108 protein-coding genes, 1 tRNA gene and 2 pseudogenes (2 of these 111 only partly in view) are annotated in these 112,816 nt (G+C 67.7%); 42 read left to right on the top strand and 69 right to left on the bottom strand.

The features are described 5' to 3' along the window. From LC041_RS08885 to prmC, 15 genes are all read right to left on the bottom strand, one after another. Positions 1 to 855: the 5' portion of an aldo/keto reductase gene (locus LC041_RS08885; protein WP_226532748.1), read on the bottom strand. Its footprint begins 129 nt before the window's first position; only the first 855 of its 984 coding nucleotides appear in the window; it begins with the start codon at positions 853 to 855; its stop codon lies off the left edge, out of view. Positions 856 to 943: 88 nt separating this feature from the next. Further along, entirely contained in the window at positions 944 to 1,768 is an 825-nt protein-coding gene (locus tag LC041_RS08880; protein ID WP_226532747.1) for a large exoprotein, read from the bottom strand. 117 nt (positions 1,769 to 1,885) lie between these two features. Further along, on the bottom strand, positions 1,886 to 2,632 hold the full coding sequence (locus LC041_RS08875; protein WP_226532746.1) for a YaaA family protein: 747 nt from the start codon (positions 2,630 to 2,632) through the stop codon (positions 1,886 to 1,888). A 76-nt stretch (positions 2,633 to 2,708) separates the two neighbouring features. Beyond that, the gene (locus tag LC041_RS08870; RefSeq protein WP_017830988.1) at positions 2,709 to 2,969 is read right to left on the bottom strand and encodes a F0F1 ATP synthase subunit epsilon; all 261 of its coding nucleotides are present in this window, start codon (positions 2,967 to 2,969) and stop codon (positions 2,709 to 2,711) included. Between the two features lie 2 nt (positions 2,970 to 2,971). Continuing rightward, on the bottom strand, positions 2,972 to 4,426 hold the full coding sequence (gene atpD, locus LC041_RS08865; protein ID WP_226532745.1) for a F0F1 ATP synthase subunit beta: 1,455 nt from the start codon (positions 4,424 to 4,426) through the stop codon (positions 2,972 to 2,974). Between the two features lie 21 nt (positions 4,427 to 4,447). Continuing rightward, positions 4,448 to 5,347, bottom strand: coding sequence for a F0F1 ATP synthase subunit gamma (locus LC041_RS08860; RefSeq protein WP_226532744.1), 900 nt, complete (start codon positions 5,345 to 5,347; stop codon positions 4,448 to 4,450). A 19-nt stretch (positions 5,348 to 5,366) separates the two neighbouring features. Next, a complete protein-coding gene (gene atpA, locus LC041_RS08855; RefSeq protein ID WP_226532743.1) occupies positions 5,367 to 7,007 on the bottom strand; it encodes a F0F1 ATP synthase subunit alpha in 1,641 nt (546 codons plus the stop codon). A gap of 47 nt (positions 7,008 to 7,054) precedes the next feature. Next, on the bottom strand, positions 7,055 to 7,846 hold the full coding sequence (locus LC041_RS08850) for a F0F1 ATP synthase subunit delta (RefSeq protein WP_226532742.1): 792 nt from the start codon (positions 7,844 to 7,846) through the stop codon (positions 7,055 to 7,057). Next, positions 7,846 to 8,400, bottom strand: coding sequence for a F0F1 ATP synthase subunit B (locus tag LC041_RS08845; protein ID WP_226532741.1), 555 nt, complete (start codon positions 8,398 to 8,400; stop codon positions 7,846 to 7,848). Before LC041_RS08845 ends, LC041_RS08850 begins: the two co-directional genes overlap by 1 nt. A 27-nt stretch (positions 8,401 to 8,427) precedes the next feature. Next, positions 8,428 to 8,667 carry an ATP synthase F0 subunit C gene (atpE, locus tag LC041_RS08840; RefSeq protein WP_045265023.1) on the bottom strand — a complete coding sequence of 80 codons (240 nt, stop codon included), beginning with the start codon at positions 8,665 to 8,667 and terminating at the stop codon, positions 8,428 to 8,430. Positions 8,668 to 8,712: 45 nt separating this feature from the next. Then, on the bottom strand, positions 8,713 to 9,498 hold the full coding sequence (gene atpB, locus LC041_RS08835) for a F0F1 ATP synthase subunit A (protein ID WP_264189128.1): 786 nt from the start codon (positions 9,496 to 9,498) through the stop codon (positions 8,713 to 8,715). Positions 9,499 to 9,642: 144 nt separating this feature from the next. Then, complete coding sequence (locus LC041_RS08830) at positions 9,643 to 10,161, bottom strand: hypothetical protein (RefSeq protein WP_226532740.1); 519 nt, start codon at positions 10,159 to 10,161, stop codon at positions 9,643 to 9,645. Next, complete coding sequence (locus LC041_RS08825; protein ID WP_226532739.1) at positions 10,161 to 11,330, bottom strand: MraY family glycosyltransferase; 1,170 nt, start codon at positions 11,328 to 11,330, stop codon at positions 10,161 to 10,163. The genes LC041_RS08830 and LC041_RS08825 overlap by 1 nt, the downstream gene beginning before the upstream one ends. Then, entirely contained in the window at positions 11,327 to 12,055 is a 729-nt protein-coding gene (locus LC041_RS08820) for an L-threonylcarbamoyladenylate synthase (protein WP_226532738.1), read from the bottom strand. Before LC041_RS08820 ends, LC041_RS08825 begins: the two co-directional genes overlap by 4 nt. Positions 12,056 to 12,107: 52 nt before the next feature. After that, a complete protein-coding gene (prmC, locus tag LC041_RS08815; protein WP_226532737.1) occupies positions 12,108 to 12,968 on the bottom strand; it encodes a peptide chain release factor N(5)-glutamine methyltransferase in 861 nt (286 codons plus the stop codon). 99 nt (positions 12,969 to 13,067) lie between these two features. Between prmC and cysK the strand changes: the two genes are divergently transcribed. Both cysK and epsC read left to right on the top strand, forming a co-directional pair. After that, a complete protein-coding gene (gene cysK / locus LC041_RS08810; protein ID WP_226532736.1) occupies positions 13,068 to 14,006 on the top strand; it encodes a cysteine synthase A in 939 nt (312 codons plus the stop codon). An 8-nt stretch (positions 14,007 to 14,014) separates the two neighbouring features. Next, on the top strand, positions 14,015 to 14,584 hold the full coding sequence (epsC, locus tag LC041_RS08805; RefSeq protein ID WP_226532735.1) for a serine O-acetyltransferase EpsC: 570 nt from the start codon (positions 14,015 to 14,017) through the stop codon (positions 14,582 to 14,584). Between the two features lie 22 nt (positions 14,585 to 14,606). Here epsC and LC041_RS08800 read toward each other — a convergent pair whose 3' ends face one another. The 6 genes from LC041_RS08800 to lysA form a co-directional block, all read right to left on the bottom strand. Beyond that, positions 14,607 to 15,014, bottom strand: coding sequence for a phage holin family protein (locus LC041_RS08800; RefSeq protein ID WP_226532734.1), 408 nt, complete (start codon positions 15,012 to 15,014; stop codon positions 14,607 to 14,609). A gap of 35 nt (positions 15,015 to 15,049) precedes the next feature. Next, a complete protein-coding gene (gene prfA / locus LC041_RS08795; RefSeq protein ID WP_047520447.1) occupies positions 15,050 to 16,129 on the bottom strand; it encodes a peptide chain release factor 1 in 1,080 nt (359 codons plus the stop codon). 11 nt (positions 16,130 to 16,140) lie between these two features. Continuing rightward, positions 16,141 to 18,102: a transcription termination factor Rho gene (gene rho / locus LC041_RS08790; RefSeq protein ID WP_226532733.1), complete on the bottom strand. Its 1,962-nt coding sequence runs from the start codon at positions 18,100 to 18,102 to the stop codon at positions 16,141 to 16,143. 143 nt (positions 18,103 to 18,245) lie between these two features. After that, positions 18,246 to 19,208 (bottom strand): homoserine kinase, encoded by a 963-nt coding sequence (gene thrB / locus LC041_RS08785; protein WP_226532732.1) that lies wholly within the window; start codon positions 19,206 to 19,208, stop codon positions 18,246 to 18,248. Between the two features lie 2 nt (positions 19,209 to 19,210). Further along, the gene (locus LC041_RS08780; protein ID WP_226532731.1) at positions 19,211 to 20,515 is read right to left on the bottom strand and encodes a homoserine dehydrogenase; all 1,305 of its coding nucleotides are present in this window, start codon (positions 20,513 to 20,515) and stop codon (positions 19,211 to 19,213) included. 21 nt (positions 20,516 to 20,536) lie between these two features. Beyond that, positions 20,537 to 21,955: a diaminopimelate decarboxylase gene (gene lysA, locus LC041_RS08775; RefSeq protein ID WP_226532730.1), complete on the bottom strand. Its 1,419-nt coding sequence runs from the start codon at positions 21,953 to 21,955 to the stop codon at positions 20,537 to 20,539. Positions 21,956 to 22,104: 149 nt separating this feature from the next. On the opposite strand from lysA, the gene LC041_RS08770 reads away from it, so the two are divergent. Beyond that, positions 22,105 to 23,151: a YihY/virulence factor BrkB family protein gene (locus tag LC041_RS08770; RefSeq protein WP_226532729.1), complete on the top strand. Its 1,047-nt coding sequence runs from the start codon at positions 22,105 to 22,107 to the stop codon at positions 23,149 to 23,151. A gap of 25 nt (positions 23,152 to 23,176) precedes the next feature. Here the strand turns inward: LC041_RS08770 and LC041_RS08765 are convergent, their stop codons facing one another. After that, positions 23,177 to 24,022, bottom strand: coding sequence for an LmeA family phospholipid-binding protein (locus LC041_RS08765; protein WP_226532728.1), 846 nt, complete (start codon positions 24,020 to 24,022; stop codon positions 23,177 to 23,179). Positions 24,023 to 24,032: 10 nt separating this feature from the next. Further along, positions 24,033 to 25,697, bottom strand: a complete 1,665-nt coding sequence (gene argS, locus LC041_RS08760; RefSeq protein WP_226532727.1) for an arginine--tRNA ligase — start codon at positions 25,695 to 25,697, stop codon at positions 24,033 to 24,035. Between the two features lie 92 nt (positions 25,698 to 25,789). Between argS and LC041_RS08755 the strand changes: the two genes are divergently transcribed. Continuing rightward, positions 25,790 to 26,605, top strand: coding sequence for an SGNH/GDSL hydrolase family protein (locus LC041_RS08755; protein WP_226532726.1), 816 nt, complete (start codon positions 25,790 to 25,792; stop codon positions 26,603 to 26,605). 16 nt (positions 26,606 to 26,621) lie between these two features. Beyond that, positions 26,622 to 26,694: transfer RNA gene (locus tag LC041_RS08750), tRNA-Arg, on the top strand. A 46-nt stretch (positions 26,695 to 26,740) separates the two neighbouring features. Here the strand turns inward: LC041_RS08750 and LC041_RS08745 are convergent. After that, on the bottom strand, positions 26,741 to 28,345 hold the full coding sequence (locus tag LC041_RS08745) for a DHA2 family efflux MFS transporter permease subunit (protein ID WP_226532725.1): 1,605 nt from the start codon (positions 28,343 to 28,345) through the stop codon (positions 26,741 to 26,743). 109 nt (positions 28,346 to 28,454) lie between these two features. Between LC041_RS08745 and LC041_RS08740 the strand changes: the two genes are divergently transcribed. Continuing rightward, a complete protein-coding gene (locus tag LC041_RS08740) occupies positions 28,455 to 29,132 on the top strand; it encodes a response regulator transcription factor (RefSeq protein WP_226532724.1) in 678 nt (225 codons plus the stop codon). After that, a complete protein-coding gene (locus tag LC041_RS08735; RefSeq protein WP_226532723.1) occupies positions 29,129 to 30,103 on the top strand; it encodes a sensor histidine kinase in 975 nt (324 codons plus the stop codon). Before LC041_RS08740 ends, LC041_RS08735 begins: the two co-directional genes overlap by 4 nt. On the opposite strand, the gene LC041_RS08730 is transcribed toward LC041_RS08735, so the two are convergent. Genes LC041_RS08730 through LC041_RS08720 form a run of 3 tightly spaced genes read right to left on the bottom strand, consistent with a single transcriptional unit; the run spans position 30,081 to position 32,778 of the window. Further along, the gene (locus tag LC041_RS08730; RefSeq protein ID WP_226532722.1) at positions 30,081 to 30,893 is read right to left on the bottom strand and encodes an FAD:protein FMN transferase; all 813 of its coding nucleotides are present in this window, start codon (positions 30,891 to 30,893) and stop codon (positions 30,081 to 30,083) included. The genes LC041_RS08735 and LC041_RS08730 overlap by 23 nt on opposite strands. After that, positions 30,893 to 31,342 carry an FMN-binding protein gene (locus LC041_RS08725; RefSeq protein WP_226532721.1) on the bottom strand — a complete coding sequence of 150 codons (450 nt, stop codon included), beginning with the start codon at positions 31,340 to 31,342 and terminating at the stop codon, positions 30,893 to 30,895. Before LC041_RS08725 ends, LC041_RS08730 begins: the two co-directional genes overlap by 1 nt. A gap of 14 nt (positions 31,343 to 31,356) precedes the next feature. Next, positions 31,357 to 32,778, bottom strand: coding sequence for a ferredoxin reductase family protein (locus LC041_RS08720; RefSeq protein WP_226532720.1), 1,422 nt, complete (start codon positions 32,776 to 32,778; stop codon positions 31,357 to 31,359). 139 nt (positions 32,779 to 32,917) lie between these two features. Here LC041_RS08720 and LC041_RS08715 point away from each other — a divergent pair, with 139 nt between their 5' ends. Then, positions 32,918 to 34,909, top strand: coding sequence for a heavy metal translocating P-type ATPase (locus LC041_RS08715; protein WP_226532719.1), 1,992 nt, complete (start codon positions 32,918 to 32,920; stop codon positions 34,907 to 34,909). Further along, positions 34,906 to 35,859, top strand: a complete 954-nt coding sequence (locus tag LC041_RS08710) for an HAD family hydrolase (protein ID WP_226532718.1) — start codon at positions 34,906 to 34,908, stop codon at positions 35,857 to 35,859. The genes LC041_RS08715 and LC041_RS08710 overlap by 4 nt, the downstream gene beginning before the upstream one ends. Positions 35,860 to 35,876: 17 nt before the next feature. Here LC041_RS08710 and LC041_RS08705 read toward each other — a convergent pair whose 3' ends face one another. The 5 genes from LC041_RS08705 to LC041_RS08685 form a co-directional block, all read right to left on the bottom strand. Then, positions 35,877 to 38,210 (bottom strand): arylsulfatase, encoded by a 2,334-nt coding sequence (locus LC041_RS08705; protein WP_226532717.1) that lies wholly within the window; start codon positions 38,208 to 38,210, stop codon positions 35,877 to 35,879. A 121-nt stretch (positions 38,211 to 38,331) separates the two neighbouring features. Next, a complete protein-coding gene (locus LC041_RS08700; RefSeq protein WP_226532716.1) occupies positions 38,332 to 39,684 on the bottom strand; it encodes a hypothetical protein in 1,353 nt (450 codons plus the stop codon). Between the two features lie 57 nt (positions 39,685 to 39,741). Beyond that, positions 39,742 to 40,083, bottom strand: coding sequence for an SHOCT domain-containing protein (locus LC041_RS08695; protein WP_226532715.1), 342 nt, complete (start codon positions 40,081 to 40,083; stop codon positions 39,742 to 39,744). 4 nt (positions 40,084 to 40,087) lie between these two features. Continuing rightward, positions 40,088 to 40,519, bottom strand: coding sequence for a DUF6325 family protein (locus tag LC041_RS08690; RefSeq protein ID WP_226532714.1), 432 nt, complete (start codon positions 40,517 to 40,519; stop codon positions 40,088 to 40,090). 93 nt (positions 40,520 to 40,612) lie between these two features. Next, a complete protein-coding gene (locus LC041_RS08685; RefSeq protein ID WP_226532713.1) occupies positions 40,613 to 41,740 on the bottom strand; it encodes an AI-2E family transporter in 1,128 nt (375 codons plus the stop codon). A 161-nt stretch (positions 41,741 to 41,901) separates the two neighbouring features. On the opposite strand from LC041_RS08685, the gene LC041_RS08680 reads away from it, so the two are divergent. Next, positions 41,902 to 42,288: a hypothetical protein gene (locus tag LC041_RS08680; protein ID WP_226532712.1), complete on the top strand. Its 387-nt coding sequence runs from the start codon at positions 41,902 to 41,904 to the stop codon at positions 42,286 to 42,288. A 4-nt stretch (positions 42,289 to 42,292) separates the two neighbouring features. Beyond that, positions 42,293 to 42,736: a DUF6325 family protein gene (locus LC041_RS08675; RefSeq protein WP_226532711.1), complete on the top strand. Its 444-nt coding sequence runs from the start codon at positions 42,293 to 42,295 to the stop codon at positions 42,734 to 42,736. 29 nt (positions 42,737 to 42,765) lie between these two features. Here the strand turns inward: LC041_RS08675 and LC041_RS08670 are convergent, their stop codons facing one another. Beyond that, on the bottom strand, positions 42,766 to 45,312 hold the full coding sequence (locus LC041_RS08670; protein WP_226532710.1) for a LuxR C-terminal-related transcriptional regulator: 2,547 nt from the start codon (positions 45,310 to 45,312) through the stop codon (positions 42,766 to 42,768). Between the two features lie 47 nt (positions 45,313 to 45,359). Further along, positions 45,360 to 46,439, bottom strand: coding sequence for a DUF998 domain-containing protein (locus tag LC041_RS08665; RefSeq protein ID WP_226532709.1), 1,080 nt, complete (start codon positions 46,437 to 46,439; stop codon positions 45,360 to 45,362). Between the two features lie 142 nt (positions 46,440 to 46,581). Here LC041_RS08665 and LC041_RS08660 point away from each other — a divergent pair, with 142 nt between their 5' ends. The 4 genes from LC041_RS08660 to LC041_RS08645 all read left to right on the top strand — a co-directional run bounded on the left by LC041_RS08660 (position 46,582) and on the right by LC041_RS08645 (position 51,164). Continuing rightward, a complete protein-coding gene (locus tag LC041_RS08660; protein WP_226532708.1) occupies positions 46,582 to 47,463 on the top strand; it encodes a mechanosensitive ion channel family protein in 882 nt (293 codons plus the stop codon). Positions 47,464 to 47,536: 73 nt separating this feature from the next. Continuing rightward, a complete protein-coding gene (locus LC041_RS08655) occupies positions 47,537 to 48,679 on the top strand; it encodes an AI-2E family transporter (RefSeq protein WP_226532707.1) in 1,143 nt (380 codons plus the stop codon). 173 nt (positions 48,680 to 48,852) lie between these two features. Continuing rightward, complete coding sequence (locus tag LC041_RS08650) at positions 48,853 to 50,493, top strand: SulP family inorganic anion transporter (protein ID WP_226532706.1); 1,641 nt, start codon at positions 48,853 to 48,855, stop codon at positions 50,491 to 50,493. Beyond that, on the top strand, positions 50,490 to 51,164 hold the full coding sequence (locus tag LC041_RS08645) for a GAP family protein (RefSeq protein ID WP_226532705.1): 675 nt from the start codon (positions 50,490 to 50,492) through the stop codon (positions 51,162 to 51,164). The genes LC041_RS08650 and LC041_RS08645 overlap by 4 nt, the downstream gene beginning before the upstream one ends. Positions 51,165 to 51,211: 47 nt before the next feature. On the opposite strand, the gene LC041_RS08640 is transcribed toward LC041_RS08645, so the two are convergent. Then, entirely contained in the window at positions 51,212 to 52,840 is a 1,629-nt protein-coding gene (locus LC041_RS08640) for a SulP family inorganic anion transporter (RefSeq protein WP_226532704.1), read from the bottom strand. A gap of 159 nt (positions 52,841 to 52,999) precedes the next feature. Here LC041_RS08640 and LC041_RS08635 point away from each other — a divergent pair, with 159 nt between their 5' ends. Both LC041_RS08635 and LC041_RS08630 read left to right on the top strand, forming a co-directional pair. After that, positions 53,000 to 53,458: a MarR family winged helix-turn-helix transcriptional regulator gene (locus LC041_RS08635; protein ID WP_226532703.1), complete on the top strand. Its 459-nt coding sequence runs from the start codon at positions 53,000 to 53,002 to the stop codon at positions 53,456 to 53,458. Between the two features lie 26 nt (positions 53,459 to 53,484). Beyond that, entirely contained in the window at positions 53,485 to 54,462 is a 978-nt protein-coding gene (locus tag LC041_RS08630; RefSeq protein ID WP_226532702.1) for a zinc-binding dehydrogenase, read from the top strand. Positions 54,463 to 54,488: 26 nt separating this feature from the next. On the opposite strand, the gene LC041_RS08625 is transcribed toward LC041_RS08630, so the two are convergent. Genes LC041_RS08625 through LC041_RS08605 form a run of 5 tightly spaced genes read right to left on the bottom strand, consistent with a single transcriptional unit; the run spans position 54,489 to position 58,547 of the window. After that, entirely contained in the window at positions 54,489 to 55,565 is a 1,077-nt protein-coding gene (locus tag LC041_RS08625) for a DNA polymerase IV (RefSeq protein WP_226532701.1), read from the bottom strand. A gap of 54 nt (positions 55,566 to 55,619) precedes the next feature. After that, complete coding sequence (locus LC041_RS08620) at positions 55,620 to 56,012, bottom strand: DUF1304 domain-containing protein (protein ID WP_226532700.1); 393 nt, start codon at positions 56,010 to 56,012, stop codon at positions 55,620 to 55,622. A gap of 58 nt (positions 56,013 to 56,070) precedes the next feature. Beyond that, positions 56,071 to 56,931: a CPBP family intramembrane glutamic endopeptidase gene (locus tag LC041_RS08615; protein WP_226532699.1), complete on the bottom strand. Its 861-nt coding sequence runs from the start codon at positions 56,929 to 56,931 to the stop codon at positions 56,071 to 56,073. Then, positions 56,928 to 57,653, bottom strand: a complete 726-nt coding sequence (gene trmB / locus LC041_RS08610) for a tRNA (guanosine(46)-N7)-methyltransferase TrmB (RefSeq protein WP_226532698.1) — start codon at positions 57,651 to 57,653, stop codon at positions 56,928 to 56,930. Before trmB ends, LC041_RS08615 begins: the two co-directional genes overlap by 4 nt. A 54-nt stretch (positions 57,654 to 57,707) precedes the next feature. Continuing rightward, on the bottom strand, positions 57,708 to 58,547 hold the full coding sequence (locus LC041_RS08605) for a DUF3097 domain-containing protein (protein ID WP_226532697.1): 840 nt from the start codon (positions 58,545 to 58,547) through the stop codon (positions 57,708 to 57,710). A 122-nt stretch (positions 58,548 to 58,669) separates the two neighbouring features. On the opposite strand from LC041_RS08605, the gene LC041_RS08600 reads away from it, so the two are divergent. The 4 genes from LC041_RS08600 to LC041_RS08585 all read left to right on the top strand — a co-directional run bounded on the left by LC041_RS08600 (position 58,670) and on the right by LC041_RS08585 (position 62,824). Further along, positions 58,670 to 60,715: a TPM domain-containing protein gene (locus LC041_RS08600; RefSeq protein WP_226532696.1), complete on the top strand. Its 2,046-nt coding sequence runs from the start codon at positions 58,670 to 58,672 to the stop codon at positions 60,713 to 60,715. Between the two features lie 58 nt (positions 60,716 to 60,773). Further along, positions 60,774 to 61,517, top strand: a complete 744-nt coding sequence (locus tag LC041_RS08595; RefSeq protein WP_226532695.1) for a PspA/IM30 family protein — start codon at positions 60,774 to 60,776, stop codon at positions 61,515 to 61,517. A gap of 63 nt (positions 61,518 to 61,580) precedes the next feature. After that, complete coding sequence (locus tag LC041_RS08590) at positions 61,581 to 62,384, top strand: arginase family protein (protein WP_226532694.1); 804 nt, start codon at positions 61,581 to 61,583, stop codon at positions 62,382 to 62,384. Continuing rightward, complete coding sequence (locus LC041_RS08585; RefSeq protein ID WP_226532693.1) at positions 62,381 to 62,824, top strand: Fe-S oxidoreductase; 444 nt, start codon at positions 62,381 to 62,383, stop codon at positions 62,822 to 62,824. The genes LC041_RS08590 and LC041_RS08585 overlap by 4 nt, the downstream gene beginning before the upstream one ends. Before the next feature lie 10 nt (positions 62,825 to 62,834). On the opposite strand, the gene LC041_RS08580 is transcribed toward LC041_RS08585, so the two are convergent. From LC041_RS08580 to LC041_RS08570, 3 genes are all read right to left on the bottom strand, one after another. Further along, positions 62,835 to 63,305 carry an SIP domain-containing protein gene (locus tag LC041_RS08580; protein ID WP_226532692.1) on the bottom strand — a complete coding sequence of 157 codons (471 nt, stop codon included), beginning with the start codon at positions 63,303 to 63,305 and terminating at the stop codon, positions 62,835 to 62,837. Positions 63,306 to 63,374: 69 nt separating this feature from the next. Beyond that, a complete protein-coding gene (locus LC041_RS08575; protein WP_226532691.1) occupies positions 63,375 to 64,088 on the bottom strand; it encodes a tyrosine-protein phosphatase in 714 nt (237 codons plus the stop codon). Beyond that, the gene (locus LC041_RS08570) at positions 64,085 to 64,555 is read right to left on the bottom strand and encodes a carboxymuconolactone decarboxylase family protein (protein ID WP_226532690.1); all 471 of its coding nucleotides are present in this window, start codon (positions 64,553 to 64,555) and stop codon (positions 64,085 to 64,087) included. The genes LC041_RS08575 and LC041_RS08570 overlap by 4 nt, the downstream gene beginning before the upstream one ends. A gap of 171 nt (positions 64,556 to 64,726) precedes the next feature. Here LC041_RS08570 and LC041_RS08565 point away from each other — a divergent pair, with 171 nt between their 5' ends. From LC041_RS08565 to LC041_RS08540, 6 genes are all read left to right on the top strand, one after another. Next, positions 64,727 to 65,653 (top strand): alpha/beta fold hydrolase, encoded by a 927-nt coding sequence (locus LC041_RS08565; protein WP_226532797.1) that lies wholly within the window; start codon positions 64,727 to 64,729, stop codon positions 65,651 to 65,653. 92 nt (positions 65,654 to 65,745) lie between these two features. Next, entirely contained in the window at positions 65,746 to 67,266 is a 1,521-nt protein-coding gene (locus LC041_RS08560; RefSeq protein WP_226532689.1) for an ABC transporter substrate-binding protein, read from the top strand. Positions 67,267 to 67,283: 17 nt separating this feature from the next. Beyond that, positions 67,284 to 68,234 (top strand): ABC transporter permease, encoded by a 951-nt coding sequence (locus tag LC041_RS08555; RefSeq protein WP_226532688.1) that lies wholly within the window; start codon positions 67,284 to 67,286, stop codon positions 68,232 to 68,234. Next, on the top strand, positions 68,231 to 69,100 hold the full coding sequence (locus LC041_RS08550; RefSeq protein ID WP_226532687.1) for an ABC transporter permease: 870 nt from the start codon (positions 68,231 to 68,233) through the stop codon (positions 69,098 to 69,100). Before LC041_RS08555 ends, LC041_RS08550 begins: the two co-directional genes overlap by 4 nt. Then, complete coding sequence (locus LC041_RS08545; protein ID WP_226532686.1) at positions 69,097 to 69,888, top strand: ATP-binding cassette domain-containing protein; 792 nt, start codon at positions 69,097 to 69,099, stop codon at positions 69,886 to 69,888. Before LC041_RS08550 ends, LC041_RS08545 begins: the two co-directional genes overlap by 4 nt. After that, the gene (locus LC041_RS08540) at positions 69,885 to 70,682 is read left to right on the top strand and encodes an ABC transporter ATP-binding protein (protein ID WP_226532685.1); all 798 of its coding nucleotides are present in this window, start codon (positions 69,885 to 69,887) and stop codon (positions 70,680 to 70,682) included. Before LC041_RS08545 ends, LC041_RS08540 begins: the two co-directional genes overlap by 4 nt. Positions 70,683 to 70,712: 30 nt before the next feature. Here the strand turns inward: LC041_RS08540 and LC041_RS08535 are convergent, their stop codons facing one another. Genes LC041_RS08535 through LC041_RS08525 form a run of 3 tightly spaced genes read right to left on the bottom strand, consistent with a single transcriptional unit; the run spans position 70,713 to position 72,833 of the window. Beyond that, entirely contained in the window at positions 70,713 to 71,330 is a 618-nt protein-coding gene (locus tag LC041_RS08535; RefSeq protein WP_226532684.1) for a GNAT family N-acetyltransferase, read from the bottom strand. Between the two features lie 4 nt (positions 71,331 to 71,334). Next, positions 71,335 to 72,048, bottom strand: a complete 714-nt coding sequence (locus tag LC041_RS08530; protein WP_226532683.1) for a uracil-DNA glycosylase — start codon at positions 72,046 to 72,048, stop codon at positions 71,335 to 71,337. Positions 72,049 to 72,050: 2 nt separating this feature from the next. Next, a complete protein-coding gene (locus LC041_RS08525; RefSeq protein WP_226532682.1) occupies positions 72,051 to 72,833 on the bottom strand; it encodes an SDR family oxidoreductase in 783 nt (260 codons plus the stop codon). A gap of 196 nt (positions 72,834 to 73,029) precedes the next feature. On the opposite strand from LC041_RS08525, the gene LC041_RS08520 reads away from it, so the two are divergent. Then, positions 73,030 to 74,352: a bifunctional o-acetylhomoserine/o-acetylserine sulfhydrylase gene (locus tag LC041_RS08520; RefSeq protein ID WP_226532681.1), complete on the top strand. Its 1,323-nt coding sequence runs from the start codon at positions 73,030 to 73,032 to the stop codon at positions 74,350 to 74,352. 162 nt (positions 74,353 to 74,514) lie between these two features. Continuing rightward, positions 74,515 to 75,720: a homoserine O-acetyltransferase MetX gene (gene metX / locus LC041_RS08515; RefSeq protein ID WP_226532680.1), complete on the top strand. Its 1,206-nt coding sequence runs from the start codon at positions 74,515 to 74,517 to the stop codon at positions 75,718 to 75,720. 14 nt (positions 75,721 to 75,734) lie between these two features. Here metX and LC041_RS08510 read toward each other — a convergent pair whose 3' ends face one another. The 5 genes and pseudogenes from LC041_RS08510 to LC041_RS08490 all read right to left on the bottom strand — a co-directional run bounded on the left by LC041_RS08510 (position 75,735) and on the right by LC041_RS08490 (position 78,554). Beyond that, positions 75,735 to 76,346 (bottom strand): NUDIX hydrolase, encoded by a 612-nt coding sequence (locus LC041_RS08510; RefSeq protein WP_226532679.1) that lies wholly within the window; start codon positions 76,344 to 76,346, stop codon positions 75,735 to 75,737. Positions 76,347 to 76,355: 9 nt separating this feature from the next. Further along, positions 76,356 to 77,585, bottom strand: coding sequence for an MFS transporter (locus tag LC041_RS08505; protein ID WP_226532678.1), 1,230 nt, complete (start codon positions 77,583 to 77,585; stop codon positions 76,356 to 76,358). A gap of 9 nt (positions 77,586 to 77,594) precedes the next feature. Beyond that, positions 77,595 to 77,810 (bottom strand): annotated as a pseudogene (locus tag LC041_RS08500) (thiamine-binding protein); the annotation flags it as partial. A gap of 261 nt (positions 77,811 to 78,071) precedes the next feature. Beyond that, on the bottom strand, positions 78,072 to 78,299 hold the full coding sequence (locus LC041_RS08495; RefSeq protein ID WP_226532677.1) for a helix-turn-helix domain-containing protein: 228 nt from the start codon (positions 78,297 to 78,299) through the stop codon (positions 78,072 to 78,074). A 3-nt stretch (positions 78,300 to 78,302) separates the two neighbouring features. After that, positions 78,303 to 78,554: a hypothetical protein gene (locus tag LC041_RS08490; RefSeq protein ID WP_226532676.1), complete on the bottom strand. Its 252-nt coding sequence runs from the start codon at positions 78,552 to 78,554 to the stop codon at positions 78,303 to 78,305. A gap of 227 nt (positions 78,555 to 78,781) precedes the next feature. Here LC041_RS08490 and LC041_RS08485 point away from each other — a divergent pair, with 227 nt between their 5' ends. From LC041_RS08485 to LC041_RS08470, 4 genes are all read left to right on the top strand, one after another. Continuing rightward, positions 78,782 to 79,471 carry a hypothetical protein gene (locus LC041_RS08485; RefSeq protein WP_226532675.1) on the top strand — a complete coding sequence of 230 codons (690 nt, stop codon included), beginning with the start codon at positions 78,782 to 78,784 and terminating at the stop codon, positions 79,469 to 79,471. Between the two features lie 196 nt (positions 79,472 to 79,667). Beyond that, entirely contained in the window at positions 79,668 to 80,840 is a 1,173-nt protein-coding gene (locus tag LC041_RS08480) for a hypothetical protein (protein WP_226532674.1), read from the top strand. Beyond that, on the top strand, positions 80,837 to 81,283 hold the full coding sequence (locus tag LC041_RS08475) for a hypothetical protein (protein WP_226532673.1): 447 nt from the start codon (positions 80,837 to 80,839) through the stop codon (positions 81,281 to 81,283). Before LC041_RS08480 ends, LC041_RS08475 begins: the two co-directional genes overlap by 4 nt. 126 nt (positions 81,284 to 81,409) lie before the next feature. After that, the gene (locus tag LC041_RS08470) at positions 81,410 to 82,273 is read left to right on the top strand and encodes a hypothetical protein (protein WP_226532672.1); all 864 of its coding nucleotides are present in this window, start codon (positions 81,410 to 81,412) and stop codon (positions 82,271 to 82,273) included. A 164-nt stretch (positions 82,274 to 82,437) separates the two neighbouring features. Here LC041_RS08470 and LC041_RS08465 read toward each other — a convergent pair whose 3' ends face one another. The 6 genes and pseudogenes from LC041_RS08465 to LC041_RS08440 form a co-directional block, all read right to left on the bottom strand. After that, positions 82,438 to 86,103, bottom strand: a complete 3,666-nt coding sequence (locus LC041_RS08465; protein ID WP_226532671.1) for a YobI family P-loop NTPase — start codon at positions 86,101 to 86,103, stop codon at positions 82,438 to 82,440. A gap of 177 nt (positions 86,104 to 86,280) precedes the next feature. Next, positions 86,281 to 86,373, bottom strand: a pseudogene (locus tag LC041_RS08460) (DNA-processing protein DprA); the annotation flags it as partial. A gap of 555 nt (positions 86,374 to 86,928) precedes the next feature. After that, positions 86,929 to 87,240, bottom strand: a complete 312-nt coding sequence (locus LC041_RS08455; protein ID WP_226532796.1) for a thiamine-binding protein — start codon at positions 87,238 to 87,240, stop codon at positions 86,929 to 86,931. Positions 87,241 to 87,254: 14 nt separating this feature from the next. Further along, the gene (locus LC041_RS08450; RefSeq protein WP_374197662.1) at positions 87,255 to 87,452 is read right to left on the bottom strand and encodes a thiamine-binding protein; all 198 of its coding nucleotides are present in this window, start codon (positions 87,450 to 87,452) and stop codon (positions 87,255 to 87,257) included. Between the two features lie 4 nt (positions 87,453 to 87,456). After that, positions 87,457 to 88,692 carry a hypothetical protein gene (locus LC041_RS08445; RefSeq protein ID WP_226532670.1) on the bottom strand — a complete coding sequence of 412 codons (1,236 nt, stop codon included), beginning with the start codon at positions 88,690 to 88,692 and terminating at the stop codon, positions 87,457 to 87,459. Further along, entirely contained in the window at positions 88,689 to 89,516 is an 828-nt protein-coding gene (locus LC041_RS08440; protein WP_226532669.1) for an ADP-dependent NAD(P)H-hydrate dehydratase, read from the bottom strand. Before LC041_RS08440 ends, LC041_RS08445 begins: the two co-directional genes overlap by 4 nt. Positions 89,517 to 89,571: 55 nt before the next feature. On the opposite strand from LC041_RS08440, the gene LC041_RS08435 reads away from it, so the two are divergent. Continuing rightward, positions 89,572 to 90,639, top strand: a complete 1,068-nt coding sequence (locus LC041_RS08435) for an NADH:flavin oxidoreductase/NADH oxidase (protein WP_226532668.1) — start codon at positions 89,572 to 89,574, stop codon at positions 90,637 to 90,639. Positions 90,640 to 90,704: 65 nt separating this feature from the next. Here LC041_RS08435 and LC041_RS08430 read toward each other — a convergent pair whose 3' ends face one another. From LC041_RS08430 to LC041_RS08420, 3 genes are all read right to left on the bottom strand, one after another. Next, positions 90,705 to 91,766, bottom strand: coding sequence for a hemolysin family protein (locus LC041_RS08430; RefSeq protein ID WP_226532667.1), 1,062 nt, complete (start codon positions 91,764 to 91,766; stop codon positions 90,705 to 90,707). Beyond that, entirely contained in the window at positions 91,763 to 93,079 is a 1,317-nt protein-coding gene (locus tag LC041_RS08425) for a hemolysin family protein (protein ID WP_226532666.1), read from the bottom strand. The genes LC041_RS08430 and LC041_RS08425 overlap by 4 nt, the downstream gene beginning before the upstream one ends. A 110-nt stretch (positions 93,080 to 93,189) precedes the next feature. Further along, positions 93,190 to 94,644: a GuaB1 family IMP dehydrogenase-related protein gene (locus tag LC041_RS08420; RefSeq protein WP_226532665.1), complete on the bottom strand. Its 1,455-nt coding sequence runs from the start codon at positions 94,642 to 94,644 to the stop codon at positions 93,190 to 93,192. A 160-nt stretch (positions 94,645 to 94,804) separates the two neighbouring features. Between LC041_RS08420 and LC041_RS08415 the strand changes: the two genes are divergently transcribed. Further along, entirely contained in the window at positions 94,805 to 98,491 is a 3,687-nt protein-coding gene (locus LC041_RS08415) for a multifunctional oxoglutarate decarboxylase/oxoglutarate dehydrogenase thiamine pyrophosphate-binding subunit/dihydrolipoyllysine-residue succinyltransferase subunit (protein WP_226532664.1), read from the top strand. 102 nt (positions 98,492 to 98,593) lie between these two features. Here LC041_RS08415 and LC041_RS08410 read toward each other — a convergent pair whose 3' ends face one another. The 3 genes from LC041_RS08410 to LC041_RS08400 are packed head-to-tail and all read right to left on the bottom strand — an operon-like array spanning position 98,594 to position 100,833. Next, the gene (locus LC041_RS08410; protein ID WP_226532663.1) at positions 98,594 to 99,895 is read right to left on the bottom strand and encodes a GNAT family N-acetyltransferase; all 1,302 of its coding nucleotides are present in this window, start codon (positions 99,893 to 99,895) and stop codon (positions 98,594 to 98,596) included. A gap of 33 nt (positions 99,896 to 99,928) precedes the next feature. Further along, entirely contained in the window at positions 99,929 to 100,174 is a 246-nt protein-coding gene (locus tag LC041_RS08405) for a zf-HC2 domain-containing protein (protein ID WP_226532662.1), read from the bottom strand. Further along, positions 100,171 to 100,833 carry a sigma-70 family RNA polymerase sigma factor gene (locus LC041_RS08400; protein WP_374197661.1) on the bottom strand — a complete coding sequence of 221 codons (663 nt, stop codon included), beginning with the start codon at positions 100,831 to 100,833 and terminating at the stop codon, positions 100,171 to 100,173. The genes LC041_RS08405 and LC041_RS08400 overlap by 4 nt, the downstream gene beginning before the upstream one ends. 71 nt (positions 100,834 to 100,904) lie before the next feature. On the opposite strand from LC041_RS08400, the gene aroA reads away from it, so the two are divergent. From aroA to bcp, 3 genes are read left to right on the top strand one after another with little or no spacing between them, the layout of a single operon-like run. Continuing rightward, the gene (aroA, locus tag LC041_RS08395) at positions 100,905 to 102,221 is read left to right on the top strand and encodes a 3-phosphoshikimate 1-carboxyvinyltransferase (protein WP_226532661.1); all 1,317 of its coding nucleotides are present in this window, start codon (positions 100,905 to 100,907) and stop codon (positions 102,219 to 102,221) included. Between the two features lie 2 nt (positions 102,222 to 102,223). Beyond that, positions 102,224 to 103,294: a ribosome small subunit-dependent GTPase A gene (gene rsgA / locus LC041_RS08390; RefSeq protein ID WP_226532660.1), complete on the top strand. Its 1,071-nt coding sequence runs from the start codon at positions 102,224 to 102,226 to the stop codon at positions 103,292 to 103,294. A 9-nt stretch (positions 103,295 to 103,303) separates the two neighbouring features. Then, complete coding sequence (gene bcp, locus LC041_RS08385; RefSeq protein WP_226532659.1) at positions 103,304 to 103,777, top strand: thioredoxin-dependent thiol peroxidase; 474 nt, start codon at positions 103,304 to 103,306, stop codon at positions 103,775 to 103,777. A 25-nt stretch (positions 103,778 to 103,802) separates the two neighbouring features. Here bcp and LC041_RS08380 read toward each other — a convergent pair whose 3' ends face one another. Then, positions 103,803 to 104,189 (bottom strand): hypothetical protein, encoded by a 387-nt coding sequence (locus LC041_RS08380; RefSeq protein ID WP_226532658.1) that lies wholly within the window; start codon positions 104,187 to 104,189, stop codon positions 103,803 to 103,805. A 228-nt stretch (positions 104,190 to 104,417) separates the two neighbouring features. Here LC041_RS08380 and LC041_RS08375 point away from each other — a divergent pair, with 228 nt between their 5' ends. After that, positions 104,418 to 104,666, top strand: a complete 249-nt coding sequence (locus tag LC041_RS08375; RefSeq protein WP_017203224.1) for a WhiB family transcriptional regulator — start codon at positions 104,418 to 104,420, stop codon at positions 104,664 to 104,666. 64 nt (positions 104,667 to 104,730) lie between these two features. Here the strand turns inward: LC041_RS08375 and LC041_RS08370 are convergent, their stop codons facing one another. Both LC041_RS08370 and LC041_RS17355 read right to left on the bottom strand, forming a co-directional pair. Continuing rightward, entirely contained in the window at positions 104,731 to 106,215 is a 1,485-nt protein-coding gene (locus tag LC041_RS08370) for a sensor histidine kinase (RefSeq protein WP_226532657.1), read from the bottom strand. 24 nt (positions 106,216 to 106,239) lie between these two features. Continuing rightward, on the bottom strand, positions 106,240 to 106,626 hold the full coding sequence (locus LC041_RS17355) for an Rv3235 family protein (RefSeq protein ID WP_308012760.1): 387 nt from the start codon (positions 106,624 to 106,626) through the stop codon (positions 106,240 to 106,242). Between the two features lie 127 nt (positions 106,627 to 106,753). Here LC041_RS17355 and LC041_RS08360 point away from each other — a divergent pair, with 127 nt between their 5' ends. Further along, on the top strand, positions 106,754 to 107,365 hold the full coding sequence (locus LC041_RS08360; protein ID WP_226532656.1) for a hypothetical protein: 612 nt from the start codon (positions 106,754 to 106,756) through the stop codon (positions 107,363 to 107,365). On the opposite strand, the gene LC041_RS08355 is transcribed toward LC041_RS08360, so the two are convergent. After that, complete coding sequence (locus tag LC041_RS08355; RefSeq protein WP_226532655.1) at positions 107,353 to 107,631, bottom strand: helix-turn-helix domain-containing protein; 279 nt, start codon at positions 107,629 to 107,631, stop codon at positions 107,353 to 107,355. The genes LC041_RS08360 and LC041_RS08355 overlap by 13 nt on opposite strands. Before the next feature lie 97 nt (positions 107,632 to 107,728). Here LC041_RS08355 and LC041_RS08350 point away from each other — a divergent pair, with 97 nt between their 5' ends. Together LC041_RS08350 and LC041_RS08345 are read left to right on the top strand one after the other, a co-directional pair. Then, positions 107,729 to 108,349, top strand: a complete 621-nt coding sequence (locus LC041_RS08350; protein ID WP_226532654.1) for an SAF domain-containing protein — start codon at positions 107,729 to 107,731, stop codon at positions 108,347 to 108,349. Then, on the top strand, positions 108,346 to 109,623 hold the full coding sequence (locus LC041_RS08345; RefSeq protein ID WP_226532653.1) for an AAA family ATPase: 1,278 nt from the start codon (positions 108,346 to 108,348) through the stop codon (positions 109,621 to 109,623). Before LC041_RS08350 ends, LC041_RS08345 begins: the two co-directional genes overlap by 4 nt. Here LC041_RS08345 and LC041_RS08340 read toward each other — a convergent pair. Together LC041_RS08340 and secA are read right to left on the bottom strand one after the other, a co-directional pair. After that, the gene (locus LC041_RS08340) at positions 109,514 to 110,740 is read right to left on the bottom strand and encodes a pyridoxal phosphate-dependent aminotransferase (RefSeq protein ID WP_226532652.1); all 1,227 of its coding nucleotides are present in this window, start codon (positions 110,738 to 110,740) and stop codon (positions 109,514 to 109,516) included. The two genes, LC041_RS08345 and LC041_RS08340, sit on opposite strands and share 110 nt — an antisense overlap. Before the next feature lie 69 nt (positions 110,741 to 110,809). Further along, on the bottom strand, positions 110,810 to 112,816 hold the 3' portion of the coding sequence (gene secA / locus LC041_RS08335) for a preprotein translocase subunit SecA (protein WP_226532651.1). The gene runs 795 nt beyond the window's last position; the window shows 2,007 of its 2,802 coding nt (coding positions 796-2,802); its start codon lies beyond the right edge, outside the window; it ends in the stop codon at positions 110,810 to 110,812.

Below are 112,816 nucleotides of genomic sequence, written 5' to 3'. Positions count from 1 at the left end.
GGCGATGACGCTGGACACCGCCGGGTTCGCGAGAAGCCACCCGAAGGCTGCCTGCAACATGGTGATGCCGCGTTCTTCGCAGAAGCCCCGGAAGGTCTCGAGTGCCTCCCAGGGCGCGTCTTCCCAGACGTGCCTTCGCGCGGACATGATCCTGCTCGATGCGGGCCCGCCGTCGCGCGTGAACTTCCCGGTGAGGAGACCGTTGTGCAGAGGGAAATAGGGGAAGAAGCCCAGTTCGTACCGCGCGACGGCCGGAAGGACTTCGCGCTCGGCGGCGCGGGCCAGCAGAGAGTAGTGGTTCTGCGCGGAGACGAACCTTCCGGACGACCGCGCACGGGAGGTGAACTCCGCCTCGGCTATCTCCCAGCCACGAAAGTTCGAGTGTCCGAAGTAGCGGATCTTCCCCTCGCGTACGAGCTCGTCGAGCGCGTCCGTGGTCTCCGCGATCGGCGTTTCCCGATCAGGCAGATGCAATTGGTAGAGATCGATCCAGTCGGTGCGCAGGCGACGCAGGGACTCCTCGACGGCGCGACGGATGTACCGACGAGAGCCGCGTGCTGCGGGGAACTCGTACCCCATGTCGCGTTCGTGGCCGAACTTGGTCGCGAGCACGACACGATCGCGCCGCCCTTCGAGCGCTTCACCCATGAGGGTCTCGCTCGCGCCGGCCACCGCACCATACATGTCAGCCGTGTCGAAGAACGTGATTCCGTTCGCGAGCGCCGCGTCGATCACCTCTCGCGTACCGGCAAGAGTCTCGGTGGCCGTCCCCGCACGCCCGAAGTTGTTGCAGCCGAGACCGGTGGCAGAGACGAGAAGACCGGATGCGCCGACTCGGCGCTGCGTCAAGACCATGTCTCCACGTTAGCGTCCGCTGGAACCAGGAGACCAACGCACACAGCACAGAGCCCCCGACCGAAGTCGGAGGCTCTGTGTCAGATGGTCACGCCGGAGGCTGCGTGGGATCGTTGGGCGATGCGGGCGGAGCCGCCGGAGGTGCCGGCGGCGCAGCGGGCGGTGCCGGCGGGCCAGCGGGCGGTGCCGACGGCGCGGCGGGCGGTGCCGGCGGGCCAGCGGGCGGTGCCGACGGCGCGGCGGGCGGTGCAGCCGGGGGCGCCGGAGGCGTCGTCGGCGGAACCGGGGCTCCTGTCGCGGGCGCCGCAGGACCGGCAGGCGGTGCGTATCCGGGCTGGGCAGGCGGTGCGTATCCGGGCTGCGCGGGCGGGGTGTATCCCTGCGGCGCACCGTAGCCTGGCTGCGGGGCTGCCGCAGCCGGCTGGACCGGCACCCCGTTCCAGACCGTCCGGTCTCCGAGGAAACCGTTCGACGCCCACGACGCCGGCTGGATGTTCGGGTTCCAGCGAGACTTGTCGAAGGCGTTGATACCCAGCCACACGATGCTCAGGAAAACGTAGAGAACGACCCAGACGGCGTCCTTCTGGAGCTTGAGACCGACACGCCAGGCGGCGATTGCGGAGAAGACGGCAAGAGCCAGCGAGAAGGCATAGCCGATGCCGATCCAGCTCAGCAACGCGGCACCGCCGATTCCGTAGAGGACGAGCCACGGGCTCAGGTCACCGAGCTTGAAGAAGATCATCGCGTTGTAGACGGGCACCCACGCGCGCCACTTGCCCTCGACGCCTGCTTTGTCGAAGATCTTCATCAAGAAGAGAGAGCCCAGCACGTATCCGGCAAGACCGATGATGACGCTGAAGATGATGATGCCGAAAAGTACGGCGAAGTATCCCGTGTCGTAGTAGGAGTTCATGATCCCCTCCGGATCTGAATTTACGGACGCGATTCACGCCGCGACACCACACTAGCGGTGCGCGTGACTCCCGGGCAACGAGGTGCGCGCACGCGCGTCAGCGGCGAGGAGTGCCCACTATTCCGCGACGACGAGCTCGACGATTCCCGCCTGATCGCCATCTCGTAGCGTGAAACCCTGGGACCGCGCCCACGTACGAAAGCCGCGGAGAGACGTGCTTCGGGGCCGGTCCTCGGCGAGGGCGCGTACCAGCAGTCCCTTGGACTTCTTGTTGAAGTGGTTCAACGCCCTGCCGCGCGCTGTGACGACCCGCACATACACCGAGGGCACGCTGTCCGGAACAGGCCCCAGAGCGACGTACGCCTCACTGCGGAGGTCGAGCACGAATGACGGCGCCGCGTCCGCGAACGCTGCGGAGGTCATCTCGGCCCAATGACGACGCAGAGCGGGTAGGCCGGGGAGTGAGGTGCCCGCGGCGAGACGATACGTCGGTATCGGATCCAGAGCGCCGACCGGACCGAACGGAGCACTGTGGATCCAGACGTGGTCGCCCACCCACCGGCGGGAGGCCTTCGAGAGAGAGGAGGCCGCGAGTGCATCGAACAGGACACCCGTGTACCGATCGACCGCCGGCATCGTGGGAGCCGTTCGCAGCCGACGGTTGTGCGCGACGTCGCCCGCCTGCCGCTCACTCAGCTTCAGCACCCGCCGCGACTCTTCCTCGTCGGCAGCGAGATCGACGAGCGCATCCAGCACAGCCCGCCGTTGCGTGGTCAGACCGGGCAGCGCCAGCGAGTGAAGGTCGAGCGGGGTGCCGATACCCCCTTCTCGCTTGGTCTCGGACGGAGGGAGCAGGATCTTCATGGAACCTCGGTGGATGCAGACGCGTCCGCCTCGGGACCCACAGGGGTTCCGAGGCGGACGCGACGAAAACGAGAAACTAGGCGATGAGAGCCGCGTTGCCGGCCACGATCGTCAGGGTGTCCCCCTCCATCGAGAGGAACCCGTCCTGCGCGTTGGCCAGTACCTTGGTGCCGTCCGACTGCGTGATGCGGACCTGCCCCTCGGCGAGGATGGCCAGCACCGGCTCGTGGCCGGTCATGAAGCCGATCTCACCCTCGACGGTCTTGGCGACCACGAGGCTCGCCTCTCCCGTCCAGACCTCCGCATCCGCGGAGACGAGGCTGACGTGCAGCGCCATGGTCAGCCGTTCTCCTTCTGGATCTTCGCCCACTGCTCTTCGACGTCGGAGATACCACCGACGTTGAAGAACGCCTGCTCGGCCACGTGGTCGAAGTCACCGCGGGTGATCGCGTCGAACGACTCGATCGTGTCCTTCAGCGGAACCGTCGAACCCTCGACACCGGTGAACTTCTTCGCCATATACGTGTTCTGCGAGAGGAACTGCTGGATGCGGCGAGCACGCGACACGACGATCTTGTCTTCCTCGGAGAGCTCGTCGACGCCGAGGATCGCGATGATCTCCTGCAGCTCCTTGTTCTTCTGGAGGATCTGCTTGACCGTCGTGGCCACCCGGTAGTGGTCCTCGCCCAAGTAGCGGGGGTCCATGATCCGCGACGTCGAGGTCAGCGGGTCGATTGCCGGGTACAGACCCTTCGAGGCGATCTCACGCGAAAGCTCGGTCGTCGCATCGAGGTGCGCGAAGGTCGTCGCCGGTGCCGGGTCGGTGTAGTCGTCGGCCGGCACGTAGATTGCCTGCAGCGACGTGATCGAGTGGCCACGCGTCGACGTGATGCGCTCCTGCAGGAGACCCATCTCGTCGGCGAGGTTCGGCTGGTAACCCACGGCGGAGGGCATGCGACCCAGAAGCGTGGAGACCTCGGAACCAGCCTGCGTGAAGCGGAAGATGTTGTCGATGAAGAGGAGCACGTCCTGCTTCTGCACATCGCGGAAGTACTCCGCCATCGTCAGAGCCGAGAGGGCGACACGCAGACGCGTCCCCGGCGGCTCGTCCATCTGGCCGAAGACGAGCGCGGTCTTGTCGAAGACGCCCGCCTCCTCCATCTCGTGGATCAGGTCGTTGCCCTCACGAGTGCGCTCACCGACACCCGCGAACACCGACACACCACCGTGGTCCTGCGCGACACGCTGGATCATCTCCTGGATGAGCACGGTCTTACCGACACCGGCACCGCCGAACAGACCGATCTTTCCACCCTGCACATAGGGGGTCAGGAGGTCGATCGACTTGATGCCGGTCTCGAACATGGTGGTCTTCGACTCGAGCTGGTCGAAGTTCGGGGCCTTGCGGTGGATGGGCCAGCGCTCCGTGACCTCGATGGTCTCACCGGGCTCGCCGTTGAGGACCTCGCCGATCACGTTGAACACCTTGCCCTTGGTGATGTCGCCGACGGGCACGGAGATCGCCTCACCCGTGTCGCGCACCTCCTGACCGCGGACGATGCCGTCGGTCGGCTTCAGCGCGATGGCGCGAACCAGGTCGTCACCGAGGTGCTGGGCGACCTCGAGGGTGATCTCGGTCGACTCCTCGCCGATGACGATCGTGGTCTTCAGCGCGTTGTAGATGTCGGGGATCGAGTCATGAGGGAACTCGATGTCGACAACCGGACCGTTGACGCGTGCGACGCGCCCGACGACCGCGGTCGCCGGCTTGTCAGCCGTGGCGGTGGTGGTCATTTTCGTCTCTTTCCTGAGGGTCTATTTGCTCGACGAGAGGGCGTCGGCGCCGCCGACGATCTCCGCGATCTGCTGCGTGATCTCCGCCTGGCGCGCGTTGTTGCGCAGACGGGTGTAGTCGGTGATGAGCTTGTCGGCGTTGTCGCTGGCCGACTTCATCGCCTTCTGCGTAGCCGCCTGCTTCGCAGCAGAGGACTGCAGGAGCGCGTTGAAGACGCGGCTCTGGATGTACACCGGCAGGATGGCGTCGAGGACGGTCTCGGCATCCGGCTCGAACTCGTACAGCGGGTAAACGGTGTTGCCCGCCTCCGACTCATCGGCTTCCGTGATCTCCAGCGGAAGCAGACGCACGGACTCCGGCGACTGCGTCATCATGCTGACGAAACGGTTGTACACGAGGTGGATCTCGTCGACGCCGCCCTCGTCGCCGCCACGGGAGAAGGCCTCGAGAAGAGTCTGCGAGATCTCCTCCGCCGTGTGGAACGACGGGGTGTCGGTGTCGCCGGTCCACTCCGCGGCCGACGCGATGCGACGGAACTGGAAGTAACCGACTGCCTTGCGGCCGACGAGGTAGAACACCGGCTCCTTGCCCTGCTCGCGCAGGAGCTCCGCCACCTCGAGGCCCTCACGGAGGATCTGCGAGTTGAAGGCTCCCGCGAGACCGCGGTCCGACGAGAAGATCACGACCGCGGAGCGGCGGATGTTCTCTGGCTCACGGGTGAGCGGGTGGTCGACGTTCGAGTGCGTCGCGACGGCGGACACAGCCCTCGTCACGGCCCGCGCGAAGGGGCTGGACGCCTTGACGCGTGCCATCGCCTTCTGAATGCGCGAAGCCGCGATGAGTTCCATCGCCTTCGTGATCTTCTTGGTCGTCTGAGCAGAAGAGATCTTCTGCTTGTAGACCCTGAGTTGAGCGCCCATATGTCAGTACCTCACGCGATTACGCGCGACGACCCTTGACGATCTTCTCCTGGTTGACGTCATCGGCCTCGGCCGCAGCGTGCTCCTCGTGGCCAGGGGCGCCGATGGCGTGGCCCTTGCCACCCTGGAACTCCAGGATGAAGCTGTCGGTCTGCTTGTCGAGTTCCGCAACCGTGGCGTCGTCGAGGACGTTCGTCTCGCGCAGCGTGTCAAGCACCTTGGTGTTCCGACGCAGGTAGTCGAGGAGCTCGCGCTCGAAGCGCAGCACATCTTCGACCTCGATCGTGTCCAGCTTGCCGTTGGTGCCGGCCCAGATCGAGACGACCTGCTCCTCGACCGGGTACGGCGAGTACTGCGGCTGCTTGAGCAGCTCGGTCAGGCGCGCACCGCGGGACAGCTGACGACGCGAAGCCGCGTCGAGGTCGGAAGCGAACATCGCGAATGCTTCGAGCGAGCGGTACTGCGCGAGCTCGAGCTTCAACGTACCCGAGACCTTCTTGATCGACTTGACCTGCGCGTCGCCACCGACTCGCGAGACCGAGATACCCACGTCGACCGCCGGACGCTGGTTGGCGTTGAAGAGGTCGGACTGCAGGAAGATCTGGCCGTCGGTGATCGAGATCACGTTGGTCGGGATGTAGGCCGAGACGTCGTTGGCCTTCGTCTCGATGATCGGGAGACCCGTCATCGAGCCGGCACCCAGTTCGTCCGACAGCTTCGCGCAACGCTCGAGAAGACGCGAGTGCAGGTAGAAGACGTCACCCGGGTAGGCCTCGCGGCCCGGCGGACGACGCAGGAGCAGCGAGACGGCACGGTAGGCCTCGGCCTGCTTCGACAGGTCGTCGAAGATGATCAGGACGTGCTTGCCGCCGTACATCCAGTGCTGACCGATGGCCGAACCGGTGTAAGGGGCGAGGTACTTGAAGCCCGCGGGGTCGGAGGCCGGAGCCGCCACGATCGTGGTGTACTCCAGGGCGCCGGCCTCTTCGAGCGCGCCCTTCACCGAAGCGATGGTCGAGCCCTTCTGGCCGATCGCGACGTAGATGCAGCGAACCTGCTTGCTGACGTCGCCCGACTCCCAGTTGGCCTTCTGGTTGATGATCGTGTCGATCGCGATGGCCGTCTTGCCGGTCTGGCGGTCGCCGATGATCAGCTGACGCTGGCCACGACCGACCGGGATCATGGCGTCGATCGCCTTGATGCCCGTCTGCATCGGCTCGTGGACCGACTTGCGCTGCATGACGCCCGGGGCCTGGAGCTCGAGCTCGCGCACGCCCTCGGTCGCGATGGCGCCGAGGCCGTCGATCGGGTTGCCGAGCGGGTCGACGACGCGGCCGAGGTAGCCGTCGCCGACGGGCACGGAGAGGACCTCACCCGTGCGGGTGACCTCCTGGCCCGCTTCGATGCCGGTGAAGTCACCGAGCACGACGACACCGATCTCGTGCTCGTCGAGGTTCAGCGCGAGGCCCTTGGTGCCGTCGGCGAAGGTGACGAGCTCGTTCGCCATCACACCGGGCAGTCCTTCGACGTGCGCGATGCCATCGGCGGCGTCGATGACGGTGCCGACCTCGGTCGCCGCGGCGCCGGTGGGCTCGTATGCTGCGGCGAAGTCCTTCAGCGCGTCACGGATGACGTCGGGGCTGATCGATAGTTCTGCCATTGTCTTCCCTTTGTATCTGGGTGCGCGGTTCCCCGCGCGAAGTCGTGTTAGCCCGCGAGCTTCTGGCGAAGGTCGGCGAGTCGTGCGGAGATGCTGCCGTCGATGACGTCATCGGCGATCTGCACGCGCAGACCTCCGACGACAGCGGGGTCGATGACGACGTTGAGCGAGACCTCGCCGTCATAGCGGCGCGAGAGAGCGTCGCTCAGACGGGTACGCTGCGCATCGCTCAGCTCGGAAGCGGTGTGGACGGTAGCGACCACGAGACCGCGCTGGCTCGAGACGATACGGATCGCCCGACTCAGCAGTTGACGAACCCGACGCTCGCGCGGCTGGCGCACGAGCGACGAGATGATCAGCGCTGCGGACGCGCTGGTGGAGCCGCCGGCGAGAAGACGCTCGACCAGAGCACCCTTCGCCTCGTCTCCGCCCAGTCGGCTTCCGAGTGCGAGCTCGAGCTCCGGGTTGGCCGCGACGAGGCGGGAGAATCCGAAGATCTCGCCCTCGATGTCGGCCGCGGGATCCGCGATCGCGGCCGCGCGGATCGCGAGTTCCTCGATCCCGTCGACGAGCTCGTCAGCGGTGGACCAACGCTCGGCGACAGCCGAAGCCAGCACGCTTTGAGCGCCGGCGGAGAGGGAGCCGAAAACTGCGGAGACGACCTTCTGCCGTGCCGCGACCGACGCCGCGGGGTCAGCGAGCGCGCCGCTCAGCTGAGGCGACTCCCCCGCAGCCCGCGCGGCGACGAAGAGCTCGCTCGCGGTCTCGAGGGTGACGCCCTTCGCTGCGGCAAGCGCCTGAGTGGATGCCGCGAGTGCCTGAACGGTCGCGCTTCCCATTACTGGGCCGCCTTCTCGGATGCCTCGAGCTCGGCGAGGAAGCGGTCGACCACGGCCGTCGCACGAGCGTCATCGGAGAGCGTCTCGCCGACCACGCCGCCGGCGAGGTCGAGGGCGAGGGTTCCGACTTCGCTGCGCAACGAGACGAGAGCGGTCTGGCGCTCGGCCTCGATCTGCGTGTGCGCGGTGGCAGTGATGCGTGCGGCCTCAGCGGTCGCGGCGTCCTTCGCCTCGGCGACGATCTTCTTGCCGTCCTCACGGGCGGCCTCTCGGATCTCACCGGCTTCGGTGCGTGCCTCTGCGAGCTGGCGGGTGTACTCCTCGAGAGCAGCTTCCGCCTGCTTCTGTGCCTCGTCGGCCTTCGCGATGTTGCCTTCGATGGCGGCCGACCGCTCGTCGAGCATCTTCGTCAGCTTGGGAAGGGCGACCTTCCACACGACGACGAGGATGATGATGAACCAGAAGCCCGACCAGATGATGTCGTACCAGGCGGGGATGAGGGGGTTTTTGGCCTCCCCCTCTGCCGCGAGGTTCGTGACAAGAGCGTTCAGCATCCTGTCTCCTTCAGAAGTCGGTGGGGATTACGCGGGGAACGGGATGAACGCGACGGCGATGCCGACGAACGCGAGCGCCTCGGTGAAGGCGATACCGATCCACATGAGGACCTGGAGACGACCGGCCAGCTCGGGCTGACGAGCGACGCCCTCGATGGTCTTGCCGACGACGATGCCCACACCGATGGCCGGGCCGATCGCTGCGAGGCCGTAGCCGACCGCACCGATGTGACCGTTGATTTCAGCGAGAACCGTAGTTGCGTCCACGGGGTTTTTCCTTTCGTTGGGTGGGAAGGCAGTTGCCTAGCCCGCTCAGTGCTCTTCTGCGACCGCGAGCTGGATGTAGACCGCGGTGAGGACGGTGAAGACGTAGGCCTGAAGGACGGCGACCATGACCTCGAAGAGGGTGAAGGCGCCGCCGAAGGCGAGGGTTCCGACACCGAGGGCGGCCCAGCCGCCGCCCGCGGTGAAGAAGAAGAACTGGGTGGCCGCGAACGCGAGCACCAGGATCATGTGCCCCACGACGAGGTTCATGAGAAGACGGAGCGTCAGCGTGACGGGGCGCAGGATGAAGGTCGAGATCAGCTCGATGATCGCCACGATCGGAAGAGCGAAGCCGGGGACGCCCTGCGGGAAGAGGGAATTCTTGAAGAACCGGAGGCCGTGGCGCTTGATGCCCGCGTAGATGAAGGTGACGTAGCTGACGATGGCCAGCGTGAGTGGCACGGCCACGATCGCAGTACCCGGCATGTTCAGGAACGGGATGATTCCCGTGATGTTCATGAACAGCACCATGAAGAAGATCGTGGTGAGGATCGGGAGGAACCGATCGCCGTCCTTGCGGCCGAGCAGGTCGTGGGCGATGTTGCCACGGACGAGCCCGAGCCCCATCTCGACCAGACTCTGGAAGCGGCCGGGGACGACCGTCATACGGCGGGTGCCGAGCCAGAGGATGAGGACGACGGCGATGACCGAGAGGAACTGGATCAGGTGGATCCGGTTTACCGGAATGCCGGCGATCTCGAAGAGCGTCTCCGGGAAGAACTCATCGATCGAAGGTCCGTGGAACTCGCCGTCGGAGGCCAGTCGGGGGGTCAGGGTCGCAGCAAGATTAAACAGCGCGGGCTCCAGCTTCGGGGCACCGGTCTAAACCGGGGCGACGATGGTCGGTGTGCTACACAGCGCAAGCGCTCGCGGGCGAGCGGCGGGCACGGTTCAACACTATCAGAATCTGAGGGTCCCCTAAGACCGCGGAGCCTCCTCGCCGGGCCCTTCTCCCGCATCGTCGGCCCGGCCGGGGGCACGATCCTCGGGAACCTCGGTCGGAAGCGCGATATCGCTGACGTTGGGCAGCCTCATGCGAGTGAGGACGATGACGTCGACCGCGAGAGACATCAACACTCCGGCGACGATCGAGAGGAAGAAGACCATCGGATGCAGCCACGGCTGCCCGGCGAGCAAGATCATCGCCACCACGAACAGACCCAGCTTGAGCAGCCATCCCCCGAGGACGATGGCGAAGAAGAGCTGCACGTAGATGGGATCGCCGTACCAGCGGTTGGCGACGAGGATGCTGATACCGGTGATCGACAGGAACACCGCGGCGAGCAGCACGCCGAGCAGGCCGCTGATCAGCCCCTCGCCCTGGGCAACGACGTAGCCGATACCGCCCGCGACGATCGCCAGCACGGCGGTCGCCACCCCTGACGCGATGAGTGTGCGCCGGAGGATCGGCGTGCTGGAAACGGGGCTCGGGCTCATCAGGACTCCACGGGTGTCGTGTCGGGTTCGGCGGCCGCGGTGTTCTTCCGACGGCGGGTGGGGCTCAGGGTGACGACGAGGCAGGCGGCGATGCCCACGATGCCGAAGCCGACACCCGGCAGGTATTGTCCGAGCCAGTCCTCCCGCGCCCCGACGTACATCAGCAGGACGGCGATCGAGATGACGGCCGTCCACGCATAGAAGATGAGGACCGCGTCACGGTCACGGTGACCCAGGTCGAGCATCCGGTGATGCAGGTGCTTGCGGTCGGGCGAGAACGGCGAACGCCCCGCGCTCATGCGACGCAGCACCGCGAGACCGAAGTCGAGGAGCGGCAGCAGCACGACGAGCAGGGGCAGCAGGATCGGCAGGAAGGCGCCGACCAGCTGCGAACGTCCGAGACGTTCGGGATCCAATGCGGACGGATCCATCTGACCGGTGATCGCGATTGCCGAGGTCGCCATCAGCAGGCCGATCACCAGGGCGCCGGAATCGCCCATGAAGAGCTTCGCCGGGCTCCAGTTGAGCGGGAGGAAGCCGAGGCAGGCGCCGATGAGCACCGCAGCCAGGAAGGTCGACAGATTGAAGTAGCTCGAGGCGCCGGAGTCGCGCGTGAAGATGTACGAGTAGGCGAAGAAGACGCCGTTGGAGATGAGACACACGCCCGCGACGAGACCGTCGAGCCCGTCGATGAAGTTCACCGCGTTCATAACGATCACGATCGCGAACATCGTGATCGTGATGCTCAGCCAGCTCGAGACCACGATGAGGTCGCCGAAGGGCAGCGAGAGGATCTGCAGCCCTCCGCCGACGGTGATGACACCGGCTGCCAGGAACTGCGCTCCGAGCTTGATCATCCAGTCGATGTCCCAGAGGTCGTCCACGACTCCGATGACGGCGATCAGCAGCGACGCCCCGAGAATCGACCACATCGTCTGCGGCGGAATCCAGATGCTCTGGAAGAACGGGTTGATCGCGGAGAACCCGAACGCGGCCGCGATACCGAGGAAGATCGCCACCCCGCCGAGTCGCGGCGTGGGAGTGGTGTGCACATCACGCTCGCGGATACCGGGATACAGCTTGAAGCGAAGGCTCAGTCGCCAGACCGCCCAGGTCAGCGCGAAGGTGATCGCGGCGGTCAGGATGATCGTGGCGAGATACTGCTTCACGAATCCGCGTCCTGCTGCTCCCCCGCGTGCTCGTGCCCCTCCTGCGGCTCCTCGGGTTCGAGAAGGTCGCCCAGCACGTCGTGCAGCTGCTCACGCGTCACCGCTCCGTCGCGGAGGATGCGCACCGTTCCGGTATCGGCGTCCGTGCCACGACGCACCAAGGACGTGGCATCGACGATCGTGGAGGCGATGCCGTCCCTGCTCAGCCCGTCAGCCAGATAGACGGCGACGCTGTCGCCCAGCATCTTCTCCGCGTCGAGCGCGGAGATCGCCGCCTCCCGCCCGGTGAGGTTCGCGCTCGACACCGCGAGCGGTCCGGTCTCGGCGAGGAGCTCCAACGCCACGCGACCCTCCGGCATGCGGACGGCGACGGTCCCCCTGGTCTCCCCGAGGTCCCACACCAGCGAGGGCTGGGCGGGGAGAACGATCGTGAGTCCGCCGGGCCAGAACGCCTCGACCAGCCGTTCCACCGGCTCCGGTACCGATTCGGCGAGAGCGGCGAGGGTCTCTTTCGTACCGATGAGAACGGGCGGCGGCTGATCGCGACCCCGCCCCTTCGCATCGAGGAGCCGCTGAACGGCGGCCGGTGAGAAAGCGTCGGCAGCGACGCCGTAGACGGTGTCGGTGGGCATCACGATGAGGTCGCCACGGCCGATCGCCTGGCGCGCATGGCGCATGCCGGCGAGCAGCTGCGATTCGTCGCGGCAGTCGAAGATGGTTGACATGTCGTTTCGATTCTATGCCGCGCAGGTGCGTCGGATGCTCGGAGGCTGCTGATCAGGGCCTGAGTGCCGTGGTCGTCCGGTCGCGCAGGGTGAGATCGCGATGCGTCGCCGCGCCCCGCCACCCGTCCGCAGCCAGGATGTCGCGGATGGGCTCACCCTGCAACTCGCCGTGCTCGATGACCAGAAGCCCACCGGGATGCAGCAGACGCAGCGCACGCGCGCTGAGCGCCCGCACGACGTCGAGGCCGTCCTCGCCCCCGTAGAGGGCCAGGGCGGGGTCGAAGAGCCGGACCTCGGGGTCGCGCGGTATCGCCTCATCGGGAACGTACGGCGGATTCGAGATCACGACCGTCGCCGTGCCATCCAGCTCGGTGAAGGCCTCCCTCAGGTCGGAGAGCACGAGCGTCAGGTTCTCGACGCCTTCGACGTTGCGCCGCGCCCAGGCGTGAGCGTCTTCGGAAACCTCCGCGGCGAAGACACGTGCGTGCGGGACTTCACTGGCCATCGCCAGAGCGATGGCGCCGCTCCCCGTGCCGAGGTCGACGCCGATCGGTGCCGGCTCGGGAGAACTCAGCAACGCGTCGATCGCGTACTGCACGACGGTCTCCGTCTCCGGTCGAGGCACGAAGACGCCGGGCCCGACAGCCAGTTCGAGGTGACGGAAGGGCGCCGAGCCCGTGATGTGCTGAAGCGGTTCGCGTGCGGCCCTGCGCGTCACCACGGCGTCCAGAACCGCGGCCTTCTCCTCGTCGAGGCCGTCTCCCCGGACGATGCCGGCCTGCACCTCCCCGCGTCGACGACCGAGGACATGACCTGCGAGCAGTTCGGCGTCGACAAGGGGATCCGGGACGCCGGCATCGGCCAGGCGCTGGGCTGCGGCACGGACGTGCGCCGCCAGAGAGGTGTCGGACATGCCTTCCAGCGTAGAGCGCAAGCGCCTGTCACATAGGCGCCGTCGACGCCCCGCTCCCTTAGGCTGGTCCGGCAGCGATCCCGCACAGGAAGGCTCCTCATGCCCGGCATCCACTCCGACATCACGACCGCTTTCGGCAACACGCCCCTCGTTCGTCTGAACCGCGTGACCGAAGGCCTGGGAGCCACCGTGCTCGCCAAGCTCGAGTACTACAACCCTGCGTCCAGCGTGAAGGACCGCATCGGCATCGCGATGATCAACGCCGCCGAGGCCTCAGGCGAGCTGAAGCCGGGTGGCACGATCGTCGAGTCGACCAGCGGCAACACCGGCATCGCTCTCGCGATGGTCGGAGCGGCACGTGGCTACCGTGTCATCCTCACGATGCCGGCTTCCATGTCGAAGGAGCGCCGGGTCCTGCTCAAGGCGTTCGGCGCCCAGATCGTGCTCACGGACCCCACCAAGGGCATGAGCGGTGCCATCGAGGAGACCAAGCGCATCGTCGCCGAGACACCGGGCGCGATCTGGATCCGTCAGTTCGAGAACCCGGCGAACCCGCAGATCCACCGCGAGACCACGGCGCAGGAGATCCTCCGCGACACCGACGGCGAGATCGACGTCTTCATCGCCGGGGTCGGAACCGGCGGAACCGTCACCGGCACCGGACAGGCTCTCAAGGCTGCGAAACCCGGCGTACAGGTCATCGCCGTCGAACCCAAGGACTCCCCCGTCCTCAGCGAGGGGCACCCCGGTCCGCACAAGATCCAGGGCATCGGCCCGAACTTCGTCCCGGATGTGCTCGACCGCGATGTGATCGACGAGATCATCACCGCCGAGTTCGACGAGTCCCTCCGCGTCGCCCGTGACCTCGCTGCGAAGGAGGGTCTGCTCGTCGGCATGTCCTCCGGCGCCGCCGTGTCCGCGGCGCTGAAGGTGGCCGCCCGCGCCGAGAACGCGGGCAAGACGATCGTCGTCGTCGTCCCGGACACCGGTGAGCGCTACCTGTCCACCGCGCTGTTCGAGGATCTGCGCGAAGACTGAGACATCCGATGAGCATGATCGGACGAATGCGCGAGGACATCGCGGCAGCCCGTCTCCGTGATCCGGCCGCACGCAGCGCCGTCGAAGTGGCGCTGCTGTACCCGGGCCTCCATGCGATCTGGGCGCACCGTGTCTCGCACGCGCTCTGGCGCCGCAGATTCCGCCTGCTCGCGCGCGCCGGATCGCAACTGTCACGCTGGATGACCGGGATCGAGATCCACCCCGGCGCGAAGATCGGGCGTCGTTTCTTCATCGACCACGGCATGGGTGTGGTGATCGGCGAGACGAGCGAGGTCGGTGACGATGTGATGCTGTATCACGGCGTCACCCTCGGCGGACGCACGCGCACCCCGGGGAAACGCCACCCGACGCTCGAGGACGGCGTGGCCGTAGGCGCCGGTGCGAAGATCCTCGGCCCGGTGACGATCGGCGCCGGCTCCGTCGTCGGCGCGAACGCGGTCGTCACCCGCGATGCCCCCGCCGACAGCGTGCTGGTCGGAGTACCCGCCAAGCCACGACGGCGCGACGTCGGCGAAGACACCCGCGCGCTGCTCACTGCACCGGACTACGCGATCTGATCAGCGGGCGTCGCCGCACATCTCAGCGTCGGGTGCCCTTGACCGACTCGACCTTCTTGCGCAGGAAGATCAGCGGCAGCAGGACGCTGCCCAGCGCGGTGATCAGCCACACGATCACCGCGCCGAGAAGCCAGCCAGTGAGATCGGTGATGCGGAGGCCGCCGATCGGCAGCAGCACCACGATGATCAGGGAGATCAGGGTCGAGAAGATGCCGATGCCGCCCATGAGCACGGGGGTGTAGCGGTTCGCCATCTTGCCGACCCACGGCGCCAGAACGCTCTGCAGGATCGCGAAGATGAGAATGCAGATGACGAAGCCCCACCACTTGTCCCATTCGATCCGGAACCCTTCGAGGGCGAGATCGGCGACGATCAGGCCTATGCCGGCCGACACCACGTACATGAGACCGCGGAACAAGAGTGTGATCACGGCCCGAGCCTAGCGCTCGACGACGCTTCCGCGCGTCAGGACTCGGCGCCGAGTGCGGCGAGCCGCGCTTCCTCATCCGCGGTGATCGCGCTCTCGATCAACGGATCCAGCGCGCCGTCCATCACCTGATCGAGGTTGTACGCCTTGAAGCCCGTACGGTGATCCGCGATCCGATTCTCCGGGAAGTTGTACGTGCGGATGCGCTCGGAGCGGTCCATTCCGCGGATCTGCGAGCGTCGCGCGTCGGAGGCGGCGGCGTCGAGCTCCTCCTGCTGCCTCGCGAGCAGTCGGGCGCGGAGCACACGCATCCCGGCCTCGCGGTTCTGCAACTGCGACTTCTCGTTCTGCATCGACACGACGATGCCCGTGGGAACGTGGGTGATGCGTACCGCGGAATCCGTCGTGTTCACCGACTGTCCCCCCGGGCCGGATGAGCGGAAGACATCGATCTTCAGATCGTTCTGATCGATGTGGATCTCCTCGGGCTCGTCCACCTCGGGGAAGACCAGCACGCCCGTCGTGGAGGTGTGGATGCGTCCTTGCGACTCGGTGGCCGGTACGCGCTGCACACGATGCACACCACCTTCGTACTTCAGATGCGCCCAGACGCCCTGCGCGGGGTCGGAGGACGAACCCTTGATCGCGACCTGCACGTCCTTGTAGCCGCCCAGGTCGGACTCGTTGCGCTCCAGGAGCTCCGTCTTCCAGCCCTTGGAGGCGGCGTACTGGATATACATGCGCAGCAGATCCGCCGCGAACAGGGCGGACTCCGCACCGCCCTCACCGGCCTTGATCTCCATGATCACGTCGCGGGCGTCGTCCGGGTCACGCGGGATGAGCAGACGACGCAGGCGCTCCTGGGACTCCTGCAGTTCCTCTTCCATCGCCGGAATCTCTGCGGCGATGGACTCGTCCTCCCGAGCGAACTCGCGAGCCGTCTCCAGGTCGTCCGTCGCCGCGACCCACGCTTCGTAGGCGGCGACGATGCGCGACAGCTCCGCATAGCGACGGTTGACACGCTTCGCGCGTGCAGCATCGGCGTGCACCGCCGGGTCGGAGAGCTCCTCCTGCACCCGGCGGTGCTCGTCGATCAGAGTCTGGACGGACTCGAACACGGCTCGGCCGCTCAGCGGATGTTGTTGTCGTGCCCGTGCGCGCCCGAGGGGAGCGTGGGGATCGACTTCTGCATCTGCACGAGGAACTCGACGTTCGAGTTGGTCTCCTTGAGCTTGCCGAGGACGACCTCGAGCGCCTGCTGCTGGTCGAGGCCGGCGAGGGCGCGACGCAGCTTCCACGTGATCTTGACCTCATCGGCCGACAGCAGCATCTCCTCGCGACGGGTGCTGGACGCGTTCACGTCGACCGCCGGGAAGATGCGCTTGTCTGCGAGAGCGCGGGACAGACGCAGCTCACTGTTGCCGGTGCCCTTGAACTCCTCGAAGATGACCTCGTCCATCTTCGACCCGGTCTCGACCAGAGCGGTGGCGAGGATGGTGAGCGATCCACCGTTCTCGATGTTGCGCGCAGCTCCGAAGAAGCGCTTGGGCGGGTAGAGAGCCGAGGCGTCGACCCCGCCGCTGAGCACGCGACCGGAGGCCGGCGCCGCCAGGTTGTAGGCCCGGCCGAGGCGCGTGATCGAGTCGAGGAGCACGACGACGTCACGGCCGAGCTCGACCAGACGCTTCGCACGCTCGATCGCGAGCTCTGCCACCGTGGTGTGGTCTTCGGCAGGGCGGTCGAACGTCGAGGCGATGACCTCGCCCTTGACCGAGCGCTCCATGTCGGTGACCTCCTCGGGGCGCTCGTCGACGAGCACGACCATGAGGTGCACCTCGGGATTGTTCTGCGCGATCGCGTTCGCGATCTGCTGCAGCACGATCGTCTTCCCTGCCTTGGGCGGAGCCACGATCAGCCCGCGCTGCCCCTTGCCGACCGGGGCGACCAGGTCGATGATGCGCTGCGTCAGCTTCTCGGGCGCCGTCTCCAGGCGCAGCCGCTCCTGCGGGTAGAGCGGGGTAAGCTTGCCGAACTCCACCCGCGTGGCCGCATCGTCGATCGACAGACCGTTGATCGAGTCGACCTTGACGAGCGCGTTGTACTTCTGACGGCCCTGCTGCTCACCTTCGCGGGGCTGCTTGATCGATCCGACGACGGCGTCGCCCTTGCGGAGGTTGTACTTCTTCACCTGTCCGAGCGAGACGTAGACATCGCTCGGACCGGCGAGGTAGCCGGTCGTACGGACGAACGCGTAGTTGTCGAGGACGTCGAGGATGCCGGCGATCGGGATCAGGACGTCGTCCTCGCCGATCTCGGTGTCGAACTCGTCGGCGGGAGCGCCGTTGCGGCGCTTGTTGCGCTGGCGGTTGCGGTTGCTGCTGCCACCGGCCTGCTCGTCATCCCCGGCCTGCTGAGCCTGCTGCTCCTGCGACGAGTTGTTCTGGCCACGTCCACGGTTGCGGCTGCGGTTGCGGTTACGACCACGTCCGCCCTGCTCCTCGCCGCCGTCTGCGGAATCGGCGCCGGAATCGCTCTTCTGAGAAGCCTCGGCGGGAGCGGTGTCCGGTCCTGAGTCCGCCGCCGGAGCCGCTGCAGGCGCCTCATCGTCGGGCGTCGACTTCTGCGCACCGCGGCGACCGCGTCCCGTCGACTTCGGCGCGGATTCCGCGGCGGGTTCAGCCGGGGCGGCGTCTGCTGCGGGGACGTCCGACGGGGCGGCATCCGCAGCGGGGGCCTCGGCGTCCGCCTTCTTCGCTCGGCTCCGACGCGGTGCCTTGGCCTTCGGCGCCGTCTCCGGCGTCCCGGCGTCGGTCTCCGCAGCTGCCGCCTCGCTCTTCTTCGCGGCAGCCGTCTTCGTCGTCCTCGCCTTCGTGGTCTTGGTCGCCGCCGGCTTCTCGACCTGTTCGGCGTTCTCGGCATTCTCGGCCTTCTCCGCGGTCGACGCGGTGCTCGCGCGACGCGGTGCGCGCTTGCGTGCAGGCGCCTTCTCGGTGGTCGAGTCGGCGGTCGCCGCAGCGGCTTCCGCGGCCGGAGCCGACGAATCGTTCTGGGTCTCGGAGAGGTTCTCCACGAGTACTCCCTTATATGTCATGGGGAATGAGCGTTGAACGCGCACAACGGGTGCTGCGCACGATCGCACGGGCCGACGCTCAGCGCCAGCCAGCCTCGGCACTTGTGCCTCAAGGGTTTGCGTGCGGGTCTTGCAAGAGTTGCAATGGGGCCAGATTCACGTCGTTACGTGGAGCCCTCCGCTCGAGTCCCCACTGTACCACCACGAACGTCGACTGCGAGCAGGAGCGCCTCCCACGGGGTGTCCGTGACCTGGTCGGCCAACTCCACCGCGTCCTGACGGCTCCCCGGCCCATCCGCCAGGACGAGAACGCTCGGACCGGCACCGGAGACGACCGCCGCGAAGCCTGCCTTGCGCAGCGCCTGCACGAGCCGCTGGGTCTCCGGCATGGCCCCGGCCCGATAGTCCTGATGGAGCCGATCGGCAGTCGCATCCAGGAGCAGTTCCGGGCTCTGCATGAGGGCGGCGATCAACAGGGCCGAACGCGAGACGTTGAACACCGCATCGGCCGTGGACACCTGCGGCGGCTGCAGCGAACGCGCCTGCGATGTCGACATCGTGTAGGCCGGCACGAGGACGAGCGGCGAGACACCACGGTGCACGAGCAGCTTCTTGTGCTGCGGCCCGCGCTCTCCCATCCAGGCGATCGTCAAGCCGCCGAAGAGCGCGGGAGCGACGTTGTCCGGGTGCCCCTCGATCTCGGTGGCCAGGCGCAGCAGATCGGTGTCGTCGATCTCGACGTCGCCCGCCAGGAGACCCTTCGCCGCGAGCACTCCGGCGGCGACGGCAGCGCCCGAAGAGCCGAGGCCGCGGCCGTGCGGCACGCCGTTCTCGGCGACGATGCGCAACCCGGGCACCGGTCGGCCCGCATCCGCGAAGACGTAGGCGATCGTCCGGACGATGAGGTTCGACGCATCCCGCGGGATCTCCGCTGCACCGGAACCCGTGACCTCGATCTCGAGCTCGCCGGCGGGCAATGCTGTCACCTGGAGCGTGTCGTAGATGCTCAGGGCAAGGCCCAGTGTGTCGAATCCTGGACCGAGGTTCGCACTGGTCGCAGGAACCCGCACCTCGACGGTGCGCCGCTCGACGGGTGTCTCGTCGACCGGGGGCTGCGCTGACGCCACCGTCATTCGCCTTCCACGCGGAGCACCGACACGACACGCGCCACGACCGCGCTGTCGGCGAGGGCGTCGACAGTGGCGCTGAGCGCCTGCTCCGTTGCGCGGTGGGTGCCGATGATCAGTCGCGCGGTCGGCTCGTCCTCGCCTTCGACGGTCTGCACGACCGTCGCGACCGAGACTCCCCCGTCACTGAGGATGCTCGCGACCGTGGCGAGCACACCCGGCGCATCCGAGACCTCGAGCGTGATCTGGTAGCGCGTGGTGACGTGCCCGATGGGAACGACCGGAAGGTTCGCGCGCGTCGACTCGCCCACGCCGACGCCGCCTGCGATGTGGCGACGCGCCGCCGAGACCACATCGCCGAGCACGGCGGACGCGGTCTGCACGCCACCGGCACCCGCGCCGTAGAACATGAGCGATCCGGCGGCCTCGGCCTCGACGAACACGGCGTTGTTGGCGCCGTGCACCGATGCCAGGGGGTGGGAGTTCGGGACCAGCGCCGGGTACACGCGCACCGAGATCGACTCGGCGCCGTTCGCCTCGATCCGCTCGCACACGGCGAGCAGCTTGATCACGAAACCCGCTGCGCGCGCTTCCTCGATCATCGACGGTGTGATCGACGTGATGCCCTCGCGGTACACGGCGTCGAGCGGCACCGCGGTGTGGAAAGCGAGGCTGGCGAGGATCGCGGCCTTCTGCGCGGCATCGTAGCCTTCGACGTCGGCGGTCGGGTCGGCCTCGGCGTAGCCGAGGCGCTGCGCGTCGGCAAGCACGTCGGCGAAGTCGGCGCCCTCGCTGTCCATCCGATCGAGGATGTAGTTCGTGGTGCCGTTCACGATGCCCATGATGCGCACCACACGGTCGCCGGCCAGCGAGTCGCGCAGGGGTCGGATGATCGGGATGGCTCCTGCTGCCGCGGCCTCGTAGTACACGGAAGCGCCGACGCGGTCGGCCGCTTCGAAGAGTTCAGGGCCGTGGGTCGCCAGCAGCGCCTTGTTGGCCGTGACCACGTCGGCACCAGCGCCGATCGCCTGCAGAATCGTGCTGCGGGCCGGCTCGATGCCGCCGATGAGCTCGATCACGATGTCCGCGCCGAGGACCAGCGACTCTGCATCCGTGGTGAACAGCTCTGCGGGGAGATCGACGTCGCGCGGCGCGTTCACATCGCGCACGGCGATGCCGGCGAGCTCCAGCTCGGCACCGGCCCTGTCTGCCAGCTCGTCACCGTGTCGCAGCAGGAGCGCCGCGACCTGGGAGCCGACCGCTCCCGCACCCAGCAGTGCCACACGAAGTCGTCGGTAGTCAGTCATGGTTACTCCTTCGGAGGTGGATCATTGGTCTCGACCGGCGGCCTGTGCCCCGTCGATGCCCGCGTCTCGGGCCAGCACATCCTCGATGGTCTCGCCCCGGACGATGACCGTCGAACGCCCGTCCCGCACGGCGATGACCGGCGGACGCGGAACGTGGTTGTAGTTGCTGGCCAACGAGACGCAGTACGCGCCGGTCGCCGGTACGGCCAGGAGGTCCCCGGGCACGAGGTCCTCGGGCAGATACTCGTGGTCGACCACGATGTCGCCCGATTCACAGTGCTTGCCGACGACGCGGCTCAGGCGCGGCTCCCCCGTTCCTCCCCGCGATGCGAGGCGTGCGGAGAACTGCGCGCCGTACAGAGCGGGGCGCGCGTTGTCGCTCATCCCGCCGTCCACGCTGACGTAGCGGCGCACAGCGCCCGACTCCACCGTCACGTCCTTGGTGGTGCCGACCTCATAGATGGTGACACCGGCGGTACCGACGATCGCGCGGCCGGGTTCGAACGACAGAGCAGGCATCGGGATCCCGCGCGCGGCGCAGCCCTCAGCGACGGCGGCGATGATCTCGCCGGCGAGTTCCTCGATCGGCGTCGGATCATCGACGCGCGTGTAGGCGATGCCGAAGCCGCCGCCGAGGTTGAGCTGCGGCACCGGGCCGTCCTGGAGCAGAGTGGCGTGCAGGTCGAGCACGCGCGACGCCGACTCGCGGAAGCCCGCGACGCCGAAGATCTGCGAACCGATGTGACAGTGCAGACCTGCGAACACCAGGCCGGGAACCTCACGGATACGGGCGACGGCCGCCTCCGCGTCGAGCAAGGGGAAGCCGAACTTCTGATCCTCGTGGGCCGTGGCGAGGAAGTCGTGGGTCTCTGCGTGCACACCGCTGATCACGCGCACCAGCACACGCTGCGTGGCGCCGGTGCGGGCGGTGATGGCGGCGAGCCGTTCGATCTCGATCGTGCTGTCCACGATGACCGTGCCGACTCCGACCTCGACGGCACGCTCCAGTTCGGCGACCGACTTGTTGTTGCCGTGGAAGCCGAGGGATGCCGGGGCGACACCCGCGGCGAGCGCGACCGCGAGCTCCCCTCCGGTGCAGACGTCGATGCGGAGCCCCTCATCGACCACCCACCGCGCCACAGTCGTGCAGAGGAACGCCTTGCCCGCGTAGTAGACCTGGGCCGTGGTGCCGTTGTCGGCGGCCGCTCGATCGAACGCCTCACGGAACCGTCGCGCGCGCCCCCGCACCTCGTCCTCATCGAGGACCAGCAGCGGCGTGCCGTAGGTACGGGCGAGCGCGGAGGCGCTGACGCCCCCGATGGCGATCACACCGTCATCGTCGCGCATGGCGGACTCGGGCCAGACGCCGTGGGCGAGATCGTTCGCGTCCTCGGGGACGACGAGCCAGTCCGGGGCGAGCGAAGCGGCAGGGGGAAGCACTGATCACCAATCGTGGGAAGGATCTCGGGCGAGCGGGCGCACATCGAGGTTGTCCCGATTCTAGGGCACCGGCCCCGCCACCCTGGTCAGAGTGACGCTCGACGTCAAGCCCCCTGTGATGAGCGGTTCCCGCCTCCTAGGGTGGGGGCGTGGCGAACACCGAATCATCGACAGACTCCCCCGCCCGCCCCGGACTGGTCGCACGCATCACGGGCCCGCTCATCGCCTGGGCGCTGGCTCGACGCCCGGTGCGCGCGGCGCTGCTCTACAGCGAGCGGCGCGGGCCGATGCTCGCCGACAGCATCACCTACCGCGCGTTGTTCAGCGTGTTCGCGGGTGTGCTCCTCGGATTCTCGATCGCTGCGCTGTGGCTCGCGGGGAATCCGGCCGCGTGGCAGGCGATCGTCGACGCCGTAGAGACGGCCGTGCCGGGATTGATCGGAAAAGAGGGGGTGATCGATCCGGACGCGCTCCGTACGCCCGCCTCCTTCTCCATCGCAGGGATCATCTCCCTGATCGCCCTCGTGGGTGCCGCATTGGGCGCCATCGGCTCCTTGCGCACGGCGGTGCGCGTGCTCGCCGGCACGCTGCAGGACGACATCCTGTGGATCTGGGTCATCCTGCGCAACCTCGCCCTCGCACTCGGCATCGGCTTGGCATTCGTCGTCTCTGCGGGGCTCACGTTCGTCGGACAGCTCGGAGTGACCTGGATCGCCGACCTCCTCGGCCTCCCGTCCGATTCCCCCGTTGCGGCATGGGGCGTGCGTCTGCTGTCGCTCCTGGTCGTGTACGCCCTCGACGTGGCGCTGATCATCGGTGTCTTCCGCCTGCTTTCGGGAGTGCGCCCCGCCGCCCGCTCGCTGTGGTCGGGCGCTCTGCTCGGCGCCTTCGGACTCCTGGTCCTGCAGGAGCTGTCCGGACTGTTCGTCGGCGGTGCGACGAGCAACCCGCTCCTCGCTTCCTTCGCGACTCTGCTCGCGCTGCTGATCTGGCTGAACTTCTCCGCGCAGGTGATGCTGTTCGCGTGCGCCTACATCGTCACAGCCGAGGAGGAGGCGTCGGACCGCGTGCATGCGCGCTACGCGGCGACCACCTTCGCTCAGCGGCGTCTGCAGCGGGCCGAGGTCGAAGTGCGGATCGCGACCGCGGAGCTGCGTGCCGCGCAGGAGACCGCAGCGGAGGAGACGTCGCACTGACACGACACCGCGACGCTCGCGGTACTCAGCTCGGGCAGACGCCCTTGTCCTGCAACGACGCGTCCGTGACGATCGCGCCATCGACGTCGACGTCGATCACCGCTGCACCATCGACGATCTCGAGCCTGGTGAGGGTGAGGCCGGCGGGGAGCTGATCGGCGATGCACACCCGCTGCGGTTTCGTGACCTCCTGGCCGAGCGATCCGAGTGTGGAGCCGACCTGATCGAGGTCGATGTCGAGCCCGCCGATGCTCGCGGCCACCGGGGTGAGTTGGAGGTCGCCATCGACGACGCCCGGAGTGACGGTCAGCGAGAGCGGCACAGCCGCACCGAACACGTTGATCGATCCGCTCACGGTCGCGTTCGGAGCCTCGAGCTCGACGGACTCGATGGGCAGATCCGTTCCTCTGAGAAGGCCGGTGAACTGCTCCTGATCGACGCGGATCGTCCCGGATGCGCCGCCGAGCTCGCCGCCGCGCAGCGGGACACCGGTCGCGGTGACGTCAGCCGCCCCCGTGATGCCTTCGAGGGTGACCGAATCGGTCGACAGATGCAGAGACTCCAGCGTTCCGCCGATGAGCTGCGGGAGCACCAGGCCCTCCGTCTCGACATCGAGCTGCTGGTCTGCAGGAAGATCGAGCTGCTCGACGACGATCGACCGCACGATCCCGGGAAGCACCGCGCGCGCCACGAACTCCGCGGCGACGACGAGCGCTGCCAGAACGATCACCACGATCAGCAGCACCCACGGCCAGCGACGTCTCCGGGCCGCCCCCTCGGTTGCTTGTGAGGACGAAGAACCGGGGATCACGAGCGTCGGGTGCTCGGCACCGGCTTCGGGATACGGCAGGGTGTGGTTGTCGTCGCTCATGATGCGGCCTTCACATGCGCTCGGGGGCGCTCACCCCGAGAAGGTCGAGCCCGTTGCGGAACACCTGACCGGCGGCATCGTTCAACCACAGCCGGGTGCGATGGACCGCCTCGATCGGGTCGTCGCCCTGCGGAATCACGCGGCAGTTGTCGTACCAGCGGTGGTAGAGACCCGCGAGCTCCTCGAGGTACCTCGCGACACGATGGGGCTCTCGCACCTGGGCCGCGAACGCGACGATGCGAGGGAACTCCTGCAGCGCCCCGAGGAGGGCGGCCTCGGATTCGTGCGTGAGGGTCTCCGGAGCGAACTCGGAGCGGTCGACACCCGAGTCGGCGGCGTTGCGGGCGACGTTGTGCGTCCGGGCATGGGCGTACTGCACGTAGAACACCGGGTTGTCGTTGGTGCGCTTCTGAAGCAGTTCGGGATCGAGATCGAGCGGCGAGTCTGCGGGCGAGCGCTCCAGCGAGTAGCGCAGCGCATCCGTGCCGAGCCAGTCGAGCAGATCGTCCATCTCGATGATGTTGCCGGCACGCTTGCTGAGACGGGCGCCGTTGATCGAGACCATCTGCCCGATCAGCACTTCCACGTTCTTCTCCGGGTCCTCCCCCGCGGCGCCGGCGACCGCCTTGAGTCGGTGGACGTAACCGTGGTGGTCCGCGCCGAGCAGGTAGATCTTGTTCTGGAATCCGCGGTCACCCTTGTTCAGGTAATAGGCGGCGTCGGCGGCGAAGTAGGTGTACTCGCCGTTCGAGCGGCGGATGACACGATCCTTGTCATCGCCGAAGTCGGTGGTGCGCACCCAGACCGCACCGTCTTCGTCGAACACGTGGCCCTGCTCGCGCAGACGATCGACGGCCCGGTCGATCAGACTCTCCCCCGACGCATCCTTCGCGTGCAGTGCGCGCTCGGAGAACCACACGTCGAAAGGGACGTTGAAGCGGCCGAGGGAGGACCTGATCTCGGCGAGCTGGAACTCGTAGGCGAGCTCCAGCGCCACGGCCAGCTGCTCATCGTCAGGCAGCTCGAGCAGATCGGGGCGCGCATCGAGGACGCGACCGGCGAGCGTCGTGATGTACTCGCCCGGATAGCCGCCCTCGGGGGTGGGCTCGCCCTTCGCCGCGGCGAGCACGGAACTCGCGAAGCGGTCCATCTGCGCGCCGGCATCGTTGATGTAGTACTCCCGGACGGCTTTCGCACCGCTCGCGAGGAGCAGGCGGACGATCGAGTCGCCGAGCGCGGCCCACCGCGTGTGCGCGATATGCAACGGCCCGGTCGGGTTCGCCGAGACGAACTCGACGTTGACGCTGACGCCTTCCTGAGATGCGTTGGTGCCATAGGCGGAGCCCGCGTCGACGATGACCTGCGCCAGGGCACCGGCTGCGGCCGCGTCGAGGCGGATGTTGATGAACCCGGGACCGGCCACCTCGGCGCTCGCGATCCCCTCGATCTCACCAAGGCCCTCGGCGATCTGCTGGGCGAGCTCCCGCGGGTTCGTGCCGAACGGCTTGGCCAGGCGCATGGCGATGTTCGACGCCCAGTCCCCATGGTCGCGGTTGCGCGGACGCTCGAGAACGATGTCGGCGGAGGTGAGCTCCAGCGGCTCGCCGGGACGTCGTTCCTCGGCGATCGGTGCGAGGACGGCAAGGACGGCGGCGGCGAGCGATTCGGGGTTCATAGCCTTCTCAGTTTACGGGGCGCGGTGGTGCCATCCGGTGGCACGGAGCGAGGGGAATTCGCAATCGGCTCGGCGTGATCTACTCTCGTCCCATGAAGGCCTCCGTCCCCCGCCGCCGGCTGCGCCGCACAGGAGTAGCCCTCGCCCTCCTTCTCGCCGTGGCAGCAGGCATTCTCGGCATGTGGCGGCCATGGGTCCCGCTTCCCTCTGCGGCACCGGTGGGCGCCGCAGACAACGGCGCAGACACCGCGGCCGAAGCGATCGCGCCCTCTCCCCTCACCTTGCCCGAGCACCCGACCGTTCTGGTCTTCGGCGACTCCTGGACCTTCGGCTCAGCGGCGACCGTGCCGACCCTCGGCTACGCCTACGTCCTGGCGAGCCTGATCGACGGCGAGACGATCGTGAACGGCGTCCGCGGCAGCGGATACCTGAAGCCCGGCATCGACGGCCCGACCTTCGGCGAGCGCATCGCCGCACTCGACCCCGCCCTCTCCCCCGACCTCGTGATCTTGCAGGGATCCATCAACGACCGGAAACAGGGCGTCGCCGGCTACCGCGAGGCCGTGTCCGCCGCCTGGGACGCGATGGCTGCGAAGTACCCGGAGGCGGCGATCGTCGTGCTCGGCCCGGCACCGCATGAGCTCCCCGTGGGCGCGACGACCGCTCGCATCGACACGGATCTGGGTGAGCTCGCCGCGGCACGAGGCTGGTGGTACATCTCACCCATCGCCCAAGGCTGGATCACCGCACAGAACTATCTCGACGTGATCGATGTCGACCTGGGACGCCGGCATCCTTCGACGGCCGGACACCGATACCTTGCCGAAAAGGTCGCCGCCGCGCTCGACGAGATGCGCGCCGCGCCGGTCACCGAGGCGGGCGGGTCGGAGACCACCCCCGACGAGTGATATTGTCGATCGGTACGCCTCCGTAGCTCAGTGGATAGAGCGCCGGTTTCCGGTACCGTAGGTCGCAGGTTCGACTCCTGTCGGGGGCACAACATGCGGAAGACCTCGCCCCTTTCGGGCGGGGTCTTCCGCGTACTACGCGTCCTCGGTGCGCGGTTCCTCCGACCGAGCGCGCACCGTGGTCGAACCGAGGGACACGGTTGCCAGGAGACCGACGGCGAGGAAACCCGCGGCCGTCCACGCCGCATAGCGCGTCCCCGCCGAGAACGCGGCCTTCGCATCCTCCGCGGCACCGACGGTCGCAGGATTCGACTCGAGCCCGCCGATCGCCGCGCCCGCACTGTCCACCACGGCGGACACGATCTGGTCACGCTGCGCGACGGGAACGCCCCGCTCGTCGAGGGATGAGGCGAGGATGCCAGCCGTGCTGCTGAAGAGCACGGTTCCCAGCACCGCGACACCGAGCGCGGCACCGATCTGCCTCGACGTGGACTGCGTCCCCGATGCAGCCCCACTGTCCGTGACCGGGACGTCGGCGAGAACGACCCCGGTGAGCTGGGCGGTGGCGAGCCCCACGCCGAGCCCGTAGACGAACAGGAACGGCACGAGCGGCCCCCACGTGGCGTCCGGCCCGATCACGAAACCCACCCCGGCAACGCCGACGATCTCGGCGATGAGTCCGCCGCGCACGACCCACACGGGCGCGATCCTCCCGCTTGACGCCCCGGCCACGCCGCTGGCCAGGAACGATCCGCCCGCGAGCGCGAGCAGGAGCAGCCCGGTCTGGACGGCTTCGAACCCGAGCACGAACTGCAGCCACAGCGGCAGCGCGAGGATGATGCCGAACTCTCCGAGGGACACGACCGCGGCCGCGATGTTCCCGTTGCGGAAGGAGGGGATGGAGAACAGGCGCAACGCCAGAAGTGTCGAGCGTCCCGCTCGTTCGCGATGCCGACCCCACAGGATGAATCCGACGACCGCGAGCACGGCGACGGCGAAGAACAGCGGTATCGGCGACAGCTCCCAGGGCCAGACCCATCCGGCCACCTGCGGACGGGTGTCGACGACCCACCATCCGTAGGAGCGTCCCTCGATGAGCCCGAAGACCAGGGATCCCATCGCCACGATCGACAACAGCGCTCCGACGACGTCGACGCGCGCGATGCGATCGCTACGGGACTCCGCCACCGTCAGCAGCACGCCGATCACGATGATGACGCCGAGAGGGATGTTGATACCGAACGCCCATCGCCACGAGTACTCGGTCGTGAGCCACCCTCCCAGGAGAGGACCGACGGCCGCCATCCCGCCGATCGTGGAACCCCACACGGCGAACGCGATACCTCGCTCCTTCCCGCGGAAGGTCGCATTGATGATCGAGAGCGTGGTGGGCAGGATCATCGCCCCGCCGACGCCCTGCGCCAGACGGGAGAGGATCAAGCTCCCTCCGTCGGGCGACAGGGCGGCGAACACCGAAGCGGCTGCGAAGACAACGACGCCGATGATCATCACCCGACGCCGACCGAAACGATCGGCGAGGCTTCCGAACACCAGCAGCAGCGACGCGAACACCAGGGTGTACGACTCCTGCACCCACTGCACCTCCGTCGAGGTGATCCCGAGGTCCTCGACGATCGCCGGAATCGCCACGTTGACGATCGTCGAGTCGACGATGATCAGCGAGACCGCGATGCTGATGAAGACGAGTCCGAGCCAGCGCCAGCGCACGTGCCTTTCCATGATCGCTAGCCTAGTTAGCTAAATGAGTCTGCGCGAGCTTGAGCTCACCCGTTCCCGGCCGGGCGTACTCTGAGGACGTAGATCACGACGAATCCCGAGGACGGCCGCCATGAACGTCAGCGATGCGCCGCGCGGAAGCCTCCTCTATGTCGAAGACGATGCGGAGATCGCCGCCTTGACAGTCGAGGTACTCGGCGACGTCTACGACGTGGACCACGCCTCCGACGGCGAGAGCGCACTGCGGCTCGCCCTGAGCAGGCGCTATGACGTCATGGTCGTCGATCGGCGACTGCCCGGCATGGACGGCGTCGCTTTCGTGCGCGCGGTGCGGACGGCGCACATCACGACACCCATCCTGATGCTCACGGCCCTCGGCACGGTCGACGACCGTGTGACCGGGCTCGATGGCGGGGCGAACGACTACCTCGTGAAGCCGTTCGACTACGAAGAGCTGCTCGCGCGCCTTCGCGCCCTGCGCAGAGCCTTTCGCACAGAGAGCGCACGAAGGCTGCTGGGCGAGTGGGTCTTCGTGCCCGACTCCCAGGCGATCTATGACCCGTCCGGATTCCGCGTGGCGTTGACCACGACCGAGAGCGCGCTCCTCGAGCTGTTATCGGGCAGCCCGGAGCACGTGTTCAGCCGGGAGGAGATTCTCCGAGCAGTGTTCCACGAGGGCGACACGAACAGCTCGGTGGACACGTACGTGCACTACGTACGGCGCAAGACGACGCCGGAAGTGATCGAGACGATCCGTGCGCGCGGCTACCGTGCGGGGACCCCCTCATGAGCGACGACGAGGCACGCGTCCGCCGGACCGCCCTGTCGATCGGGCTGTGGGTGGGAGTCGCGTCCGGCGTGATCGTCGCGATCGGTATCGGGATCCTCATTCTGGTGGTCCTCTCGACCTCGCGCCGAGAAGGCGAGGAGCACGGCGGTGGATGGCTCGGCGGCCCGCCGGGGACCCGCGACGACTTCATCGTCGATATCGACGTCATCGTGCCGACCGTGATCGTGCTGGGAATCATCGGCGTCGTGCTGCTGGGCGGCGTCGCCGCCATCGCCGCCCGCCGATCGGTGCGACCCCTCGCCGAGGCGCTGCGCCGACAGCGCAACTTCGTCGCCGATGCCAGCCATGAGCTGCGCACACCGCTGACGGCCTTGACCAGTCGCGTCCAGGTTCTGCAGCGGCGCGTCGATCGCGGCGAGGACATCGCGCCGGGGATCGTCGAGCTTCGACGCGATGCCGACGCGATGAGCGACGTGCTCAACGACCTGCTCATCGCGGCCGAGAGCGAATCCCGCGCCGAGGGAAAGGCGGACGTCGCCCAGGCGGCATCCACGGCTGTCGCCGCGATGTCGACGCTCGCACACGAGTCGGACGTCACCCTCACGGTGACCGTCGACGACGATGCGGAGGTCATGCTCCCGTCGGTGACGCTGGTTCGCATCCTCGTCGCCCTCCTCGACAACGCGGTGCAGCATTCCCCCCACGGCGGTACCGTCACCATCGGCATCGACCGAGATGCCCGGAATGCCCGGGTGCGCGTGGCCGATCAGGGAACCGGGATCGACAGCATCCCGCCCGATCAGGTCTTCGAACGGTTCTCCCGTCCCGCCGAGAGCGGGCGCCCACGCGGCTTCGGCCTGGGGCTCTCACTCGTGAGAGACGTGGCACGACGGGCCGGCGGCTCGATCGTGGTCGAGAGCTCGACCACGATCGGGACGACCTTCCTCCTCACACTCCCGGTGCACCGCTGATCTCATTCACGTCGATCACCGTCGAACCGAGCCAGCGCGTCACCGCCCCGTCGTCACCCACGACGATGCCGGTACGGGACGCGGAGGCGGCGATCCACGAGCGATCCGCGGCTCCCGCGACGACGGCGGCGGTCGCCCAGACGTCCGCGTGCGCGAGCCCATCCGCGACGATCGTGGCGGATGCGACTCCGACGGCCGGTTCACCCGTGCGGGGATCGAGGATGTGGCGCCCGCGCTCGGCGGTGCCCGACGTGGCGACCGCACCGTCCGCGATGTCGAGGGTGGCGATGGTCCGAGCACGGTGACGCGGATCCGCGATTCCCACGTGCCAGCGTCGATCCGCCCCAGGGGCAGTGAACAGCTGCAGGTCTCCCCCGGCGTTCATCCCGACCGCGAGCGCCGAGTCGAGAAGAGGCGCGAGATGGCGACGACTCGCCTCCTCCACTGCCCAGCCCTTCACCCAGCCCGTGGGATCGAACCACCCGTGGCGGTGGGCCGAGAACAAGCCCGCAGTCTCCTGCTCCGCGCGGTCGCAGGCGCTCACGGACGCCAGCACTCGCGGATCGGCGTCGAGGAGAGCCAATTCTCCGCGGCGGATGCGGTTGATGTCGGACTCCGGCCGATAGGTCGAGAACACACCGTCGAGCTCGTGCAGTTCGTCGAAACATGCCCGGACCGCCTGTTCGGCGCGCGCGTCGTGCTGCGTCGAGGGGGAGACGAGATGAACGCTCATCGGGATACCCATGACCTCCTCGACCCACACGCGCTTCGTCTCCTGTGCCGCACGCATCAGCTCTGCGCCTGGTCGAGAGCGCTCTGCAGCGACGACCGGTACCCGTCGCTCGTATAGGTCGCGCCCGAGACCATCTGGATCTCGGCGCTCTGAGCCTGCAGCGTCTCCGACACGAGTCGCGGGATCGCGGTGCCGTTGATCTGGCGGTCCCGTCCGTTGCCGTCGGGGTAGTCGATCGCCTGCACATCGCTGATCCGTCCACCTGCGACCGTGATCTGCACCTGGACCGGCCCGTACCTGGTCTGCGACGAGGTACCGGTGTACGTGCCGTCGGTGAACCCGCCTCCCGCGGATGACCCGGAAGGAGACGCGTCGGAGGCGCTGGCGGTGGTACCCGAGGCTGGGACGGTGGCCGTCGGCATGACTGCTTCGACCGACGTGCGGTAGCTGAAAAGCAGCACGAGACCGCTGATCGTCGCGAGAACGGCATACAGGATCTTCTTCATGGTGAGCTCCCCGGTCAGATCGTGAAGGATTCGGAGTGGATTCGGTGTGCAGGGAATCCTGCACCCTCGAGGTCCCGCTTGAGGTCCTTCATCCACGCCTCCGTACCGCAGACGAACACGTCGTAGCTCGCGGGGTCGGGGATGAGATGGCGCAGGAGGTCGGGTCCGCTCCAGGCGCCATGGCTCGCCGCTATCCACCTCGACGCGCCGGAGGATCGAGGGCCGACGAACGGTAGATAGCGCACTCCTCGACGGGCGACGAGGTCGGCGATCGCCTCTCGGCGGAGGGTGTCCTCGGCGACCGAGTCGCGAGTGAGGAGCGTCGCCTCTCCCGGCGCATAGTCCTCCGCCTCCAGCAGCGAGAGAAGCGGGGCGACTCCCGCCCCGGCACCGATCAGGAGCAGCTTCGTCCCGGTGCGGCGCTCCCCCGTCATCTCGCCATAAGGTCCTTCCACGATGACCCGCGTGCCCGCCGTGAGCGTCTCCAGCCGACGTGTGCCATCGCCCACCACCCGGGCTGTCAGGGTGAGCTCTCTCCCCGGCGCAGCCGAAAGGGAGAACGGATGCCCGCGCATCCACCCCGGCCCGTCGAGGAAACGCCAGACGAAGAACTGCCCGGCGCGGGCGCCCAGCGTCTCGATGTCTTTCCCCGCGATGCGGATGGTCACCCCACGCGCTCCGTCCGGTTCGACGCTCGCCACGCGCAGGCTGCGACGCGTGGAACGCAGCACGGGCATGCCGACCCGGAAAACGAGGACCGACGCCGCGGCGATCATCCAGAGCGACCACCAGTAGAGGGTGGCGAACGGCGAAGAGAGGAAGTCCGCCCCCGTCCACAACTGGTGGGGAAGCGCCAGCCCGACTCCGAGGTAGGCGTAGAGGTGCAGAAGATGCCACGACTCATAGCGCAGACGCCGACGCGCCCGCCGGATCGACGTGGCCACGACGAGCAGGATCAGGAGTGTGCCCGCTGTCGCCAGCAGCATGCCCGGGTAGTCCCAGACGAAACTCCACAGTTGGCCGAGCGGGTCGGTGCCGGCGGTGATCGCGTACCCCACGGCGAGAAGCGCGATGTGCGCACACATCAACCAGAACGACCAGAACCCGACGAAGCGATGCATGCGCGTGATGCCGTCACGACCGAATCCGCGTTCGAAGAGCGGCACACGCGCCATGAGCAGGACTTGATACAGCAGCAGATTCGCAGCGACCAGACCGGTCAGTCGCCCCAGCGTGGTGACGGTCTCCCCATTGACCCCGAGGACGGCGGCGATGCCTCCCCCCGATACCCAGAGCGCCACAACGAAGAGGCTCGTCGCCCAGATGACGGTGATCGCCCCCGCCCGCCATGCCTGGGCACGGCGCCGGCCCGAGCGCGCCGAGGCGCGGGGCTTCGAGGGGACGGATGCTCGGGGTCGTGCCGTCAGTGTGGTCATGCAGCAATCGTGGAGATGCGGCTCTGAGACAGCTCTAAGGAAGGCTGACCCCTCGCGGACTCACAGGGATTCCATGGGATTCCCCGAGCAATGCCGCGCCTCAGTTGGCACCGAGCGCCTGTTCGCGGGAAGCTGAGGCATGAGGTTTCTCCGCCTGCTGTGGCGCTATCCGGCCATCACGATCACCGTCCTCGTGTTCGTCGGGGTGCTGTTCCTCCATGCGAGCGACACGGCGGACCTCGGTCGATGGATCGCGACCGCCTATGTGGCGGTGTTCATCGCGTGGACCCTGGTCGGGATGGTGCGCGATGTGCTCCGCGGCCATGTCGGCCTCGATATTCTCGCCGTGGTGGCGATGGTCGCCACACTCGCGGTCGGTGAGTACATCGCCTCCCTCATCATCGTGCTGATGCTCTCGGGCGGAGAGGCTCTCGAGGACTTCGCCGGGCGCCGGGCGAAACGTGATCTGTCGGCGCTGCTCGACCGCTCCCCGCGCATCGCACACGTGCTCCTGCATCCGGAGACGACGGAATCGGACGAGGTCAGGGACGTCCCCGTCGATCAGGTCGCCGTCGGCGACGTCCTCCTGGTGCGACCGTCCGAGATCGTCCCTGTCGACGGATCGCTGTTGGGCGGAACGGGCACGTTCGACGAGTCCTCGCTGACGGGCGAGAGCATGCCCGTGACCCGAGACGCCGGTGGAGAGGTGCTCTCCGGAGCGATCAATGGAACCCGAGCAGTGCGGATACAGGCGGTTCGCAGGAGCGCCGACAGTCAGTACCAGCAGATCGTCGCGCTCGTGCACGAAGCGGAGGCCTCCCACGCCCCGGTCGTGCGCTTGGCCGACCGCTTCGCGATCCCGTTCACGGCGGTTTCGCTCGTGCTCGCGGGCAGCGCCTGGGCGATCTCCGGCGACTCGACGAGGTTCGCCGAAGTGCTCGTGCTCGCCACGCCGTGCCCGCTCCTGATCGCGGCTCCCGTCGCCTTCCTCGGGGGCCTGTCGCGCGCCGCGAAGGCCGGGGTGATCATGAAGGGCGGCGCCGTCCTCGAACAGATCGCGCGCGTGCGTTCGGCCGCATTCGACAAGACCGGCACGCTCACTCAGGGCCGGCCGGAGCTCGTCGATGTCCGCCCCACGAGCAGCTTCGACGCGGACGAGATACTGCAGCTCGCCGCCTCGGCGGAGCAGTACTCGACGCACGTCCTCGCCGAGGGCATCCGGCGCGCCGCCGAACAGCGTGGTCTCCCCCTCCATGCCGCCGAGGAAGCACGCGAGGAGGCGACGAACGGCGTCGTCGCCCGCATCGCCGGACGAGTCGTGGTGGTCGGCAAACCGGCGTATGTGGCTGCCCACGCGCCCGACACGGTGCGCGCGACGCTCGACGTCAGTCAGGCCGCTGCGTACGTGTGCGTCGACGGACGCTTCGCCGGTGTGCTCGTGCTCGCCGACCACCCCCGACCGGAAGCGGCGGCGGTCATCTCGTGGCTGCGCGAGAGCGGCGTCGACCGGATCTCGATGCTCACCGGCGACGTGCGGTCGACAGCGGAGTCCGTCGCCCACCAGGTGGGGATAACGGAGGTCCGTGCGGAGCTGCTCCCTCCCGAGAAGGTGCGTCTCGCCGCCGAGCTCCAGCCACGGCCGGTGATGATGGTCGGCGACGGGGTCAACGATGCCCCCGTGCTCGCCGCTGCCGATATCGGCGTCGCCATGGGGGCGAAAGGCGCGACGGCCGCCGGGGACGCCGCCGATGTCGTGATCCTCGTCGATTCCCTGGCGAAGGTCGTGGATGCGTTCTCCATCGGCCGGCACACCCTGCGGGTGGCGCTGACGGCGATCTGGATCGGGATCGGACTGAGCGTCGGGCTCATGATCGTCGCGATGACGGGTGCCATCCCGGCGGTGGTCGGAGCCCTCGTCCAGGAGCTCGTCGACCTCGCGACCATCCTGTACGCGCTCCGGGCACTGAGCGGTCCGACCGCGGCTCTCCCGCTCGCGACGGCGGGGACGGGCCCCGGGGCTGCTCAGAGCGCTCACCCGACAGGGGTGACGAGCCACGCTGCCACGCATGACGGGGATGCCAGCATGGAGCCGTCGACTGCTGACCGATCGAGAGGCGAGGAACCGAGATGACCGAGAACGCCGCCCTGCCGTCATGGCGGGACACCCGCACGCGGCGAGCGATCGAGGACTTCGTCGCTTCCGTCACCGACGGCCCGCACGCGGTGCCGGTCGCTGAACGGGTCGCCGTGTTCGACAACGACGGCACCCTGTGGTCCGAGAAGCCCATGATCACGCAACTGCACTTCGTGGTGGAGCAGTGGCGTGTCGCTGCCGAGCGCGATCCCGAGCTGGCCCAGAAGCAGCCGTACCTCGCCGCCGTGAGCGGCGACTTCGCTTGGCTGGGCACGGCCATCGACAAGCACTACGGCGGAGACGACTCCGATCTGAAGGTCATCATCCAGGCTCTCGTCGGGCTCACCGACGGCATGAGCGTCGAGGACTACGCCCGCTCGGTCGCCGAGTTCTACGAAGTGGCTCAGCATCCGACCCTGAACCGCCCCTACGCCGAGACCGTCTACCAGCCGATGGTCGAGCTGCTCCGGTACCTCGAGCTGCACGGCTTCACGTGCTACATCGTGTCGGGGGGCGAGCGCGACTTCATGCGCCCGATGACGCAGGCGAACTACGGCATCCCCCCGGAACGCGTCGTCGGATCGGCCTTCGGGCTCGCCTGGGACGACGCGGAGGCGACCGTTCGCTACTCGCCGTCGCTGGCGTTCTTCGACGACGGCCCGGAGAAGCCCGTCCGGATCTGGACCCGCATCGGTCGCCGGCCGCTTTTCGTCGGGGGCAACTCCAACGGTGACGCGGCGATGATGGACTTCGCGCGCCGGGGACCTCGCTCCGGCTTCGCGCTCCTGGTCCACCATGACGACCCGGCGCGTGGCGACATCCCCTACGACGCGGGTGCCGAAAAGGTGCTCGCGGATGCCGCGGACAAGGGGTACACGGTGGTCAGCGTGAAGGACGATTGGGAGACCGTGTTTCCCCCGCCTGCCACGGGGGAAACACGGTCCTGACGACGTCCGACGTCCGTCTATTCGCGCGAGAGCATGGCCGCTGCCTCGAGTTCGAGGTCGAGATACTGCTCCGAGCTGACATCGATTCCGACGCCCAGCAGCCTGCCACCGGTGAACGGGAACGGGTTGCCGTACTCCCGGCTCACCGGATCGGCACTGTCCCATCCGACGCAGAGCCCATCACCGCACAGAGTGAACTTGCCGACCTGCGCCCGCATCGGTCCCGAGGCGACGGCCCGGTCGTCGACGTACAACGTGGCGGTGCCGACGGATTCCCCATGCTCTCCCGCCCCTTCGCGGACGAACTCGACGCCGAGGGTATGCGGCCCGACGGTGAGCGGCTCGGAGGCGAACGACTGTTCCGGGGGGATGCCGAGGAAGTTGTAGACGTAGTGGAGACGGTTGTCCTTGATGAACAGCGAGTGGCCGCCGAACCTCGATCCGTGCGCGAACAGCACGCCCTCCGCTCCGTCTTCCAGGATGACGTCCGCGATGATCTTGTACGAGCGTCCGCGCAGGTTCACCGCGACGCTCTCGGGCACCGCGGCGGTGTCCGGGTAGTACACATACCTCTCCCTCGGAGGCTCGGCCTGTGGACGCTCGACCGTGAGGAGCTCTCGCGCCGAGCGGTCGTCGAGGGGAAGCACGAAGTTCTTCTCGGCCTCCTCGAACCACGCGGCGATGAGTTCTCTGAGCTTCTCAGGGTGGCTCTCGGCGAGATCGTTCGACTCCGAGCGATCCAGAGCGACGTTGTAGAGCTCCCAGACGTCGTCCTCGAAGTGGCCCTTCCCGCTCAGCGGCGCATGCACGGCGGCTGCCTTCCAACCGTCCGCCCAGATTCCGCGCGTGCCGAGCATCGAGTAGTACTGCACCTTCTTCTGCGTCTGACCATCGGGCTCCGCGTCGAAGCTGTACTTCATCGAGACACCGTCGAGCGGATGTTGGGTCACGCCGCGGAACGTGGTCGGCATCTCGATGCCGATGACGTCGAGGACCGTCGCGACGACGTCGACCGAGTGGTGGTACTGGTGTCGCAGCTCGCCCTTGGCCTCGATGCCCTTCGGCCAGTGGATGACCATCGGGTCGCACGTGCCGCCGGCGAACTGGGAGTACCTCTTGAACATCTGGAAGGGTGTGGAGAAGGCCGTCGCCCAGCCGGTCGGATAGTGGTTGTAGGTGTCGGCGGATCCGAGCCGGTCGATCATCGTCAGGTTCTCGGCCAAGTCGTCCGGGTAGCCGTTGAAGAACTTGTTCTCGTTGACGGAGCCGTCCGGGGATCCCTCCCCCGACGCACCGTTGTCGGCGCAGTAGAAGACGAGGGTGTTGTCGAGCTGCCCGGTCTCCTCGAGGTAGTCGACGATGCGTCCGACCTGCGCATCGGTGTACTCGGAGAAACCGGCGAAGACCTCGGCGAAACGGGCGAAGAGACGCTTCTCGTCATCGTTCAGCTCCTCCCACGGGCGCACGTGATCCGCAGGATTGGCGACATCGTCGGGGAGAGGATTGATCGGCGTCAGCGCCGTGTCCTCCGGCATGATGCCCTTCGCGATCATGCGGGCGAGCACCCATTCCCGATACGCGTCGTACCCGTCGTCGAACTTCCCGCGATACTTCTCGATGTACTCCTCAGGGGCGTGATGAGGAGCATGATTCGCGCCGGGGCAGAACCACATGTACCAGGGCTTCGAGGGGTTGGACGCCTGCTGGTTGCGGATCATCTTCAGCGCCTGGTCGGCGAGATCCTTGGAGAGGTGATACCCTTCCTCCGGCGTAGCGGGCGCCTCGATGAAGTGATTGTCCTCGACGAGGTCCGGGTACCAGTTGTTCGTCTCGCCGCCCAAGAAGCCGTAGAAGCGGTCGAAGCCGAGCTGCACGGGCCACATGGACCGATCGCCGCCTGGAGCGTTGTCCTCTTCCGGGACGTTGTGGTCCTTGCCCACCCAGAACGTCGAGTACCCGTTCTGCTGGAGCACCTGCCCGATCGTGGCGCACTCCGCCGGAAGGCGACCGGCGAAACCCGGGAACCCGTTCGTTGCCTCCATGATGACCCCGGCGCGATTGACGTGGTGATTCCGCCCGGTGAGCATGGTCGAGCGTGTCGGTGAGCACAGGGCGGTCGTGTGCCATTGCGTGTAGGTGAGCCCACCGGCAGCGAGCCGATCCATCGTGGGCATGCTGATCCGTCCACCGTATGGGGACCACGAAGCGAGGCCGGTGTCGTCGTAGAGGACGATCAGGACGTTGGGAGCCCCGTCCGGCGCGGCCTTCAGCTCGTATGGCGACCAGTCAGGGACTGAGTTGCGCACATCGAGCTCGATCTCCCCTGCGAAGTCCGAATTGAACGCCGGCATCTGCACTCCTTCGATCGGGGGCCAGGCGGCTGCCAGCCACGTGTCGAGTATCGCTGGCCACGGTCGGCGTGGAGCCTGCCGCTCACCTGCACGGGGTGAGCCCGTGTGATCGTTCAGCGACTCACGGACCGAGCGGCACCGTGGGGACCGGGATATCCGTGTCGTCATCCGCCAGTTCGGCTGCGGGCACCGGTGCCGGACGGCGCAACAGCTCGACGATGACGAGGAAGACCACGAGTCCCACCGACACCCCGATCACCGAACCGAACGAGACCGGTCGCGTCATGATGAGGATGAGCAGGGCGAGCGCCATACCGGCGATGACGATCGGGCCGTGGAAGCGGTCGACCGCAAGGCCGAAGCGCCCCGTGGAGACCCCCCGACGTTCCCAGGTGCTCCTCATCGCGGCGAACCCGCTCGCGAGAGCACCCCGGAGGGCGACCGCGCTGCGGCTCGACCCCGCGATCCACGCCCACACCGCCACCAGCACTCCGACAAGGGCCAGCGCAGCGATCGTCGAACTCAGCAGCGACGTCACCTGATCGAACAGGGATTGCGCCGCAGCGGCCGTCATGATGGACGGACTGACCGCACCGATGAAGAAGACCCGTCCGATGCCCATCCCCGCGGCCAGGAGGAGGAAGGCGACGGCGAGCGCTGCACTGGTCCAGAACAGCGCGCGTGGGCGGTTACGGGCGATCAGGATGCCGCCGACCACCAGGCCGAGCACGACCCAGGGCAGCCAGAAGCCCGCGGCCACCGCGATCTGGTAGACCGTCCGCACCAGCACCAGGGCATCGGCCTGCGCGATGGGGATCGACCGATCGATCTGCGGGATCAACTCCGCGAATCCGACCCCGCGTTCCGTGAGCACCGCCTTGACCCGCTCGACCACGAGACCGACATCGATGGACAACACGCCGTCGTCTGCGAGCTGCAGCGCAGTGTCCGGGCTGTTCTGCATGATCGCCACTGCGCGCTCATGACTGAAACGCAGCGACTGCGCCCAGATGTCGGCGAACTGGTCCGAGGCGACCACATCATGGATCACGTTGTCGACGAGGGAGGTCAGCCCGCTGGCTGCCGGGGCCTCCAGGAGGCTGAGGGCGGAGGACGCACGAGGGGGAAGATCCAACTCCCGCAAACCGTCGAACACCTCGCCGACGACAGCGTCGAGGTCGACCTGCTCGTGGATCGCGGTGCTGACCTGATCGGCGACGAAATCCTGAACATCGGGGTCTTCGGCGAGCGGTGCGAATGTCGCCACGAACCGATCGGCGTCCACGAGCTGGAGGCGCGCCCAGGTGCCCATCGCCGCGATCGGTGCCATCAGCACGGCGACAGCGAGCACGATCCCCGCGACGATGCTCCTCGCCACCGGCTGCCTGCGCGACTTCTCGGGCGAACTCCTGAGCGTCTCGTTCTCCTGTTCGAGGAGAAGAACGCGGGCGCGCAGATCCTCCAGTTCGCTCATTCGGCTTCCTCCTCCGTGTCCCGCCCGTGTGCACCGGATCCAGTGCTCACCGGTTCGTCAGCTCAGCAGCTTCTGCTTCGCCGCGACGAACTCCTCCTGCGACAGCACACCCGATTCCTTCAGCGCCGCCAACTGCTGCAGCTTAGCGACCATGTCATCGGGTGCCGCTGCCGCGGGCGCGGGGGCGGCCGCGTATTGCGCTGCGGCGTTCTGCGCGGCCGCGTCGATCTGCGCCTGCTGCTGTGCGGCTTCGTACTGCTGCTGCTCGTACTGCCCCTGAGCCCGCTGCTGCTGGTTTCGGGACATGGCACCGCCGACGGCCGAAGCCGTTCCCGCCACCACGGCTGTCCTGGCGGCCAGTCCGATCAATCCGGGGCGACCGAATCTTCTCATGGGCATGTCATCAACCTTCCTGCTCGAGGATGTCCATCATGGCGTTCACGACGGGAGCGGGGACGCGCTCGCTCCGGAGCACCTGCCCGCCTGCCGCAGCGAGGCTCTGCGCCAGAGCGCGCGCGAACGCGAGCTCCAAGACGACGACGGCTGCGGACTGCCCCGGATCGAGCGCGGCAGCGAGAGCCTCCACGTCCTCCTCACCGGCGAGCCCGGCGGCGATCGGCTGGAAATCGTCCAGCCCGAGGTCGCCGTCATCCGCATCGAGTTCGACGATCTCCACCTCACCGCTGGCCGACTTCGACAGCACGACGAAGTCGAGCAACCGGACGACGCCGCTGTCGACGAGGTCGGTCAACGCCCGGAACGTCGCCGGGTCGGGACGCTCGCCCTCGAAACCCACGAGGTAGAACTCGGCGGGGCCGAATCGGAAGTCATTCATGGATTGTCCTTTCTCACGGTGACGAACCGTGCGCTCATGCTCGCATCGCTGCCGGCGCGAAGGTCCGCATTCTCACCCCAACCGGGTGAGCGGTCAGCCGTCCGGCGGTTCGGTCCGACTGTTCTGGCGCGGAATCCACACCTTGCGGACGATGATGAGGATCGACGCGGTCAGCGGAATCGCCACGAGGGCGCCGAGCAGGCCCAGAAGCGTGGCGCCGATCATCGCGCCGATGATCACGAGCACCCCGGGCACCGCGGCAGCCTTGCCCATGACCCGCGGGGTGACCACGTAGGCCTCCACCTGGATGTACACGAGGTACGCGATCGCAAAGATCAGCGCGGCCATCGGGCTGACGAACAGCGTCGCGACACCCCCGATGAGCAGGAACACCAGTGACCCGATCATCGGTACCAGCGTGACGAAGAACGCGACGATCGCCATCACCGCGGGGATGGACGAGCCGACCGCGAACTGGATCACGAGCACGACCAGCGCATTGATCGCCGAGAGGGTCACTCCACCGGCCACCACACCACCCACCGACCGCGTGACCTCATCCAGCAGGTCGGCGAAGCGGGCTCGTCGATACTGCGGAACCAGAGCGGCGACCGCGCCCTTGATGCTCTGCAGCGAGGATACGAAGTACAGAGTGAGGACGACCACCATGATGAAGCTCGACACCGCTCCGATCACACCGAACCCGGCTTTCAGCACCCCTCCGGAGATCGCCAGGAAGGAGGAGAGCGTGGTGAGCGAATGGAGGCCCTCGGCGACCACGGACGAGAGATCGACACCGAGGTTCGCCTCCAGGGAGAGGTACCACTCGCTCTGCTGCACTGCCGCGATGGTTTCCGGCGCCGCCTCGATCGCGGCGGAGATCTGGCGGATCGTCATCGGTACGAGGACGAGGAGGATCACCGCGACGACGGCGAGGAAGACGGCGGCGACGACCGCGACGCCCGCCGCGCGCCCCATCCCCCGGCGCTCGAGGGCACGCACGGCCGGGTCGAGTCCGAGCGCGAGGAACATTCCCAAGAAGATCGAGACGAGAACGGTCGAGATGCCGGCGATCGTCGCGGCCAGAGCGATCGCGAGCAGGACGCCCACCGCGACCGAGAAACCTGACAGCAGCGGCTTCGCCGGGAGCACGAGCTGCAGGCGCGACAGACGTCGACCGCTCTTCCCCTCCGTCTGCGCCGAAGGCTCCGTCTCGTCCACGGAGTGCACGTTACGCGCACGGCTCGAACCGAGCGGCCACCGCCTCACCCGTTCCTGATGACGGCCGCGGGGTCGCCCGCTAGGGGTGAGCGGGACTCCTTCCCTCGCGGTCACGCTGTCACTATCGCGGTACGCAGTAAATCCAATGAAAGGGGTCCGACGTGTCGATTTGGACAAGCTTCTGGGACATCATCTGGTGGTTCTTCTGGGTCTTCGTGTTCATCTCCTACCTGATGGTGCTGTTCAACATCGTGGCGGACCTGTTCCGGGACCACGCCCTGAACGGATGGTGGAAGGCCGTCTGGATCATCTTCCTCATCTTCGTGCCGTTCCTCACAGCGCTCGTCTACTTGATCGCGCGCGGCCAGGGCATGGGCGAACGCAGCGCTTCCGCCTACAAGGAGCAGCAGCAGGCCGCGGACTCCTACATCCGCAGCGTCGCCGGGGCCAGTCCCAGTGACGAGATCGACAAGGCATCGAAACTCCTCGCCGCCGGCAGCATCACCCCCGACGAGTTCGCTGCCATCAAGGCACGCGCGCTGAGCTGAGATCGTGGCTGAGGCGGTCGGTGTGACCCTGCAGGCACTCGGTGACGTCGAGTTCGTCGTCGTGCGCCTGGAGGACGGCCGCCTCAGCCCGAACATCCTGGAGGCTGTGCTCCGGCAGGTGGACAGTGGGGCCATACGCCTCCTGGACTTCCTGATCATCCATCGTCGAGACGACGTCGAGTGGCGACTGATCGAGATCGATGCCGACGAGTTCGCGCTCGCCGGACTCGGGCTCGACACCCCCGGCCTCGTCAGCGAGGACGATGCGCGGCACTTCGCCTCGCATCTTCCGGTCGGCACCATCGCGGCGCTGATGCTCGTCGAGCCGACCTGGAGCGAACGCTTCTCCCGCGACGTCGATCGACGAGGGGACAGTATCCTCGCGATGCAACCGATTCCGGCCGCGATCGCGAACACGATTCTCACCACGGCCCTGCAGCACCACTGAATGTCCCGGCGTCGCCGGAAGCGCGGCGCTCAGACCGTGGTGCGCACCGCCTCGCGCCGCGAGGACACTCCGAGCTTGCGATATATCGCGCGCTGATGCGTCTTGACGGTGTTGATCGACACCGCCAACTCGCGAGCGATCTCATGCAGTGTCCGCGCGGTCTGCAGCTGTTGGAAGACGTCCCGCTCTCGCTCCGAGAGCGTCTCCACCAACGAACCCGCGGCGTCGTTCGCGAGGCAGCGTCCGATGAAGTCGTCGAACTGCGTGCCGAAGTGGACGTGCTCACCCAGCAGCTTGCGCACCGCCGTCTCGCGGGGGCCGAAGGGAACCCGGATGTTCTCGCCGGAAGCGACCGCGACCGCGGCCTCGCACAGATCGTGCGCCTCGTCGTGATGACCGCCGTGCCGCCGCAGCACCGCGGCCGTGATCAGCGTCGCCGACTTCACGTAGGAGATCTCGCTGAACTGCCGGAGCGAGCGCAGCATCTCCAGCGCCGCGGAGTACTCACCCGCCCGGCGCAGCACCCCCGCGAGTGCGACGTTGACGACGGGGAGGTCCGGGCACTGGATGTATTTCCTGGCGATCCGCATCGCCCGATCCTGACGCCCGACCGCCTCCTCGAGCAGAGCGACCGACGACTCCCGGAACGCCGGCCAGGAGATCCCCTGGATCACCTCGAGGGGAATGTCCTGGATACCGATCGCCGCGCGACGGCACGCAGCGACGTCACCCGTCTCCGCCGCCGCATAGGCGGTCATCATGCGCGCCACGCTCGTGAAGGATCGGTCGGAGCCTCCATTGGCGATCACCGTACCGAACGCCCGGATCGCCTCGGCGAACTCGCCCGACCAGTACGCGACATAGCCCGAGGCGGTCGCTGCGCTCCCTCCGGCGTAGGTGCTCCAGGGGAGGGAGGCATCTTCGACCTGGTACGCGGCGGCGAGGGACACCCGGGCATCGGTGAGACGCCCGGCCCAGGTCTGCCCGAAGGCGAGATGCCCCAGAGAACGCTTCGCCAGTTCGCGGTCACCCGATGTCTGTGCCTCCCTCGCGGCGACCGAGAAGTACTCGAGAGGGATCATCGGGTTGCCTCGATGACGGATCTCGGTCCAGCCGAGGAGGTAGTTGAGCGCCGCGCGATCCCCGAGCTCGGTCGAGTCCTCCTCGAGGAGCATCCGGCGCACTCTGGCGCTGGCATCGGCGACTTCGGCGCGTTCATCCGCGATGAACAGCCGAGCGATCAGCAGGACCGCGGGTTCGGCGCCCTCGCACGTCCTGATCACCGTCCCCTCGGCGCGACGAAAGAGCTCGCGGGCCACACGGTGGTCGCCGAGGACGTCGCTCGCGCACGCGCGGACGAGGAGCACCTGCGCGTCATCCGGGGACCGGTGCAGCATCTCGATCGCCGTGCGCTCGACCTCGGCGGCACTGGTGCCCACGACGAGGCCCAGCCAGTGGCGTAGCAACGTGTCCCTCGCGGTGACGGAATCCCCGGCCCGGAGCGAATGCATGATCGATGCGATGGGGTCCGTCGTCTCGAGCGCGGTCGCGGCTCGGCGATGGCAGGCGGCGGATCGCGCGGCATCGAGACGCACGATCTCCGCGCACTGGCGTGCGAAGGATGCGTGCCAGCGGTACACGACCCCGTGTGCCCCGTCGAATCGGTCGAGGAAGAGTCCGAGCCGCACACACGTCTCGAGCAGCTCGGCCGCTTCGGGACGCTTCGTGACCGCGATGGCCAGCTCCGGAGTCAGCTCACCGCACACACTGGCGTCGAGCACGAAGTCGGCCACGCCCGGTGGCAACGCGCCGAGAACATGCTCGCGCACGTAGGCGCCGAGGAAGCCGGAAGCGCTCTGAGCCGCGGGATCCGGTCGAGCCCCACCGATCATCATCAGGCGGACGGCTATCGGCCATCCCCTGGTCTCCTCGAAGATCGTCTCGGCAGCGAGACCGTTCGCCGCCGACGCGTGCAAACGCTCCACCTCCGGCGCCGTGAAGCTGAGGGTCTCCGCGCCCACGAAGGCGCCCGGGTGCGTGATCCGATGCCGGGAGAGCGTGACCTCGAGCAGCGTCGTCCCGACGAGGACGATCCGCAGGTTGTCCGGAGCCTGCTCAGCGAGCATGCCGAGGAGGCCCCGACGCCAGTCCTCCCCCGCACGTTGGGCATCGTCGATGATCAGATGCACGCGGTCGTCGACTTCCTCCAGGGCGGCGCAGATCTCCTGGTACGCATGGCTCGGGTCATCCAGATCCCGCGCGAGGGCCAGCGAGCACCCTGCTCTCTCGGCTCCGACCAGCAGAGCGTGCACGACTCCCTGCGTCAGCCGCGAGGGGTCGCAGTCGAACGAGCTGAGGCCCAGCCAGGCGACCTGCTCGAGCCCGGAAGCCCAGTCGGCGACGGCAGTGGTCTTGCCGAATCCGCTGGGGGCACTGACCACCACGAGCGGGTTCGTCGCCGCGGCCGCCCCGAGCGCTTCGCTCACGCGATCGCGGCGGATGGCGCCTGGTTGCGGTGCCGGCGGTCGGAAGCGCACCGTCGGTCCCGGCGTCGTCGATCGTACGGGGGGCGACATGGCACCAACGTAATGGCGCGGCAGTCATTCCTTCAAGGGCATTTCCTTCACGTGTTCACCCCGGCCTCCGTGGTCTGACCCACGTCGCGCTTGAGCGCATCGGCGGTGCGGATGAAGAGGATGATCCAGGTGAAGACGACCGTCCCCGCCACCAGCTCGACCGCGGTCAACGTGTAGTAGCCGACGGCGAAGAAGGACGAGAGCAGCAGGATCAGCAGGAGGAACACGTAGCCCAGGAGCACGAAAGTGCGGGACACACCGGGAATCCATCGGCGCACGGCCACCACGAGCACGGCGTACGCGACGACCATGCCCGAGGCCACGCCCGTGTGCAGCGCGAAGTGCTGATCGACCGGGAACACTCCGACGAGACCGAGGAAGACGCCCACGATGACCAGACACGTCCGCACCGAGGCGACCCCGCGTGGATGGGTGGTCGGGATGCCCCTCGTCGCGTAGCGGGCCAGTGTCGTCACGAGGACGCCCGCGACGATCAAAGTCAGATTGAAGGCGCGCGCCGAGAGGTCGTCGGTCATGCCGAGAGCGCTCAGGTTCTCCTTCCACCACTGCGGGTCACTCGCCGTGAGCATGCTCGCGAGCACTCCGAGCACGAGGAAGACCGCGAGCACCGTCGCCAGCAGCTGCAGATCGAGGTGGGTCGCGGAGTAGTAGGTCATGTATGCGGTGAGCGCCGCGGCGGCTCCCGCCAGCATCAGCACGGGTATCGGATACACCACGGCTCCGAGGAGTCCCTGCTCCATGATCGTCGCCGCCAGCGTCCACCCGAGCAGCGCGATCATGGCGTGGGCGAACGCGAACGCCGCGATGTCGATGATGTCGAGCACGCCGAGACGCTTCCCCCGGGCGGGATCGGCGGCGATGATCCGCCCCAGCACGAAGACGACGATCGCTGTGACCGCAGACATCAGTGCGACGAACTGGCCGAGCGAGTCGGGGCCGGAGATCGGGGCCGCGCGCAGCCCGAAGACGGGAAGGGCCACGAGCGCCGCGAGGATGAAGGCGAAGATCGAGATCTGGAGCCCGATGGCCTCCCGCGCGCGCTCCCTCGTCGCTCCGTGCGAGCGGGCGGCCGTCAGCAGGTCCGGCATGGGCGGAGTCGTGGACATGTGCCAAGTGTCCTGCTCCGTCCCGCGCCCCCGCACTCTCGATTCATCCGTCACGGGTGAGCGCGCGCAACGGAGCCGACACGCCGGACTCACCCGCGCGGGGTGACCGCGACGCACGCGCGATGACCGCGTCGATGCATCCTTGTCGTATGAGGCGGACGACCCGGACGAGCCCGAACGTGCCACGATCGTGACGCTGGACGACCTGTTCCCCGACGGCCTCTCCGCCCTCCAGATCGCGCTGGCGGTGCTGTCCGTACTCGTCGGATGGCTCCTGTCCCGGTTCGCGCGCAAGGGCGTCCTCACGCTCACGAGCCGGACGCCGGGCATCTCGGACTCCGTGGCGCAACTGGCCGCGCGGTTCGCGCAGTATGCCCTGCTCCTGGTCGGCATCGGGGTCGGCTTGGCTTTCCTCGGCGCGAACGTGCAGCCGCTGTTGGCGATGACGGCCATCGCGGTCGTCGTCCTCGTCCTGGTGCTGCGTGGTGTCGCGGACAACTTCGCGGCCGGCGTCCTGATCCAGTCACGCCAGTCGGTCAAGATCGGCGAGGAGATCACGATCGACGGCCCCGACGGGGAGATCCGGGGTACGGTGCAGGAGCTGAACGGGCGCGCGGTGATCCTCACCACGGTGGACGGCCGCACCGTGCACGTGCCGAACGCCGCACTGCTCACCGGCGTGCTCGTGAACAACTCTCGGCACGGGTCGCGGCGAAGCGCACTGGACGTCAGGATCGCTCGATCCGACGGTCTCGACCTGGACGAGGTGATCGGGATCCTCACCGACGCGGCGACCACCGTCGACGGAGTGCACACGCGCGAGCGTCCGCGTGTGCGCATCACCTCCGTGTCACCGACGCGGTGGATGCTGAAACTCCAGGTCTGGCATCACCCGCTGCATGGCTCCGCGGTCGTCTCCGACACCGTGCGCGTGGTCGCCGAGGCGTTGGAAGCTGCCGGGCTTCGTACGGTGGTCGCGCCGGAGCAGAGCACACCGCCCCTCGTCCCTCCGGAGCCGTACTGAGCGCCGGCGCCCGTCCGCGGCACCATCCGCGAGGCGAGCGCGATCCCTCGCGAGCGGCGGCTACGCTGGCCGCGTGACCACCTCATCGACCCCCGGAGGCTCCTCCGATCGGATGCTCTCGCCCAGTCTTCGAGTGCTCCTGGTGCTCGCGGCGAGTGTGGTCACGCTGGCCGGTGTGTACTTCGTGCGTGATCTCTTCGGACCGCTCGCGCTCGCGATCGTGATCGTGATCATCTGCGAACCGCTCCGTCGTCCCCTCGACCGTCGCGGATGGCCGCGGTGGGCGAGCACGACCGCCGTCATCGCCGTCGCCTACCTGATCCTCCTGGTGATGGGCGCCCTGCTGTGGCTCGCCGGCACGCAGTTCGCACGGCTCGCCGGCGAACTCGTCTCGGAGGGAGGTCTGGCGAACACCGCTGACGAGTTCATCGCCTGGCTGCAAGCCCTTGGCCTGGATGGGCAGGCCTCGGATGCAGCAGCCTCCGTGTTGGATCCCACCACGTTGCTGGGCATCGTGCGCAGTGTCGGCGGCACGGTGCTCAGCGTCGCGACCGCGCTGTTCTTCGTCTGCGCCTACATCATCTTCATGGCGGCCGACGCGGCGCGCTACCGGTCGGCCCCCGCACTCTTCGGCGCCTCGAAGGGTGCGGTGATCGCGCGCATCACCCGCCTCGGCTCCGGGATCCGCCGCTACTACATCGTCAACGCCACCTTCGGTGCCATCGTCGCGATCATCGACGGCCTGGCCTTGTGGTGGATGGGCGTTCCTGCCCCCGTCGTCTGGGCGATCCTGGCATTCGTGACGAACTTCATCCCGAACATCGGGTTCGTGCTCGGACTGGTACCGCCGGCGATCCTCGCGTATGCGGTCGGCGGCTGGCCGCTCCTCCTCGGCGTCGTCGCGGTGTACTGCATCGTGAACGTCGTCCTTCAGGTCCTCGTGCAGCCGAAGTTCGTCAGCGACGCGGTCGACCTCAGCCTCACGCTGAGCTTCTTCTCGGTGATCTTCTGGACCTTCATCATCGGGCCCCTCGGCGCGATCCTCTCCATCCCGCTCACCCTGTCGGCACGCGCGCTCGTCCTCGAGGGCGACCCGGAGACCACCTGGCTGCGGTGGCTCTCGGGGGACCGCACGGCCGTACCCGCGGTTCCCGACCCCGAACCGGATCCCCCGCCCCGTGGCCGTCGGCGGCGACGGGCTCGGCGGAGCGCCTGAGCCACCGCGACAGCGTTGCCCCCATCCCCCTGGCATCACCCGGGGGAGGTTAGGCGCGGGTTGTGGCCGTCGTCGCCACCTAGTGGGATGGTGGACGCGAACGCGCCCGAGCGGGTGCGACTGAGGGAGGCGACGTGCAACGGCCACTCGCGGGGCTCACCGGGCGGAACGTCATGACCGAGCTGACCGCGGGTGTCACGCTGCTCGCGATCGCCATCCCCCTGAACATCGGATACGCGCAGATCGCCGGTCTCCCGCCGACTGCGGGACTCTACGCCCTCGTGGTGCCGACGATCGTGTATGCCCTGGTCGTCTCCTCACGGCAGCTCGTCGCGTCTCCGGATGCCGCGGCCGCCGCGCTCGTCGCCTCGTCGATCGGTGGTCTCGCCGCCGCCGGCAGCGCCGATTACGCCACGCTGGCACTCGCGCAGGCGATCATCTGCGGCGGGATGTTCCTGCTGCTGGCCGTGTTCAAGCTCGGCTTCCTGGCGAACTTCCTCTCGAAACCGATCCTGGTCGGTTTCGTCGGCGGCCTCGCGCTCGACATCATGGTGAGCCAGGTGGCGAAGATGCTCGGCGTCAAGATCGACTCCGGCAAGGAGTTCACCGGCAAGATCGCCGATCTCGTCGGAGGCTTCACGACCCTCAACGGCTGGGCCGTCCTGATCTCGGTCTGCTCGGTGAGCGTCCTGCTGCTGGGCCGCCGCTTCCTCCGAGCGGTCCCCTGGGCGCTGATCGTGCTTGTCGTGACGACGCTCGTGGTGGTGCTGGCCGGACTCGACGAGCGAGGCGTGGATGTGCTCGGCGAAGTCCCAGCGGGCCCGCCGGTACTCACGTGGCCGATGATCGACTGGTCGCTGTGGCTCGCGCTGGTGCCGTCCGCGATCGCGCTCACGCTGGTGACGACGGCGGAGGGTCTGCTCGTCTCGCGCTCCTATTCCGAGAAACACGGCTATCCGTTCCGCGCGAACAGGGACCTCTTCGCGTTCGGCATCTCCAACATCGCCGCAGGGGCTCAGGGCAGCTTCGCCGTCGGCTCTTCGACGTCCCGCACCGCGGCGATGGATCAGGCCGGGTCCCGCACGCAGTTCCCCGCGCTGATCCTCGCCGCCGGAACCCTGCTGCTCCTCCTGTTCGGCACGGCACTGCTGGCCGACATCCCCTCTCCCGCCATCGGAGCGATCGTCGGCGTGGCCATCATCCCGCTTCTCGGCATCCGCGACTTCATCGACCTGTGGCGCAAGGACCGGTTCGAGTTCCTGATCGCGGCGACCTGCTTCCTCACGACGCTCTTCGTCGGTTCGATCGCCGGCATCCTCGTCGCCTTCGTGCTGGCGCTCGTCAACCTCGCGAAGCGGGCCTCGCATCCCGCGATCGACGTCCTGGAGTCCAGCGGCGACCCGGGCGAGTCCCTCCTCGAAGATGCCCCCGCGGGCAACGTCACCGCCCCGGGCGTGATCGTGATCCGTCTCGCTGCGCCCCTGTTCTTCGCGAACGGCGCGGTGTTCTCCACAGCGGTGAAGGAGGCGATCCGGTCGGCCGGAACGGAGACGGTCCGCCACCTCGTCGTGGACATGGAAGCCGTCACCGACGTGGACGTCACGGGAGCGGAGTCGTTCCTCGCGCTCAGGGAATGGCTCGCGTCGCAATCCATCTCGCTCGCGTACAGCAGGGTCCGTCCGAAGACCCTGCACCGTCTCACCAGCCTCGGGTTGCTCGACACGGAAGAGGTCTTCGCGACCAACCGTGCAGCGATCACCCGACTGGCCCCCTCGTCGGCGGAGCCCGCACCTCCGGAGAAAGCAGGTCAATGATGGGCAGCGTCATCGGGGAGATCCTCCCACTCGCTCTCGGTGTGGCGATCAGTCCGATCCCGGTCATCGCGGCGATCCTCATGCTGCTCTCGCCGAAAGCGCGGATCACGAGCGTGGGCTTCCTGCTCGGCTGGATGATCGGGATCGTCGTTGCCGTGACGGTGTTCTCCCTCCTCTTCTCGATTCTCCCGGAGCACGATCCCGATGCGTCCCGCCCGATCCGCGGCACGGTGCAGCTCGTCCTCGGGCTCCTCCTCTTCCTTCTCGCCTTCGTCCAGTGGCGCAAGCGCCCGAAACCGGGCGAAGAGGCCGCCCTCCCGAAATGGATGAAGGCCATCGACACGTTCACCTTCCCGGTCGCGTTCGGACTGGGGTTCATGCTCGCGGCCGTCAATCCCAAGAACCTCACGATGGCTGCCGGTGCGGGCACGGACATCGGCGTCGCGGCTCTCCCTGCGGGCTCGACGACCCTGGTGGTGATCGTGTACGTGCTCGTGGCGTCTTCGACCGTGCTCGTCCCGGTGGTCGGGTACCTGATCGCGGCGGAACGTCTTCGTGCGCCGCTGAATGCACTGAGCACGTGGCTCACCTCCGAGAACACGGTCATCATGGCCGTGTTGTTCGTCGTGCTCGGGACATCGATGATCGGAAAGGGCATCGGCAGCTTCTGACCGGGAGGTGACGCCAACGCGAGGTCGCCCCCTGCGCCCCACTGCCGTCATCTCGTTCCGGGTCCGGTCTCCGCTGACTCCATGCCCTGCCGCACAGAGGCATGCACGCGCCCTGTGCCGGAGAGCTCCATGAACCACGGAGAGTGTTCGGCAACCGCCGTCGCCGGCGCCGGAAGGGCGGCAAGGTGCAGGACCACGCCGCGCTGCGCGAGCTCCCGGTCGAGGTCTTCGAGGGCGTCGAGCACCGTGACCGTCATGACCTCCTGCTGTCTCATCCCGAGTACGAGCGCCCAGACGGGGACGGTCTCGCCATCGACGATCTCGAGGAGCTTGCGCTCGTTCGCCAGCGCGTTGGCCGTGTAGAGACCGCGTTCGAGGTGGACGCCGAGCACGCCGGCGCTCGCACCCACCACGCGCACTTTGGGCACGTTCAGCTCGCGCAGCACGAGGATCAGCGTGACGACGACTCCGACCGCGACCGCCGGGAGCAGGCCCGCCGTGAGGCCGAGGAGCGCGACGGACAGCGCGACCCAGAAGTCCACCCGGCTGATCCGGGCCCACCGCACCAGCTCCGGGATGTTGATGAGTCCGGCGACCGCGACGAAGACCATCGCCGCCAAGGTTGCCTCGGGCAGCAGGCTGAGGACGGGACCGAAGAACAACGACACGAGGATGGCGAGCACCACCGTGACGACCGTGGCCAGCTGCGACCTGGCGCCTGCGCTCTGATTCACCGCGCTCTGTGAGAATCCGCCTGCCGCAGGCATCGTGCCGAAGAACGCGGCGACCGCGTTCGCGGCACCGGCGGCCAAGAGCTCCTGGTCACTGTCGATCTGCGGGTCGGTCACTGCGCGAAGGGTCCGAGCGACAGCTGCCGACTCGAGGAACGCCATGACCGCGATCGCGAGAGCACCGGGGAACAGCGCCGGTATGCGGGTGAAGTCGGGAGCACCGGGAACGGGGAGGCCGCCGGGGACCGAGGCGATCAGGCGCACTCCGAACTCATCGATGCCCGCGAGCCAGACGAGAAGTATGCCGCCGACCACGACGACGAGCGTTCCCGGGACCTTCGGGGCGACCCTTCTCAGGATGACCAGCATGGCGATCGAGCCGATCGACAGGGCTACTGTCGGCCAGCTCACGCTGTCGAGCGCCTGCGCGACGGCGGCAAGCGAGCGGAAGAACCCGTGGCCGGTGAAGTCGTCGCTCTGGCCCAGCAGCTTCGGCAACTGCCCCACCGCGACGGTCGCCCCGACGCCGATCTTGAGCCCGAGAACCGTCGCGCCGCTGATGTTCTCCACGAGTGAGCCGAGTCGGCACAGCCGCGCGACCAGGAGAATCACCCCGACCAGCAACGTGAGCATCATGAGGGAGCCGATCGCATCATCAGACGACGCTGCCACGCCCGCTGATACGAGGGTCGTCGCGGTGAGAGTCGCGATCGTCGATGTCGTGGAGACGCTCATCGCGCGGCTGCCGCCGAGGATCGCATAGACGAACATCGGCAGGATGCAGGTGTACAAGCCCACCTGCACGGGGAGGTCGGCGATCGTCGCGTACGCCATCGCCTGCGGGATCACCACCGCGCCCGCCGAGAGACCCGCGACGACGTCGCGCGTGATCGCGCGGCGCTGGTAGCCCTCGAGCGTGCTGAAGAACCACGGCGGTCTTCTCACTGGGCTCACCTGCCTCCGGCTGTCGGTTCGATCGAGGGTACTGGGCCCGGTTCCCCGGCTGTGGACCCCCTCACCCCGCGCGGGTGGCCCATCGTGGTGAGGCATGGATGCCCTTCCGGTTAAATTGTGCACAACCTAATTGTGTGCCATCATTCATGCATGGCCATGACCGACGAGATGGTGTGCTTCTCCCTGTATTCCGCCGCACGCGCCACCACTCAGGCGTATCGGACGCTGCTCGCCCCGTGGGGGCTCACCTACCCGCAGTACTTGGTACTGGCGGCACTGTGGATCGACGGCGAGCAGACCGTCGGGTCGCTCGGGGAGGTGATGCGCCTCGACTCGGGCACCCTCTCCCCTCTCGTGCGACGCCTCGAACAGGCCGGTCTCGTGGAACGATCCCGCAGCCGGAGCGATGAACGCGTCGTGACGGTGAGGCTCACCGAGAGGGGGAACGGCCTCCGCGACGAGGTCGCCCCCGTTCACGCCGCCGTCGCCGACGCCGCCGGCCTCCGGGACGGTGACCACCGTCGCGAACTCATCACCGAGTTGCGGGACATCACCGACCGGCTCCAGCGGGTGACCGCCGGCCTCGCCGACACGCACGACCCACGTTGAATTCACTCCCTCACGAACGGAACCCCATGCGCGCACTCATCCACCACACGTTCGGCGAACCCGAGCAGGTCCTCGGGATCGAAGACCGGCCCCTCCCGGAACCGGGCGCGGGCCAGGTCCGCCTCCGGACGGTGCTCTCCCCCATCCACAACCACGATCTCTGGACGGTCCGCGGCACCTACGGCTTCACACCCGAGCTCCCCGCTGCGTCCGGCACCGAGGCGCTCGGCGTCGTGGATGCGCTCGGGGCCGGCGTCGCCGGTCTCGTCGTCGGGCAGCGGGTCGCCACGGGAGGCACGTTCGGCGCGTGGGCGGAGTACTTCCTCGCGGACGCCGCCGGCCTCATCCCGGTCCCCGACTCGCTCTCGGACGAGAGCGCCGCACAGTTGGTCTCGATGCCGTTCAGCACGATCGCTCTGCTGCGCTTCCTCGATGTGGAGCCGGGCCAGTGGATCGTGCAGAACGCGGCGAACGGCGCTGTCGGTCGGATGCTCGCCCAGCTCGGGGCCGCCCGAGGTGTCCGCGTTCTCGGCCTCGTCCGTCGGGGAGCAGGGGTCGAGGAGCTGCGGGAGCAGGGCATCGAAGACGTGGTCGCCACCGATCAGGACGACTGGCGGGAGCAGGTCGCGCACCTCACCGGTGGAGCGCCCATCGTCGCCGGCGTGGACTCGGTCGGGGGCGCCTCCGCGGGCGATGTCCTGTCCCTCCTCACTGAGAGAGGCACCCTCGTCGCCTTCGGGGCGATGAACTCCCCGATCATGGAGATCGCCTCCTCCGACGTGATCTTCAAGCAGGCGACGGTGAAGGGCTTCTGGGGAAGCAAGGTCATTCCGCAGCTCGACCCGACCGTCCGCGGCGAACTGTTCGGTGAACTGATCCAGCGCGTCGGCGACGGCAGCCTGACGCTTCCCGTTTCGGGAATCTTCGACGCGGGAGACATCCGCGCGGCGGTGCAGGCGAGCAACACCCCCGGGCGCGTCGGCAAGGTGCTGTTGCGCTTCTGATCACGCCCGCGTGTTCGGCGGCGGAGTCAGATCCTCCCCCGGACCGGCGTGCGTTCGGCGCCGTCCGCGCCGTCAGGCATCGTCATCTCCGCCCGCACACCGAGAAGACGGACCTCGCGCTCGGCATCGAGAGATGCCGCAAGCTCGAGAGCCGCCGCGACGAATACTGCCGGGTCCTCGGTCGGCTCCGGCAGCTTTCGTCCGAGCGTCTTCGTCTCGAAGGGCGCGTACCGCACCTTCAGATGCACCCGGACGACCGGCCTCCCTTCGGCGGCGCAGTCGTCGAAGGCGTGGACGGCGAGTTCGTGGACCGCTCGCTCGATCTGGTCCGGCGTCGTGAGGTTCTGCTGGTAGGTCGTCTCCCGGCTGTGGCTTCGAGCGACCCATGGCGTGTCATCGACGACGGCGGGCCCGCGCCCTGATCCGAGTCCGTGGTACCAGACCCCCATCCGCGGCCCGAACTCCTCGACGAGAACCGCCTCGTCGGCATCCGCGAGTTCCCGGACGGTCGAGATGCCGTGCGCAGCCAGACGCTTCTGCACCTTCGACCCGACTCCCCAGAGGTCTCTGGTCGGTTTGTCGCCCATGACCTCGAACCAGTTCGCTTCGGTGAGTCGGAAGATCCCTCGAGGTTTGCCGAACTCCGTCGCGATCTTGGCGCGCACCTTGTTGTCGCCGATGCCGACCGAGCAGTGCAGTTCCGTCGCCTCACGCACCGCCTCCTGGGCAGCCCGCGCCACGCCCTCGGGGTCGTCCGTGGTGACACCGAGGAAGCACTCGTCCCATCCGACGATCTCCAGCACGACCTCCGGCAGCGCACGAAGCGCGGCCATCACCTCCGCGGACGCGATCTCGTACGCGTGGTGGTCGACCGGGAGGAACACGGCGTCCTCGGGTGCCTTGCGCGCCGCGATCTTCAGCGGCATCCCCGACCCGATGCCGAAGGCCCGCGCTTCGTACGACGCCGTCGAGACAACGGCTCGCTCAGTGGGATCACCGCGGCCCCCCACGATCACCGGGCGTCCCGCGAGCTCGGGCCGTCGCAGCACCTCGACCGCGGCGATGAACTGATCCATGTCCACGTGCAGCACCCAGTCGGCCATGAATCGAGTGTGCCGGGTGGGAGAGCGCCTGTCACCCCGTCCCCGGGGCACGAGTCAGGAGATCGAGACGCCGACCGCCGTCACGATCACGGCGAGCAGCGGCAGCGCCCCCTGCATCGTCGCGGCACGAGCCTTCGTGCGGTCCGCGAGCACCAGCACGAGCGCGGCGGCGAGCATCATGGCCGTGCCCGCGAACACCAGCGTCAGACCGACCGTCTCCGCTCCCACGATCACGAGACCGATGCCGAGCAACGTGGTCAGCGCCAGGAAGAGGTTGTAGAAGCCCTGGTTGAAGGCGAGTTGCTTCATCGTGACGGCGTCCGCCTCGCTGGCGACGCCGAAGATCTTCCTCGTCTCCGGCTCGGTCCACCTCAGCGACTCGAGCGCGAAGATGAACACGTGGAACGCAGCAGCGGCTGCGGCGAGGACGAGACCGACGATCAGCATGGGCTGATTCTCTCGTTCGCAGGCTCGCGCGGCAAGCCGAGGCCGCGCGGGAGCGCGCTCAGACCAGGAAGATCGGGAGCAGCCCCGGGTTGTGTGCGTGGACGAGCACCGCGAACACGACGGCATCGAACAGCAGGTGCACGGTGACCACGTACGCGAGCGAATGCGTGCGCAGGAAGATGTACCCCTGCAGGAGCGCGAACGGGATCGTGAGCAGCGGCCCCCATTCCCGGTACCCCAGTTCCCACAGGAACGAGACGAACACGACGGCCTGCAGCAGATTCGCGATCACGTTCGGGAAATGGCGGCGCAGCAGAGCGAACACCGTGCAGATGAAGAACAGCTCGTCCCAGATGCCGACGGCACCCACCCCGACGAAGAGCCGGGCGATGAGATCGGGAGTGTCGACCACGGGCCAGTTCTGGTAGACACCACTGGTGATGAAGTAGAACGGGAGGATCAGCCATCCGAGGACGAGAACGGCCACCAGCCACCCCCACTGCAGCACTCCCCATCGGCGATGCGTTCGCCACGGGAAGCTGATCGCACGATCGCGGTACACGAAACGCGAGATGAGGTAGGGCACGGCCACCGCGCCGCCGAGAGCCAGCGTGAAGCGCAGCATCGCGAGGTTGTCCAGCTCGGCGGCCAGCGGGATGACGCTCACGATCAGCAGACCGACGGCGATCAGAGAGAGGTCGCGCACGAGCGAGGGAGGGCGTTGTTCTCCTGCGCTCACGACCGGTCCGTCGTATTGACGACGGCGCTCGATCGTCCAGGCGGCTCCGAGTCCCAGGGCGAGCAGCACCCAACCGAGCCACGGGATCTCCGCCACGAAGAACGCCGGAGCGGCGGCGCAGACGAGCCCGGCGGGCACGACGCCGGGCCACCTCGTCGTCGCGCGCCGCACCTCGGTCACGGGCGGATCCGGCGCCGGTAGACGAGATCGCGGATGTCACGCCCCTTGGCGATCCCCTTGCGTTCGAACGCCGTCATGACACGACCGTCGAAACGCTCTGCCCACTCTCCGTCGAACGCACGCTCGAACAGCGGTTCGGCATCGAGCACCTCGCGCATCTGCAGCGCGTAGTCCTCCCAGTCAGTCGCCAGCCGCAGCAGGCCGCCGTCGCGCAGCGCTCTCGCCGCGGTGTCGCCGAAGCCCGGCCGTACGAGCCGCCGCTTGGTGTGCCTCTTCTTGTGCCAGGGGTCGGGGAAGAAGATCCACACCTCGCGCGCCGCCCCCTCGGGCAGATACGACGACAGCACCTCCGGCGCGTTCGCCTCGACCACGCGGAGATTGCGCGCGCCCTCACGGTCGGCATCGAGCATGGTCCGGGCGAGCCCGGCGCGGAACACCTCGACGGCGAGGAAGTCGTCACTCGGACGGGACGAGGCAGCGGCGACGATCGCGTGCCCCTGGCCCGATCCGATCTCGACGTACAGGTCGCCGTCGCGACCGTACTCCGCCACGGGATCGAGACGTGCCTCCGGGTGCACCGAGGTCCAGGCGACGTCGCGTGGGACGTCGAGCAGGTAGTGCGGACCGAGTTCGGTGAAGGCGCGTTCCTGCGCCTCGGACATCCGTCCGCTGCGGCGCACGAAGGACACCGGCTCGTCTCGGAAGGTTCGGGGTTCGGGCATGATCCCAGGGTAGTCGCCGCCTCCGCCGCCACCGGCTCGCGGGCCGCAGCGCGTTCAGTTCGCCGGGACGGTCACGAAGTCGATGAGCTCCTCCACGCGCCCGAGAAGCGCGGGCTCCAGATCCCGATACGTGGTGACTTTGGAGAGGATGTGCTGCCACGCGCGTCCGGTATCGCCCGGTGTCTCGTGCGGCCAGCCCAGCGCACGGCAGATCCCCGTCTTCCAGTCGGTGCCGCGCGGGATCTCCGGCCACTTCGCGATACCGAGGGCGCGTGGCGTCACGCACTGCCAGACGTCGACGAAGGGATGCCCGACGATACGGAGGTGCCGGCCGTGCGGACCGCGCGCGATCGCCTCGGCGACTCTGGTCTCCTTCGATCCCGGCACGAGGTGGTCCACCAGCACGCCGTAACGTCGGGTCGCCGTGGGCGGCTCGGCGGCGAGCAGATCATCGAGGAGGTCGATCCCCTGGAGGAACTCGACGACGACGCCCTCGACGCGCAGATCCGCGCCCCAGACCTTCTCCACCAGTTCGGCGTCGTGCTTGCCCTCCACGAGGATGCGGCTGGGCAGGGCGACACGCGCCCGCTGGTCGGCGACGGCGAAGGAGCCGGACGCCGTCCGTCGGCGTCCCTGCGCGTGGACGGACGGACTCACGAGACGCACGGGGGCACCGTCGATCAGGAAACCCCCGCCGAGCGGGAAGAGCCGGCGACGTCCTCGTCGGTCCTCCAACTCCACGTTTCCCGCCTGCACGCGCGTCACCGCGCCACAGAACCCGTCATCGGCGACCTCCACGACCAGATCAGTCTCCGCCGCGACCTGCGGCACCTGCTTCGCGCCGCGGTCGCGCCAGCCGGTCGCCAGCACATCCGAACCGTACATGTCGTCCATGCCTTCCAGCGTATGTGCCTCCGCTGACGGCGAACGGCGAACCGGCCGCCGGTGCTGTCGCGTGTCGTTGTCAGTGCATAGACTCGACGCATGGGGCTCGGCTGCCGGTCGGAGGGAACACGATGACGAAACGGTGGCTCGTGCGGATCGGACTCCTGGTGGCGATCGTCGCAGGAGCGCTCGCCCCGTCCGCTGCATTCGCCACCGATCCGGTCACCCTCGACGCAGGGTTCGTCACGGACCACGCCGACGTGCTCAGCGCTGAGGAAGAGGCGACGGTCGAAGCCAGGCTCCAGGAACTCACCGAGAACTCGAACGCCGACCTGTTCGTCGTGCTCGTCGACGAATTCACCGATCCCGCCGACGATGCGCAGTGGGCCGACACGGTGGCCGAGACCAACAACCTCGGCACCGAGCAGTATCTGCTCGCGATCGCCGTCGACGGCCGGAGTTTCTACATCTCCGCGGCTGCCGACGGGCCGCTGAGCTTCAGCCAGCTCGACAGCATCGAAGACAAGATGGTCCCGTTCGCCGCAGACGGCGACTGGGTGGGGGCGATCACCCTCGCCGCCGACGAGATACAGGGAGACGGGGGTGCCGGCGCGCTCCGTGTCGGACTGATCGTCGTCGCCGTCGTCGTGGTGGCCCTGCTCGTCTGGCTCGTCGTCGCGCTGGCACGGCGTGCGCGACGCAGGGCCGGGATCCGCGAACGCGGCGCGATGCCGGAGACCCCCGACCCCGCCGACGCGTTCTCGACGCTCACCGATCAGCAGGTCGAGACGCAGGCCGCACTCGCCCTCGTGCAGGCGGACGACGCCATCACCTCCAGCCGAGAAGAACTCGGCTTCGCGGTCGCACAGTTCGGGGAGGGCGCCACCGAGGAGTTCACCCGGGCCATCGACGCTGCCAAGGCCAAGATCGCGGAGGCATTCGACCTCAGGCAGAAGCTCGACGACGAGATCGAGGACTCGATCCACGACCGCCGCGCCTGGCATATCCGCATCATCCGGATCGCCGAGGAGATCGACGATGTGCTCGACGACAACACCGAGTCGTTCGACGCGCTCCGCAAACTCGAGCAGAACGCCGCGAAGGAACTCGAACGGGTCCGCGGAGAACGCGCGGCACTGATCCCCGCAATCGCCGCCGCGGCGCCGGCTCTCGCCGCGCTCGCGGCAACGTACGATGCCGCAGCGCTCAGCACGATCGCCGACAATCCGGCGCAGGCGCAGGAGCGAGCGGAACTGGCGGACCGATCGATCGAGGCCGCCGCGCAGGCGATCGCCGCGGGCAGGTCCGGTGAAGCAGCCTTCGCGATCCGCACGGCCGAGCAGTCCGTGGCGCAGGCGGCCCAGCTCGCCCAGGCGGTGACGGCCCTCGGCACCGAGTTGTCGGCGCTCGAGACGAAGGCGCAGGCTCTGGTGTCCGAGCTGCAGGGAGACCTCATCGCGGCCCGGCAGCTGCCGGACACGGACGGATCGATCGCCGCCGCGGCCTCGGCGACCGCCCAGCAGGTGCAGCGCGCGCAGGTCGACCTCGCCGGGGATGCCCGCAATCCGCAGCGCGCACTGGAGGCGCTCACCGCCGCGAACACCCAGATCGACGGCGCCATCGCCCGAGGGAGGGAAAGCGTCGAACGCTCGCGCCGCGTGCAGCAGATGCTCGAGCAGACCCTCGCACAGGCGAACTCCCAGATCCGCGCGACTCGAGACTTCATCGAGACCCGTCGCGGCACCGTGGGCTCGACCGCCCGCACACGTCTCGCGAACGCGGAAGCGAGCCTGACTCATGCCCTGAGCCTGCGGGCCACCGATCCGGCTGCCGCACTGGCGGAGGCGAATCGAGCCCTCTCCCTCGCGGGGCAGGCGACGGCGGCCGCACAGTCCGATGTCCAGGCCTACGCCCCTCCCTCTGATCAAAGCGGCTTCGGTGGCCTCTTCGGGAGCTCCGGCTCCTCGACAGGCGGCTCGGGCATCGGCGGCGACATCCTCGGCGGGATCATCGGCGGCCTGATCGCCGGTGGGGGCGGCAGATCCTCGAGCCGCGGCAGCCGCAGCGGCTGGCGCTCTTCCGGGGGCGGCGGCTTCCGCAGCTCCGGCTTCGGCGGCGGCGGGGCTTCCCGCGGCGGCGGGGGCCGCAGCGGCCGATCCGGAGGTAGACGCTTCTGATCCGCCACACAGATTCTTACGCCAAGCTCACGAAGACGCCCTCTGAAAGGAACCACGCATGACCAAGCAGTCCATCTTCGGACGTATCTCGACCCTCGTCCGCGCGAACATCAACTCTCTGCTGGACTCCGCGGAAGACCCGCAGAAGATGATCGACCAGCTCGTCCGCGACTACACGAACAGCATCGCCGATGCGGAGTCCGCGATCGCGGAGACCATCGGCAACCTGCGCCTGCTGGAACGCGACCACGAAGAAGACGTCCAGGCGGCCACCGAATGGGGCAACAAGGCTCTGGCCGCCAGCCGCAAGGCAGACGAGATGCGCGCCAGCGGTGACGCCGCCGACGCCGACAAGTTCGACAACCTCGCAAAGATCGCGCTCCAGCGCCAGATCAGTGCGGAGCGCGAGGCAACCGGCGCCGAGCCGCAGATCGCCGCGCAGACCGAGATCGTCGACAAGCTCAAGAGCGGCCTGAACGGCATGAAGGACAAGCTCGTCGAGCTCAAGAACAAGCGCAGCGAACTTCTCGCGCGTGCGAAGGTCGCCGAGGCGCAGACCAAGGTGCAGGACGCGGTCGGCTCCATCAACGTGCTCGACCCCACCAGCGAGCTCGGCAGATTCGAGGACAAGGTCCGCCGTCAGGAGGCCATCGCACAGGGCAAGATCGAGCTGGCTGCGTCCAGCCTCGACGCGCAGTTCGAGAGCCTCGAGGATCTCGGGGAACTCACCGAGGTCGAGGCTCGTCTCGCCGAGCTCAAGGCCGGCGGCAGCGCCCCCCGTCAGGCCCTCGAAGGCTCCTGACACGACCAGCGGGTGCCCCGGACCTCGCGTTCGGGGCACCCGCCTTCTCCCTCGGAGGCACCCATGGTGCGTTTCCTGGTCATCCCGCAGTGGCAGGGCTCGCCTGCACCACGAGCGATGCTCCTCGTCGACGGCGCGTCCGCGATCGCCGGGGATCTGCCCCGTGCTGCCACGACGGTGTTGGAAGTTCCGGTCGAGGCCGGTGAAGCGCTCGGCACGGGCGTACGACGGCTGAGTGCGCTGCTCCGGACGCGGGAACTCATGCACGGTCATGTCGGCGACGACGTCGTGGTGATCGGTGGCGACTGCAGTGTCACCGTCGCCGCCCTCGATGCGCTTCCCGGCGGCACCGAGGGCCTCGCGGTCGTGTGGTGCGATGCGCACGCGGATATGCACACCCCCGAGACGTCCCCGTCGGGTGCCTTCTCCGGCATGGCATTGCGCGCGCTTCTCGGCGACGGCGAGGAGCAGTTGGCGCTCTCTCCGGCGATCCCTGCCGACCGCGTCGTGACCGTCGGGATGCGCACGCTCGACGACGCGGAGATCGCACCCCTCGCCCCGCTGACGAACCTCACGGTCGCCGATGTCGAACGCCCGGATTCACTGCTCGACGCCGTGCGTGCGACCGGAGCCTCACGAGTATGGGTCCATATCGACGTGGACGTGCTCGATCCCTCGGAATTCGCCGGCGTCTCCTCCTCCGTCCCGTTCGGCCTCTCCCCCGCTGCGCTGAGTGCCGCCCTCCGCACCCTTCGCGGCGAGATCCCGCTCGCCGGAGCCACCATCGCCGGCTTCGCTCCACGATCCCCGGCCGACGCCGTCGACGATCTCGGCGCGGTGCTGCGGCTGATCGGAGCGGTGGCATGACGTCGGATCGGGGATGGCAGGCGGCAGCCGAAGACGTGCTCGTTCGCGGGCGGCGCGTGGACAGACGCATCCCCTCGTTCCTGCTGCGCTCTCCGATCAGCCGACTCGGCTACGCCTGGGGCACGGCCGTCGGCTGGCTGTGGGGCGCGCTGTGGAGCACAGGGCCCGTGGAGCGACGCTCCGGGCTCTGGGTCTTCCGGGGTATGCCGTCATGGACCTTTCGGCGCGGTGGGGTCTGCGTCGGAGGCTGTTTCCTGACCGGCGACGCTCGTCCGACCGAAGCCGTTCTGCGCCACGAGGGCGTGCACAAGGCCCAGTGGCTCCGCTACGGCTTCCTGATGCCCGTGCTGTACCTCTTCGCCGGGCGCGATCCGCTGCGCAACCGCTTCGAGATCGAAGCGGGCCTGGAAGACGGGAACTACGTGCGGCGCACTCCCTGAGAGAGCTGGTTCAGCGCTGCGCGGGCAGCAGGCCGAAGCGCTCTGGCGTGCGGATCTGTGCCGGAGAGATCGCCAGCGATTCGGTGAGGTGCTCGACGATGTCGGCGGTCCCGAGGTAGCCGCCCAGAAGCGTGACGTGCGTCTCGATCTCGCTGTCGTACATCATCTCGTCGGCCCACGCGCACGTCGCCCGCGCCAGGGCCTGCCCCGGTGCGCACGAGCGACCACTACCGGGCGCGCCGGTGCGCTGCTCGCGAGCGAGCCACGTCACCGTCATGCGGCCCGGGGCCTCGATCACGCCGACATCCGCGACCTCGGGGACCTCGATGAAGATCCGCCCGGAGGCGCACAGCGGCAGCGTGGTCAGGAACACCTCGAGCTCGGCGAGCGACTGCTCGTCGGCCGTGATCAGGTAGTGCGCGCGCTGACGAGCGGCGCGACGTTCCGCACGCGTGCTGCGAGTCTCGAGCGAGGTGTTCATGATGACTTCATCGTACACCAAGTGAAGGCTTGCCTAACCTCGCTTCGGGTGCGAGAAGTCCCGCGTACGCTACCGGTCGGACTCGACGAGCGCCTGCGTCAGCGCGGCGATCTCCCCCTCGGTCATGCCGTTGGCGCGCAGGTATCCGCCGGCGGAGCCCCAGCGCTCATCCACCTGCGAGAGCAGGCGCCGCATCACCGGCGCGGGCGACTGCGTCGCGAGCGCGACGGCGTGCACGGCTTCCGGATGCTGCGATCGCAGATACTCGGCGATGCGCCGCGTACGCTGAGCGGGAAGCTGCGATTCGGTGAGCGCGTAGTCGGCGATCACGGCGTCTCTCTCCGCACCGACAGCGGAAAGGGCCAGAGCGACCGTCACGCCGGTGCGATCCTTGCCGACGGTGCAGTGCACGAGGGTGCGCTCCCCCGCGGCGATGATGCGGATGGCCTCCACGAGTCGGTCGCCGCTCTCCTCGAGGAGATGCAGGTACAACCCGTCGAGACTGATGTCGGTCTCGAAGAAAGACCTCACCGAGCCCAGGAACAGAGGAAGGTGGGTGGTCTCCGGTCCGTCGATCTCCGTCGGCTCCGCCGCGACCTCCTCCCCATCTCGAAGGTCGACGATGTGCTGCACGCTCTGACGGAGGAAAGCCGCACCGACCGCGGTCGCGCCGGAGAGCTGTCCTGACCGCAGGAGGGCGCCGGCACGGATCCGACCGCTCGCCGCCGGCATGCCGCCGACGTCGCGGATGTTCGTCACCCCATCGACGTCGAGGACCGTCATGCCTGCGACCCGCGCGCGGGCACCGGGTAGCGGCCGGCGATCACGATGCGGTTGAACGCGTTAATGGAGACGCACGCCCAGCTCAGAGCGGCGTACTCCTTCTCCGTGAAGACGCTACCGACACGGTCGTACACGTCGTTCGAGACCCCACCGTCCGAGATGAAGGTGAAGGCCTCGGCGAGTTCGAGCGCCGCGCGCTCCCGCTCGCTGAACACGCCGCTCTCGCGCCAAGTGGGAATCTGGGTGAGCACGTCGGTGTCGATCCCGGCCGCGACGGCCCGATCGACGTGGATCCGCACGCAGTACGCGCAGCCGTTGAGCTGGGAGCAGTGGATCATGACGATCTCCTTGAGACGATCGTCGATGCCGTTCGCCGCGCAGATCTGCCCGACCGTCTTCGAGAACGCGTCGAGCGCCTGGTACGCGGCAGGCTCGGTCTTGGACAGGTGCACACGCGTCTCGCTCATGACTCCATGATATTCGTCGCGCGCCCACCGAGCCTTTCCGCAGCCCGGAAGCGCGAAATGCAGATAGCGAAGCATTTGCGGCGGGAGAGCATCAGAAGTGCAAGCTTATTAGCCATGCTGCTTGTCTTTATGCTCCCGCATTTCTCCGACTCGGGGCGGAGGGCGCAGAATGTGGACGTGGCGATCGACATCAGCGAGTTCAGCTATCTTCCCGCACAGGCCGATGCGCTCGGCGTCCCGCTCCCCCCGGTGGAGCGTCTCGCCCTTTCCCTCGAGGACGGGCGTGTGGTGAGCGCTGTGCGCTTCGGGACCGATGCGCCTCGAGTCACGCTCCTGCACGGCGCCGGTCTGAACGCGCACACGTGGGACACGACCGTCCTGGCTCTTCAGCAGCCCGTGCTCGCGATCGACCTCGCCGGCCACGGCGACTCCTCGTGGCGTGAGGACGCCGACTACTCCCCGCGCACACTCGCCGGGGACATCGCCGCGGCCCTCGACGCGTGGGCTGTCCCTTCTCAGGTCGTCGTCGGCCAGTCCCTCGGCGGGCTCACGGGGGCAGCACTCGCCGCCGGACGCCCGGATCTCGTTTCCGAGCTCGTGGTCGTCGACATCACTCCGGGCATCGATGTCACCGCCGGCCCGGCAGCGCTGCGCGAGTTCTATGCCGGTCCGACCGATTTCGCCACCCGAGATGAGCTGGTCGACAAGGCGATGTCGCTCGGGTTCGGGGGCAGTCGCGCCGAAACCGAACGCGGCGTCTTCCTCAACACCCGCGTGCGCGAAGACGGCCGCGTCGAGTGGAAGCACCACTTCGCGCATCTCGCCGCCCAGGCGCTCGCCGCCCACGATCCGGGCTCGGAGGCAGCGCCGTCCGTGTTGCACGAGACAGGATGGAACGATCTCTCCGCCGTCCGGGCGCCGATCACCCTGGTCCGCGCGCAGCGTGGATTCGTCAGCGAAGCAGACGCCCTCGAACTGCAGCGTCGCGTGCCCACCGCCAGACTGGTCACGCTGGACGCGACCCACAACGTCCAGGAGACCGCACCCGCCGCCCTCGCCGCACTCATCGCGTCCGCCGCCGTATCCCACGGAATATGACGCTTCGTTCCATACCCGACCCGCACCACCCTACGCATCTCTAGGCTCGATCCAACGGCACACAGCAACTGCCGCACCGAGAGGAAACGCCCATGCTCCGACGTACCCGACGTCTCTCGCTGATCTCCGCGCTCGCGGTGACCGCCGTCCTGCTCAGCGCCTGCGCCGGCTCACCCGAGCCGGCAGTCACCACGGACACCGGCACCCCCGACCCCGACGCGACCCTGCACGTCGGCCTGGTCCTCGAACCGACCAACCTCGACATCCGCCACACCAGCGGCGCCGCCCTCGAGCAGATCCTCATCGACAACATCTACGAGGGACTGGTCAGTCGGACGCAGGACAACGAGATCGAAGGGCGCCTCGCCTCGGACTACACGGTGTCCGACGACGGCCTGACGTACACCTTCACACTGAACGAGGGCATCCAGTTCCACGACGGCACCGCCCTCACCGCGGCTGACGTGGTCTCCTCGTACGAGACCGTGCGCACCGACGCCACCGTGCAGGGCAATGCGGAGTTCGCCAACGTCTCATCGATCACCGCGCCGGATCCGACCACGGTCGAGATCGTGCTCTCCGAGCCGAACCAGAACTTCCTGTTCGCGCTGACCGGCCCCGCTGGGCTGGTGTTCAAGACCGACGACACGACCGATCTGAAGTCGGCAGAGAACGGCACGGGCCCCTTCACGCTGACGAGGTGGAACAAGGGCAGCACCATCACCTTCGCGCGCAACGACGACTACTGGGGCGAGGCTGCAGGCGTCGCACAGGTGGAGTTCCAGTACATCCCGGACTTCACCGCCGGGGTGAATGCCGCACTCGCCGGGGACGTCGACGTGCTCACCGCCGTCGATCCGAACCTCGCCTCGCAGCTCGAGGACTCGGGCGAGTTCGCTCTCACGAAGGGACGGACGACCGACAAGGCGACGCTGGCGTTCAACAACGAGAAGGCTCCTCTCGACGATGTCCGCGTGCGCGAAGCGCTCCGACTCGCGATCGACCACGACGCGCTCATCGAAGCCGTCGGTGCGGGCACAACCATGTACGGCCCCATCCCGGAGCTCGACCCGGGCTACGAGGATCTGTCCGACGTGATCTCCTACAACCCGGAGAAGGCGAAGACACTGCTCGCCGAGGCCGGCCAGGAGGACCTGGAGCTCACCCTCACCATCCCGGCGTTCTACGGGACCACGGTGCCGAAGGTGTTGATCTCCGACTTCAAGAAGGTCGGCGTCTCCCTCGAGGTGAACTCGGTGGAGTTCCCGACCTGGCTCGAAGACGTGTACACGAACCACGACTACGACCTCAGCTTCGTACTGCACGTCGAGCCGCGCGACTTCGGGAACTTCGCCAACCCGGACTACTACTTCGGCTACGACAACTCCGAGGTGCAGAACCTGTATGCCGAAGCCCTGGCCGAGGTCGACCCCGACAAGTCCGCCGAACTGCTCGCACAGGCCGCACGCATCGTGTCGGAGGATCATGCCGCGGACTGGCTGTACAACGGCGAGACGATCACGGCCGTGAGCCCGTTCGTCGCAGGCTTCCCCGAGGACTCGATCAACTCGCGCATCAACCTCGCCGGTGTCACCGTCTCCACCGACGAGTAGCGAGCGGTCACCCGTCCGTGATCCGCTACACACTCACACGAGGAGCCCTGCTCATCGCAGGGCTCCTCGTGTCGAGCGTGCTCATCTTCCTGACCCTCCGCGTCTTCCCCGGGGATGTCGCGCAGCTGATCGCCGGCACCCAGGCCTCGCCCGCCGAGGTCGACGCGCTGCGTGAGTCGCTCGGCCTGGACCGTCCGTTGTTCGCCCAATACACCGACTGGATCGGCGGCATCTTCCGCGGCGACCTGGGCACCTCCCTCCTGTCCGGCGCCTCGGTCGGAGAGGAGCTCCTGCTCAAGGCACAGGTCACGGTGCCCCTCGGCATCATGTCGCTCCTGATCGCCGTGCTGATCGCGGTGCCGTTCGGCATCCTCGCCGCACTCCTGCGCGGTCGCAGCGGAGGCACGGCTCTCAGCGTCGGCGCTCAGGCGCTGGCCGCCGTTCCCGTCGTCTGGGCCGGCATGATGCTCATCGTCATCTTCTCGGTCTGGCTGGGCTGGCTGCCCCCGCAGGGCTTCCCCCGTACGGGATGGTCGACGCCATGGCGCGCGATCGAGTCGCTGCTGCTCCCCGCATTGACGATCGGCATCGTGGAGGGGGCGATGCTGATGCGCTTCGTCCGCAGCGCCACGCTCCAGGCCGCGGGACAGGATTTCGTGCGCACGGCCGCCGCGAAGGGCCTCACTCGCACACGAGCGCTCATCCAGCACGGCATACCGGCGGTCGGGCTCTCGATCATCACCGTCCTCGGGCTCCAGGTCGCCGGGATCATCGTCGGATCGGTCGTGATCGAGCAGCTCTTCACCCTCCCCGGCATCGGACGGATGCTCGTCGCCGACGTCGGGACGCGCGACCTCATCAAGGTGCAGAGCGAACTGCTCGTGCTCACCGGCTTCGTTCTGGTCGTGGGCTTCCTCGTCGATCTCGCGCATCGTGCGATCGATCCACGCCAACGGGAGGCCGCATGACTCCGCGCTGGCTCGCCCGGCTCTGGCAGACCCCGACCGGGCGGTTCGGACTCGTCGTCGTGGCCGTGATCGCGGGCACGGCACTCGTCGCGCTGTGGTGGACCCCGTTCGACCCCCAGGACTCGAACATCGGCGAGCGGTGGCTGTCCCCTGGCTGGCCGCACCTGCTCGGCACGGATGACACCGGCCGCGACATCCTGAGCCTGCTGATGGCGGGGGCACGCACGACCGTGTTCGTGAGCCTCGGCGCCGGTGTCGTGGCGACGGTCGTGGGGGTCTCCCTCGCCGCGCTCGGTGCCCTCACCGCTCGCTGGGTGCGGGAGACCGTCGCGGTGCTCGTCGACATCCTGATCGCCTTCCCCGTCCTCCTGATCGCCATGATGATCTCCTCGGTCTGGGGCGGCTCGCTCTGGGTCGTGATCTGGGCCGTGGGGATCGGGTTCGGTGTGAACATCGCCCGCGTGACACGGCCGGAGCTGCGGCGCGTACAGCAGAGCGACTTCGTGCTGGCAGGTCGTGCCGCGGGGCTGACTCCGTCGCAGAGTCTGGTCCGCCACCTGCTGCCGAACGTCGCCCCCGTGTTCATCGTGCAGCTCTCCTGGTCGATGGCCGTCGCCGTCCTCGCCGAGGCGGGCCTGTCCTACCTCGGGTTCGGCGCCTCGGTGGTCGAACCGAGCTGGGGACTGCTGCTCGCCGATCTCCAGCGCTACATCGGGGTGCATCCGCTCTCGGTGATCTGGCCGGGTCTCGCGATCACGATCACCGTGCTCGCGCTGAACCTCCTCGGCGATGGCTTGCGCGAGGCGACCGACCCGACCCTGCGGCATCGATCCGCCGAGACCCATACTCCGGGGGTGGTCGCATGACCCTCTCCGTGAATGACCTCGCGATCGAGATCGACGGGCGCCGCGTCGTCGACGGCATCTCGTTCGAGGTTCCGGACGGCGCGCGCCTCGGCCTGATCGGCGAGTCCGGGTCGGGCAAGTCGCTCACCGCTCTCGCCGTGCTCGGCCTCCTCCCCGACGGCGCGACCGCGTCCGGCAGCATCCGCTGGAACGGCGCGGAACTGATCGGAATGCCCGACCGCGAGCTGGCCCGTTTGCGCGGCGACGACATCGGCATCGTGTTCCAAGAGCCGCGCACGGCGCTGAATCCCATCCGCACCGTGGGGAGGCAGATCGCGGAATCGATCCGCATCCACGAGGGAGTGGGTCGCCGCGAAGCGAGACAACGCGCGATCGCCGAGGCCGCACGCGTGCGTCTGCCGGATCCGGAGTCGATCGTGGACCGGTATCCGCATCAGCTCTCGGGCGGTCAGCGGCAGCGCGTCGCTCTCGCCATGGCACTCGCCTGCCGTCCGCGACTTCTCATCGCCGACGAGCCGACGACCGCACTCGACGTCACGATCCAGGCCGAGATCCTGTCCCTCCTGCTCACGCTCGTCGCCGAGGAGGGCATGTCGCTCGTCTTCATCACCCACGATCTCGCCGTGCTCGCTCAGGTCGCGACCTCAGGCGTCGTCCTCGAGCATGGGCGCGTCGCGGAGACGGGGACGGTGTCGGCCCTGCTCTCGGCACCCTCCTCGCCGATCACGCAGGGGCTTCTGCGGGATGCGACGGCGACGCTGTGGCGCCCGAACGGCGGTGACTCATGAACCTGATCGAAGCCCGGGGACTCGGAAGGGACTTCCGTCTTCCGAAACGGTCCCTGTTCGAGCGCCCCCGGACTCAGACGGCGTTGTTCCCGACCGACCTCGAGGTCGTCGAGGGTTCCTCCGTGGGGATCATCGGCGAATCGGGATCGGGGAAGTCGACCCTGGTCCGGTTGCTGCTGGGCCTCGACCGAGCGACGTCCGGCACCGTCACCATCGATGGACGGCCGGTGGAAGCGGCGGCATCGGCGAGGTCACTGCATTGGCTGCGCCGCGAGACCGGAATGGTGTTCCAGGACCCGTTCGCCTCCCTCGATCCGCGCATGACGGCCGGGCAGATCATCCGGGAACCGCTCTGGGCGCTCGACGTCGAGGGCGATCACCGGGCGAGGGTCCGCGAAGTCCTGACCCAGGTGGGGCTGGAGCCGGAGATGGGCGATCGCTACCCGCACGAGTTCTCCGGTGGCCAACGCCAGCGGATCGCGCTTGCACGGGCGATCGTGCACCGCCCTCGCATCCTCGTCGGGGATGAGCCCCTCTCCGCGCTCGACGTGACGGTGCGCGCGCAGATCCTGGACCTGCTGATCGAACTCCGCCGGACGACAGACCTCACGCTCCTTCTGGTGTCGCACGACATCGGTGTGGTCCAGAACCTGTGCGACAGCGTCGCGGTGATGAAGGACGGCCGCATCGTCGAACAGGGGTCTACCGATGAGGTCCTCCTCCACCCCACGCAGGACTACACGAAGTCCCTGCTGGCCGCGATCCCGGTGCTCCCCCGCCCGGACGGCGACTGAGCGCGCACCGTCGCCGCGGCTCTCCCTGGTTCAGCGACGCGCGCGGAACAGGCTGCCGCGCCGCCGTCCTGTCGGGCTGAGCACGCGCCGCATGTACACGGTGCCCAGGTCTCGCCCGAACTTGTAGCCGACGCGCCCCATGCGCCCGGCCTCGACGAAGCCGAGTTTCTCATGGAGCCGTATCGAGGCCTCTGCGCCGCGATCACTGATGACGGCAACCATCTCCCGGAGACCGATCTGCTCGCACGCGTCGATCAGCGCCTGCAGCAGTGCGGCTCCGAGCCCCTTTCCACCGGCACCCGGGCCCAGGTAGATCGAGTCCTCGACGGTGTACTTGTAGGCGTTCTTGCCCGCCCAGGGTTGGGCGAGCGCATACCCCATCACGACGCCGCCCGGGGAGACGGCGACGAGGAAGGGCAGCTCCAGTCGTGTGAGCAGCGCGTACTTGTCGCGCCAGTACGGGATGCTGCTGCGTCGCTCATCGAGCGTGACAGCGGAATTGCTCACGAAGTGGTTGTAGATCTCACGCACGTGGGGCAGGTCGGCCGGGCGGGCGGCACGGATCGTGTAGGAGAAGATCTCGGGCACGGTCAGCGGGCGAAGGTGGCGCGGGAGGACACGGCGACGGTCCCCCGGTTCGAACTGCATGTGCTCAGCTTAGAGACGGAGCGGCTTCGCCTTCCACCCTCCAGTCCACCGCTGCGGCGCCCTGTTCCGCCAGCAGGGCATTCGCACGCGAGAACGGGCGGGAGCCGAAGAACCCCCGGCTGGCCGACAGCGGAGAGGGGTGGGCAGAGGCGATCACCGGGGTGGGCCCGAGCATCGGCTGCAGATTCGCCGCGTCCTTGCCCCACAGCACGGCGACGAGAGGCTGATCGCGAGCGACCAGGGCCCTGATCGCGAGTTCGGTGACCTTCTCCCACCCCCAGCCTCGGTGCGACGCGGCCGCCCCCGGACGCACGGTCAGGACACGGTTGAGCAGGAGCACGCCCTGGTCGCTCCACGCGGTGAGATCTCCGTGCGGGGCGGGCGGGATCCCGAGATCGCTCTCGCGCTCCTTGTAGATGTTCGTGAGGCTGCGTGGCAGCGGCCGCACCTCGCGGTCCACCGCGAACGAGAGACCGATGGGGTGACCGGGCGTGGGGTACGGGTCCTGCCCCGTGATCAGCACACGCACGTCCGCGAGGGGCCGCCGGAAGGCCCGGAGGACGTTCTCACCGGAAGGCAGATAGCCGTGCCCGGCCTGCTGCTCCGCACGGAGTCGGTCGCCGAGGCCGGTTATCGTCTCCTGGGCCGGGGCGAGCGCTTCCGCCCAGTCCGCAGCGATGAGGCCGTCCGCAGCGAGTTCGGCCAGCGTCCGCGCCATCGTCAGTCGAGCGACCGCACGCGCAGCGGTCCGCGCGCGAGCAGGTGCTGTGCGGACTGGGCCACCGGGCGCATCGTGACGAGGTCGAGGTTCACGTGCCCTGGTGCCCCCAGCGCATACGCGATGACATCGGCGACGTCCTCCGCGAGGAGCGGTGCATCGACGCCGGCGTAGACGGCCTCCGCCGCGACGGCGTCACCGCCGAGCCGATTCAGTGTGAACTCCTCGGTGTGCACCATGCCGGGCGCGACCTCGACGACCCGGATGGGCTCACCGTTCAGTTCCTGTCGGAGCACCTTGACCAGCATGCCCTCGGCAGCCTTCGCGGCGTTGTACCCGGCGCCCCCCGCGTACGCCGACTGGGCGGCCGTGGAGGTGACGAAGACCGTATCCGCGTGGCCGTCCGCCTCGGCAGCTCGGCGCAGCAGCGGGAGCAGTCCCGCCACGAGGCGCTGTGTCGCCAGCACGTTCGCGTCGAACATCCACTGCCAGTCCTCGACGGAGGCGTCTTCGATGCGATCGGTGCCGCGAGCACCGCCGGCCACCTGCACGAGCGCGTGGACCGGCCCCGATTCTGCGAGCGTGGCGACGAGAGCGTCGACGGCGGCCGGTTCGGTCAGGTCGCAGGCGATCACCGAGGCTCCGGTCTCCGCGGCGAGCGCGGACAGACGGTCTTTGCGCCTGGCGACCCCGACCACATCCCATCCCATCGAGCGGAGTGCGCGCACCGTCGCCGCACCGATCCCCGAACTCGCACCTGTCACCACTGCACGTCTGTTGACCATGCCTCCACCGTACGATGTTCCACACGGATTGCGGAGTCCCCGACGGGCGGTCGCGGATCCCTCGGTCGTGCGACTGCGACCGAGGCTCTTCTGTTACGTCACATTTCTCCCTCACTGTTGACACCGAGCGATATTCCGTACTCTCGCAACAACGGCATCCGCCATCCGACCTTCCGACCACTCCTGGGGGAATCACATGTCCGCACCTGAGTCCTGGCGCTTCGAGACCAAGCAGATCCACTCCGGCGCCGCCCCCGACCCGGTCACGAAGGCGCGTGCCACGCCGATCTACCAGACCACCTCGTATGTGTTCGACAGCGCGGACCACGCGGCCAACCTGTTCGCACTGGCGGAGTTCGGCAACATCTACACCCGCATCCAGAACCCGACGCAGGACGTGCTGGAGCAGCGGCTCGCCGCCCTCGAAGGCGGCACCGGCGCGCTGGTGCTCGCCAGCGGACAGGCGGCCTCGACCTTCGCCATCTTGAACATCGCCCAGGCGGGAGACCATTTCGTCGCTTCGAGCTCGATCTACGGCGGCACCTACAACCTCTTCAAGTACACCCTCGCCAAGCTCGGCATCGAGGTCACGTTCGTCGAGAACCAGGACGACCCCGAGGAATGGCGTCGCGCTGTCCGCCCGAACACGAAGCTCTTCTTCGCGGAGACGATCGGCAACCCGCAGATCAACATCCTCGACATCCGCACCGTCGCCGACGTCGCGCACGAGAGCGGTGTGCCGCTGATCGTCGACAACACGATCGCCACCCCGTACCTGATCCGTCCGTTCGAGTTCGGCGCGGACATCGTCGTGCACTCGGTCACGAAGTTCCTCGGCGGCCACGGCACGACCATCGGCGGAGTGATCATCGACGGCGGCACGTTCGAGTGGTCCAAGAACGTCGACAAGTTCCCGGGTCTCACGGTTCCGGACCCCTCCTACCACGGCGCGAGCTACACCGCCGCCGTCGGCGACCCCCTCGCGTACATCATCAAGGCCCGCGTGCAGCTGCTGCGCGACCTGGGTTCCGCGATCGCCCCGCAGAGCGCGTGGAACCTCATCCAGGGCGTCGAGACGCTGTCGCTGCGCATCGAGCGTCACGTGCAGAACGCTCAGGAGATCGCCGAGTGGCTCGACGGCCGTGACGATGTCGCGACCGTCAACTACTCCGGACTTCCGTCCTCGCCCTGGTACGCCAAGGCCAACGAGTACGCGCCCAAGGGTGTCGGTGCCGTGCTGTCGTTCGAACTGAAGGGTGGCGTGGAGGCCGGGCGCGAGTTCGTGAACAGCCTGTCGCTGTTCAGCCACCTCGCGAACATCGGCGACGTCCGCTCGCTCGTCATCCACCCGGCATCGACCACCCACGCGCAGCTCACGCCCGAGCAGCAGCTCACGGCCGGTGTCACACCGGGTCTCGTGCGCCTCTCGGTCGGCATCGAGAACATCGAGGACCTCAAGGCCGATCTGGACCAGGCTCTCGCCGCGGCACGAGCCGTGTCGGAGGCCGCCCGCGCCTGACTCCGCTGGTCCGGTCGACACCCCGTCTGGCCGTCGACGCCCCACCTGAATCACGTCTCTCAGGTGGGGCGTCGACGCTGTGCGGGGGCGTCGACCGGATCTTGGCTATCGCGCGAGCGTAACCTGCCGCCGATGCGTCCCCGGCCACGCGACAATGGAGGGATGGACTGGCAGACGACCTCCGAGGACACGGTGCCGTCTGCACCCGTGACGGAGGCCGACGTGCGTCTTCTCCGCGCCCGCCCTCCGGCGACCGGAGCATGGCGCGACGGCGACCCTGTCGGCGGCAGGCGCTTCGCCGCCTTCGGACCGTTCGCCACGGAGAGCGGTGCGGAGCTGCCCGGCATCCGCATCGCCTACGAGACCTGGGGCGAACTCAACGCCGCCCGCGACAACGCGATCCTCGTCCTCCATGCGCTCACGGGCGACAGCCACCTGCGTGGGACGGCGGGCGCCGGCCATCCGACCGCGGGCTGGTGGGAGGACATCACCGGCCCCGGCGCACCGCTGGACACCGAACGCTGGTTCGTGATCGCGCCGAACATGCTGGGCGGCTGCCAGGGATCCACCGGCCCGGCGAGTGTCGCCCCGGACGGATACGAGTGGGCATCGCGATTCCCCTACCTGACGATCCGCGATCAGGTGGCGGCGCAGGTGCGGCTCGCGGATGCATTGGGAATCGACACGTGGGCTGCGGTCATCGGCGGCTCGATGGGAGGAATGCATGCCCTGGAGTGGGCCGCCACCCACCCCGCGCGCGTGCAGCGACTCGCCGTCCTCTCCTCCCCGCCGGTGACGACAGCCGACCAGATCGCGCTGAACACCGTGCAGCTGGAGACCATCCGGATGGATCCGCGTTTCCAGGGCGGCGAGTACTACGACCTCTCCGACGGCGACGGCCCCCATCGCGGTCTCGCTCTGGCACGACGCATGGCTCTGCTGAACTACCGCAGCCCGATCGAGCTCAATCAGCGCTTCCAGCGGTCATGGCAGTCCGACGTCTCCCCGCTCGGTCACGGCGGGCGCTTCGCGGTCGAGTCGTACCTCGATTTCCACGGCAACAAGTTCACCCGCCGCTTCGACGCCAACAGCTACATCACCCTCGTCGAGGCCATGAACTCGCACGACGTCGGGCGCGGGCGCGGGGGCGTCGAAGAGGCGCTGCAAGCCGTCACGGCGACGACGCTGGTGCTCGGGATCGACAGCGACCGTCTCTTCCCCGTCGACGGACAGCAGCGCATCGCCCGCGGCATTCCGCACGTCATCGACGATGAGGCCGTGGTGCTCACCAGCGACTTCGGACACGACGGGTTCCTGATCGAGACCGAAGCGGTCGGCTCGAACCTCCGCCGACTCCTCGACAGCTGAGACTGCCGCGCCCCTCAGCCTGCGACGAACCTCCACGGCAGCACACCGGCTTCGAGACGGCCTTGCTCCCAGGCGAAGACACGGCCGTCCTCGGTGTCGAGGACACGCGTCTGGAACAGCTCCGCCGCGCCGCCACGGGACATCGCCGCAGCAGCATCCGCGAACGCGGAAAGACGGTGCAGCGTGACCCAGGTCGGGGGGTACAGCGCCCACTCCCCCGCACCGTGACGCCCGAGCGCTTCGGACGGTCGCACCCAGGCCAGCTCAGCGACCTCCTCCTCGGCGGGTGACGGTACCGCGTCCGATGCCGCGGCGAGGAAGAACCAGGTACGGATGCGGGTGGGAGCCTCGGTCGGCGGCCGCCATTCGGAGAGCGGGACCAGATCGTCGACCCGCAGCCCCACCTCCTCGAAGGTCTCCCGGATCGCGGCACGGCGCGCGTCGTCGATGTCTCCTGCGCCGTCGCGCCGGTCCTCGGGCTCGACCTTGCCGCCAGGGAACACCCAGGCTCCCGCGAAGGAGCCACGGTCCGGTCGACGCAGCAGCAGCACCTCGAAGCCGGACTCCGAGGATCGCAGCAGCACCACGGTACCTGCGACGGGCAAGGATTCCTCGGGGGCACTCATCCCGTCACTCTACGACGCGACGAGCTCCGTCGTCTGTGGGCGCCGCGCTTCGAGGCGGTACGACAGCAGTGCGATCAGGAGCCCGGCTACGGCGAGCGCTGCTCCGGTCCAGGCCGGCGCGGTGAATCCCCACCCCACGGCGATCACGACACCGCCGAGGAACGCACCGAGGCTGTTCCCGATGTTCAGCGCGGAGTGGTTCATCGCGGCCGCGATCGACTGATTGTCGCCGGCCACATCCATGAGCCGCGTCTGGATGGTCGGGCTCAGCACCGACGAGACGAATCCGACGACGAGCACCGTCAACCCGAGGCTCACGATCCAGAACGAGAGGAAGGCGAGCAGGGCGAACACGATCGCCATCGCCGCGAGTCCCCACAGCAGCGTACGGCGCAGATCGATGTCGGCGAGATGGCCGCCCACGAGGTTCCCGCCGGTCATGCCGAGCCCCATCAGCACGAGCACGATCGGGACCGCCCACTCGGGCGCCCCCGCCACCTCGGTGACCAGCGGCGCGATGTAGCTGTACACCGCGAAGAACCCGCCGAAGCCGATCGCGCCGATCCCGAGCGTGAACCACACCTGGGCCCGGCGGAAAACCCCGAGCTCCTGGCGCATCGTTCTCCCGGGATCCCCCGGGTGCTCGGGGACGAACAGTGCGATGCACAGCGTCGCGAGCGCGAACACCAGTGCCACGACCGCGAACGCCGCCCGCCACCCCCACTCCTGACCGAGGAAGGTCCCCAGCGGCACCCCGATGACATTCGCGACGGTGAGGCCGGTGAGGATGAACGCCACGCCCTTGGCACGGTTTCCCGGCCCCATCACATCGGCGGCGACGAGGGCACCGATGCCGAAGTACGCGCCGTGCGGCAACCCCGCGAGGAATCGCGAGGCGGCGACCAGCTCGAACGTCGGAAGGACTACCGTGAGGGCGTTGAACACCGTGAGCGCGAGGGCGAGCACGATCATCACCCGGTGACGCGGGTAGCGTGCCACGAACCCGGCGATGGTCGGGGCGCCGATGACGACACCCAGCGCGTACAGCGAGATCAGCCATCCCGTCTGGCTCAGCGCTTCTTCCGGGCGGGTCGCCCACAACGAGGGCAGCAGGTCGGCGGCGATGTCGGGCAGCAGGCCCATGACCACGAACTCGGTCATGCCGATGCCGAAACTGCCTATGGCGAGAGAGAGGAGCGCCCACTTCGCCGCACCCCTCGATTGCGTCGAGGGATTCACCGGATCAGCTTAGCGGTCGCCGGGGCGTGCAGCCGCCTCCTCGATCGCCGCCTCGAGCCGTTCGATCTTCGCGTCGAGCTCTCCCGAGTACCCGGGACGGATGTCGGCCTTGAGCACGAGGGAGACCCGTGACCCGAACGGCATGACCGCTTCGGTCGCGCGCTTCACGACGCCCATGACCGAATCCCAGTCTGGCCCCTCGATCTCGGTGAACATAAAGGGGGTAGGGGAAATGGGTGCTTTTCGAGCCGTATCGCGACCGCCGTCCGCGGAATTACGCGGATCTCGGGGCCACCATATCTTAGACGAGCGATGTGAGATCACATCGAGGGGGCATGGTCGAGCCGGACTCTTCCGCTCAGTCAGGAGGGTCTCGTGACGCAAGACGGGCATCACAACGGCGTGCGCGGCGGCACACGGGGCGTCTAGCGATGTGGAGGTATTCACGCCGCTGACCCGCGCGTCCGCGACACAGACCGGTCTAACTCAGCGAGGTTCCGAGTGCACGGCGAGGAGGCTCGAGGCGGACACGCCGAGCTGGTGAGCCAGCGCATCAATGGAGTCGAGAGTGAGGTTCCGCTCTCCCCGCTCGATCCCGGCCAAGTACCGCGGAGTGACGCCGAGCTTCTCTGCCAACCCCTCTTGCGTCAGCCCCTCCGCGAGCCGAAGCTCTCGCACGCGCGCGCCGAGAACAGACTTGAGGGGAAGTGCCACCCCTCAAGCGTCTTCACCGGGACTCATCGCTTCCAGGTACTTATCGCTTCCATAGAACCCGGCATCACGTCTAAGATCGCCATGACTCTCTTGAGAGAGCGAGGCGATGATCATGGTCGACGAATACCCGAGGATGCAACGCCGCCCGAAACGAAAGACGGTCGCCGTGATCCTCGACGACGAGTCGGAGGCGGCATTGGCTCTACTGACCGCCGACACGACCTCCAAGTCCGCCGCCATCCGCTCGGCGATCATCGAAGCCGCCGTGCGCCTCCCTGAGCGTCCGCCTGTGCCCGGGCACCTGAGGCATCTCCCCTACGCCCAGGCCATCGCAATCCATAACTCGGTCATGAAGACGGTGGCCGGCTTCCCGCCGCTTACCGCGGACCAGCGCGCGCTCATCTCTTCCCTGTTCCGCGACTCACGCGTCTTCAGAAGAAGCTCACCGGACGCTTCTGCTGCTCCGCCCACCGGTGATCTCCGTGACTGCCGCGGACGACGAGATCCAAGCGTTGCTCAATGGGTACCGGCAGCTCAGCAGCGACGTCCCGTCAACCCTCCTTTCTCGAGGATGGACGTGTGTGAACGTCGACGCAGCCGACGACGATGCGCTTGAGTGGGTCTGGCCGCCGACCGCGCCGATCGGATATCGAGGCCTGCGGGAGTGGGTCCCTCCGGGAGCCCGGGCAAGGCCGGGGATGCATGTGCCGCGCCGCACGCCATGGACTGCGCCAACCCGGTTCCTCCAGCATCCCGGCGCTGTGTGGGACCTCAGATACGGCGAAGCACTGGCGCAGCAGCCAGACGCGCCGAAGCGTTTCACCGCTGATGCGGAACTACTCGATGACCTCGACCGGATTGAATCCTGGCCGATGAGCGTCGAGGAGCGTCGCAGAGAAGAGAGAAACCGGCTCTGGAACACCACGGTCGCCGACGCACACAACGATCACTACCTCGGGATGCCGATCACGGAACCCTACGGCTCCTGGCTCGACGAGATCGACGCGCGCCTGGAAGCACGCGACGGTCGAGTCGACGACGCTCACTCATCCGAACTGGAGTTCGGAGACCTTCACGCGCAGCGGAGGCTTGTCGATGCCGCGGCGTGGGCGTCGGCCCACCGTACTGCACGACTTGGAGGGCCCGGGTGGAGCTCGGACGGACCAGATTAGCCGCCGCGCGCGCCACCACCGACAGGTGAGAAGAAGCCAAGCACGGCTCTGTGACGGATGGGGACGAGCGAGTTCCGGCGTGGATCGACCTCTCGTTCGACCGAACCATGTAGCGTCCGAGCCACAGGCTGCGAGGAAGCGGTCGGTCGGAACGATTCGCCGGAGGGGCGAGCAGGGGCGAAAGCAGGGCCGCTAAGTGGACGTGCTGATCAACGGAGAACGTGTCCCAATCGATCGAGCCGTCTTCGAGGAGTTACTCGAGAACTCCGTCGTCAACGGCCGGGCGCCGTACCACCACGCTCTCGATCGGCGCGAGCTCTACTACACCGAGCTCGTGGACCTCGCACGGAAGGCAGAAGTGCCGCACCCGCTGTTCTTCGCCCCGCTCGCGCTCGTCCAGGCGCAGGTTCGCGCGAAGACGGAGAAGCTGCTGCAGGGCGTAGCCCCGGACACGTTCACCGTCAACACGAGGACCACGATCAAGCTCCGCGACGTGGAGCTGATCATCAAGGACCTCCTCCGGAAGCAATCGCTCGCGAAGAAGCACGACCCGTCGCTCGTCAAGAACAAGATCGTCGGGCTCCTGCGCCGGCCAGGTGCGACGGTGCACGCGGATGCCGAGAAGCTCGTCGCGGCCCTCGGGCTCGATCTCGACGCGATCCGTCGAGCGAGGACGAAGGACATCGCCCTCGAGATGCTCATCGAGCGCCTCGAGGCGAACCAGGTGCTCGTTTCTCGGAGCGTGCGCGGCTACATGCCGCAGATCCTCGACGGCGTGCACTTCAGTGGTATGACGGTCCGGGACTCGAATGTGCCCTACATCTTCCTCACCGGCGGCGACCACGGCGACTTCCAGGAACCACCAGGGCGGCAGATCTTCACCCTGATGCTGATGACCGTGCTCGTCGCGCGCGGGATCTTCGCACCCGTGACGTATGACGCGAACAGCAACGCGCCAGACGCCGGCGGCGAGTACGACATCGTCGGCGAGATCCTCATGCCTCGCCACGAGCTCCAGGACCTCGACCTCGACAGCCTCGACGCGGTCAAGCGCGCCGCTGACACCTTCAAGGTCACCCCGAGCGCTATGGCCGCGCGCGCGATGCGGCTCGGCAAGCTCAGCGTCGAGGGCGCCGCCGAGTACCTCGGTGAACTCGAGACCGAGTTCCGGCGCCGTCCGAAGCCTGGGCCGCGAAGTCAACCGAAGCCCGTCAACGCGATCCGGAAGTACAGCGGGCGAGCGCTCACCGCGCGGATGCTCCGCGCCGTCGAGGAACACCGACTCACCGAGCGGGAGTTCTGCCGAGTTGTCTGCCTCAATCGCCTCTCCCCCGCCGACCTCGGCGAGCTGAAGGCGGCGCTGCGATGAATGAAGAGCTGTACCTCCTCGACAACAACGCCCTCTCGCACCTCACCCGTGCCCAGCGCGCGAGCGCGTTCTTCCACGATCGCTGCGCACTCCCATCGGAGATCATCCACGAGGCGGACGGGTACCCCGATGCCGCATCGTTCAAAGACGTCGAGTACCCGACCACCGCGAATGTCCTCAAGCACCTCGGCACCGTGATGGCTACCGTGTCGGTCGATGACACCACGCTCGTGAACCTCTACGCGAACAAGGGCGCCGCCGACCCGATGCTCATCGCCTGCGCACTCGACGGCATGGAAGAAGCAGCCACGGCCCTGTGGGGCCCGACCTGGGTGATCGTCTCGAACGATAACGCGGTACGCGCCAAGGCCGCGGAGCTCGGCGTCGAGTCCTGCTCCAGGGAGGGGTTCCTCGCCCGGACGGCCGGGGTTTGGGAGGAGTGATCACGATTTTCGCTGCCGGGATACAGGGGACCTGTGTCGGACCTGTATGTCAGGCTTCTGAGAGACCCAACGATTCAGGAGCCAACCTCATGATGTTCACGGCACTCTCACTTCGGCGGTGACGACATGCAGGAGCTCTACGAAATGGCGTTCGCCAGACACGAACGTGCAGCCGCTAAGCGGGGCGAGTTCGCGGCGGCCTGGGGCACGTATGTCGATGGGCACCCGTGGGACATCGACATTCGAAACGTCGATCCATGCACGCTGGAGATCCTGGCCGTCATGCGGGAGCCCGCTCCGGTCGAGATGGCGCTGATCTTCTCCGAGTGGCTGGCCGCCCTCCGGGCTGCGCTTGACAACGGCCTGTACGCCCTGGCCGCGACACTTTCTGGACGGAATCCGCCGCCGCAGGCTGAGCGAATCCAGTTTCCAATCTGCACGACCCCTCGAGAGTTCAAGCAGCAGTCGAATCGCTTGTCGATGCTGCCGACGCATGTCGTCGAGGCACTCGAAAAGTCACAGCCCTACCAGTCCCCCTACGGGCCCGAGAGCAACCTGACCTATTGGATCCACGAACTCGCACGCACTGACCGGCATCGCTCCCTCCACGTCGGGCTCGGCCGCGTCGACGCCCATCGCATCCGCATTGCTGTGCTGCCCGGCGTGAAGATCGAATTCGACGAGAGCGTAACGCCGTATCGCCATATCGAGGGCGAACTCGTCCTCGGACGATTCACCTGCAGCCGACCGATCGCTCCACGAGAGGTTCAGGCGGACCTGCGCGGGGTTGCGATCGCGCCTGAGATCCAGGCATGGGCCGGCTTCACATTGAACGGCAGCAGGCAATCACTGCAGGACCGAATGATCTACACCGAGATCTTCACGCGCAATCACCTGGAGAACTTGGCCGCGATGGGGAACGTGACTCCAAAAGGCGGATTCACGACCATCGATCCGGCTCCAAGAACGACGTATCGCAAGTCCGAATAGCCAAGTGAGCGCGTGGGCCTGACCGAGCACCAATGAAGAGTCCGCCGCTGCGGTTAGGTAATCACAGCTGGTCGATGCGTTCGCACCTGAGTCAGAAGATTGCCACGCGAACGAAACACGACAGTGGGCATCCGGACTCAACCCCGCCCCAGACTGACCTTGGCCTACCTTTGGCGGAGACTCACTCTCAACCTGCCAGTTCTGTGCGGAGTGTACTTGGAAACCACACCTTCCGTCTTGAGCTTGTCCAGGATGACTCGCGCGGAAGGGGTATCCGCAACCTCCTTGAGCCCAAACCCGGGATCGGCGATCTTCTCCCATGGACTGTTGAGCATTCGCAATAGCCTCCTGAGCTCATCTCCCGTCAGACGATCGATAAACCTGGCCGTGAGTTCCAAGGTCATTCTCTCTCCCACGCCGCCTTCCAGGGCCATCCGCACCCCACCGAAGTTCAGCTTCCATTCCCCGCCCATTGCGCCCTCGGCAAAGGCCTCATACGCATCGCGCGGGAGATCGGAATATGCCGAGAGAACCTCGACCACTGGATAGTGGTGCTTCTTGAGTTGGTTGTCGCGTAGTAGGCGGGAGACATATCTCGCACTCAGTGAGTCAGGGCCCACGAACGAGCTGAAGTTGTCCGAGAGAGCGATCGTCGATGCCTGTGTTGGCCAATCGACCATGAGTCGAGCAGAGAAGGCTTCCTCATCGTCCGCAATGATCTCAGCCCTAATTAGTTCGCCGATAAGAGAACCGGAGCGGGGCGCGATCGCGGAGGTCGGCAAGGTCCCGGGCTCCAATGACTCGGCCAACTGAACGCGATGCTCAGCTTCCAAAAGGTCCGACGGTGAGTTGATGACGGCCACCGCAACCCGCGCCCTCGCCACATCATCCAACTCGTCTGTCTCACCTAGCTCCGCTACCGCCGCGAGCGCGGCCGCGAGGTTATCGTCGACTTCGTCGTATTCATCGAGGTAGTTGATGGCGTTGCTGGCCGTCATCAAAGCGTGCTGCGTACGAACGAGTGCCGGCCATGTCTCCACCGGAACCCGCTGCAAGTCATCGACGACGCAGTCCGAAGCCGCACGCGTAATGATCTCCGCAATTGCGTCGGAACTCTCGCCACCGGCCTCGCGAAGATATGCCACCAAGAGAGGGGCTGACGCCACAGAAGCTTGAGTCGCCGATTCACGCAACGCGGAAGCATAGTCGCTCGGCCTCGCCGCAATGTGAGAGAGCGATGCCTTCCCTGATCGGGCGACGGCATCGAGCGAGATGTCATTTGAACCCGTAATAACCTCGAGGTTCTTGAGAGTGATCGACCAGGCATCAGTCTCGCGAAGCGCAACGACAGCGTGTGGCCCGATACCGCGCAAGTCCGGTAGCACTGCCCCGACCGCCGCGAGGAACTGAACGACGTGTCTCGCGGATGTCTGCTCCGCCGTTGCACCGAGCGACGGCATGCTGAAGTAACGCGATTCAATGAGTGAACGAACTTCGGGAACGACCACGAAACTGACGCCCCGCCCTCGATTGTTGATTGCGACGTCGACGAACTCCGCCTTCTCATCGGGGCTAAGCGTCGCGTTGCTTGCGAGCATGGCGAGGGTATCCGACATGACCGATGCCATACACGCCGCAAAGGACTTCCTCTCGACGCCAACTTCGAAGTAGCGCTCTACAAAATCCGAAACGGACACGTCCCCTGCGCCCTGAGCTGAGCGGAAGGCGGTTTCTGCGTCTTTGAATCGCGCGGCGAGCAGGTGATCGAAGATCCCAACATTCAGCATGCTGCGCTCACCGAGTACTGTGCTGCCCTGGTCCTTCAGAATCGCTTCGACGTCCTCGGAGTCCAGCGGGTAGTCCATGTCCGCGAGACCGTGCTCGACGTATCGCATGACATAGGTCATCGCATCCGGCCGGATCAGCTTGCCGTAGAAGGATGACACGTGAAGCGCGAAGTATGACGTGATGTAGCCGTTGATCACCAAGTCCGCGGCGAGCCGCGACGGCATGAGATCCTTCGTCCAGCTCTGGAAGTTCTTCGCCTGCTCGCCAGGTTCGAGCGCATGTCGAAAGTTGGGCTCGCCGCAAAGGCGCTCCCAAGTGTGCCGTCGAAGCATGCTGATCTTCTCTTCGTTCTCCTCCAGTACCTGCCTGCTTGCTTCCTCAGCCTCAAAGGAGAACTTGTCTGCCGCAAGCGACAGCCCCAATAGGTCCTCCAACACGGAACGCGTGAAGCTCATGTCGCGGACCGTGTAGTTAACGCTCACCTGGACTTGAAGCCCCGGGTCCTTGAACTCCTGCCAGAACTCAACAGACTGCAACTGATCATCGGTCACCAGGTCCCCGCCGTACCTGATGTGTGCGGCGCTCAGGGTTGTTCCGGGTGCGTTCGCGAGAGCCGTGAACCGCGTACGCACAGCCTTTCCAACCGCCTTGGCGTGATCCTTGGCGCGCTTCTCGGCGTTGATACTCGCCCGCAAGGCACGGTTTTCCTCGCGGATTGACGCGATGTTCGCCCGGACAAAGACACGCCAGAAGCTCCACAACTTATCAAGAGAACTGGACCCAAGGCGGATCTTCTCGAAATCGCCCATATGCGCGTTCTTGAACAAGATCATCGCAAACAGTCTGTCGGGGTCGAGTTCCGGAACCGGAGTTGCGACATCCAGCAGACGATGCTTGAAGACTGCGTACTCATTGATGATGTTGTGGATGAGGCGCATGTCAGCGACGTGGCGCGCAGCAAGGTCGATGAGGTCTTTCGAGATGACAAGTCGCCTTCGCTCGAGTAGGTCCGCCATCAGATCCCGTGCGTTCTTGTGAGTGATGAACGGCACCACGGGTACGACCAGTTCGAAGAACTTCGTTCGATTGGCGCGGACCAATTCGGCATGTGCTTCATCATCGATGCCTGTGCTGGCGCCCCGCCCGAGTCGCTCAAAGACGCTATCGCGGACCGCATAGATGAACCTGAAGTTCCGTCCATCGAGCTGCTGCGCGGCGTTCAGCAGGCCGTTCAGAGAGCGGAGAGCCTCAAAGATGTGGGGGTCATCGAAGCGATCCAAGTCTTCAATGATGACGATGTCACGCCTCTTGTTGACCTCGAAGAAGTAAATGATCTCGTCGAGGTACTCGTCGAAGAAGCTCGTCGAGCGCGATGGAAGAGTTATCGTTGCGGGTCCTGCCGTGACTTTCTCTACCCCCACACGCCCTCGCACTAAGGCTCGGAGCGCAAGCGTGATGGAACCAGTCAGCAAAGCAACGGCCAACAGTAGGAAGCTCAGAGGTACCCATTGCGGCCGATCGGCAAACGTCACCGCGATCGATGGCTGAAGTGTTACATCAAGGCCGGCCAAGAGCGCGATCGCGACGGCAGCCAAACTCACGCTCGCCGCGATTCCGAGCTCGGGCCACCAGCGGAATCGTATGATGCGGCGGAACCGCGACTCAGGAGCGCGTGTTGGCCGCTGCTGGTAGAGCAGTTGCTTGACGATCTCTTTTTGGATGCGGTTCGTCGTCGTTGCGGCTGCTGGATTGGAATCATCGGGCAGCCCCGTAGCGTCGGGTTGCTCACCGAGCGTGAGAAGCGAGAGTTCCACCACGCGACCCTCGTAGGCCTTCGCGACTTGACGGAGGACGCTGCTCTTCCCCGTCCCATACGTGCCCGCGAGCGCAATGTTCGCTACCTTGGGCTGCGTATCGATCGTCTTCTTGAGGATGCTGAAGTACGTTCCATGGCGCTCAAATGCGTAGTCAGGAGCGAGGCTCGAGAGCTCGGGAGCCGTTGCATCTACCTGAACCTCCGGTCCTGAACGACGATTGAACACCGCGATCCTCCATGGCAAAGGGCTGGAACAACGCCGGGACAGGCGGCTGTCTATCCAGATCCTATGAGTTGAGGCACCCAACGGCGGAACCAGTGTGGTCGGTGGCGCTTCCGTGGGTTCGTCCCAAGTTCGCATATGCATGAGCTGCCGCCTCACGTAGTACCGCGGGAGCACACGCGCCGTTTGCCCGGTGGTGTTCAGCGAGCCGCTGCGCCAGCCGGCTTCGACGACGATGGTCGCGTCGCCCAGGGCCGCAATGAGTCTGTTGCGCGCACAAACGTCAAGTTGCGATCGTTAGCTTGTCGCCCTGCAGGCAGGCAGGTTATGCAGCCCACGTCTTTCGCGCTGACGCGGGTGCGTCAACGGTGCTCGAGGTCCCTGGAGTTGTCCCGCGGCGGGTGATGGTCGCGAACGCGTTGAGCCGGTGTTCGTCGAAGCGGAGTCCTGCTCCGGGGTACGCGGTTGTCCCTGCGGAGTCGAGGCGAAACGCCAAATGCCATCCTGATCTTGCTGTCTCGAGCTCGCGAAAACGGAGCCCTACAGCGCTGAGACAACGACGCGGCGCATTCGGAACTCATCATCTTGAAATCAGTGCCACAAGATACTCCGGAGCACCAAGCTCCAGCACACGGAACACCACCGCTGGCGGTGACACGCGGCCAGTGTCGCCCCTGGGACACCAGTACTCGTCCTCGGCGGGAAGCGATGCATCATTTCGCGCGATCGACATAGGACTCACGCATCGTCGAGTGGTCCGACGTCCCCACTAGCAGACGTCCTGCGGTGAGCTAAAGGCGGGCGGGTGTCTTCATCGCTGTCGAAGCCTCACTCCTCGATTTCGTCAATCGCCCGCTCCAGCCGCTCGATCTTCGCATCGATCTCGCCCTCGTAACCAGGCCGGATGTCAGCCTTGATCACGAGCGAGATCCGCGAACCGAACGGCTCCACCGCCTCGGTTGCGCGCTTGACGACATCGAACACCTCGTCCCAGGTGCCTTCCAACTCCGTAAACATGCTCGAGGTCCGCGACGGAAGGCCAGAGTCGCGGACGACTTTCACCGCGGCAGCGACCGCGTCATGGACGGAACCGTCTGCACGACCAGTACCTGACGGAGCGACGGAGAATGCAATCAACATGATGAGGTCCTCTCTCAAGCGGCGGCGCGGTCGAAATCCGAACCATGCCTTAGACGATCCATATTCGTGAACATGCTCGTCGTGCGGTGCGGCAGCCCCGATTCACGCACGACACGCACGGCTGCGGCCACCGCATCGTGAACGGAGGCGTCGGTGCGCTCGGCACCTTCGGCGGGGGTGCCGCTCGGGGCGACGGAGAAGGCGATCAACATGGGTTCACTCCTGGATGTTCGGATGACGGACGGGCACACGCACGAGAGCGCGGAGGCCCAGGACGAAGAGGACGAGGAGAAGGACGTTGCGCATCGTGAGGACGCCGACGGCGAGGGCATCGGCCCGCAGCAGTGCGTCGTAGCCGATCGGATAGACGAGGCAGGTGAGCAGACAGAGCGCGAGGACGACGACGGCAGGAACGCGCGCTCTGACCCGGTCGAGCACGAACCAGAGGATCACCGGGGCGATCAGCCAGGTCTGGAACTGCGGCGAACCGACCTTGTTGGTGACGATCAGCAGCGTGACGAGCGTCAGGGCGAGCGGAGGGAACAGCCGGGGGAAGGGCGCTCCGCGGACCGCCTTCAGCGCACCAATCACCGTCACCGCGAGGACCGAGAGCGCCATCAGGGGGGTGAGCGCGGCGGCGACGGTGTCGACCCCGGGAGCGGTGATCTGGAAGGTGAGGATCTCGAAGCTGTACTCGATACGCGCGGCTCCGGCGGCCGCGAGCCAGAGGAACGGCGTGGCGGCCACGGCCTCGATCTGCAGCCCCCGCCCGGTCTGCTCGGTCAAGAAGCCGAGGATCTCCGCGTCCGCACCGAGCAGCAGCAACGTGGCGACGACGCCGGCCGTGACGACCACAGCGCCGAGAAGCACCCTCATCCGTGCCCGGAGCGCGACGAGGGCGGCCAGGACGAGCGCTCCCGGCCAGATCTTGATCCAGGCGCCGACCGCGAGCAGAGCGGCACCGATGGTCGGCCGAGACACGAGCCAGAGCCCGCCGACCACGGCGATCGGCACCGTGATCGCGTCGATCCGGTAGAGCGCGATGGGACCGAGCAGAAGAACTGCGGCGCACCAGAACCAGGCGGCCACGCGCCGCGCGTGCGACGGTGAGCGGCGCACGAGCACACCGAAGGCGACCGCGTCGAGGACGATCACGAGCGTCGCCCATCCCACCAGATACGCGCTGGAGACGCCGAGCAGGGGAACGAGCGGCGCCGACAGAGCCGCGGCGATGAGCATCGGCACGAGTGCGAGCTGCGGGTAGACCCACGTCTCGTCGATGCCGACGACCGGTCCCCCGCTGAGCGCAGACGTCGCCCAGGGCTCGTACACGAGCACGACATCGCCCATCGGCTGACTGGGGTACACCCACCCGAGCCAGGCCGTGAGTAGATGCACGAGGAGGAAGACACTCCACAGCACGACGACGACGCCGCTCGATGCGCGCCTCACGCGAGGGCGTCCGCGATCGCGTGCGGCAGTGCGGAAGCCACATCCATCGCCACGATGGGATGCCCCGTGCCGCCATCGATCACGTCAGCCGCGATGCGTGCCGCGTGACCGTGCAGCCAGGCGCCCGCGGCGGCGACCTCGGCGAGCGGGGCATCGGGATTCGCGGCGATCACCACGCCGAGCACGCCGGCGAGAACGTCTCCGGTTCCGGCCGTCGCCAGCCACCCCGTGCCCGCCTCGACGGCGAATATCTCCCCTTCCGGGGAGCTGATCAGCGTGCGAGCCCCCTTGAGAAGCACAGTGCCGCCGACCTTGGCGGCGACCTGCCTGACCGCCTCCACGCCCCCGCCGGGCTGCAGGCGCAAGCGCTCCTGGAGCCGGGCGAACTCGCCCGCGTGGGGAGTGATGACGAAGGGGGCGCGCGCGCCGGGCGCGAGATCCAGCGCTCCGGCGTCGATGACCACCGGCACGGTCCCGGCGAGCACCTCCCGGAGCGCGACGCTCTCCTCCTCAGACCGGAGAGCCGGATCGGTACCGGATCCGATCACCCAGGTATCCACGTGCGCGCGGCCCGGATCCGCTCCGACGACGGTCTCCGGCCGCCGGGCGAGCACGGCATCGGACACCCGCTCCGCTCCGGCGTAGCGCACGAATCCTGCACCGGTCCGCCAGGCGGCCTCGACACCGAGTACGGCGGCCCCGGGATACGCGGTCGAGCCGGTGCGGAGGGCGACCACCCCGCGACTGTACTTGTCGTCTGCGGCAGTGGGCGCACGGACGTACCGGCTCGTATCGCTGCGTGTCCACTCGCGCACCTCGAACATGACTCCACGTTAGTGCGACGCTCCTCCGACCGCGTGATCGGGGTAGCGTCGAACGGTGAGCCTTCTCTTCTCCCCGCTGAGCATCCGTTCCGTCACGTTCCGCAATCGCCTCTGGGTCTCGCCGATGTGCATGTACAGCGCCGTCGAAGGCCGCGCACAGGAGTGGCACCACACGCACCTCGCGCAGTTCGCTTCTGGCGGCGCCGGACTGGTCGTCGCCGAAGCGACCGCTGTGGTGCCGGAGGGCCGTATCTCGCCGCGCGACGCGGGCCTCTGGAACGACGAGCAGCGCGACGCGTGGGCGCCGGTCGTGCACGCGATCCACGACCGCGGCGCGGCCGCCGGCATCCAACTCGCCCACGCGGGCCGGAAGGCGTCGACCTGGTGGCCGTGGGCGCCTGAGCGTGGCTCGGTGCCATCCGCCGAGGGAGGGTGGACGACGACAGCGCCGTCGGCGATCGCCTTCGACGGCTTCGACTCGCCGGTCGCCCTCGACGCCGCAGGCATCGAGCACGTGGTGGAGGCGTTCGCCGCAGCCACGCGACGCGCTCTCGAGGCGGGCTTCGACGTTCTGGAGATCCACGGCGCGCACGGCTACCTGCTGCACCAGTTCCTGTCCCCCCTCTCGAACCGGCGCGACGACGAGTACGGCGGCTCGCTCGAGAACCGCGCGCGGCTCCTGCTGCGCGTCGTGGAGACCGTGCGCGAGACGGCGGGTTCCGAAGTGCCGGTGTTCGTGCGGATCTCGGCTACCGACCATGCCGAGGGCGGATTCACCCCCGACGAGGCCTCCACCGTCGCCGGCTGGGCGACGCAGCGCGGCGCCGACTTGATAGACGTCTCGAGCGGGGGTCTCGTGGCCCATCAGCGGATCGACGTGTTCCCCGGGTACCAGGTCCCCCTCGCCGCGACCGTCCGCCAGAGTGGCCGTATCCCGGTGTCGGCGGTCGGGCTGATCACCGCGTCGGCGCAAGCGGAACAGGTGCTCGCCGACGGCGCGGCGGATGCGATCTTCGCCGGACGCGAGTGGCTGCGCGACCCGCACTTCGCCCTCCGCGCCGCACATGAGCTCGGCGCCGACGTCCCGTGGCCCCCGCAGTACGAACGCGCACGCTGGCGTTGACCGGCCGGAACCGCGGAGGCCGCCCGCTCCTCAGGAGCGGGCGGCCTTCGTCCGCGGGGGCGGCCTCAGCGTCCGCGGAAGCGGCGAGTCGCGTCCTGCACCTCTCCGACGAGTTCTTCGAGGATGTCCTCCAGGAACAGCACCGCCGTGGTGTTCCCCCGCGCGTCCCGTACCTTCGCCAGGTGACGCCCGGCGCGGCGCATCACGGCGAGGGCGTCCTCGAGATCCGTGTCCTCCTGGACCGGCACCATGTGGTGGATGCGCTTCGCCGGAACCGGTTCGATCATCTTCACCTCGGCGTCGGGCCCCTCGGATGCCCGGAGGATGTCCTTCAAGTGCACGTAGCCGATCGGTACGGACTGCTCATCGACGATCACGTAGCGCGAGAACCCGTAGCGCGCGACCGCCTTCTCGATGTCGTCCGGCGTGGTCGACTGCGGAAGCGTCACGAGGTCGCTCAGGGGCACGGCGACGTCCCTGGCCTTCTTGTCGGTGAACTCCACTGCGGCAGCCACCGTCCCCGCAGTGTCCATCAGCAGTCCCTCGCGCCGAGACTGGCTGACGATGGTGGCGACCTCGTCGAGCGTGAAGGTCGACGCCGCCTCGCTCTTCGGCTCCACCCGGAACAGCCGCAGCACGCCGTTGGCCGTCGCGTTGAGCACCCAGATCACCGGCATGAACACCTTCGACACCCACACGAGGGGCGGGGCGAGGATGAGCACGGCACGGTCCGGCACCGAGAACGCGAGGTTCTTCGGCACCATCTCTCCGAACACCACGTGCAGGAACGACACGATCACCAGAGCGATCGCGAACGACACCGCGTCGACAGCGCCATCCGGCCAGCCGAGCGCATGCAGCGGTACAGCCAGCAGATGGTGGATCGCGGGCTCGGAGACGTTCAGGATGAGCAGCGAGCAGATGGTGATGCCGAGCTGCGAGGTCGCGAGCATCAGTGTCGCGTGCTCCATCGCGTACAGCGCCGTCTTGGCCGCGCGCGATCCCTGATCGGCACGGGGCTCGATCTGCGACCTCCGCGCGGAGATCACCGCGAACTCGCCGCCGACGAAGAAGGCGTTCGCGATCAGAAGCACGACGAGCCAGGCGAGTCCTCCCCAATCGCTCATCGGGTGGCCTCCTCTCCCTCGCCGAGCGGATTCGGCACGTAGCGGACGCGGTCGACGCGTCGACCGTCCATGCGCACGACCCGGAGCGTGCCGCTCTCGAGCGGCACCTCGTCGCCGACCGATGGCACGCGCTCGAGCACGCTCATCACGTACCCGCCGACGGTGTCGTAGACATCGCCCTCCGGTACATCGACTCCGGCGCGGCTGCGCAGCTCGTCGGGCCGCAGCTCTCCGGGGAAGGTGATGCCCTCACGGTTGCGGATCACGCCGGCCCGTGTGCGGTCGTGCTCATCGGCGACCTCTCCCACCAGCTCCTCGACGAGGTCCTCGAGCGTCACGAGCCCCGCCGTTCCGCCGTACTCGTCGACGACGACGGCCAGCTGGTAGCCGCGCGCACGGAGTTCCGAGATCAACGCGTCGACATGGACCGTCTCCGGAACGCGGAGGGGCTCGGTCGCCAGGGCGCCGACGGGCACCTCTGCTCGACGCTCGCGCGGCACGGAGATCGCTGCCTTCAGGTGCACGACGCCCATGATGTCGTCGAGATCGTCGTCATAGACCGGGAATCGACTGTGCCCGGTGCGACGCGCGAGCTGGATGACATCATCGGTGGAGTCGCCCGCGGCGATCGCGTGCATGCTCGGGCGGGCGGTCATCACATCCGCCGCCGTGAGCCGGGAGAACGTCAGGGTGCGGTCGAGGAGCGTGGCCGTGTCGGCCTCGAGCATGCCCGCACTCGCGGAGCGCCGGACCAGCGAGGAGAGCTCCTCCGCGCTCCGGGCACCGGAGAGCTCCTCCTTCGGCTCGATCCCCATGCTGCGCAGCACGCCGTTGGCACTGCCGTTGAGCACTACCACCGCCGGCTTGAAGACCGTGGTGAAGGCGATCTGGAACGGGACCACGAGCTTCGCGGTGGCAAGGGGCAGCGCGAGCGCGAAGTTCTTCGGCACAAGTTCGCCGAGGATCATCGAGAGCACGGTGGCGACGAACATCGCCACGACCGTCGCGATGGGAGACACAGCCGCTTCCGGGATGCTCCAGGCCAGGAGCGTCGGCCGGAGGAGGTTCGACAGCGCCGGCTCCATCGTGTATCCGGTGAGCAGCGTCGTCAGCGTGATGCCGAGCTGGGCCGCGGACAGATGGGTCGAGGTGTGCTTGAGGGCGCTGATCGTGAGCGAGAGCCGGGACTCGCCCCGGGCCTGTCGCGCTTCGAGGTCGGCGCGGTCGAGATTCACCAGCGCGAACTCGCTCGCGACGAAGAGGCCGGTGCCGACCGTGAGCAGGAGCCCCACGCCCAACATGATGTAGTCCATCAGAGGTTCCTCTCCGGTGAGAGAGGCGGACAGTGGGGCGATGTTCTACAACTGGGAGGGTCGTCCATTATGGAGACGATTGTACCGAAGACGGCGGCGTGCGCGCGTAGTCACCAGCTGACCGGCAGCGCCTTGCCCTCTTCGTATCCCGCGGCCGACTGGAGGCCGACGAGCGCGCGGTCGTGGAACTCCGGCACGCTCGACGCCCCCGCGTAGGTGAACGACGACCGCACGCCGGACGTGATCATGTCCAGCAGGTCCTCCACGCCGGGCCGCAGCGGGTCGAGGTAGATCTTCGACGAAGAGATGCCCTCGGCGAAGAGTTCCTTGCGCGCACGCTCATACGCGTCGAGCCGGCCGAACCGCGCTTGCACCGCCTTGGTCGACGCCATGCCCCAGGACTCCTTGAAGAGACGCCCGTCGCCCTCGTGCTGCAGCTCGCCCGGAGCCTCGATGGTTCCCGCGAACCAGGAGCCGACCATGACGGAGGCCGCGCCGGCGGCGAGCGCGAGGGCCACGTCACGGGGGTAGCGCACCCCGCCGTCCGCCCAGACGTGTGCGCCGAGCTCCCGCGCGGCCTGCGCGGTCTCGAGGACCGCGGAGAACTGCGGTCGGCCGACCGCCGTCATCATGCGGGTCGTGCACATGGCTCCTGGGCCGACCCCGACCTTGAGGATCGAGGCGCCTGCGTCGACCAGGTCGGCGACGCCGTCGGCCGTGACGATGTTGCCTGCGACGATCGGGAGCCCCAGGTCGAGATCGGCGACCGCACGCAGAGCCTGCAGCATTCCTTCCTGGTGTCCGTGCGCCGTGTCCACGACGAGCACATCGACACCTGCTCCGGCAAGCGCCTTCGCCTTGGCCGCGACGTCGCCGTTGATGCCGACGGCCGCGGCGACCGCCAGGCGACCCTCCGTATCGAGCGCCGGCCGGTAGAGAGTGGACCGCAACGCGCTGCGTGCGCTCAGCGTGCCCACGAGGTGGCCGTGGTGGACCACCGTGACCATCTCGACCCCGGCGTCGGTGATGACGTCGAACGCGTGCCGCTCGGAGCCGATGTCATCGGCATCGATCGACGGCGTTCCGCGGTGGACGAGATCGCCGAGTTGCGCATCCGGCAGCGCGGTGGCGAGCCTGACCGCGGGGAGGATCCCGAGGATGCGTCCGACCTCGATCGGCGCGTCGCCGCGGGCCACGACGATGCCATGCCCACTCGTCGCGGGAAGGAGTCGGAGCGCATCGGCGACCGACGCCTCCGGCGGAAGCACGATCGGGGTGTCCCAGAGGACGGGCTGCGCTTTGACCTCGCGGATCGCGGTGTCGAGGTCCTGCAGCGGGAGGTCCTGCGGCAGGACGCCGAGGGCGCCGCGGCGGGCGAGGACCGCCGCGATGCGCGGACCCGTCACGGAGTTCATGTTGGCGGCGACGATCGGCAGGGTCGCCGGAGTGCCGTCGAGGGGCGCGAGGTCGACCTGAAGGCGGCTGCTCACGGCCGATCGGCGTGGCACGAGGAACACGTCTGAATAGGTCAGATCGACAGCCGGTTGCGCTCCTGAGAATTCCATGTCTCCACGGTACCCAGATCGCCTCGCCACGGGCGCACGGCTTCGACGAATCCCCGGGCGAAACACGTTAGGCTTGTTGGTCGAGAGCGTGCGGGCCCGAACGCATCCTGCGACCACGTCCGCACCAGAGAGCTTCAGCGATGAAAGAGGGCGATCGAGCGTGTCGAACCAGGTGACCGGCGTCAACGGCGACGGGGGGTTCGGAGCCAATTCCTGGCTCGTTGAAGAGCTCTACGAGCAGTTCAAGGTGGACCGCGACTCCGTCGACAAGGAGTGGTGGCCGATCCTGGAGAAGTACCACTCCGACGCGACGTCCGCAGCCCCCGCCACGAACACCGGCACGCCTGCTCCGCAAGCGCATCCCGTCACCGCCCCGATCCCGGTGATCGGCTCGCAGCCCGTGGCACGCACGACGGCCAAGCCTGCCGCGACGGCGCCGATCCCCGCCCAGGCACCCAAGCCCGCGCCGAAGCCCGAGGCGAAGGACACCACGGACGTCGTCGAGGAGGACAAGGTCACTCCTCTGCGCGGCCTGCCGAAGACCTTGGCAGCGAACATGGACGAGTCCCTGACCGTCCCGACCGCGACCAGCGTGCGCACCGTGCCCGCGAAGCTGATGATCGACAACCGCATCGTCATCAACAACCACATGTCGCGCACCCGTGGCGGCAAGATCAGCTTCACCCACCTCATCGGCTGGGCCCTGATCCGGACGCTCGACGAGTTCCGCAGCCAGAACGTGTTCTACGCGGAGGTCGACGGCAAGCCCTCCGTGGTCGCCCCTGCGCACGTCAACCTCGGCATCGCGATCGACCTGCCCAAGCCCGACGGCACACGCGCTCTCATGGTGCCCAGCATCAAGCGTGCCGACACCATGTCGTTCACCGAATACCTCTCCGCCTACGAAGACCTGGTCACGCGCGCCCGCGGGAACAAGCTGACGGCCGGTGACTTCCAGGGCACCACGGTCTCGCTCACCAACCCCGGCGGCATCGGCACCGTGCACTCGGTCCCGCGTCTGATGAAGGGTCAGGGGTGCATCATCGGCGCCGGTGCCCTCGAGTACCCGGCCGAGTTCCAGGGCGCCAGCGAGAAGACCCTCAACGAGCTCGCGATCGGCAAGACCATCACGCTCACCAGCACCTACGACCACCGCGTCATCCAGGGTGCCGGATCCGGCGAGTTCCTCAAGAAGGTGCACGAGCTGCTCATCGGCCAGCGCGGCTTCTACGACGACATCTTCGCCGCGCTGCGCATCCCGTACGCGCCGATCCGCTGGAACCCCGACATCGCGGTGGACCTCGCCGAGCGCGTCGACAAGCAGTCCCGCGTGCAGGAACTGATCAACTCGTTCCGCGTGCGCGGTCACCTGATGGCCGACATCGACCCGCTCGAATACGTGCAGCGCTCGCACCCCGACCTCGAGATCGAGAGCCACGGCCTCACGTTCTGGGATCTGGACCGCGAGTTCGTCACCGGCGGATTCGGCGGCCGCCGCGTCGCGAAGCTCCGCGACATCCTCGGTGTGCTTCGGGACTCCTACTGCCGCACGCTCGGCATCGAGTACATGCACATCCAGGATCCGGAGCAGCGCCGCTGGTTCCAGGAGAAGGTCGAGGTCAAGTACCAGAAGCCCGGCCACGACGAGCAGCTCCGGGTTCTCCGCAAGCTCAACGAGGCCGAGGCGTTCGAGACCTTCTTGCAGACAAAGTTCGTGGGGCAGAAGCGCTTCTCCCTCGAGGGCGGCGAGTCTCTGATCCCGCTCCTCGACGAGATCCTCCAGGGCGCAGCCACCGCCGGGCTCGAGGGCGCGGCCATCGGCATGGCCCACCGCGGCCGCCTCAACGTGCTCACGAACATCGCCGGCAAGACGTACGGTCAGGTGTTCCGTGAGTTCGAAGGCACGCAGACCCCCGGCAACCAGCGCGGCTCCGGCGATGTCAAGTACCATCTCGGCACCGAGGGCACCTTCGTCGCCGATGACCAGTCCGAGCTCCCGGTCTACCTCGCCGCCAACCCGTCGCACCTCGAGACCGTCGACGGAGTCTTGGAGGGCATCGTCCGCGCCAAGCAGGACCGCAAGCCGATCGGCACCTTCGCCTGGCTGCCGATCCTCGTGCACGGTGACGCCGCCTTCGCCGGGCAGGGCGTGGTCGTCGAGACGCTGCAGATGTCGCAGTTGCGCGGCTACCGCACGGGCGGCACGATCCATGTGGTCGTGAACAACCAGGTCGGCTTCACCACCACGCCGAACGACGGTCGCACCTCGATCTACTCGACGGATGTGGCCAAGACGATCCAGGCGCCGGTGTTCCACGTGAACGGCGACGACCCCGAGGCCGTCATCCACGTCGCCCAGCTCGCGTTCGAGTATCGAGAGCGTTTCCACCGCGACGTCGTGATCGACCTCGTGTGCTACCGCCGACGTGGGCACAACGAGGGTGACGACCCCTCGATGACGCAGCCGCTCATGACCGACCTGATCCAGGCCAAACGCTCGGTGCGCCGCCTGTACACAGAGTCGCTCGTCGGCCGCGGCGACATCACCGAGCAGGAGTACGACGAGGCCAAGGCCGACTTCCAGAACCGCCTGGAGATCGCCTTCGCTGAGACGCACGCCGCCGAGACCGGCGCCCTGCCCGTGACCCCGGATGCACCGCCCGTGGATGACACGGTGGGAGCGCCCGACGTGACGGGTGTACCGACCGAGGTCATCCAGCTGATCGGTGACGCGTTCGTGAACAAGCCCGGCGGCTTCACGGTGCACCCGAAGATCCAGCAGCTGCTGGAGAAGCGTCTCGACATGAGCCGCAACGGAGGCATCGACTGGGGCTTCGGCGAGCTGCTGGCATTCGGGTCGCTGCTCGTGGAGGGCACTCCGGTGCGACTCGCGGGCCAGGATGCGCGTCGCGGCACCTTCGTGCAGCGCCATGCCACCCTTCATGACCGCGCGAACGGCCAGGAGTGGCTGCCGCTGTCGAACCTGTCCGACGCCCAAGGGCGCTTCTTCGTCTACGACTCGCTGCTCAGCGAGTACGCGGCACTCGGCTTCGAGTACGGCTACTCGGTGGAGGCGCCCGAAGCCCTCGTCCTGTGGGAAGCCCAGTTCGGCGACTTCGTGAACGGAGCGCAGTCGGTCATCGACGAGTACATCTCGGCGGCGGAGCAGAAGTGGGGCCAGCAGTCCAGCGTGACCCTGCTGCTCCCCCACGGGTATGAGGGCCAGGGGCCCGACCACTCCTCCGCGCGTATCGAGCGTTTCCTGCAGCTGTGCGCACAGGACAACATGATCGTGTCGCGCCCGTCGACCCCCGCGTCGTACTTCCACCTGCTGCGCCGCCAGGCTTATGCCCGTCCGCGCAAGCCGCTGATCGTCTTCACGCCGAAGGCGATGTTGCGTCTGCGCGGCGCGACGAGCCCGGTCGAGGCGTTCACCCAGGGCCGGTTCGAGCCGGTCATCGACGACGACCGCGGTCTCGACCGCACCGCCGTCAAGCGCGTGCTCGTGCACTCGGGCAAGGTGCACTGGGATCTGCGCGCCGAGCTCGAGAAGAACCCGAACCCCGAGGTCGCCCTCGTCCGGCTCGAGCAGCTGTACCCGACCCCGATCGACGAGCTCAAGACGATCACCGATTCCTACCCCGACGCCGAGCTGGTCTGGGTCCAGGAGGAGCCGGAGAACCAGGGCGCCTGGCCGTTCCTCGCTCTCGCCTTCGCAGACGTCCCGGGCGACCGGTCGTTCCGTCCCATATCGCGTCCCGCTTCCGCATCGCCGGCGACGGGCTCGTCGAAGGTGCACGCGGCCGAGCAGGCGGAATTGATCCACGCCGCCGTCACACTCGACTGATCCGTAGAAGAGAACGGGCGCCGCGACCGGAGTCGCGGCGCCCGTTCTCTTTCTCCTCAGCCGGACCGCTTGCCCGTCCCCTGCGGAGCGATCCGGCTCCGGTCAGTACCAGATGTCGAGCGAGGGCGACGGGAACGAGACGAGCGCCTTGTCGAAGGCGGCGACGGCGGCAGGATCGCCGTCGAGACGGCCGGCGGCGTGCAGCGACGAAGCCCGGAACCCACCGGCGTAGAGCGAAGACAACGAGGAGACGTCGAGTTCGATGTCGGCGGAGTCTCCGCGGGCCTCCTCGACGGTCGCGACGCCGGTCTCGTCCACGCGCAACCGCCAGTCCCCGGCAGTGAATCCCAGGGGATCCGCGACCCTCAGGACCGTGTCGAGCGGCGCCGCATAGCGCCTGGCTGTGAGAGCGGTCGGGAGGTCGAGGATGCGCAGCCAGCCGTGGTCATGAACCTCCTGCTTCACGCCGCGCGGATCGGCGACGAGCCAGGGCAGCGGGTCATCCACGGGTCGAAGGTCGGCGACGACCTCGTCGACCAGGTCGTGCTGCAACACGAAACGCCAGAGCGCGGTCCGTGCGTCGGACGTCTCGGCGACGAGCAGACGCACGTCCATCCGGAAGCGGAAGGTACCGCTGGCCTCGCTCACGGTGTAGGCCAGCACACCGCGGAGCGCACCGTCCTCGTCGAGATAGCGCACTCCCCTGGCCTGGTCCCGATCCGGTGTCGGCGCGACTCCCGAGTACCCTTCCCATCGGCCCTGCCAGCCGGGGATCTGCCCGGGGACGTGGCGGCGCGCACGCTCGTGCACGGTTCCGAGGTCGGCGGCCAGCGTCTCGCGGTCGACGTACTCGAGGCGTCCGGGTGGCGTCGCACCACCCCATCCGGCCCGGCGGGTGCTCACGGTGAGCCGTGCCACCGGGATCGCGGAGCCGAAACCGTAGCGCCCGTAGATCGTCGCCTCGGAGACCGTGAGGCCTGCCACGGGCACGCCGGCCGATGCCGCGGCGCGCAGCTCGCCCTCCAGCAGAGCCCGCGCGATGCCACGGCGCCGATGCGTCGCCGCGACGGTGACCGCGCTGATCGCCCACATGTCGACCTCACCGCCTCCGGGGACCGTGAGAGGGGTGATCCACGCGTTCGTGGTGGCCACCGGAAGGGTCGTATCCACCGCGTTCGGCTCGAAGACGCCCATGTTTCGTCGTGACGCGAAAGTCTTGGTGACCTGCCCGATCATGTCGCGTGCCGGCTCGGCCGCGAGGAATCCGCGGTCAACCGCGCGTTGGAATGCCGCCGAACGGCTGTCGTCCGACAGATCGACGACGCGGTACTCGAGCCCGGAGGTCGCCAGACGTTCGGTCGAAGTGGGGTCTGCGGTCACGTCGCGCGCATCGATGGAACTCATCCGTCCACACTACCGAGGCGGTCGGACGTGCCGTCAGTGCTGCGCGGCCTGAGCCTCACGCAGACGCGCGAACACCTGATCGCGCAGCTCCTCCGGAGCCGTCTCCTTGCACGCGCGGGCGATGACCTCGGTGAGGGTCGTCGCCACGAGCGCCTCGTCACGACAAGAGGGGCAGTTCTCGAGATGCTCGCGAATCTCGGTGTGCTCGGTCTTGCACACCTCGTTGCGAAGGTACTCCTCCAGATCCTGACGCGCTTTCTCGCAGCCGCAGTCGCTCATCCCTTGCTCCTCGTGTCAGCCGCGGCGATGCCCCGCTCGACGGCGTAATCTGCCAACAGCTCCCGCAGCATCCGCCTGCCACGGTGCAGGCGGCTCATCACGGTGCCGATGGGCGTCTTCATGATGTCCGCGATCTCCTGATACGCGAAGCCCTCGACGTCGGCGAGGTATACCGCGAGGCGGAAGTCCTCCGGTACCGCCTGAAGCGCGTCTTTGACGACCGAGGCCGGCATCCGGTCGATCGCCTCCGCCTCCGCAGAACGGCTGTGCGACGCGGTCGTCGATTCGGCTCCGCCCAGCTGCCAGTCCTCGAGCTCGTCGATCGTGCCCTGGAAGGGCTCGCGCTGCCGTTTGCGATAGATGTTGATGTACGTGTTGGTGAGGATGCGGTACAGCCAGGCCTTGAGGTTCGTCCCCTGCGAGAACGTCGACCAGGAGCCGTACGCCTTCACGAACGTCTCCTGCACGAGGTCTGCGGCGTCTGCCGGGTTGCGCGTCATGCGCATCGCGGCGGCATAGAGCTGATCCATGAACGGGATCGCCTGCTCCTCGAACTCGCGCCGAGGGTCGCCGACGGTGTCTGCGGTTGCGGTGTCATCCATCACCGGCCAGTCTAGGCCGCCGAGGTCGATCACCTCGCGCTCCAACGTCGCCGGCATTCTCTCTCCTTCGTCTCAGGAGCCCGCGTCTGTCGCGCCGAAGCTTCCTGCGTTTACTAAGGTGAGAACCGATGAGCGCCAACAGGTATTCCCCCATCCGCGTGCAGGGTGCCTTTCCTGCGCCCACCACCGATGTGCCCGTGCATGCTGAGCTCACGATCCCCGGCTCGAAGTCGCTGACGAACCGCGAGCTGATGATCGCCGCGATCGCCGACGGTCCCGGGCGGCTGATCGCTCCGCTGCACTCCGACGACTCGGCCCGTATGGTCGATGCCCTTCGCGCACTCGGCGTCGGCATCGAGGAGGTGGACGCAGGCCACGAGTTCGGGCCCGACCTCGTCGTCACGCCGGCGAAGCTCAGCGGCGGCACGACGATCGACTGCGGCCAAGCCGGAACCGTGATGCGCTTCATCGCTCCGCTCGCGGGCCTCGCCGAGCATGACGTGCATCTCACCGCCCACGAGACTGCGCTGCACCGGCCGATGGGCGGACTCATCAGCGCCCTCCGCGACCTGGGCGTCGACATCGACGACGAAGGAACCTGGGCACTCCCCTTCACCATTCGCGGACATGGCCGCATCCGCGGCGGTCGCGTGGAAGTCGACGCCTCGGCATCGAGCCAGTTCGTCTCCGGTCTCCTGCTCGCCGCGCCCCGATTCGATGTCGGACTGCACCTCGTCCACACCGGCGAGCACCTGCCGAGCCTTCCCCACATCGACATGACCATCGAGGCGCTGAGCCGCCGCGGCATCCGCATCGAGCGCCCCGCCGTCGGTGAGTGGCTCGTCGAGGCAGGCGTGCCGCGCGCCAAGGAGCTCGCGATCGAACCCGATCTCTCCAACGCGGCGCCGTTCCTCGCCGCAGCCCTCGTCACCGGCGGTTCGGTGGCCGTCACCGGGTGGCCGGCGCACTCCACGCAACCCGGCGCTATGCTGCCCGACATCCTGCAGGCCTTCGGAGCCCACGTCGGCCGCCACGGCGGCACCCTCACGGTGCGAGCAGGATCGAGCATCCGCGGCCTCGATCTCGACCTCTCCGCAGCGAGCGAACTCACCCCGACGCTGGTCGGCCTCGCCGCCTTCGCCGAGACTCCCACCACGATCCGCGGCATCGGCCACATCCGCCTCCACGAGACGGATCGGATCGCCGCGTTGATCGGCAACCTCCGCGCGCTCGGCGGGGAGGCCGAGGAACTCCCGGATGGGCTGCGGATCATCCCGCGCCCGCTGCACGGAGGAGAGTGGGCGGCGCATCACGACCACCGCATGGCCACGACCGGTGCGCTCATCGGGCTGCGCGTTCCCGGCGTCGTGATCGACGACATCGGCACGACCGCCAAGACCCTCCCGGAGTTCACGATGCTCTGGGAGCGGATGCTGCGAGGCTGACGGTGAGCTGGCTCGACGACACGGACGACCTCGACGACGACTTCGAGGACTACGACGAGAGCTCCATCCGGACCCGCCCCAATCCGAAGGCCAACCGCCCCAGGACCAAGCGTCGTCCTGCCCACGAGGACGCCGAGATCGGCAGGGTGCTCGGTGTCGATCGCGGGCGATACTCCGTCCTCGTCGGCGAAGGCACCCCCGACGAGCGGATGATCACCACGACCAGAGCCCGGGAGCTGCGGCGCATGCCGATCGTCACGGGCGATCAGGCACGTGTCGTCGGTGACACCTCCGGCGACGAGGGCACGCTCGCACGCATCGTCGGCATCGTCGAGCGCACGTCCCTGCTCCGGCGCAGCGCCGACGACACGGACCAGGTGGAGCGGGTGATCGTCGCGAACGCCGACCAGATGCTCGTCGTCGTGGCTGCGGCGGACCCCGAGCCACGTGCGCGTCTGGTCGACCGGTATCTCGTCGCGGCGCTCGATGCCGGGATCCGCCCTCTCCTGGTCGTGACGAAGACGGACATCGCGGATCCGACGGAGTTCCTCACGCATTTCGACGGCCTCGACCTGCGGGTGTTCACGAGCGCCCAGAACGAGATGCCGGTCGACGAGATCGGCGCCGCGCTGATCGACCACTCGACCGTCTTCGTCGGGCACTCCGGCGTCGGCAAGTCCACGCTCGTCAACGCACTCGTCCCGACGGCGGGCCGCGCCACGGGGCATGTGAACCAGGTCACCGGACGGGGCCGACACACGTCGTCGTCCACGGTGTCTCTCCGCTACCAGGGTGCCGAAGGCACCGGCTGGGTGATCGACACCCCCGGGGTCCGCTCCTTCGGGCTCGGCCACGTGGATCCGACGAACATCCTTGCGGCCTTCACCGAACTCGCCGAGATCGCTCAGGATTGCCCGCGCGGGTGCACCCACCTGGCGGACGCCCCCGACTGCGCGCTCATCGAAGCCGCCGACCGTGGGGAGCTGAGCGAGACCGGACGCGCACGCCTCGACTCTCTTCAACGACTGCTGCAGACCTTCGCGGACAAGGCGGAGCAGGCCCCCGGCCGGTAGGCTGGAGGGGTGACCCAGCGCCTGGAACCCGGTACCGCAGCCCCCGACTTCTCCCTCCTCGACCAGGACGGGAGCCTCGTCCGCCTGGCGGACCTGCGCGGCGAGAAGACCGTACTGTACTTCTATCCGGCAGCGATGACGCCCGGATGCACCACCCAAGCGTGCGACTTCCGCGACAGCATCTCCTCACTCCAGGGTGCCGGCTACCAGGTCGTCGGCATCTCCCGCGACGATCCCGCGACCTTGGCGAAGTTCCGCGAGCGGGACGCCCTCACCTTCCCGCTCCTCAGCGACCCCGACCACTCCGTTCATGTCGCCTACGGGGCGTGGGGCGAGAAGATGAACTACGGCAAGGTCGTCGAAGGAGTGATCCGTTCCACATTCGTCCTCGACGAAGACGGCAAGATCGACATCGCCCTCTACAACGTCAAGGCGACGGGCCACGTGGCGCGCCTGCGCAAGCAGCTCGGCATCGACGCCTGACCCCGCACCGGGAACCGCACGGAACTCACTCCGGTACGCGGTGCTCGCCTTCTCGTCGCGCGCTCATGATGAGCAGGACGAATCCGAGCAGCGCCGGGAGTCCGACGCCGAGAGTGAACGTCCAGGACACCGGGTGAACAGTGAGGGACGCCAGGGCGAGCGCCACGGCGAGGACCTGGAACACCACGCCCCCGGACCGCGCCCAGGACTTGCCCGCCCGTGTGCCGAGCGCGAACGCTCCGAGTGCGGCAGCGCCGATCAGCGTGAGCACGATGAGGGCGATGGCAGTCGGCAGCGACGACGCATCGCCCGCGCCGAGCCCCGCGAGCTCGATGATCGCGAACACCACGAGCGCCACCGCTTCGAGAGCGAGGACCCCTGTGGCAGCGAGGGCGATTCCGGGTGCGCGCACAGTGTCTCCCAAGGATCGGATGAGGAGAAAACCCTTGATTTCAGGGTATTCATGTAACAGAATAGAGAAAGTCATGTGCTCCCACAGCGGCGTGGGGCGGGCGTTCACGCTCGCATCACAATTCGCGGCATTCCGCCGCATCTCAACAGGGTAGCCGAACCCGAACAGCTACCCGAATCCGAGAAATCGCACCGCGACATCTCTTGAAATCCACACCGAGGAGCCCCCATGGACTGGCGCGATAAGGCCGCCTGCCTGACTGTCGACCCCGAACTCTTCTTCCCCGTGGGGAACACGGGCCCGGCCGTCGACCAGATCGAGAAGGCGAAGACCGTCTGCGCCACCTGTACGGTCACCGAGATCTGCCTGCAGTACGCTCTCGAGACCAGCCAGGACTCTGGCGTCTGGGGCGGCCTCTCCGAAGACGAGCGCCGTGCTCTGAAGCGCCGCGCTGCTCGCGCCCGCCGCGCCTCCTGAACTTCCGGAAGCGGCCCGAGATCGACTCTCGGGCCGCTTTCGTGTGTTCCGAGAGCGTCCGCCTTCAGCGGTCGAGCCAGCGGAGCGGGATGTCGATGACCACCTCGGTGCCCTCGCCGTCGCTCCCCCGCCACTCGATCGTGCCACCGAGTTCACCCTGGATGAGCGTTCGGATGATCTGAGTCCCGAGCCCCTGGCCGATCCGGCCTTCGGGCAGGCCGGATCCCGTATCGCGGACGGTCACGCGGAGGTTCTCCTGCGTACGCTTGGCGTCGATGGTCACGATGCCCTCTTGTCCAGCCAGTCCATGCTCGACCGCGTTGGTCACGACCTCGGTGAGCGCGAGCGCGAGAGGCGTCGCATACTCGCTCGGAAGCACACCGAAGCGCCCGGTCGACTGTGTGCGGGCACGCGTGCTCGGCGCCGATGCCACCTCGGCCACGAGCTTGAGTACCCGGTGGAAGACCTCGTCGAAGTCGACCTTCTGGGTCAGCCCCTGCGCGAGCGTGTCGTGCACCACCGCGATGGCGTCGACACGGCGCATGGCCTGCGTGAGGGCGTCCCTGGCCTCGTCGGAGTGCGTGCGGCGGGCCTGGATCCGCAGCAGCGAGGCGACCGTCTGCAGGTTGTTCTTCACCCGGTGATGGATCTCGCGGATCGTCGCATCCTTGGTGATGAGTTCCTGTTCCTGGTGACGCAGCTCAGAGACGTCGCGGCACAGCACGATGGCCCCGATGCGCGTGCCGTGATCCTTCAGCGGGATCGCCCGCAACGACACCGTGACGCCCCGCGCCTCGATGTCGGTCCGCCATGGAGCGCGACCGGTGACGACGACCGGGAGCGACTCGTCGACCTGCCGCGAAGGCGGCACCAGTCGCGTGGTGACCTCGGCGAGGGACTCCCCCTCGAGCTCATCGTCGAACCCCATCCGGTTGAAGGCTGACAGAGCGTTCGGACTCGCGAACGTGCTGATCCCGTCCACGTCGATGCGAATCAGCCCGTCCGACGCGCGAGGGGCGCCTCGTCGCGGCGAGGTCGGTGCGGCGAGGTCGGGAAAGCTCCCGTCCGCGATCATCCGGAACAGGTCGTTCGCGCATTCGTCGAAGGTGATCTGCTGGCGCGACGGTGTCCGCAACTCGCCCAGGTTGGTGTGTCTGGTGACCACGCCGATCGCGACGGGTGCTGCGTCGGCGTCCCGGCGTTCGGGCACGATCGGTACGGCTCGGACCCGTGTCGGCGTCTCCTCGAACCAGTCCGGCGAGGAGGAGTCCACGATCTCGGCCGATTCGAAAGCTCCCTGCACCTGCGTGCGCCACTGCGGACGCACACGCTCCCCGACGATGTCGCGGTAGAACAGCGTGGCCGCGCCACTCGGTCGCGCGTGCGCGACCGCGATGAAGGATCCGTCCTCGGTCTGGATCCAGATGACGATGTCGGCGGATGCGAGATCGGCGAGGAGCTGCCCGTCCCCGGCGAGTCGATGGAGCCACTCCACGTCGTTTTCGGTCAGGAGGCCCTGGGCATGGGCGAGATCGCTGAGGGTTGACACCCTTCCAGCCTACGGTCAGATCGGTCAGAGAATCGCCAGGGACGTCGCGCGCCAACGCCGATCGATCCCGTCGAGGCGTACGGCGACCGCTCGCGTACGCCCTGGTCCGGCCACCACGACGACAGCTTCGATGACGCCGTCGATCGGAGCAGTCACGCGCAAGGATCGGATCTCGAACGTCGGGCGAGCGGGAGCGACTCCGCGCGCACTCCGCGCCCTCGCCGAGAGGTTTGCCCGGGTGACCACGCTGCGGAACGCGTCCTCGCTGAACCACCGCGCAAGCTGATCGACTTCGCGGACACCCGCGAGCACTTCGAGCACACCGCGGGTGAGGCTGCGCAGGAGCGGCGCAGGATCGGGAAGCTCGCTCGTCGGTGTCGGCTGCGGAGCGAAGTACTCGTGAGGCGTCATGTCGATCTCTCGGTCGGGGTCTGCGAGGTCGTCAGTACAACATCGACGGTCGGCGCCCCGAACGCCGATCGAGAAAGTATGTGGATAACTCGTACGTCGGAGATCGGCCTCGCCTACGCTCGATCGGGTGCACTGGGACCGACTGTTCGAAGACCTCGAGGGACAGCTGACCTCCGAGTGGGAGGCCGAACGCGCCGTGCTCGATGCGGAGTCCGAGAGGCTGCGCATCGCCCGGCTGGACCTGCGGACGCGGCTACGGGCCCTCAGCGATGCGTGCACGGATGCCACGATCGACCTCGTGAACGGGCGACGCCTTCCGGTCACGGTACGCACTCTCGGGGCCGACTGGCTCGCTGCCGAGACACGGGGCTCCGGAGACGTCGGCCGTGCACCGGCGGCGGCTCTGCTCGTCCCGTTGCACGCCATCGCGGGCGTCGCCGCCGACCACGGCATGATCCTGGCGAGCCTCGACGAAGCCCCCGCCGCCGAGCACGCGCTCCGGGAGAGGATGACATTGGGCTTCGTGCTGCGTGACCTCGCGCGCCGCCGCGTCCCCGTGCACGTCACCACCCATGCGGGTGACACGCACGGCACGATCGATCGCGCCGCCGCGGATCACCTGGATCTGGCGGTACATGACCCGGGGCAGGCACGGCTCGCCCGTGCGGTGCACGGCTTCCGCATCATCCCGTTCTCCGCGATCGTCACGATGCGGACCACAGGAGATCAGTTGCCGTGAGCCGAGGAGATGCCCCACACTTCGGGAAAGCTCGCCACCTGCGACTGTCTCCACAACGCCATGCGGCGAGACGTCTCCGATTCATCGGCCAGATAGTCTTCCAGGCTCGATTCCTCCACGCGCCAGCGCGGTGGTGACCCGAGCTGAGCTCCTCGCAGTCTGCCCTCCTGCACGAGATCGATCACCTCGCCCACTCCGAGGTTCAGCAACTCGGCGACCTGCGCCGGGGCGAGGAATCGCGGCGCACGCGAGGTCGGGGCTGGCATCCCCCCATTCTCCACGACGCGCTCCCCGGGAGCGGATCCGACGGCACCCTGTGGATAACCGAAGAGGTCCCGAAGGGATCTCTGTGACGATAGCGCCATGCCTTTCCTCTCCCGACCTCGGCGCGCGTTCTGGGTCGACCTGCGGTTCCTCACCGGCATCGCCCTGGTCGCGCTCTCGATCACCGCCGTCTGGCTCATCATCGACGCAGCGGACGACGTGGAGCCGGTACTTCGAGCCGACCACACCATCGTGGAGGGCGAAGCTCTCACCGCAGACGACTTCCAGGTCGTGGAGGTGGGGCTCGGGCTGTTGAGCGAGGACTACCTCGGGCCCGGGGACCTTCGACAGGGCCAGATCGCGGCGCGGACGATCCGGAGGGGCGAGCTCGTGGCGGTGTCGGCTCTGACCGATGCGGACCGGAACCGACGGACCACGATCGTCATCGAGAGCAGCACCGGGATTCCGGAAGAGGTGGAGCCCGGCACCGTCGTCGAGGTCTGGCACGCTCCGCCGGTCGACGAGGGGCGCTCCCACGATGTGCCACGTATCCTCGTCGCCGATGTGGTCGTGCGCGACGTGATCGATCCAGAGGGGGTCCTCGCCTCAGCGGGCCCCCGTCTCGAGCTCGTGATCGACCGATCCGACGCCGCCGAGATCCTCGCCGCGATCACCGGCGGATCCGCCCTGTCGGTGCTGCCTGTCGGCGGCGGCTCATGACCGCGGTGGTCGTGGCCATCCCCCAGCCCCGTGCGAGCGCACTGGCCGCGGAGCTGGAGCTCGAGGGGATCCACGTCCTGGCGATCCTGGTGGCGGCTCCTCCCGTCGTCGAACTGCCTGCCGGCACCGAAGCACTCATCGTCCCTGCCACCCGCGCCGTCCTGACCACCGAGCTGATCTCCACCTGTGATCGTGCGGGAGTACGCGTGATCGCCCTCGGCGGAGCGGACAGCCGTCTGCGCGGGCGCCTCGGTTTGTCGGCACCGCTGCCCGCCGAGGCGACCGGGTGGGAGGTCGCCGCGGAGCTGGTGTCCGATGTCGCCGAGACGCCGGTGCCGCGGGCGCCCGACCCCCATCGCATCATCGCGGTGTGGGGGCCGCACGGCGCGCCGGGGCGCTCGACCGTCGCCATCCAGCTCGCGGTCGAGCTCGCCCGGTCCGGCCGACGCACAGCCCTGGTCGACGCCGACACCGTCGCGCCGTCGATCGCCCTGCTGCTCGGGCTCAGCGACGACGCTCCTGGAATCGCCGCCGCCTGCCGTCGCGCCGAGCGAGGCGCCCTCGACGACGCCGAACTGTCCCGCCTGTCCGCACGAGTAACGAGCGGCGGCCAGGAGATCGAGGTGCTCGCCGGGATCAACCGCCCGAGCCGTTGGCCGGAACTGGCATCAGCGCGCCTCCGCACAGCCCTCCACGCGTGTCGAGAGTGGATCGACGAGACCGTCGTCGACGTGGCAGCCTCCTTCGACGCGGACGACGAGGTCACCTACGATCTCGCCGGCCCCCGGCGACACGCGGCGACGTCGGCGACGCTGGCCGAGGCGGACTTGATCGTCGCCGTCGCCGCGGCGAACCCTGTCGGCATCAGCCGGTTCCTGCGCGACCACGCCGAGCTGCGCCGCCTCACCGCGCCGACGCCTCTCGTCGTGGTCGTCAACCAGGTGAGGCCGGGTCCGCTGGGCGTCGATGCGCGCGGTCAGGTGCGTCGTACCCTCGAGCGATTCGCGGGCATCACGGAGGCCACGTTCCTGCCCTTCGACCAGCGCGCCGCGGATGCCGCACTGCTGCACGCGCGGCCGATGACGGACGTCACACCGCGTTCTCATCTCGTCGCCGGCGTGAGACGGTTGACGGCTGCCCTGTCTCCCGCCGATGCGGAGGCTTCTACTGCCGGTAGCTCGAGAGGAAGTTCCCGAGTCGTTCGACGGCTTCGCTCAGCACTCGCGGCTCGGGCAGCGTCACCAGCCGCAGGTGATCCGGAGTCGGCCAGTTGAAGCCCGTGCCCTGCACCAGGAGGATGTGCTCGGAGACGAGGAGGTCGTACACCAGCTTGGCGTCGTCCCTGATCTCGTGCACGTTCGGGTCGAGCCGGGGGAACGCGTACAGGGCGCCCTGCGGCTTGACGCACGATACCCCGGGAATCGACTCGAGCCCTTCCCACGCGATGTCCCGCTGCTCGCGCAGGCGCCCGGTCGGAGCGATCAGCGCCTCGATGGACTGCACACCAGAGAGAGCGGCCTGAACCGCGTGCTGCGCGGGGACGTTCGGGCACAACCGCGTCGACGCCAGCAGCGTGATGCCCTCGAGGAAGCCCTTGGCGTGCCCCTGAGGTCCGGTGATGACCATCCAGCCTGAGCGGTAGCCCGCCACGCGGTAGGTCTTGGACAGCCCGTTGAACGTGAGGCAGAGCAAGTCGGGCGCGAGGGTCGCGGTCGGGATGTGAACCGCATCGTCGAACAGGATGCGGTCGTAGATCTCGTCGGAGAGGAGCAGCAGCTGATGCTCCCGAGCGATCTGCACGAGACCCTCGAGGATCTCGCGGGAGTAGACGACGCCTGTCGGGTTGTTCGGGTTGATGATGACCAGTGCCTTGGTGCGGGGCGTGATCTTCGAGCGGATGTCCTCGAGATCCGGCTGCCACTCGTCGTCCTCGTCGCACAGGTAGTGCACGGGCGTGCCTCCGGCGAGACTGGTCATCGCGGTCCACAGCGGATAGTCGGGAGCCGGGATCAGGACCTCGTCGCCCTCATCGAGCAACGCCTGCATCGTCATCGTGATGAGCTCGGACACGCCGTTGCCGAGGTAGACATCGTCCGGGTCGAAGCGGGGGAAGCCCTCGATCTGCTCGTACCGGCTCACGACCGCGCGACGGGCGGAGACGATGCCCTTGCTGTCGCTGTAGCCGTGGGCCGTCGGCATGGCGGCGAGCATGTCGTGCACGATCTGGTGCGGTGCGTCGAAGCCGAAGATGGCAGGGTTGCCGGTGTTCAGCTTGAGGATCTTGTGGCCCTCCGCCTCCAAGCGCGCCGCCTCGACGAGGGCGTTTCCGCGAATCTCGTACAGGACGTTCTTGAGCTTCGACGACTGGTCGAAGTTGCGCGTTGGGGTCATCGACCAAGCCTACAGCGACGAAAGGAGGGCCAATCCACACGGACTGGCCCTCCTTGTCGCAGAGAACTGTTACTTCTTCTTCTTGCCCTGTGCCCGACGCTGCTCGCGGTTGCCGGCGGCCGGAGCCTCAGCGTCCGTACGCTGCCCGAAAGCACCACGGGGCGCCTCTTCGGGCTCGACCTGCGATGCCTGCGCACGGACGGCGGCCTGACGGACGCGATCCGTCGCCGCCTGCTGAACCTGACCGCGGTCGTTGCGCACCTCGACCTCGCCCGCGTCGTTCGCGGCGGAGTACTCGAGACGCTGTTCGCTCGCCCCCGCTGCGAGGCCCTTGGCCTCGACCTCGGTCGTGTCCGAGTCGGCGGCACGGCGCACCTCGACCTCGAGGTTGTAGAGGTAGCCGACCGACTCCTCCTTGATCTGCCCCATCATCGACTGGAACATCGCGTACCCCTCGCGCTGATACTCGATCAGCGGGTCGCGCTGCGCCATGGCACGCAGACCGATGCCGTCCTTGAGGTAGTCCATCTCGTAGAGGTGGTCGCGCCAGCGGCGATCGAGCACCTGCAGCACGACACGCCGCTCGAGCTCACGGGTGGCGGCCTCGCCCAGCGACTCCTCGCGGGATTCGTAGGCGATCTTCGCGTCGGAGAGCAACTCGCGCGTGAGGCCCTCTGCGGTGATGCCGCCCTTGCGGCCCGCCGCCTCGGAGACGACCTCGTCGATGGTGACCCCGACCGGGTAGAGCGTCTTGAGCTCCGTCCACAGCGCGTCGAAGTCCCAGCTCTCGTTGTGGCCCTCGCCGGTGTGGTCGCGGACAACGCCGGCGATCGCGTCCTCGATGAAGTGCTGCACCCTGTCGGCGATGTCGTCGCCCTGCAGGATGTGCCGACGGTCGGCGTAGATCGCCTCGCGCTGACGGTTCAGGACGTCGTCGTACTTGAGCACGTTCTTGCGCATCTCGGCGTTGCGCGACTCGACCTGCGACTGCGCACTGCGAATGGCGCGGGACACGAGGCCCGACTCGATCGGCACGTCGTCCGGGAAGTTGGTGCGCGCCAGGATCGCCTCAGCGGCGCCGGACTGGAACAGTCGCATCAGGTCGTCGGTGAGGCTCAGGTAGAAGCGGCTCTCGCCGGGGTCACCCTGACGGCCCGAGCGACCGCGGAGCTGGTTGTCGATACGGCGCGACTCGTGGCGCTCGGTGCCGAGCACGTAGAGTCCACCGGCCTCGATGACCTTCTCGGCTTCCTCGGCCACGACGCTCTTCATCGCCTCGTAGGTCTCGTCCCAGGCGGTCTCGTACTCCTCGGGGGTCTCGACCGGATCGAGGCCCTTGGCCTTGAGATCCTGCACCGCGAGGAACTCGGCGTTGCCCCCGAGCATGATGTCGGTGCCTCGACCCGCCATGTTCGTGGCCACCGTGACCGCGCCAAGGCGCCCCGCTCGTGCGACGATCTCGGCCTCACGCGCGTGGTTCTTCGCGTTGAGGACCTCGTGCTTGATGCCCTTCTTCGCGAGCAGACGCGAGAGGTACTCGCTCTTCTCGACGCTGACGGTACCGACCAGCACGGGCTGTCCCGATTCGTGCCGCTCGGCGATGTCTTCGACGACCTGGGCGAACTTCGCGGTCTCGTTCTTGTACACGAGATCCGCCTGGTCCTTGCGGATCATGGGCTTGTTGGTCGGGATCGGGATCACGCCGAGCTTGTAGGTCGACATGAACTCGGCCGCCTCCGTCTCAGCGGTACCGGTCATGCCGGCGAGCTTGTCGTAGAGGCGGAAGTAGTTCTGCAGGGTGACGGTCGCGAGAGTCTGGTTCTCCGCCTTGACCGGCACACCCTCCTTGGCCTCGATCGCCTGGTGGATTCCCTCGTTGTAGCGGCGTCCGACCAGGATGCGGCCGGTGTGCTCGTCGACGATCATGACCTCGTCGTTCATCACCACGTAGTCGGTGTCCTTCTTGAACAGCGCCAGCGCCTTGATCGAGTTGTTGAGGAATGAGATGAGCGGAGTGTTCGCCGACTCGTACAGGTTGTCGATGCCGAGGTAGTCCTCGACCTTCTCGATCCCGGG

Origin of the sequence: Microbacterium paraoxydans, assembly GCF_020524545.1 — a bacterium.
In the GTDB taxonomy this organism is placed as follows: domain Bacteria; phylum Actinomycetota; class Actinomycetes; order Actinomycetales; family Microbacteriaceae; genus Microbacterium; species Microbacterium paraoxydans_C.
Note: the sequence above shows the minus strand (reverse complement) of the source record. Positions and strands in the feature narration are given on the sequence as shown.

What these genes read in the sequence shown, in the direction of transcription:
- LC041_RS08880 (WP_226532747.1), bottom strand. Translation starts at nt 1,768, where the DNA reads ATGAACTCCTACTACGACACGGGATACTTCGCCGTACTTTTCGGCATC.
- LC041_RS08875 (WP_226532746.1), bottom strand. Translation starts at nt 2,632, where the DNA reads ATGAAGATCCTGCTCCCTCCGTCCGAGACCAAGCGAGAAGGGGGTATC.
- LC041_RS08870 (WP_017830988.1), bottom strand. Translation starts at nt 2,969, where the DNA reads ATGGCGCTGCACGTCAGCCTCGTCTCCGCGGATGCGGAGGTCTGGACG.
- atpD (WP_226532745.1), bottom strand. Translation starts at nt 4,426, where the DNA reads ATGACCACCACCGCCACGGCTGACAAGCCGGCGACCGCGGTCGTCGGG.
- LC041_RS08860 (WP_226532744.1), bottom strand. Translation starts at nt 5,347, where the DNA reads ATGGGCGCTCAACTCAGGGTCTACAAGCAGAAGATCTCTTCTGCTCAG.
- atpA (WP_226532743.1), bottom strand. Translation starts at nt 7,007, where the DNA reads ATGGCAGAACTATCGATCAGCCCCGACGTCATCCGTGACGCGCTGAAG.
- LC041_RS08850 (WP_226532742.1), bottom strand. Translation starts at nt 7,846, where the DNA reads ATGGGAAGCGCGACCGTTCAGGCACTCGCGGCATCCACTCAGGCGCTT.
- LC041_RS08845 (WP_226532741.1), bottom strand. Translation starts at nt 8,400, where the DNA reads ATGCTGAACGCTCTTGTCACGAACCTCGCGGCAGAGGGGGAGGCCAAA.
- LC041_RS08830 (WP_226532740.1), bottom strand. Translation starts at nt 10,161, where the DNA reads ATGAGCCCGAGCCCCGTTTCCAGCACGCCGATCCTCCGGCGCACACTC.
- LC041_RS08820 (WP_226532738.1), bottom strand. Translation starts at nt 12,055, where the DNA reads ATGTCAACCATCTTCGACTGCCGCGACGAATCGCAGCTGCTCGCCGGC.
- prmC (WP_226532737.1), bottom strand. Translation starts at nt 12,968, where the DNA reads ATGTCCGACACCTCTCTGGCGGCGCACGTCCGTGCCGCAGCCCAGCGC.
- cysK (WP_226532736.1), top strand. Translation starts at nt 13,068, where the DNA reads ATGCCCGGCATCCACTCCGACATCACGACCGCTTTCGGCAACACGCCC.
- epsC (WP_226532735.1), top strand. Translation starts at nt 14,015, where the DNA reads ATGAGCATGATCGGACGAATGCGCGAGGACATCGCGGCAGCCCGTCTC.
- rho (WP_226532733.1), bottom strand. Translation starts at nt 18,102, where the DNA reads ATGACATATAAGGGAGTACTCGTGGAGAACCTCTCCGAGACCCAGAAC.
- LC041_RS08780 (WP_226532731.1), bottom strand. Translation starts at nt 20,515, where the DNA reads ATGACTGACTACCGACGACTTCGTGTGGCACTGCTGGGTGCGGGAGCG.
- LC041_RS08765 (WP_226532728.1), bottom strand. Translation starts at nt 24,022, where the DNA reads ATGAGCGACGACAACCACACCCTGCCGTATCCCGAAGCCGGTGCCGAG.
- argS (WP_226532727.1), bottom strand. Translation starts at nt 25,697, where the DNA reads ATGAACCCCGAATCGCTCGCCGCCGCCGTCCTTGCCGTCCTCGCACCG.
- LC041_RS08755 (WP_226532726.1), top strand. Translation starts at nt 25,790, where the DNA reads ATGAAGGCCTCCGTCCCCCGCCGCCGGCTGCGCCGCACAGGAGTAGCC.
- LC041_RS08745 (WP_226532725.1), bottom strand. Translation starts at nt 28,345, where the DNA reads ATGGAAAGGCACGTGCGCTGGCGCTGGCTCGGACTCGTCTTCATCAGC.
- LC041_RS08740 (WP_226532724.1), top strand. Translation starts at nt 28,455, where the DNA reads ATGAACGTCAGCGATGCGCCGCGCGGAAGCCTCCTCTATGTCGAAGAC.
- LC041_RS08735 (WP_226532723.1), top strand. Translation starts at nt 29,129, where the DNA reads ATGAGCGACGACGAGGCACGCGTCCGCCGGACCGCCCTGTCGATCGGG.
- LC041_RS08730 (WP_226532722.1), bottom strand. Translation starts at nt 30,893, where the DNA reads ATGCGTGCGGCACAGGAGACGAAGCGCGTGTGGGTCGAGGAGGTCATG.
- LC041_RS08725 (WP_226532721.1), bottom strand. Translation starts at nt 31,342, where the DNA reads ATGAAGAAGATCCTGTATGCCGTTCTCGCGACGATCAGCGGTCTCGTG.
- LC041_RS08720 (WP_226532720.1), bottom strand. Translation starts at nt 32,778, where the DNA reads ATGACCACACTGACGGCACGACCCCGAGCATCCGTCCCCTCGAAGCCC.
- LC041_RS08715 (WP_226532719.1), top strand. Translation starts at nt 32,918, where the DNA reads ATGAGGTTTCTCCGCCTGCTGTGGCGCTATCCGGCCATCACGATCACC.
- LC041_RS08710 (WP_226532718.1), top strand. Translation starts at nt 34,906, where the DNA reads ATGACCGAGAACGCCGCCCTGCCGTCATGGCGGGACACCCGCACGCGG.
- LC041_RS08705 (WP_226532717.1), bottom strand. Translation starts at nt 38,210, where the DNA reads ATGCCGGCGTTCAATTCGGACTTCGCAGGGGAGATCGAGCTCGATGTG.
- LC041_RS08700 (WP_226532716.1), bottom strand. Translation starts at nt 39,684, where the DNA reads ATGAGCGAACTGGAGGATCTGCGCGCCCGCGTTCTTCTCCTCGAACAG.
- LC041_RS08695 (WP_226532715.1), bottom strand. Translation starts at nt 40,083, where the DNA reads ATGCCCATGAGAAGATTCGGTCGCCCCGGATTGATCGGACTGGCCGCC.
- LC041_RS08690 (WP_226532714.1), bottom strand. Translation starts at nt 40,519, where the DNA reads ATGAATGACTTCCGATTCGGCCCCGCCGAGTTCTACCTCGTGGGTTTC.
- LC041_RS08670 (WP_226532710.1), bottom strand. Translation starts at nt 45,312, where the DNA reads ATGTCGCCCCCCGTACGATCGACGACGCCGGGACCGACGGTGCGCTTC.
- LC041_RS08665 (WP_226532709.1), bottom strand. Translation starts at nt 46,439, where the DNA reads ATGTCCACGACTCCGCCCATGCCGGACCTGCTGACGGCCGCCCGCTCG.
- LC041_RS08650 (WP_226532706.1), top strand. Translation starts at nt 48,853, where the DNA reads ATGACCGAGCTGACCGCGGGTGTCACGCTGCTCGCGATCGCCATCCCC.
- LC041_RS08645 (WP_226532705.1), top strand. Translation starts at nt 50,490, where the DNA reads ATGATGGGCAGCGTCATCGGGGAGATCCTCCCACTCGCTCTCGGTGTG.
- LC041_RS08635 (WP_226532703.1), top strand. Translation starts at nt 53,000, where the DNA reads ATGGCCATGACCGACGAGATGGTGTGCTTCTCCCTGTATTCCGCCGCA.
- LC041_RS08630 (WP_226532702.1), top strand. Translation starts at nt 53,485, where the DNA reads ATGCGCGCACTCATCCACCACACGTTCGGCGAACCCGAGCAGGTCCTC.
- LC041_RS08625 (WP_226532701.1), bottom strand. Translation starts at nt 55,565, where the DNA reads ATGGCCGACTGGGTGCTGCACGTGGACATGGATCAGTTCATCGCCGCG.
- LC041_RS08620 (WP_226532700.1), bottom strand. Translation starts at nt 56,012, where the DNA reads ATGCTGATCGTCGGTCTCGTCCTCGCCGCAGCCGCTGCTGCGTTCCAC.
- trmB (WP_226532698.1), bottom strand. Translation starts at nt 57,653, where the DNA reads ATGCCCGAACCCCGAACCTTCCGAGACGAGCCGGTGTCCTTCGTGCGC.
- LC041_RS08605 (WP_226532697.1), bottom strand. Translation starts at nt 58,547, where the DNA reads ATGGACGACATGTACGGTTCGGATGTGCTGGCGACCGGCTGGCGCGAC.
- LC041_RS08600 (WP_226532696.1), top strand. Translation starts at nt 58,670, where the DNA reads ATGACGAAACGGTGGCTCGTGCGGATCGGACTCCTGGTGGCGATCGTC.
- LC041_RS08595 (WP_226532695.1), top strand. Translation starts at nt 60,774, where the DNA reads ATGACCAAGCAGTCCATCTTCGGACGTATCTCGACCCTCGTCCGCGCG.
- LC041_RS08590 (WP_226532694.1), top strand. Translation starts at nt 61,581, where the DNA reads ATGGTGCGTTTCCTGGTCATCCCGCAGTGGCAGGGCTCGCCTGCACCA.
- LC041_RS08585 (WP_226532693.1), top strand. Translation starts at nt 62,381, where the DNA reads ATGACGTCGGATCGGGGATGGCAGGCGGCAGCCGAAGACGTGCTCGTT.
- LC041_RS08580 (WP_226532692.1), bottom strand. Translation starts at nt 63,305, where the DNA reads ATGAACACCTCGCTCGAGACTCGCAGCACGCGTGCGGAACGTCGCGCC.
- LC041_RS08575 (WP_226532691.1), bottom strand. Translation starts at nt 64,088, where the DNA reads ATGACGGTCCTCGACGTCGATGGGGTGACGAACATCCGCGACGTCGGC.
- LC041_RS08570 (WP_226532690.1), bottom strand. Translation starts at nt 64,555, where the DNA reads ATGAGCGAGACGCGTGTGCACCTGTCCAAGACCGAGCCTGCCGCGTAC.
- LC041_RS08560 (WP_226532689.1), top strand. Translation starts at nt 65,746, where the DNA reads ATGCTCCGACGTACCCGACGTCTCTCGCTGATCTCCGCGCTCGCGGTG.
- LC041_RS08550 (WP_226532687.1), top strand. Translation starts at nt 68,231, where the DNA reads ATGACTCCGCGCTGGCTCGCCCGGCTCTGGCAGACCCCGACCGGGCGG.
- LC041_RS08545 (WP_226532686.1), top strand. Translation starts at nt 69,097, where the DNA reads ATGACCCTCTCCGTGAATGACCTCGCGATCGAGATCGACGGGCGCCGC.
- LC041_RS08540 (WP_226532685.1), top strand. Translation starts at nt 69,885, where the DNA reads ATGAACCTGATCGAAGCCCGGGGACTCGGAAGGGACTTCCGTCTTCCG.
- LC041_RS08535 (WP_226532684.1), bottom strand. Translation starts at nt 71,330, where the DNA reads ATGCAGTTCGAACCGGGGGACCGTCGCCGTGTCCTCCCGCGCCACCTT.
- LC041_RS08530 (WP_226532683.1), bottom strand. Translation starts at nt 72,048, where the DNA reads ATGGCGCGGACGCTGGCCGAACTCGCTGCGGACGGCCTCATCGCTGCG.
- LC041_RS08525 (WP_226532682.1), bottom strand. Translation starts at nt 72,833, where the DNA reads ATGGTCAACAGACGTGCAGTGGTGACAGGTGCGAGTTCGGGGATCGGT.
- LC041_RS08520 (WP_226532681.1), top strand. Translation starts at nt 73,030, where the DNA reads ATGTCCGCACCTGAGTCCTGGCGCTTCGAGACCAAGCAGATCCACTCC.
- metX (WP_226532680.1), top strand. Translation starts at nt 74,515, where the DNA reads ATGGACTGGCAGACGACCTCCGAGGACACGGTGCCGTCTGCACCCGTG.
- LC041_RS08510 (WP_226532679.1), bottom strand. Translation starts at nt 76,346, where the DNA reads ATGAGTGCCCCCGAGGAATCCTTGCCCGTCGCAGGTACCGTGGTGCTG.
- LC041_RS08490 (WP_226532676.1), bottom strand. Translation starts at nt 78,554, where the DNA reads ATGATCGCCGAGCGGATGGCGGCGGACTTGGAGGTCGTGTCGGCGGTC.
- LC041_RS08475 (WP_226532673.1), top strand. Translation starts at nt 80,837, where the DNA reads ATGAATGAAGAGCTGTACCTCCTCGACAACAACGCCCTCTCGCACCTC.
- LC041_RS08470 (WP_226532672.1), top strand. Translation starts at nt 81,410, where the DNA reads ATGCAGGAGCTCTACGAAATGGCGTTCGCCAGACACGAACGTGCAGCC.
- LC041_RS08455 (WP_226532796.1), bottom strand. Translation starts at nt 87,240, where the DNA reads ATGTTGATTGCATTCTCCGTCGCTCCGTCAGGTACTGGTCGTGCAGAC.
- LC041_RS08450 (WP_374197662.1), bottom strand. Translation starts at nt 87,452, where the DNA reads ATGTTGATCGCCTTCTCCGTCGCCCCGAGCGGCACCCCCGCCGAAGGT.
- LC041_RS08440 (WP_226532669.1), bottom strand. Translation starts at nt 89,516, where the DNA reads ATGTTCGAGGTGCGCGAGTGGACACGCAGCGATACGAGCCGGTACGTC.
- LC041_RS08430 (WP_226532667.1), bottom strand. Translation starts at nt 91,766, where the DNA reads ATGAGCGATTGGGGAGGACTCGCCTGGCTCGTCGTGCTTCTGATCGCG.
- LC041_RS08425 (WP_226532666.1), bottom strand. Translation starts at nt 93,079, where the DNA reads ATGGACTACATCATGTTGGGCGTGGGGCTCCTGCTCACGGTCGGCACC.
- LC041_RS08420 (WP_226532665.1), bottom strand. Translation starts at nt 94,644, where the DNA reads ATGGAATTCTCAGGAGCGCAACCGGCTGTCGATCTGACCTATTCAGAC.
- LC041_RS08410 (WP_226532663.1), bottom strand. Translation starts at nt 99,895, where the DNA reads ATGAGTTCCATCGATGCGCGCGACGTGACCGCAGACCCCACTTCGACC.
- LC041_RS08405 (WP_226532662.1), bottom strand. Translation starts at nt 100,174, where the DNA reads ATGAGCGACTGCGGCTGCGAGAAAGCGCGTCAGGATCTGGAGGAGTAC.
- LC041_RS08400 (WP_374197661.1), bottom strand. Translation starts at nt 100,833, where the DNA reads ATGCCGGCGACGTTGGAGCGCGAGGTGATCGACCTCGGCGGCCTAGAC.
- aroA (WP_226532661.1), top strand. Translation starts at nt 100,905, where the DNA reads ATGAGCGCCAACAGGTATTCCCCCATCCGCGTGCAGGGTGCCTTTCCT.
- LC041_RS08375 (WP_017203224.1), top strand. Translation starts at nt 104,418, where the DNA reads ATGGACTGGCGCGATAAGGCCGCCTGCCTGACTGTCGACCCCGAACTC.
- LC041_RS17355 (WP_308012760.1), bottom strand. Translation starts at nt 106,626, where the DNA reads ATGACGCCTCACGAGTACTTCGCTCCGCAGCCGACACCGACGAGCGAG.
- LC041_RS08355 (WP_226532655.1), bottom strand. Translation starts at nt 107,631, where the DNA reads ATGCCAGCCCCGACCTCGCGTGCGCCGCGATTCCTCGCCCCGGCGCAG.
- LC041_RS08350 (WP_226532654.1), top strand. Translation starts at nt 107,729, where the DNA reads ATGCCTTTCCTCTCCCGACCTCGGCGCGCGTTCTGGGTCGACCTGCGG.
- LC041_RS08345 (WP_226532653.1), top strand. Translation starts at nt 108,346, where the DNA reads ATGACCGCGGTGGTCGTGGCCATCCCCCAGCCCCGTGCGAGCGCACTG.
- LC041_RS08340 (WP_226532652.1), bottom strand. Translation starts at nt 110,740, where the DNA reads ATGACCCCAACGCGCAACTTCGACCAGTCGTCGAAGCTCAAGAACGTC.